110 protein-coding genes (2 of these 110 cut by a window edge) are annotated in these 114,459 nt (G+C 71.6%); 34 read left to right on the plus strand and 76 right to left on the minus strand.

Going from position 1 to position 114,459, the window contains the following annotated elements:
• From BR85_RS07530 to infC, 8 genes are all read right to left on the minus strand, one after another.
• On the minus strand, positions 1-369 hold the beginning of the coding sequence (locus BR85_RS07530; RefSeq protein ID WP_051526248.1) for an amino acid ABC transporter permease. The gene continues 546 nt to the left of window position 1, outside the view; only the first 369 of its 915 coding nucleotides appear in the window; its start codon is at positions 367-369; the stop codon falls past the left edge of the window.
• Positions 366-1,016, minus strand: coding sequence for an amino acid ABC transporter permease (locus BR85_RS07535; RefSeq protein ID WP_028495982.1), 651 nt, complete (start codon positions 1,014-1,016; stop codon positions 366-368). Before BR85_RS07535 ends, BR85_RS07530 begins: the two co-directional genes overlap by 4 nt.
• A 74-nt stretch (positions 1,017-1,090) precedes the next feature.
• Entirely contained in the window at positions 1,091-2,002 is a 912-nt protein-coding gene (locus BR85_RS07540) for a glutamate ABC transporter substrate-binding protein (protein WP_028495983.1), read from the minus strand.
• 62 nt (positions 2,003-2,064) lie between these two features.
• Positions 2,065-2,859 (minus strand): amino acid ABC transporter ATP-binding protein, encoded by a 795-nt coding sequence (locus tag BR85_RS07545; RefSeq protein WP_028495984.1) that lies wholly within the window; start codon positions 2,857-2,859, stop codon positions 2,065-2,067.
• Positions 2,860-2,944: 85 nt separating this feature from the next.
• Positions 2,945-3,745, minus strand: coding sequence for a TrmH family RNA methyltransferase (locus tag BR85_RS07550; RefSeq protein WP_028495985.1), 801 nt, complete (start codon positions 3,743-3,745; stop codon positions 2,945-2,947).
• Between the two features lie 87 nt (positions 3,746-3,832).
• The gene (gene rplT / locus BR85_RS07555; RefSeq protein ID WP_028495986.1) at positions 3,833-4,213 is read right to left on the minus strand and encodes a 50S ribosomal protein L20; all 381 of its coding nucleotides are present in this window, start codon (positions 4,211-4,213) and stop codon (positions 3,833-3,835) included.
• Between the two features lie 29 nt (positions 4,214-4,242).
• The gene (rpmI, locus tag BR85_RS07560; RefSeq protein WP_028495987.1) at positions 4,243-4,437 is read right to left on the minus strand and encodes a 50S ribosomal protein L35; all 195 of its coding nucleotides are present in this window, start codon (positions 4,435-4,437) and stop codon (positions 4,243-4,245) included.
• Positions 4,438-4,484: 47 nt separating this feature from the next.
• Positions 4,485-5,123 carry a translation initiation factor IF-3 gene (infC, locus tag BR85_RS07565; protein ID WP_092896860.1) on the minus strand — a complete coding sequence of 213 codons (639 nt, stop codon included), beginning with the start codon at positions 5,121-5,123 and terminating at the stop codon, positions 4,485-4,487.
• 250 nt (positions 5,124-5,373) lie between these two features.
• On the opposite strand from infC, the gene BR85_RS07570 reads away from it, so the two are divergent.
• Positions 5,374-5,772, plus strand: a complete 399-nt coding sequence (locus tag BR85_RS07570; protein ID WP_028495989.1) for a DUF1844 domain-containing protein — start codon at positions 5,374-5,376, stop codon at positions 5,770-5,772.
• A 361-nt stretch (positions 5,773-6,133) separates the two neighbouring features.
• On the opposite strand, the gene BR85_RS07575 is transcribed toward BR85_RS07570, so the two are convergent.
• From BR85_RS07575 to BR85_RS07600, 6 genes are read right to left on the minus strand one after another with little or no spacing between them, the layout of a single operon-like run.
• On the minus strand, positions 6,134-6,910 hold the full coding sequence (locus tag BR85_RS07575) for an SseB family protein (protein ID WP_028495990.1): 777 nt from the start codon (positions 6,908-6,910) through the stop codon (positions 6,134-6,136).
• Positions 6,894-7,640: a bifunctional 1-(5-phosphoribosyl)-5-((5-phosphoribosylamino)methylideneamino)imidazole-4-carboxamide isomerase/phosphoribosylanthranilate isomerase PriA gene (priA, locus tag BR85_RS07580; protein WP_028495991.1), complete on the minus strand. Its 747-nt coding sequence runs from the start codon at positions 7,638-7,640 to the stop codon at positions 6,894-6,896. Before priA ends, BR85_RS07575 begins: the two co-directional genes overlap by 17 nt.
• 60 nt (positions 7,641-7,700) lie before the next feature.
• Entirely contained in the window at positions 7,701-8,345 is a 645-nt protein-coding gene (gene hisH / locus BR85_RS07585) for an imidazole glycerol phosphate synthase subunit HisH (protein WP_028495992.1), read from the minus strand.
• Positions 8,342-8,953, minus strand: a complete 612-nt coding sequence (gene hisB / locus BR85_RS07590; protein WP_028495993.1) for an imidazoleglycerol-phosphate dehydratase HisB — start codon at positions 8,951-8,953, stop codon at positions 8,342-8,344. The genes hisH and hisB overlap by 4 nt, the downstream gene beginning before the upstream one ends.
• A 57-nt stretch (positions 8,954-9,010) precedes the next feature.
• Positions 9,011-10,084, minus strand: coding sequence for a histidinol-phosphate transaminase (locus BR85_RS07595; protein ID WP_028495994.1), 1,074 nt, complete (start codon positions 10,082-10,084; stop codon positions 9,011-9,013).
• A 22-nt stretch (positions 10,085-10,106) separates the two neighbouring features.
• Positions 10,107-10,475 carry a LysM peptidoglycan-binding domain-containing protein gene (locus BR85_RS07600; protein WP_028495995.1) on the minus strand — a complete coding sequence of 123 codons (369 nt, stop codon included), beginning with the start codon at positions 10,473-10,475 and terminating at the stop codon, positions 10,107-10,109.
• Positions 10,476-10,747: 272 nt separating this feature from the next.
• Here BR85_RS07600 and lexA point away from each other — a divergent pair, with 272 nt between their 5' ends.
• Positions 10,748-11,413 (plus strand): transcriptional repressor LexA, encoded by a 666-nt coding sequence (lexA, locus tag BR85_RS07605; protein ID WP_028495996.1) that lies wholly within the window; start codon positions 10,748-10,750, stop codon positions 11,411-11,413.
• Between the two features lie 36 nt (positions 11,414-11,449).
• On the opposite strand, the gene metE is transcribed toward lexA, so the two are convergent.
• Both metE and BR85_RS07615 read right to left on the minus strand, forming a co-directional pair.
• Complete coding sequence (metE, locus tag BR85_RS07610; protein WP_028495997.1) at positions 11,450-13,774, minus strand: 5-methyltetrahydropteroyltriglutamate--homocysteine S-methyltransferase; 2,325 nt, start codon at positions 13,772-13,774, stop codon at positions 11,450-11,452.
• Entirely contained in the window at positions 13,771-14,721 is a 951-nt protein-coding gene (locus tag BR85_RS07615; protein WP_028495998.1) for a methylenetetrahydrofolate reductase, read from the minus strand. Before BR85_RS07615 ends, metE begins: the two co-directional genes overlap by 4 nt.
• 211 nt (positions 14,722-14,932) lie before the next feature.
• Between BR85_RS07615 and BR85_RS07620 the strand changes: the two genes are divergently transcribed.
• Positions 14,933-16,828 (plus strand): prolyl oligopeptidase family serine peptidase, encoded by a 1,896-nt coding sequence (locus tag BR85_RS07620; RefSeq protein WP_028495999.1) that lies wholly within the window; start codon positions 14,933-14,935, stop codon positions 16,826-16,828.
• Here the strand turns inward: BR85_RS07620 and hflX are convergent.
• Positions 16,821-18,341, minus strand: a complete 1,521-nt coding sequence (gene hflX, locus BR85_RS07625) for a GTPase HflX (RefSeq protein WP_028496000.1) — start codon at positions 18,339-18,341, stop codon at positions 16,821-16,823. The two genes, BR85_RS07620 and hflX, sit on opposite strands and share 8 nt — an antisense overlap.
• An 84-nt stretch (positions 18,342-18,425) precedes the next feature.
• Here hflX and BR85_RS07630 point away from each other — a divergent pair, with 84 nt between their 5' ends.
• Positions 18,426-19,067 (plus strand): class I SAM-dependent methyltransferase, encoded by a 642-nt coding sequence (locus BR85_RS07630; RefSeq protein ID WP_028496001.1) that lies wholly within the window; start codon positions 18,426-18,428, stop codon positions 19,065-19,067.
• Between the two features lie 49 nt (positions 19,068-19,116).
• Here BR85_RS07630 and dapF read toward each other — a convergent pair whose 3' ends face one another.
• The 19 genes from dapF to BR85_RS07725 form a co-directional block, all read right to left on the minus strand.
• Positions 19,117-19,986 carry a diaminopimelate epimerase gene (gene dapF, locus BR85_RS07635; RefSeq protein WP_028496002.1) on the minus strand — a complete coding sequence of 290 codons (870 nt, stop codon included), beginning with the start codon at positions 19,984-19,986 and terminating at the stop codon, positions 19,117-19,119.
• Positions 19,987-20,555: 569 nt separating this feature from the next.
• Positions 20,556-21,473, minus strand: coding sequence for a tRNA (adenosine(37)-N6)-dimethylallyltransferase MiaA (gene miaA / locus BR85_RS07640; RefSeq protein ID WP_028496003.1), 918 nt, complete (start codon positions 21,471-21,473; stop codon positions 20,556-20,558).
• Positions 21,470-23,020, minus strand: a complete 1,551-nt coding sequence (gene miaB, locus BR85_RS07645) for a tRNA (N6-isopentenyl adenosine(37)-C2)-methylthiotransferase MiaB (RefSeq protein ID WP_028496004.1) — start codon at positions 23,018-23,020, stop codon at positions 21,470-21,472. The genes miaA and miaB overlap by 4 nt, the downstream gene beginning before the upstream one ends.
• A 40-nt stretch (positions 23,021-23,060) precedes the next feature.
• Positions 23,061-23,939 (minus strand): ABC transporter permease, encoded by an 879-nt coding sequence (locus BR85_RS07650; protein ID WP_028496005.1) that lies wholly within the window; start codon positions 23,937-23,939, stop codon positions 23,061-23,063.
• Entirely contained in the window at positions 23,936-24,856 is a 921-nt protein-coding gene (locus tag BR85_RS07655) for an ABC transporter ATP-binding protein (protein WP_028496006.1), read from the minus strand. The genes BR85_RS07650 and BR85_RS07655 overlap by 4 nt, the downstream gene beginning before the upstream one ends.
• Positions 24,857-24,941: 85 nt before the next feature.
• A complete protein-coding gene (locus BR85_RS07660) occupies positions 24,942-25,643 on the minus strand; it encodes a regulatory protein RecX (protein ID WP_028496007.1) in 702 nt (233 codons plus the stop codon).
• A 2-nt stretch (positions 25,644-25,645) separates the two neighbouring features.
• On the minus strand, positions 25,646-26,692 hold the full coding sequence (gene recA, locus BR85_RS07665) for a recombinase RecA (RefSeq protein WP_028496008.1): 1,047 nt from the start codon (positions 26,690-26,692) through the stop codon (positions 25,646-25,648).
• Positions 26,693-26,927: 235 nt separating this feature from the next.
• Positions 26,928-27,152, minus strand: a complete 225-nt coding sequence (locus tag BR85_RS07670; RefSeq protein WP_028496009.1) for a DUF3046 domain-containing protein — start codon at positions 27,150-27,152, stop codon at positions 26,928-26,930.
• Between the two features lie 15 nt (positions 27,153-27,167).
• Complete coding sequence (locus BR85_RS07675) at positions 27,168-27,482, minus strand: helix-turn-helix domain-containing protein (RefSeq protein ID WP_028496010.1); 315 nt, start codon at positions 27,480-27,482, stop codon at positions 27,168-27,170.
• A 171-nt stretch (positions 27,483-27,653) separates the two neighbouring features.
• Positions 27,654-28,196, minus strand: coding sequence for a CinA family protein (locus tag BR85_RS07680; RefSeq protein ID WP_028496011.1), 543 nt, complete (start codon positions 28,194-28,196; stop codon positions 27,654-27,656).
• Positions 28,193-28,774: a CDP-diacylglycerol--glycerol-3-phosphate 3-phosphatidyltransferase gene (gene pgsA, locus BR85_RS07685; protein ID WP_028496012.1), complete on the minus strand. Its 582-nt coding sequence runs from the start codon at positions 28,772-28,774 to the stop codon at positions 28,193-28,195. The genes BR85_RS07680 and pgsA overlap by 4 nt, the downstream gene beginning before the upstream one ends.
• Positions 28,775-28,793: 19 nt before the next feature.
• Positions 28,794-31,463: an FtsK/SpoIIIE family DNA translocase gene (locus BR85_RS07690; protein ID WP_028496013.1), complete on the minus strand. Its 2,670-nt coding sequence runs from the start codon at positions 31,461-31,463 to the stop codon at positions 28,794-28,796.
• Positions 31,464-31,547: 84 nt separating this feature from the next.
• Positions 31,548-32,036, minus strand: a complete 489-nt coding sequence (locus tag BR85_RS07695) for a GNAT family N-acetyltransferase (protein WP_036272316.1) — start codon at positions 32,034-32,036, stop codon at positions 31,548-31,550.
• A 15-nt stretch (positions 32,037-32,051) separates the two neighbouring features.
• Complete coding sequence (locus BR85_RS07700; RefSeq protein WP_028496015.1) at positions 32,052-33,728, minus strand: ribonuclease J; 1,677 nt, start codon at positions 33,726-33,728, stop codon at positions 32,052-32,054.
• A gap of 61 nt (positions 33,729-33,789) precedes the next feature.
• On the minus strand, positions 33,790-34,767 hold the full coding sequence (dapA, locus tag BR85_RS07705; protein ID WP_028496016.1) for a 4-hydroxy-tetrahydrodipicolinate synthase: 978 nt from the start codon (positions 34,765-34,767) through the stop codon (positions 33,790-33,792).
• A 314-nt stretch (positions 34,768-35,081) separates the two neighbouring features.
• Positions 35,082-35,903 (minus strand): endonuclease domain-containing protein, encoded by an 822-nt coding sequence (locus tag BR85_RS07710; protein WP_051526202.1) that lies wholly within the window; start codon positions 35,901-35,903, stop codon positions 35,082-35,084.
• Positions 35,904-36,207: 304 nt separating this feature from the next.
• The gene (locus BR85_RS07715; RefSeq protein ID WP_028496018.1) at positions 36,208-36,972 is read right to left on the minus strand and encodes an SDR family NAD(P)-dependent oxidoreductase; all 765 of its coding nucleotides are present in this window, start codon (positions 36,970-36,972) and stop codon (positions 36,208-36,210) included.
• Between the two features lie 9 nt (positions 36,973-36,981).
• A complete protein-coding gene (locus tag BR85_RS07720; protein WP_028496019.1) occupies positions 36,982-37,485 on the minus strand; it encodes a dihydrofolate reductase in 504 nt (167 codons plus the stop codon).
• Positions 37,482-38,300, minus strand: a complete 819-nt coding sequence (locus tag BR85_RS07725; protein WP_028496020.1) for a thymidylate synthase — start codon at positions 38,298-38,300, stop codon at positions 37,482-37,484. Before BR85_RS07725 ends, BR85_RS07720 begins: the two co-directional genes overlap by 4 nt.
• A gap of 105 nt (positions 38,301-38,405) precedes the next feature.
• Here BR85_RS07725 and BR85_RS07730 point away from each other — a divergent pair, with 105 nt between their 5' ends.
• The 3 genes from BR85_RS07730 (at position 38,406) to BR85_RS07740 (ending at position 40,251) form a co-directional block, all read left to right on the plus strand.
• Positions 38,406-38,843: a TlpA family protein disulfide reductase gene (locus tag BR85_RS07730; protein WP_028496021.1), complete on the plus strand. Its 438-nt coding sequence runs from the start codon at positions 38,406-38,408 to the stop codon at positions 38,841-38,843.
• An 84-nt stretch (positions 38,844-38,927) separates the two neighbouring features.
• Positions 38,928-39,353: an OsmC family peroxiredoxin gene (locus BR85_RS07735; protein ID WP_028496022.1), complete on the plus strand. Its 426-nt coding sequence runs from the start codon at positions 38,928-38,930 to the stop codon at positions 39,351-39,353.
• Entirely contained in the window at positions 39,346-40,251 is a 906-nt protein-coding gene (locus BR85_RS07740; protein WP_028496023.1) for a TIGR01777 family oxidoreductase, read from the plus strand. The genes BR85_RS07735 and BR85_RS07740 overlap by 8 nt, the downstream gene beginning before the upstream one ends.
• Here BR85_RS07740 and BR85_RS07745 read toward each other — a convergent pair whose 3' ends face one another.
• Together BR85_RS07745 and dapB are read right to left on the minus strand one after the other, a co-directional pair.
• Positions 40,252-40,701: a hypothetical protein gene (locus tag BR85_RS07745; RefSeq protein ID WP_028496024.1), complete on the minus strand. Its 450-nt coding sequence runs from the start codon at positions 40,699-40,701 to the stop codon at positions 40,252-40,254. It abuts the gene before it with no gap.
• A complete protein-coding gene (gene dapB, locus BR85_RS07750; RefSeq protein WP_028496025.1) occupies positions 40,698-41,513 on the minus strand; it encodes a 4-hydroxy-tetrahydrodipicolinate reductase in 816 nt (271 codons plus the stop codon). Before dapB ends, BR85_RS07745 begins: the two co-directional genes overlap by 4 nt.
• Positions 41,514-41,545: 32 nt before the next feature.
• Between dapB and BR85_RS07755 the strand changes: the two genes are divergently transcribed.
• Positions 41,546-42,028 (plus strand): GNAT family N-acetyltransferase, encoded by a 483-nt coding sequence (locus tag BR85_RS07755; RefSeq protein WP_028496026.1) that lies wholly within the window; start codon positions 41,546-41,548, stop codon positions 42,026-42,028.
• Here the strand turns inward: BR85_RS07755 and BR85_RS07760 are convergent.
• From BR85_RS07760 to BR85_RS07775, 4 genes are all read right to left on the minus strand, one after another.
• On the minus strand, positions 42,015-42,866 hold the full coding sequence (locus BR85_RS07760; RefSeq protein WP_028496027.1) for an aminoglycoside phosphotransferase family protein: 852 nt from the start codon (positions 42,864-42,866) through the stop codon (positions 42,015-42,017). The genes BR85_RS07755 and BR85_RS07760 overlap by 14 nt on opposite strands.
• Before the next feature lie 47 nt (positions 42,867-42,913).
• Positions 42,914-43,513 carry a histidine phosphatase family protein gene (locus BR85_RS07765; protein WP_028496028.1) on the minus strand — a complete coding sequence of 200 codons (600 nt, stop codon included), beginning with the start codon at positions 43,511-43,513 and terminating at the stop codon, positions 42,914-42,916.
• An 82-nt stretch (positions 43,514-43,595) separates the two neighbouring features.
• Entirely contained in the window at positions 43,596-44,642 is a 1,047-nt protein-coding gene (locus tag BR85_RS07770; protein ID WP_028496029.1) for an aldo/keto reductase, read from the minus strand.
• Positions 44,643-44,899: 257 nt separating this feature from the next.
• On the minus strand, positions 44,900-47,170 hold the full coding sequence (locus BR85_RS07775) for a polyribonucleotide nucleotidyltransferase (RefSeq protein ID WP_028496030.1): 2,271 nt from the start codon (positions 47,168-47,170) through the stop codon (positions 44,900-44,902).
• 294 nt (positions 47,171-47,464) lie between these two features.
• Here BR85_RS07775 and BR85_RS07780 point away from each other — a divergent pair, with 294 nt between their 5' ends.
• A complete protein-coding gene (locus BR85_RS07780) occupies positions 47,465-47,647 on the plus strand; it encodes a DUF5302 domain-containing protein (protein WP_028496031.1) in 183 nt (60 codons plus the stop codon).
• Positions 47,648-47,678: 31 nt separating this feature from the next.
• Complete coding sequence (locus tag BR85_RS07785; protein ID WP_051526203.1) at positions 47,679-48,398, plus strand: gamma-glutamyl-gamma-aminobutyrate hydrolase family protein; 720 nt, start codon at positions 47,679-47,681, stop codon at positions 48,396-48,398.
• Positions 48,399-48,404: 6 nt separating this feature from the next.
• On the opposite strand, the gene BR85_RS07790 is transcribed toward BR85_RS07785, so the two are convergent.
• The 3 genes from BR85_RS07790 to BR85_RS07800 all read right to left on the minus strand — a co-directional run bounded on the left by BR85_RS07790 (position 48,405) and on the right by BR85_RS07800 (position 51,484).
• Positions 48,405-49,049, minus strand: a complete 645-nt coding sequence (locus BR85_RS07790; RefSeq protein ID WP_028496032.1) for a CE1759 family FMN reductase — start codon at positions 49,047-49,049, stop codon at positions 48,405-48,407.
• A complete protein-coding gene (locus tag BR85_RS07795; protein ID WP_371863093.1) occupies positions 49,046-50,245 on the minus strand; it encodes an LLM class flavin-dependent oxidoreductase in 1,200 nt (399 codons plus the stop codon). The genes BR85_RS07790 and BR85_RS07795 overlap by 4 nt, the downstream gene beginning before the upstream one ends.
• A 93-nt stretch (positions 50,246-50,338) precedes the next feature.
• Complete coding sequence (locus BR85_RS07800; RefSeq protein WP_028496034.1) at positions 50,339-51,484, minus strand: N(5)-(carboxyethyl)ornithine synthase; 1,146 nt, start codon at positions 51,482-51,484, stop codon at positions 50,339-50,341.
• A 125-nt stretch (positions 51,485-51,609) separates the two neighbouring features.
• Between BR85_RS07800 and BR85_RS07805 the strand changes: the two genes are divergently transcribed.
• Complete coding sequence (locus BR85_RS07805; protein ID WP_028496035.1) at positions 51,610-52,797, plus strand: acyltransferase family protein; 1,188 nt, start codon at positions 51,610-51,612, stop codon at positions 52,795-52,797.
• A 204-nt stretch (positions 52,798-53,001) separates the two neighbouring features.
• Positions 53,002-54,210 carry an oxygenase MpaB family protein gene (locus BR85_RS07810; protein WP_028496036.1) on the plus strand — a complete coding sequence of 403 codons (1,209 nt, stop codon included), beginning with the start codon at positions 53,002-53,004 and terminating at the stop codon, positions 54,208-54,210.
• A 45-nt stretch (positions 54,211-54,255) separates the two neighbouring features.
• On the opposite strand, the gene efeB is transcribed toward BR85_RS07810, so the two are convergent.
• Genes efeB through efeU form a run of 3 tightly spaced genes read right to left on the minus strand, consistent with a single transcriptional unit; the run spans position 54,256 to position 57,802 of the window.
• Complete coding sequence (gene efeB / locus BR85_RS07815; RefSeq protein ID WP_081782692.1) at positions 54,256-55,578, minus strand: iron uptake transporter deferrochelatase/peroxidase subunit; 1,323 nt, start codon at positions 55,576-55,578, stop codon at positions 54,256-54,258.
• A gap of 23 nt (positions 55,579-55,601) precedes the next feature.
• On the minus strand, positions 55,602-56,831 hold the full coding sequence (efeO, locus tag BR85_RS07820) for an iron uptake system protein EfeO (RefSeq protein WP_028496038.1): 1,230 nt from the start codon (positions 56,829-56,831) through the stop codon (positions 55,602-55,604).
• Positions 56,828-57,802 (minus strand): iron uptake transporter permease EfeU, encoded by a 975-nt coding sequence (efeU, locus tag BR85_RS07825; RefSeq protein WP_028496039.1) that lies wholly within the window; start codon positions 57,800-57,802, stop codon positions 56,828-56,830. The genes efeO and efeU overlap by 4 nt, the downstream gene beginning before the upstream one ends.
• 121 nt (positions 57,803-57,923) lie before the next feature.
• Between efeU and BR85_RS07830 the strand changes: the two genes are divergently transcribed.
• Positions 57,924-58,940 (plus strand): isopenicillin N synthase family dioxygenase, encoded by a 1,017-nt coding sequence (locus BR85_RS07830; RefSeq protein ID WP_028496040.1) that lies wholly within the window; start codon positions 57,924-57,926, stop codon positions 58,938-58,940.
• Positions 58,941-59,036: 96 nt separating this feature from the next.
• Here BR85_RS07830 and rpsO read toward each other — a convergent pair whose 3' ends face one another.
• A complete protein-coding gene (gene rpsO, locus BR85_RS07835) occupies positions 59,037-59,306 on the minus strand; it encodes a 30S ribosomal protein S15 (protein WP_019180606.1) in 270 nt (89 codons plus the stop codon).
• Between the two features lie 144 nt (positions 59,307-59,450).
• Here rpsO and BR85_RS07840 point away from each other — a divergent pair, with 144 nt between their 5' ends.
• The 3 genes from BR85_RS07840 to BR85_RS07850 all read left to right on the plus strand — a co-directional run bounded on the left by BR85_RS07840 (position 59,451) and on the right by BR85_RS07850 (position 62,838).
• Positions 59,451-60,782 carry an MFS transporter gene (locus BR85_RS07840; RefSeq protein ID WP_269319967.1) on the plus strand — a complete coding sequence of 444 codons (1,332 nt, stop codon included), beginning with the start codon at positions 59,451-59,453 and terminating at the stop codon, positions 60,780-60,782.
• Positions 60,783-60,882: 100 nt separating this feature from the next.
• A complete protein-coding gene (locus tag BR85_RS07845) occupies positions 60,883-61,833 on the plus strand; it encodes a DMT family transporter (protein WP_028496042.1) in 951 nt (316 codons plus the stop codon).
• Between the two features lie 78 nt (positions 61,834-61,911).
• Entirely contained in the window at positions 61,912-62,838 is a 927-nt protein-coding gene (locus tag BR85_RS07850; protein ID WP_028496043.1) for a hypothetical protein, read from the plus strand.
• A gap of 51 nt (positions 62,839-62,889) precedes the next feature.
• Here BR85_RS07850 and BR85_RS07855 read toward each other — a convergent pair whose 3' ends face one another.
• The 3 genes from BR85_RS07855 to BR85_RS07865 all read right to left on the minus strand — a co-directional run bounded on the left by BR85_RS07855 (position 62,890) and on the right by BR85_RS07865 (position 65,293).
• Entirely contained in the window at positions 62,890-63,453 is a 564-nt protein-coding gene (locus BR85_RS07855) for a YceI family protein (protein WP_028496044.1), read from the minus strand.
• A gap of 139 nt (positions 63,454-63,592) precedes the next feature.
• The gene (locus tag BR85_RS07860; protein ID WP_028496045.1) at positions 63,593-63,961 is read right to left on the minus strand and encodes an FKBP-type peptidyl-prolyl cis-trans isomerase; all 369 of its coding nucleotides are present in this window, start codon (positions 63,959-63,961) and stop codon (positions 63,593-63,595) included.
• A 162-nt stretch (positions 63,962-64,123) separates the two neighbouring features.
• Positions 64,124-65,293 (minus strand): PrsW family intramembrane metalloprotease, encoded by a 1,170-nt coding sequence (locus BR85_RS07865; protein WP_028496046.1) that lies wholly within the window; start codon positions 65,291-65,293, stop codon positions 64,124-64,126.
• Between the two features lie 66 nt (positions 65,294-65,359).
• On the opposite strand from BR85_RS07865, the gene BR85_RS07870 reads away from it, so the two are divergent.
• Positions 65,360-66,226, plus strand: a complete 867-nt coding sequence (locus BR85_RS07870) for a fumarylacetoacetate hydrolase family protein (RefSeq protein WP_028496047.1) — start codon at positions 65,360-65,362, stop codon at positions 66,224-66,226.
• 63 nt (positions 66,227-66,289) lie between these two features.
• On the opposite strand, the gene BR85_RS07875 is transcribed toward BR85_RS07870, so the two are convergent.
• The 5 genes from BR85_RS07875 to BR85_RS07895 all read right to left on the minus strand — a co-directional run bounded on the left by BR85_RS07875 (position 66,290) and on the right by BR85_RS07895 (position 71,096).
• A complete protein-coding gene (locus tag BR85_RS07875; RefSeq protein ID WP_028496048.1) occupies positions 66,290-66,784 on the minus strand; it encodes a DUF4190 domain-containing protein in 495 nt (164 codons plus the stop codon).
• Positions 66,785-66,873: 89 nt separating this feature from the next.
• Positions 66,874-68,325 carry an aspartate ammonia-lyase gene (locus tag BR85_RS07880; RefSeq protein ID WP_028496049.1) on the minus strand — a complete coding sequence of 484 codons (1,452 nt, stop codon included), beginning with the start codon at positions 68,323-68,325 and terminating at the stop codon, positions 66,874-66,876.
• A 125-nt stretch (positions 68,326-68,450) separates the two neighbouring features.
• The gene (locus BR85_RS07885) at positions 68,451-69,350 is read right to left on the minus strand and encodes a phosphodiesterase (RefSeq protein WP_028496050.1); all 900 of its coding nucleotides are present in this window, start codon (positions 69,348-69,350) and stop codon (positions 68,451-68,453) included.
• Positions 69,351-69,375: 25 nt separating this feature from the next.
• The gene (locus BR85_RS07890; protein WP_028496051.1) at positions 69,376-69,711 is read right to left on the minus strand and encodes a hypothetical protein; all 336 of its coding nucleotides are present in this window, start codon (positions 69,709-69,711) and stop codon (positions 69,376-69,378) included.
• Complete coding sequence (locus BR85_RS07895) at positions 69,708-71,096, minus strand: inorganic phosphate transporter (protein WP_051526205.1); 1,389 nt, start codon at positions 71,094-71,096, stop codon at positions 69,708-69,710. The genes BR85_RS07890 and BR85_RS07895 overlap by 4 nt, the downstream gene beginning before the upstream one ends.
• 174 nt (positions 71,097-71,270) lie before the next feature.
• Here BR85_RS07895 and BR85_RS07900 point away from each other — a divergent pair, with 174 nt between their 5' ends.
• On the plus strand, positions 71,271-73,376 hold the full coding sequence (locus BR85_RS07900) for a S9 family peptidase (protein WP_197018592.1): 2,106 nt from the start codon (positions 71,271-71,273) through the stop codon (positions 73,374-73,376).
• A gap of 333 nt (positions 73,377-73,709) precedes the next feature.
• Entirely contained in the window at positions 73,710-74,675 is a 966-nt protein-coding gene (locus BR85_RS07910; protein ID WP_051526206.1) for a DUF559 domain-containing protein, read from the plus strand.
• A 254-nt stretch (positions 74,676-74,929) separates the two neighbouring features.
• Here the strand turns inward: BR85_RS07910 and BR85_RS07915 are convergent, their stop codons facing one another.
• The 5 genes from BR85_RS07915 to BR85_RS07935 all read right to left on the minus strand — a co-directional run bounded on the left by BR85_RS07915 (position 74,930) and on the right by BR85_RS07935 (position 81,848).
• Positions 74,930-75,958 carry a 6-phosphofructokinase gene (locus BR85_RS07915; RefSeq protein WP_028496053.1) on the minus strand — a complete coding sequence of 343 codons (1,029 nt, stop codon included), beginning with the start codon at positions 75,956-75,958 and terminating at the stop codon, positions 74,930-74,932.
• A gap of 134 nt (positions 75,959-76,092) precedes the next feature.
• A complete protein-coding gene (locus tag BR85_RS07920; protein ID WP_028496054.1) occupies positions 76,093-78,249 on the minus strand; it encodes a DEAD/DEAH box helicase in 2,157 nt (718 codons plus the stop codon).
• A 185-nt stretch (positions 78,250-78,434) separates the two neighbouring features.
• Entirely contained in the window at positions 78,435-80,693 is a 2,259-nt protein-coding gene (locus BR85_RS07925) for a heavy metal translocating P-type ATPase (protein WP_028496055.1), read from the minus strand.
• On the minus strand, positions 80,693-80,905 hold the full coding sequence (locus BR85_RS07930) for a heavy-metal-associated domain-containing protein (RefSeq protein ID WP_028496056.1): 213 nt from the start codon (positions 80,903-80,905) through the stop codon (positions 80,693-80,695). Before BR85_RS07930 ends, BR85_RS07925 begins: the two co-directional genes overlap by 1 nt.
• Before the next feature lie 58 nt (positions 80,906-80,963).
• Entirely contained in the window at positions 80,964-81,848 is an 885-nt protein-coding gene (locus BR85_RS07935; RefSeq protein ID WP_028496057.1) for a glycerophosphodiester phosphodiesterase, read from the minus strand.
• Between the two features lie 123 nt (positions 81,849-81,971).
• On the opposite strand from BR85_RS07935, the gene deoC reads away from it, so the two are divergent.
• Entirely contained in the window at positions 81,972-82,688 is a 717-nt protein-coding gene (gene deoC, locus BR85_RS07940; protein WP_036272322.1) for a deoxyribose-phosphate aldolase, read from the plus strand.
• A gap of 28 nt (positions 82,689-82,716) precedes the next feature.
• On the opposite strand, the gene BR85_RS07945 is transcribed toward deoC, so the two are convergent.
• Genes BR85_RS07945 through BR85_RS07965 form a run of 5 tightly spaced genes read right to left on the minus strand, consistent with a single transcriptional unit; the run spans position 82,717 to position 86,100 of the window.
• On the minus strand, positions 82,717-83,679 hold the full coding sequence (locus tag BR85_RS07945; protein WP_028496059.1) for a bifunctional riboflavin kinase/FAD synthetase: 963 nt from the start codon (positions 83,677-83,679) through the stop codon (positions 82,717-82,719).
• Positions 83,676-84,119, minus strand: coding sequence for a hypothetical protein (locus BR85_RS07950; RefSeq protein ID WP_051526207.1), 444 nt, complete (start codon positions 84,117-84,119; stop codon positions 83,676-83,678). Before BR85_RS07950 ends, BR85_RS07945 begins: the two co-directional genes overlap by 4 nt.
• Before the next feature lie 42 nt (positions 84,120-84,161).
• Complete coding sequence (locus BR85_RS07955) at positions 84,162-84,530, minus strand: hypothetical protein (RefSeq protein ID WP_028496060.1); 369 nt, start codon at positions 84,528-84,530, stop codon at positions 84,162-84,164.
• On the minus strand, positions 84,527-85,420 hold the full coding sequence (gene truB / locus BR85_RS07960) for a tRNA pseudouridine(55) synthase TruB (protein WP_028496061.1): 894 nt from the start codon (positions 85,418-85,420) through the stop codon (positions 84,527-84,529). Before truB ends, BR85_RS07955 begins: the two co-directional genes overlap by 4 nt.
• Positions 85,420-86,100, minus strand: a complete 681-nt coding sequence (locus BR85_RS07965; protein ID WP_028496062.1) for a nucleoside/nucleotide kinase family protein — start codon at positions 86,098-86,100, stop codon at positions 85,420-85,422. Before BR85_RS07965 ends, truB begins: the two co-directional genes overlap by 1 nt.
• Positions 86,101-86,190: 90 nt before the next feature.
• Between BR85_RS07965 and BR85_RS07970 the strand changes: the two genes are divergently transcribed.
• Positions 86,191-87,051, plus strand: coding sequence for an HhH-GPD family protein (locus tag BR85_RS07970; RefSeq protein ID WP_028496063.1), 861 nt, complete (start codon positions 86,191-86,193; stop codon positions 87,049-87,051).
• Between the two features lie 15 nt (positions 87,052-87,066).
• Here BR85_RS07970 and rbfA read toward each other — a convergent pair whose 3' ends face one another.
• The 4 genes from rbfA to nusA all read right to left on the minus strand — a co-directional run bounded on the left by rbfA (position 87,067) and on the right by nusA (position 91,660).
• Positions 87,067-87,510 (minus strand): 30S ribosome-binding factor RbfA, encoded by a 444-nt coding sequence (gene rbfA / locus BR85_RS07975; protein WP_028496064.1) that lies wholly within the window; start codon positions 87,508-87,510, stop codon positions 87,067-87,069.
• A gap of 56 nt (positions 87,511-87,566) precedes the next feature.
• A complete protein-coding gene (gene infB, locus BR85_RS07980) occupies positions 87,567-90,317 on the minus strand; it encodes a translation initiation factor IF-2 (protein WP_028496065.1) in 2,751 nt (916 codons plus the stop codon).
• Between the two features lie 92 nt (positions 90,318-90,409).
• A complete protein-coding gene (locus tag BR85_RS07985) occupies positions 90,410-90,661 on the minus strand; it encodes a YlxR family protein (protein ID WP_051526209.1) in 252 nt (83 codons plus the stop codon).
• A gap of 9 nt (positions 90,662-90,670) precedes the next feature.
• Positions 90,671-91,660: a transcription termination factor NusA gene (nusA, locus tag BR85_RS07990; RefSeq protein ID WP_028496066.1), complete on the minus strand. Its 990-nt coding sequence runs from the start codon at positions 91,658-91,660 to the stop codon at positions 90,671-90,673.
• 155 nt (positions 91,661-91,815) lie between these two features.
• On the opposite strand from nusA, the gene BR85_RS07995 reads away from it, so the two are divergent.
• From BR85_RS07995 to BR85_RS08005, 3 genes are read left to right on the plus strand one after another with little or no spacing between them, the layout of a single operon-like run.
• Positions 91,816-92,400, plus strand: coding sequence for an acetate uptake transporter family protein (locus BR85_RS07995; RefSeq protein WP_051526210.1), 585 nt, complete (start codon positions 91,816-91,818; stop codon positions 92,398-92,400).
• 8 nt (positions 92,401-92,408) lie between these two features.
• Positions 92,409-93,209: a DUF1206 domain-containing protein gene (locus tag BR85_RS08000; protein ID WP_028496067.1), complete on the plus strand. Its 801-nt coding sequence runs from the start codon at positions 92,409-92,411 to the stop codon at positions 93,207-93,209.
• 50 nt (positions 93,210-93,259) lie between these two features.
• Positions 93,260-93,760, plus strand: a complete 501-nt coding sequence (locus BR85_RS08005; RefSeq protein ID WP_028496068.1) for a pyridoxamine 5'-phosphate oxidase family protein — start codon at positions 93,260-93,262, stop codon at positions 93,758-93,760.
• A 27-nt stretch (positions 93,761-93,787) separates the two neighbouring features.
• Here the strand turns inward: BR85_RS08005 and BR85_RS08010 are convergent, their stop codons facing one another.
• The gene (locus BR85_RS08010; RefSeq protein WP_028496069.1) at positions 93,788-94,855 is read right to left on the minus strand and encodes an LOG family protein; all 1,068 of its coding nucleotides are present in this window, start codon (positions 94,853-94,855) and stop codon (positions 93,788-93,790) included.
• A gap of 43 nt (positions 94,856-94,898) precedes the next feature.
• Entirely contained in the window at positions 94,899-96,656 is a 1,758-nt protein-coding gene (locus BR85_RS08015; RefSeq protein WP_028496070.1) for a proline--tRNA ligase, read from the minus strand.
• An 83-nt stretch (positions 96,657-96,739) separates the two neighbouring features.
• On the opposite strand from BR85_RS08015, the gene BR85_RS08020 reads away from it, so the two are divergent.
• From BR85_RS08020 to BR85_RS08035, 4 genes are all read left to right on the plus strand, one after another.
• Positions 96,740-98,185: an RNB domain-containing ribonuclease gene (locus BR85_RS08020; RefSeq protein ID WP_028496071.1), complete on the plus strand. Its 1,446-nt coding sequence runs from the start codon at positions 96,740-96,742 to the stop codon at positions 98,183-98,185.
• Positions 98,182-98,814 carry a pyroglutamyl-peptidase I gene (pcp, locus tag BR85_RS08025; RefSeq protein WP_028496072.1) on the plus strand — a complete coding sequence of 211 codons (633 nt, stop codon included), beginning with the start codon at positions 98,182-98,184 and terminating at the stop codon, positions 98,812-98,814. The genes BR85_RS08020 and pcp overlap by 4 nt, the downstream gene beginning before the upstream one ends.
• 242 nt (positions 98,815-99,056) lie before the next feature.
• Positions 99,057-100,826 carry a maltose alpha-D-glucosyltransferase gene (gene treS, locus BR85_RS08030; RefSeq protein ID WP_092896865.1) on the plus strand — a complete coding sequence of 590 codons (1,770 nt, stop codon included), beginning with the start codon at positions 99,057-99,059 and terminating at the stop codon, positions 100,824-100,826.
• Entirely contained in the window at positions 100,823-102,295 is a 1,473-nt protein-coding gene (locus tag BR85_RS08035; RefSeq protein ID WP_028496073.1) for a maltokinase N-terminal cap-like domain-containing protein, read from the plus strand. The genes treS and BR85_RS08035 overlap by 4 nt, the downstream gene beginning before the upstream one ends.
• A gap of 190 nt (positions 102,296-102,485) precedes the next feature.
• Here the strand turns inward: BR85_RS08035 and BR85_RS08040 are convergent, their stop codons facing one another.
• Positions 102,486-102,983: an Lrp/AsnC family transcriptional regulator gene (locus BR85_RS08040; protein ID WP_028496074.1), complete on the minus strand. Its 498-nt coding sequence runs from the start codon at positions 102,981-102,983 to the stop codon at positions 102,486-102,488.
• Positions 102,984-103,097: 114 nt separating this feature from the next.
• Between BR85_RS08040 and BR85_RS08045 the strand changes: the two genes are divergently transcribed.
• Positions 103,098-104,327: a trans-sulfuration enzyme family protein gene (locus BR85_RS08045; protein WP_051526211.1), complete on the plus strand. Its 1,230-nt coding sequence runs from the start codon at positions 103,098-103,100 to the stop codon at positions 104,325-104,327.
• Here the strand turns inward: BR85_RS08045 and ispG are convergent.
• Complete coding sequence (ispG, locus tag BR85_RS08050) at positions 104,317-105,468, minus strand: flavodoxin-dependent (E)-4-hydroxy-3-methylbut-2-enyl-diphosphate synthase (RefSeq protein WP_174799867.1); 1,152 nt, start codon at positions 105,466-105,468, stop codon at positions 104,317-104,319. The genes BR85_RS08045 and ispG overlap by 11 nt on opposite strands.
• A 196-nt stretch (positions 105,469-105,664) precedes the next feature.
• On the opposite strand from ispG, the gene BR85_RS08055 reads away from it, so the two are divergent.
• Positions 105,665-107,563 (plus strand): chorismate-binding protein, encoded by a 1,899-nt coding sequence (locus BR85_RS08055; RefSeq protein ID WP_028496076.1) that lies wholly within the window; start codon positions 105,665-105,667, stop codon positions 107,561-107,563.
• A gap of 11 nt (positions 107,564-107,574) precedes the next feature.
• On the opposite strand, the gene BR85_RS08060 is transcribed toward BR85_RS08055, so the two are convergent.
• Positions 107,575-108,870 carry a M50 family metallopeptidase gene (locus BR85_RS08060; protein WP_028496077.1) on the minus strand — a complete coding sequence of 432 codons (1,296 nt, stop codon included), beginning with the start codon at positions 108,868-108,870 and terminating at the stop codon, positions 107,575-107,577.
• Positions 108,871-108,934: 64 nt separating this feature from the next.
• Here BR85_RS08060 and BR85_RS08065 point away from each other — a divergent pair, with 64 nt between their 5' ends.
• From BR85_RS08065 to pflB, 4 genes are all read left to right on the plus strand, one after another.
• Positions 108,935-109,516, plus strand: coding sequence for a hypothetical protein (locus tag BR85_RS08065; protein ID WP_028496078.1), 582 nt, complete (start codon positions 108,935-108,937; stop codon positions 109,514-109,516).
• Between the two features lie 62 nt (positions 109,517-109,578).
• The gene (locus BR85_RS08070; protein ID WP_028496079.1) at positions 109,579-110,262 is read left to right on the plus strand and encodes a DUF1775 domain-containing protein; all 684 of its coding nucleotides are present in this window, start codon (positions 109,579-109,581) and stop codon (positions 110,260-110,262) included.
• 102 nt (positions 110,263-110,364) lie between these two features.
• On the plus strand, positions 110,365-112,017 hold the full coding sequence (locus BR85_RS08075) for a Mur ligase family protein (RefSeq protein ID WP_028496080.1): 1,653 nt from the start codon (positions 110,365-110,367) through the stop codon (positions 112,015-112,017).
• Between the two features lie 525 nt (positions 112,018-112,542).
• Positions 112,543-114,459, plus strand: partial view of a formate C-acetyltransferase gene (pflB, locus tag BR85_RS08080; RefSeq protein ID WP_028496081.1) — the 5' portion only. It continues 345 nt past the right edge of the window; 1,917 of the gene's 2,262 nt are visible here — the first part of the coding sequence; the start codon lies at positions 112,543-112,545; its stop codon lies off the right edge, out of view.

Below are 114,459 nucleotides of genomic sequence, written 5' to 3' on the forward strand. Positions count from 1 at the left end.
GTACAGCAGCAGCATGAACACGAGGACGGGGACGGCGCGCAGGAGTTCCACGATCGCCATCACCGGGCGACGGACCCACGCGTGATCGGACAGGCGGCCGATGCCGAGGATGAACCCCAGCACGATGGCACCGACGCCTGCCGCCGCGAACGCGGTCAGGGTGGCGAGGGTCGCCTGGCCGATCATCTGCCAGACGCGGGTGTAGCCGAAGAGCTCCCACTTCTGCGCGGAGAACTGACCCGTCGCGAAGAGGCGCCAGATCACGAAGCCGATGATCGCGAGGACGACGACGATCGTGACCGCGCCGATGATCCGGTTCCGCGCCTGCGCGCGGGGACCGGGGACGTCGTAGAGGACGGAGCCGCTCATCGCGCCACCCGCCACTTGTTCTCGAGCGTCCGCTGCAGCCAGGCCAGCAGCAGGACGAGAGCCACGAACACGGCCATCACGAGCAGGATCGTCACCATCTGGTTCTCACCGTTCTCGCTCATGTTGGCGCGGATGTTGCCGAGGTTGACGACGGAGAAGCCGGACGCGACGGTCGTGTTCTTCAGCAGGGCGATGAGCACGCTCATCATGGGCGGGATGACCGAGCGCGCCGCCTGCGGCAGCACGACGTATCCCATCACCTGGCCGAACCCCATGCCGAGGGCGCGCGCGGCCTCGGCCTGCCCGATCGGGACGGTGTTGATGCCGGAGCGGATCGTCTCGGCGACGTACGTCGCCGTGTAGATGCCGAGACCCAGGATCGCCAGCAGCAGGAAGCTGCCGCGGGGCACGGGGAACAGCAGGGGCACCGCGAAGGCGAAGAAGAACAGCACGAGCGTCAGCGGGGTGTTGCGGATGGTGTTGACGTAGAGCGTCCCGACGGCCCGCGCGATCGGCACCGGCGAGACGCGCATGGCGCCGACGAGGAAGCCCAGGACGAGGGCGATCGCACCGCCCGCGAAGAAGAGGACGAGGGTGCCGATCAGGGCCTCGACCCACAGGTCGGGGTAATCGAAGATCTGGTTCACCGTTCTCCTCTCGTCATGCCGGGGATGATGCGGGGCGGTGACGCCGCGTCAGCGGTGCACCGCCCCGCAGGCGGTCACTCGACCGGGTCGACCGTCGGCTGGTCGCCCTCGACCCCGGCGGCGCCGAGGTTCTTGTCGAAGATGGCCTGCCAGATGTCGCCGCCGTCCGTGAACAGCGTGTTGACGTACTCGACGAAGGCCGTGTCGCCCTTCACGATGCCGACGCCGTACCGCTCCTCACTGAAGACCTCGCCGGTCACCTTGAGCGCGTCCGGCTCCAGGGCGGCGTAGCCGATGAGGATCGCCTCGTCCGTCGTGACGGCATCCACCTGCCCGTTCTTGAGCGCCTCGACGCACTCGGAGTACTTGTCGAACTCCTCCGTGTTCGAGGGGGTCTCGTCCTTGATCCGCTGGATCGAGGTCGAGCCGGTCGCCGAGCACACCGTCATGTCCGCCGTCAGCGAGTCCTTACCGGTGATGGTGTCGTTGTCCGCCGTCACGAGGAGACCCTGACCGGTCACGAAGTACGGTCCGGCGAAGGAGATGAGCTCCTTGCGCGAGTCGGTGATCGAGTACGTCCCCACGTAGTAGTCGATGTCGCCGCGGGTGATCGCGTCCTCGCGAGCCTTCGAGTCGATCACCGAGAACTCGATGTCCTCCTCGTCATAGCCGAGGGATGCCGCGATCCAGCGGGCGATGTCGACGTCGAAGCCGCTCCGCTCGCCGGTCGTGGGGTCGAGGTATCCGAGGTTCGGCTGGTCCTCCTTGACGCCGATGCGGACCTTGCCGCGCTCCGTGATCGCGTCGACCGTGGGGCTGCCCTCGACCTCGACGGGCTCGGAGGCGACCTCGAACCACGTGCCGTCGCCTTCTGATTCACCCGGATCTGCCGGGTCGGCGCCGGGGGTCCCGCTGTTGCAGCCCGCGAGCGCGAGTGCGGCGATCGCGATACCGGCGAACGCGCCGGCGATGCGTGTCTTGCGCATGTGATCCTCCTGGTTTCGATCTCTTCTTCGGTCGTCGCGCCGGTGCATGGGCGCGGACGTTCTCAGTGCGTGATGAGCTTGGAGAGGAAGTCCTTGGCCCGGTCGCTCTTCGGGTGGGTGAAGAACTCGTCGGGTGTCGCCTCTTCGACGATCTGCCCGTCGGCCATGAACACGACGCGGTCGGCGGCCTTCCGCGCGAAGCCCATCTCGTGGGTCACGACGATCATCGTCATGCCCTCCTGCGCGAGGGTCACCATGACGTCGAGGACCTCGTTGATCATCTCGGGGTCCAGGGCGCTCGTCGGCTCGTCGAACAGCATGAGCTTGGGCTGCATCGCGAGGGCGCGGGCGATCGCGACGCGCTGCTGCTGCCCGCCGGAGAGCTGGGCGGGGAGCTTCGCGGCCTGCTGGCCGACGCCCACCCGGTCGAGGAGCTTCTTCGCGAGGGCCTCGGCGTCGGGCTTCTTCATCCCCTTGACCTTGATGGGACCCAGCGTCACGTTCTCGAGGATCGTGAGGTGGGCGAAGAGGTTGAACGACTGGAACACCATCCCGACGTCGGCGCGGAGCTCGGCGAGGCCCTTGCCCTCCTTGGGCAGCTCCTTGCCGTCGATCGTGATCGTGCCGCTCGTGATGGTCTCGAGGCGGTTGATCGTGCGGCACAGCGTCGACTTGCCGGAACCGGACGGCCCGATGACGACGACCACCTCACCCCGGTTGACCGTGAGGTCGATGTCCTTCAGCGCCTGGAAGTCGCCGTAGTGCTTCTGGACGTCGGAGATCACGACGAGGGGCTGACCGCGGCGGACGTCGATGTTGGATGTCCGGGGCGCAGCCTCGTTCTCTGGAGTCGCCATGACGCCACCCTACGGATCGGCCACCGGCACCGCAGGGTCTTGACGGGACCTTTACCGATCTGTAACAGGCCCGGAATGCGGCCCGTCAGGCGCCGGCGCGCTGCGCGAAGGCGCTCTCGTACAGGCAGACGCTCGCGGCGGTGGCGAGGTTGAGCGACTCCGCGGCGCCGTAGATGGGCAGCCGCAGCGACAGATCGACCAGCGCGAGCGCGTCCTCCTCGAGGCCGCGGGCCTCGTTGCCGAACAGCCACGCCGTCGGCTCGGCGAGCGTGCCGCGGTGGGCGAGGAAGTCCTCTCCCCCGACATCCGCGGCGATCACGCGGAGGCCGGCCGCCCGGGCGCGCTGCACGGTCTCGGCGAGCTCCGCACCGACGGCCACGGGCACATGGAACAGCGAGCCGGTCGTCGCGCGCACGACCTTCGGGTTGTAGGGATCGACCGTCCGGCCGGTGAGGACGACGGCATCCGCTCCCGCCGCGTCGGCGGCGCGGATGATGGTGCCGAGGTTGCCGGGATCGCGCACCTCCTCGCAGATCACGACGAGCCGCGGCGAGCCGGCGAAGATGTCGCGCGCGGCCGTCGGCGACTGGCGCGCGACGGCGACGATCCCCTGCGGCGTCACGGTGTCGGCCATCGCATCGAGCACGGCCTCGCTGGCGAAGATGATCTCCAGCCCCGCCGCCTCCGCGGCATCCCGCACGTCCTGGTGCCGCTCCAGCGCCGACGGCGTCGCGTACAGCTCGACCAGGGTCTCGGGGCGGAAGGTCAGCGCCTCGCGGGCCGCCTGCGGACCCTCCAGGAGGAAGAGGCCGGTCTCCTGCCGGGCGCTGCGCTTGGTCAGCTTCGCCACAGCGCGCACACGCGGGGAGCGGGGGTTCTCGAGCACGGTCTCAGTGTAGGGCCGCGGCCAGAGGCATCCGGGCACGCGAAAGGGGCGCCCTCCCGGAGGAGGACGCCCCTGTCGAAGCCGTGATCAGGCCTTGGGCGCGTTGACGTCCGCCGGCAGGGCCTTCTTCGCGGTCTCGACGAGCGAGGTGAAGACGGCGGGCTCGTTGACGGCCAGCTCGGCGAGCATGCGACGGTCGACCTGCACACCGGCGAGACCCAGACCCTGGATGAAGCGGTTGTACGTCAGGCCGTTCTGGCGGCTCGCGGCGTTGATGCGCTGGATCCACAGACGGCGGAAGTCGCCCTTGCGCTTGCGACGGTCACGGTACGCGTAGACGAGCGAGTGGGTGACCTGCTCCTTCGCCTTGCGGTACAGGCGCGAACGCTGACCCCGGTAACCGGAGGCGCGCTCAAGGATGACGCGACGCTTCTTGTGGGCGTTTACTGCCCGCTTGACTCTAGCCATTTCGTTTACTTCCTAACGTGCGTCGGCGCTCAGTGGCCGAGGAGCTTCTTGGCGACCTTGGCATCACCCTTGGCGAGGACCTGGTCCTGCGTGAGGCGACGGGTGCGCTTGGTGGGCTTGCCTTCGAGGTTGTGGCGGAGGTTCGCCTGCTGCTTCATGATCTTGCCGCTGCCGGTGATCTTGAAGCGCTTCTTGGCACCCGAATGGGTCTTCTGCTTCGGCATGTCTCTTCCTTCGTTGTATTTCCCGCTGGGCGGGAGTCTGTGGGCGCCTATTCGGCGGGGGCGGATGCCGTCTCGCCGGCCTCGGGCGCGTCGGCCTCGGACGAGCCGCCGCGCGCCTGGCGGGCGGCTTCCTTGTTCGCCGCGCGGGCGGCGTTCTGCTCCGTCTTGACCTCGGACTTGTTCTTGTGCGGCGCGATGACCATGACCATGTTGCGTCCGTCGATCATCGGGTTCGACTCGACGGTGCCGAACTCGGCCACGTCCTCCGCGAACTTCTTGAGCAGGCGCACGCCCTGCTCGGGGCGCTGCTGCTCACGACCGCGGAACAGGATCATGGCCTTGACCTTGTCACCCGTCTTGAGGAAGCCCTCAGCGCGCTTGCGCTTGGTTTCGTAGTCGTGGTTGTCGATCTTCAGGCGGAAGCGGACCTCCTTGAGGACCGTGTTCGCCTGGTTGCGACGTGCTTCCTTGGCCTTCTGCGCCGCCTCGTACTTGAACTTGCCGTAGTCCATGATCTTGACGACCGGGGGCTTCGAGTTCGGGGCGACTTCGACCAGGTCCAGCTCGGCCTCCTGCGCCAGACGCAGGGCGACCTCGATACGAACGACGCCGACCTGCTCTCCGGCGGGACCGACGAGGCGAACCTCGGGGACGCGGATGCGGTCGTTGGTGCGGGGATCGCTGATGCGGAACTCCTCTTCATACGGGCGACGGCCACCGGGACGCAGGGCTGCGTCTCGGGCGGAAGAGCATCACGTCCACCCCGCACGATGCGCGCGCATCGGCATTCAGTGTTCTGCACCCGTGCCACCCCGGGTGAACGGGGCGGAGTGCGAGACCCGGTAGCCTGGAACGGCAAGCGCGGGTGGGATGTGATCCTCTTTCGATCCGGAGTAGAACACTCCGGTGCCCGCTCAGTCTAGCAGAGAGCAGCACGTGGACACGATTCCGTCTGGACCCGGGGAACAGGATGCCGAGCGCCTCGCGCGCTGGGAGGAGGAGGAGCGTGCGGCGCAGGCCGCGACCCGTGACATCGCGGCGGTTCCGGCCGTCGAGGTGATCACCACGACAGCGGTGCACCTGCTGAGCGCGGCGGCCGTCAAGGTGGGCCTCGCCGACGACCCCGACACGCAGAAGGACCTCGACGAGGCCCGGAAGCTCATCAACGCCCTCGCCGGCCTCATCACGGCCAGCGCCCCGGAGATCAGCGACATGCACGCCCGGTCGCTGCGGGACGGGCTGCGCTCGGTGCAGCTCGCGTTCCGCGAGGCGTCGGTCATCCCCGACCCGATCGGCAAAGGCCCCGGCGAGAAGTGGACCGGCCCGGTCAACTGACCCGGCGCTCTGGGCCGCCGCGCGGCGCCGCAGCCTGGCGCACCTCGCCGCGGGCACCCCATTCCACGCCGAGAAACCACATCCGGCATCACAAACCACGCCACGCGTGATGTCTCGCGCTGAATGTGGTTTCTCAGTCGACGGATGCCGCGGCGTCCGCGCGCGGGCGCGACGCACCGGTCCCCCGGGTTCCGCCCGCCGCCGTCCCGCCCCGGACCCTCTCGCCGATCGAACCGCAGGATGCGGTGTGGCTGACGAGGCCCGTGGGGCTCCGCAGCCCCACCCGTCACGGCCGATCCTGCAGATTGCACCGGACGGGGCGCGGCGCGGCGCGGCGGCGCGGCGCCGCAACGGCGCGGGGTCAGGCGCGGACGAGCTTGACCGTCAGGGAGTCCACGAGCACGGCGATCCGGTCGTCGGCGGCCCAGCGCGCCGCGAGGCGCTGGAGCACGGCATCCAGCTCGCCCTGATCGAGGCCGTCGACCAGGTGCAGGCGCACGACGAGCTCGGGTCCGCGCAGGCGCGCGTCGGGGTCCCCCGGCGCGACCGAGAGGTCGAGCACGCCGAGTTCGCCGCCGATGCTCTCCTGCAGTCCGGCGAAGACCTCGGGCGACATGTGCGGGGGGTCCCAGCGCTGACCCTGGCCGATCGCCCACACGGCGGGCCGGCGCAGCACGAACTCCGTCGGCGAGGCCGGGTCGATGACGACGAGATCGGTGTCGTCCGCGGCGGCCGAGAGGGCCGTGCGCACGCCGTCGACCGGCACCGGGCGCGCGGCGGGATCCCACGCCGCGAGGGTCTGCACCGACGTGAACACCGGCAGCACGCGGCGCCCGTCGGGCGCGGCGACCGTGACGATCGACAGCTCCTGCGTCTTGTCGACGGTCAGCCCGGTCGGTCCGACGCCCTCCTCGCCCTTCTCGGCGACGAGCGGGATCAGCAGGCGCGCCGAGCGGTACGCGTCGACGACGGCACCGGCGTCCCCGTCCCCCGCGCGGAACGCGAGCAGCGCGGCCAGCAGGGCGGGGTCGGCCGAGCCGTCGTCGGCGGCGTGCGGGTTCGGCTCGAAGCTGCGGCCGGCCCACGGAACGCCCGCCGAGTCGGCGGGACCGCAGGAGTGGTCAGCCTCCGGCGACATCCAGCGCCTCGGCGAGCGTGAACGCGCCCGCGTACAGGGCCTTGCCGACGATCGCGCCCTCGACGCCGAGCGGGACGAGCTCGCGGAGAGCCGCGATGTCGTCGAGACTCGAGATGCCGCCGGAGGCGACGACCGGCTTGGGCGTGCGAGCGACCATCTCGCGGAGGAGCTCGAGGTTCGGGCCGCGGAGCGTGCCGTCCTTCGTGACGTCGGTGACGACGTACCGGCTGCAGCCGGCATCCTCGAGGCGTTCGAGCACCTGCCAGAGATCGCCGCCGTCGCGCGTCCAGCCGCGCGCGGCCAGGGTCGTACCGCGCACATCGAGCCCGACGGCGATCGCCTCGCCGTAGCGGTAGATCACGTCGGAGGCCCACTCGGGGTTCTCCAGCGCCGCGGTGCCGAGGTTGATGCGGGCGGCGCCGCTCTCCAGGGCGGCCTCGAGGGTCGCGTCGTCGCGGATGCCGCCGGAGAGCTCGACCTGCACGCCCTTGAGCTGCTTGATGACCTTGCGCAGCACGGCGCTGTTGTTGCCGCGGCCGAAGGCGGCGTCGAGGTCGACGAGGTGGATCCACTGCGCGCCGTCGCGGGCCCACGCGAGTGCGGCCTCCACCGGGTCGCCGTAGCTCGTCTCGGTGCCGGCCTCGCCCTGTGTGAGGCGGACGGCCTTGCCACCTGCGACATCGACGGCGGGCAGCAGGATCAGTTCGGGGGTGGAAGCGAAATCGTTCATGGCTCCAACGGGAGGTAGATTCGCGCGCGCGGATCCGCGCATGCACGAGGTGACAGCCTACTAGGCCTTCGGCAGCGCGCCGATCCAGTTCCCCAGCAGCCGGATGCCGGCCCCCCCGGACTTCTCCGGGTGGAACTGCGTCGCCGACAGCGGGCCGTTCTCCACCGCGGCGAGGAACGGCGTCCCGTAGTCGCACCAGGTGAGCACGGGCTCGGCGAACGGTCGCATGACCTCGAGCGACCAATGCTGGGCCGCGTAGGAGTGCACGAAGTAGAAGCGCTCCTCCTCGATGCCGTCGAAGAGCACCGACCCGGCGCCGGAACGGACGGTGTTCCAGCCCATGTGCGGCAGGACGGGGGCGTCGAGCTCGGTGACCGATCCCGGCCACTCCCCCAGGCCCTCCGTGTCGACGCCGCGTTCGACGCCGTGCTCGAAGAGCACCTGCATCCCGACGCAGATGCCGAGAACCGGCAGCCCGCCGGCCAGGCGGCGATCGATGAGTTCGTGGCCGCGGCTCTCCTGCAGCGCATCCATGACGGCCCGGAACGCGCCCACGCCCGGGACGACAAGCCCGGCGGCGTCCTGCACGAGGCCGCGGTCCCGCGTCAGGCGGGCGTCGGCGCCGGCGGCGGCGAGGGCCTTGACCGCCGAGTGGACGTTGCCGGAGCCGTAGTCGAGGACGGCGACGAGCGGGGCGTCGGTCACAGAGCGCCCTTCGTGCTCGGGATGCCGCGCACGTGCGGGTCGAGGGCCTTGGCCTGACGGAACGCGCGCGCGAACGCCTTGTACTCGGCCTCCGCGATGTGGTGCGGGTCGCGCCCGCCGAGCACCGTGATGTGCATCGTCAACGCCGCGCTGTAGGCGATCGCCTCGAAGGTGTGGCGCACGAGCGACCCGGTGAAGTGACCGCCGATGAGGTGGTGCTCGTAACCCGCGGGCTCGCCGGTGTGCACGAGGTAGGGACGCCCGCTGATGTCCACGACGGCCTGTGCGAGCGCCTCGTCGAGCGGCACGAGTGCATCGCCGTAGCGGGAGATGCCGGCCTTGTCGCCGAGCGCCTCGCGGATGGCCTGACCCAGCACGATCGCGACGTCCTCCACGGTGTGGTGGGCGTCGATCTCGGTGTCGCCGGAGGCGCGCACCGTCAGGTCGGTCAGCGAGTGCTTCGCGAATGCGGTGAGCAGGTGGTCGAAGAACGGGACCGTCGTGTCGATGTGGCTCTGTCCGGTGCCGTCCAGATCGAGTTCGAGTTCGACGGTGGATTCGCTCGTCGCGCGGCGAAGGGATGCCGTGCGGGGCGCGGGGCTGCTCATGGATCCGAGTCTACCGAGCGCGCCGCAGGGGCGCGGGCCGCATGACGCCCGCCGGGTTCAGAGGGATGCCAGTGCCTCGAGGAAGGCTGTGGATTCGTCCTCGGTGCCGGCGGTGACGCGGAGGCTGTGCGGGATGCCGACGTCGCGGATGAGGATGCCACGGTCGTACAGCCCCTGCCAGGTGGCGGCCGGGTCGTCGACGCCGTCGAAGAGGACGAAGTTCGTCCAGCTCTCGTAGGGCGTGTAGCCGAGCGCCGACAGCGTGGCGGAGATGCGGTCGCGCTGGCCGACGATGTCGTCGACCATCTGCAGCATCGTGGGCGCGTGCCGCAGCGCCGCGGTCGCGGCCGCCTGCGTGAGGGCGCTCAGGTGGTACGGCAGCCGGACGAGGCGGAGCGCGTCGATGACGGCGGGGTCGGCCGCCAGGTAGCCCACGCGCGCCCCGGCGAAGGCGAACGCCTTGCTCATGGTGCGGCTGACGACGAGCCGCTCGCGCCCCGGCAGCAGGGTCAGCGCCGACCGCTCCTCGCGCGGTGCGAACTCCTGGTACGCCTCGTCGACGATCACGATGCCGTCGGTCGCGTCGTAGACCGCCTCGACGACGTCGGTGCGCAGCGGCGTGCCGGTGGGGTTGTTCGGCGCGCAGAGGAAGACGACGTCCGGTCGGGCGTCGGCCACCTGCGCGGCCGCGTCCTGGGCGTCGATCGTGTAGTCCACGCCGCGCGTGCCCGTCACGTACTGCGCACCCGTCCCCCGCGTGAGCAGGGGATACATCGAGTAGGTGGGCGCGAAGCCGAAGGCGGTCCGGCCGGGCCCGGCGAAGGCCTGCAGCAGGTGCTGGAGGACTTCGTTCGAGCCGTTCGCCGCCCAGATCTGCTCCCGGGACAGCCCGTGGCCCAGGTAGTCGGCGAAGCCCTCCCGCAGCTCGGTGAACTCACGGTCGGGATACCGGTTGATCCCCCGCAGCGCCTGCGAGATGCTCACGATGATGTCGTCGGCGACCTCTTCGGGCACGGGGTGCGAGTTCTCGTTGACGTTGAGGGCCACCGGGAGTGGCGCCTGGGGCGCCCCGTAGGGGGTGAGACCCCGGAGATCGTCGCGCAGCGGGAGGTCTTCCAGACGAACAGTCACCCTCCCATGGTAGGGCTCGGCGTCAGTCGCCCGTCGCGTACTCCAGCGGGATCGCGACCTGCTGACCGGCATCCAGGCGGGCGCTGCTCAGGGCGTTCAGGCGCATGATCGCGTCGACGACGTCGCGCGGGTCGGCGGATGGGGCGACCCGCTCCGCGACGGACCAGAGCGTGTCGCCAGGCATCACCGTGACGGTCTGGAAGGTGCCGCCGGGAGCGCTCTGCTCGCCGGAGGCGAGCGCGCCACCGCCGGAGACGATCGCGATGCTGATCGCGACGACGGCGGGCACGGAGGCGAGCGTCGCGAGGACGCGGCGTCCTCGCGTCGTGAGACGGAGTCGGGTCGACGGGGCGGGGATGCTGCGGACGCCGGCGATGTCGATGGTGGTCATGGCTCCTCCTCAGGACTGCTGCCTCGGATGTGGAGAAGTTCGCCTCCCGCCCTCGGCCGGGAGGACCGGAGGCGAACTTCTTTACCGAAGCTATCTTCGAATTGCTAGAGTGTCAAGTGCATCCAATCTCGGACTCTCTTCGAACGCGACACGCGAACGCTTGGCGGTGGAGAGGCCCGATACCGGATACGGTTTCGATGAACACACCCCATCACCGACCTCCGACATTCGAAGCCGAGTGCCGCGGGGCGGGTGACGAGAAGGAGCGCGAGATGAGCGAGAAGCCGCAGACCCGTCGGCGCAAGAGCCTCAGCGACAAGCAGCTGGCGATCCTCGAGGTCATCCAGCGATCCATCGCCCGGCACGGCTATCCGCCCAGCATGCGCGAGATCGGCGACGCCGTCGGGCTCAAGTCGCTCTCCAGCGTCACCCATCAGCTCAACCAGCTGGAGCTGAGCGGCTACCTCCGCCGCGACCCGGGCAAGACCCGGGCCATGGAGGTCCTCATCGACCTGCCCGGCGCGGCGACGGAGAACCCCGCCGACAGCGCTCCGTCGGTCGGCGACGCCGCGCTGGTGCCCCTCGTGGGGCGCATCGCCGCCGGCATCCCGATCACGGCGGAGCAGCAGGTGGAGGAGATCTTCCCGCTTCCGCGCCAGCTCGTCGGCAAGGGCGACCTCTTCATGCTCAAGGTCAGCGGCGAGTCGATGATCGACGCGGCCATCTGCGACGGCGATTGGGTCGTCGTGCGCTCCCAGTCGACGGCGGAGAACGGCGACATCGTCGCGGCCATGCTCGACGAGGAGGCCACGGTGAAGACCTTCCGCCAGCGCGACGGCCACACCTGGCTGCTCCCCCGCAACTCCGCTTTCGAGCCGATCCTCGGCGACGACGCCGTCGTGCTCGGCAAGGTGGTGGCGGTGCTGCGCGCCATCTGAGCCGCTTCGCAGCCGGACGACGCGCAGCCCCTCCCCTCAGACGGTCGCCTCCGCGCGAGCGCGCACGGCCGCCGCCGCGGTGACGAGATTCCGCAGCGACACGACCGTCTCGTCGTAGCCCCGCGTCTTCAGCCCGCAGTCCGGGTTCGCCCACACCTGCCGCAGCGGCAGCCGGTCCGCCGCGCGCTGGAGCAGGTCGGTCATTTCGGCGACCGACGGCACGCGTGGCGAGTGGATGTCGTACGCACCGGGCCCGACACCGTGCGAGAAGCCGGACCGGGCGATGTCGTCGATGACGGCGCCGCGACTGCGCGCCGCCTCGATCGACGTGACGTCCGCGTCGAGTGCGGCGATGGCGTCGATCACGACGGCGAAGTCGGAGTAGCAGAGGTGCGTGTGCACCGATGTCGCCGTCCCCGCGCCCGCCGTCGCCAGCCGGAACGCGCCGACGGACCATTCGAGGTAGCCGGGCTGGTCCGCCGCCTTCAGCGGCAGCAGCTCGCGCAGCGCCGGCTCGTCGACCTGGATGATCTGGATGCCGGCCTCCTCGAGGTCGGCGATCTCCTCCCGGAGGGCCAACGCGACCTGCGCCGCCGTGTCGGCGAGCGGCTGGTCGTCGCGGACGAAGGACCACGCGAGGATCGTCACGGGGCCGGTCAGCATGCCCTTGACCGGCTTGTCGGTCAGGGACTGCGCATAGCGCGACCAGGGCACCGTGATGGGAGCCGGGCGGGACACGTCGCCCCACAGGATCGAGGGGCGGGTCGCGCGGGAGCCGTACGACTGCACCCACCCGTTCTGGGTGACCGTGAAGCCGTCGAGGTTCTCCGCGAAGTACTGCACCATGTCGTTGCGCTCCGGCTCGCCGTGCACGAGAACGTCGAGTCCGAGATCGAGCTGCAGGTCGATGACGCGGGCGATCTCGTCGCGGAGGAACCCGTCGTACTCCTCCGGCGTGATCTCACCGCGCACGAGGCGCGCCCGCGCACGCCGGATCTCGCCGGTCTGCGGGAACGAGCCGATCGTGGTCGTGGGCAGCGCCGGCAGCGGGACGGCCGCCGCCTGGGCGGCGAGGCGGAGCTCGTAGTCCGGGCGCCGGTGGTCGGCGGCGGTCAGCTGCGCGATGCGCGCGCGGACCCCGCCGTCGCGCACCCCGGCCGCGTGACGCCGATCGGCGGCCGCCGCGGCCGCCGCGTCGATGTCGGCGGCGATGGCGGCCCGCCCGTCGCGGAGCCCGCGCGCGAGCGTCGCGACCTGCTGCACCTTCTGGTCGGCGAAGGCGAGCCACGACGCGAGGCGCGGGTCCAGTGCCGTCTCGTCGGCGACGTCGTGCGGCACGTGCTGCAGTGAGGTCGAGGTCGCGACGGCCACGGGCGCGCCGAGCGCGCGCAGATCGTCGAGGGCCGCGACGGCTGCGGCCAGGTCGCCGCGCCAGACGTTGCGTCCGTCGATCACTCCGCCGACGAGGGTCTTCCCCGAGAGGCCGTCCGCCGGCGCGGGGACGGCACCGCGGTGCAGGTCGAGCGCGAGGGCTTCGACGGGCGCCGCCGCAAGCGTGGTCCACGCCTCGGCGGAGAGCTGGGCGTACCCTGCGGCGACCAGGATCGCGGGACGCCTCGTCGCCGAGCCGAGCACGTCATACGCGCGGCGGGCGGCGTCCGCCAGCTCGCCGGGCGCGGCGTTGAGGCTCTCGGAGACGAGGGCCGGCTCGTCGAGCTGCACCCATTCCGCGCCCGCGGCCCGCAGCGTCGAGAGCAGCTCGACGTACACCGGCAGCAGGTCCTCGAGGCGATCGAGCGGCCGGAAGCCCTCGGGTGCGGCATCCGTCGCCTTCGCGAGTGCGAGCAGGGTGACCGGACCGACGACGACGGGGCGGACCGTGACGCCGTCGGCGCGTGCTTCGGCGACCTGACGCGCGAACCGGTCGCCGGAGAGCGAGAACGCCGTCTCGGGGCCGATCTCGGGCACGAGGTAGTGGTAGTTCGTGTCGAACCACTTCGTCATCTCCAGCGCGGCCCGCTCTCCGTCGCCGCGCGCGGCCGTGAAGTACGCGCCGAGGGGGATCTGTCCGTCCGCGTCGCGCAGGTCGTCGAAGCGGGCCGGCAACGCTCCGACGGTGACCGCCGCGTCGAGCACCTGGTCGTAGAAGGAGAACGATTCCGGGATGGACGAATCGTCCCGACCGAGACCCAGCTCCACGAGTCGCGCGCGGGTCGCCCGCCGCAGCTCGGCGGCCGTCGTCTCGAGCTCCTCGAGCGTCACGGCGCCGGACCAGTGCGCCTCCACGGCGCGCTTCAGCTCGCGACGACGCCCGATGCGCGGGTAGCCGAGGATCGTGCCGGTGGGGAAGGAAGCGGTCATGCGGAGATCTCCTCGGTACGGGTGCGGACGCCGGCCTCACGGAGGACGGCCAGCACGTTGTCGTGGTTGTTGAAGGCGTACAGGTGGATGCCGCCGGCTCCGCCGGCGAGCACGTCGCGCGCGAGGGCCGCGGCGTGCCGGACGCCGATCTCGCGGCGCCCCTCCGCGGTCGGCTCGACGTCGAGGGCGACGGCGAGGTCGGACGGCAGCGGCTCTCCGGTGAGCTCGACGACGCGGCGCAGCCGGCTGGGCGAGGTGATCGGCATGATGCCGGGCAGGATCGGGATGGTCACGCCCGCGGCGCGCGCGAGCTCCACGAAGCCCAGGTAGTCGTGGGCGTGGAAGAACAGCTGGCTGATCGCGAACGTCGCCCCCGCGGCCTGCTTGGCCAGCAGCGCGTCGATGTGCTCGAGGCGGTGCCGCGAACGCGGGTGCCCGTTGGGGAAGGCCGCCACGGCGATCTCGACGCGGGCGCGGGGCGCCACCCGCGCGGCGCCGGGCACGCCGGGGACGGGCGCCTCGGTGTACGGCGCACGCTCGGCCTGCACGCGGTCGATGAGCTGCACGAGCTCGGCCGCGCTGGCGAGGTCGCCGACGTACTCCTCGCCCTCCGCGGCGTCCGCGGGCGGGTCGCCGCGGAGCGCGAGGAAGCGCGTGATCCCGGCATCCAGGAACTCCCGGATGAGGGTCGTCGCTTCCTCGTAGCTGGATCCCACGCACGTGAGGTGCGCCAGCGGCGGGACGTCGGTCTGACGGAGGATGTGCGTGAGCACCTCGAGCGAGCGGCCGCCGGTGGAGCCGCCGGCGCCGAAGGTCACGGAGATGAACTCCGGGCCGGCGGCGGCCAGCAGCCGGATCGTCTCGTGCAGGGCCGGCATCCCGGCGTCGGTGCGCGGCGGGTAGATCTCGAAGGAGAAGGGCACCGCGGCGGCGGTCTCGCTCGACATGGGTCTCTCCGGGGTCAGGGGCGGTGTGTCTCGGGCCGGTCGGCCGCGGTCGCTCCCCCGCCGGCAGGGCAGGAGGGCATCGCGGGCGGGTGCCGGGCTCGGCTGTCGCTCCTGCCCGGTGCGACCGGGCGTCGATGGCATCACTTTACGACTCCCCTGCGCGGCCCGGGAGGAGTGTGACGCGACGTTTCACCGGGCCTACGGTGGAGGCATGTCCGAGCTGCCCTACGGTTCCTGGCCCTCTCCGCTCACCGCCGCTGCGGCGACCGCCGGCTCACCCCGCTATGAGGGCGCCGCGTTCGCGGGAGACGAGATCTGGTGGGGCGAATCGCTCCCCGACGAGGGCGGACGCACCGCGGTGCGCCGGCGCGGCGCCGACGGTGCGATCGAGAACGTCCTGCCGGCGCCGTGGAACGCCCGGTCGCGGGTCCACGAGTACGGCGGCGGGTCCTGGGCCGCGACCGAGGACGGACGGCTGTTCTTCGTCGAGAAGAGCGACCAGCGGGTCTGGTCGCTGCGCCCCGGCGAGGAGCCGCACGCGCTGACCGCGGCCACGGACGAGGACGTCCGCTACGGCGGGCTGCGCTGGCAGGAGGGGATGCTGCTGGCGGTCCGTGAGCACCACGGCGACGATCCGGTCCCCCACCGCGACATCGTGTCGATCGACGCGGAGGGCGCCGTGACGAGCCTCGTGGGCGGCAGCGCTTTCCTCGCCCAGCCGGCGCTGTCCCCCGGTGGCCGGCACCTGGCCTGGGTCGCGTGGGATCACCCCGACATGCCATGGGACCGGACGCAGGTGCGCGTCGGTCGGGTCGAGGACGGTGTCGTCGCGGAGTGGACGAGCGTGTCCTCCGGCGAGACGGCGGCTCTGCAGCCGGAGTGGGAGTCCGCCGACGAGCTGCTGTTCGCCGACGACGCGAGCGGACGGTGGAACCTGTCCCGGGTGCGGCTGGATGCGGGCCTGGACGCGGATGTCGTCCTCGCGGCCGACGCGGACACCGGGGGGCCGCTGTGGGTGCTCGGCCTGCGGTGGTACGCGCCGCGGCGCGACGGCGGCGTCCTGGCGGTGCAGACCCAGGGCAGTGACCGCCTCGTCGCGATCGACCCCGACGGGACGGCATCCCCGATCGATCTCCCCGCGACGACACGGCTCGTCGTGGAGGCCTCCGACGGCGTCCGCGCGCTGGTCTCCGGCGCGGGCACCGGCGGGAGCGGCATCTGGCTGATCGGCACGGACGGCGCCGTCGAACGGGTCACGCCGGCACCGGGCGGCATCGCGCGGGAGTGGTACCCGGCAGGGCGACCCGTGACCTTCGCCGGCCCGCACGGCGAGGTCCATGCCTTCGACTTCCCGCCGACGAACCCGGAGGTCACGGCATCCGCCGGCGAGCTGCCGCCGTACGTCGTCTTCGTCCACGGCGGCCCGACGTCGCACGTCGGCGGTGTCGCCGACGGCAAGATCGCGTTCTTCACGAGTCGCGGCATCGGCGTGCTCGACGTCAACTACGGGGGTTCGAGCGGGTACGGCCGCGCGTACCGGGAACGGCTGCGGGGGCAGTGGGGCGTCGTGGACGTCGACGACGTCGCCGCGGCGGCATCCGGTCTCGTGGCGGAGGGCCGTGCCGACCCGCAGCGCCTCGCGATCGAGGGCGGCTCGGCCGGCGGGTGGACGGTGCTCGCGGCGCTCGTGGGCACGGACGTCTTCGGAGCGGGCATCTCCCGCTACGGCGTCGGCGATGCCCGCGCCCTCGCCGCGGACACCCACGACTTCGAGGCCCGCTACCTCGACGGCCTCATCGGTCCGCTGCCGGAGGCCGAGCCGCTGTACCTCGAGCGGTCGCCGCTCAGCCGCCCGGAGCGGTTCCGCGTCCCTCTCCTGCTGCTGCAGGGCGCAGAGGATGCCGTCGTCCCGCCGGCGCAGTCGGACGCGATCCGCGCGGCGCTGGCCGCGCGCGGGGTGCCGCACGCGTACGTCCTGTACGAGGGCGAGGGGCACGGCTTCCGCCGCGGCGAGACGATGGTCCACGCGCTCGAGACGGAGCTGGCCTTCCTCGGCCAGGTGTTCGGCTTCCAGACCCCGGGGGTGGAGCCGGTCGAGCTCAGCTGACCGCGTATGGCGCCAGCTGCGCGGCGAGGTGCTCGGAGACGTGTGCGTGCACGGCCGTGCCCTCCTCCTCGTGGCGCGTCGAGATGATGTGGCCGCTCTCGTGGACCGCGTTGATGAGGTCGCCGCGCTCGTAGGGCACGAGCGCCCGCACTTCGACCGCCGGAAGCGGCAGCGCCTCCTCGATCGCCGCGCGGAGCTCGGCGATGCCCTCGCCCGTCCGCGATGAGGCGAAGAGGGCGGAGGGCTCGAGTCCGCGCAGCACGAGGCGCGTGTCGGGGTCGACGAGGTCGGCCTTGTTGAACACGACGATCTCGCGGGTGGAGCGCGCGCCCACATCGCCCATGACGTCGCGCACCGTGAGCAGCTGGGCGGCCGGATCGGGGTGCGAACCGTCGACGACGTGCACGATGACGTCGGCGTCGGCGACCTCCTCGAGCGTCGAGCGGAACGCCTCGACGAGCTGGTGCGGGAGGTTCCGGACGAAGCCGACCGTGTCGGTGAGCGTGTACACGCGGCCGTCCGCGGCTTCCGCGCGACGGACCGTGGCATCCAGGGTCGCGAACAGCGCGTTCTCGACGAGCACGCCGGCGCTGGTGAGCTTGTTCAGCAGGCTCGACTTGCCGGCGTTGGTGTACCCGGCGATCGCCACGGACGGGATCGTGTTGCGCTTGCGGTCGGCCCGCTTGGCCTCGCGGGCCGGGCCGAAGTCGCGGATCTGGCGGCGCAGCAGCGCCATCTTCGTGCGGATGCGGCGACGGTCCAGCTCGATCTTCGTCTCACCGGGACCGCGCGATCCCATCCCCGCACCGCCGGCGCCGACCTGGCCACCGGCCTGACGGCTCATCGACTCACCCCAGCCGCGCAGACGCGGGAGGAGGTATTCGAGCTGCGCGAGCTCGACCTGCGCCTTGCCCTCGCGGCTCTTCGCGTGCTGGCTGAAGATGTCGAGGATGACGGTGGTCCGGTCGATGACCTTGACCTTGACGACATCCTCGAGGGCGCGCCGCTGGCTGGGGGCGAGTTCGGTGTCGGCGATGACGGTGTCGGCGCCCACGGCGGCGACGAGGTCGCGCAGTTCGGAGGCCTTGCCGCGGCCGATGTAGGTCGCCGGATCGGGGTGCGGGCGGCGCTGCAGCACGCCGTCGAGGACGACCGCGCCCGCGGTCTCGGCGAGGGCGGACAGCTCGCGCAGCGAGTTCTCGGCATCCTCCTGCGAACCCTGCGGGTACACGCCCACGAGCACGACGTTCTCCAGCCGCAGCTGCCGGTACTCGACCTCGGTGACGTCTTCCAGCTCGGTGGAGAGCCCCGGGACGCGGCGCAGCGCGGCGCGCTCCTCGCGGTCCCACTGCTCGCCGTCGCTGTCGCCGTACGTGACGGTCGCGGCATCCTGCAGCGCCTGTGCGCCGCCGAACACGCGCACCCCGGAGCGCGCGTCGGCGCGCGCCAGCACACGATCCACCGGGTCCACCGGCGTCTCGTCCGTGCTCTGGGGTGTGATGGCGTCTGTCATATCATCCTTCCGAAGGGAGGCCTCCCGGCCACCCGTGCACTCTAGCCTCCCGCGCCGGGCGGCTCCTCCGCTACGCTCGTCTGCGTGGGGAGCGATCATTACTTCAGCGCGGCCCCGTCCAGTGCCGAGAACCTCCGACGCATCCGTGTGACCCTCGCGGGCCGTCCGATGGAGGTCCAGACCGCGGGGGGCGTCTTCAGCCCCGATCACGTCGACGGTGGGACGGGCGTCCTTCTGGCGAACACGCCGCCGCCGCCGGCCGGCGGCCACCTGCTCGACCTCGGCAGCGGGTGGGGTCCCATCGCGCTGTCACTCGCACTGGAATCCCCGCACGCGACCGTCTGGGCCGTCGACGTCAACGAGCGTGCTCTCGACCTGGTGCGGCGCAACGCGGCGTCCCTGGGGCTCGACAATGTCAACGCCGTGCTCCCCGAGGATGTTCCCGACGACGTCTCGTTCCGCACCATCCGCTCCAACCCGCCGATCCGCGTCGGGAAGAACGAGCTGCACGGCCTGCTCGAGCGGTGGATCCCGCGACTCGACGAGCGCAGCGACGCGTGGCTCGTCGTGCAGCGGAACCTCGGCTCGGACTCGCTGCAGCGCTGGCTCGCCGCGACCTTCGACAACGGGTACTCCGTCTCCCGCGCCGCGACCGGCCGCGGGTTCCGCGTGCTGCGGGTGCGCCGGCACGGCACACCCCCGACGGCGCCGATCGACCTGCCCTGAGCTCGGCCGGGCTCGTGGCTCAGGCTGGGGCTCGGGCTGGGGATCAGGCTCAGGCGAGTGCGACCTCGCCGCTGAACACGAGCGCGGCGGGGCCGGACAGCAGCACATGCTCGCCGTCCTCGTGCATGACGACGCGGACGCCGAGGCGCCCGCCGGGGACATCCACCGTCCACCGTTCCGGGGCGCCGGCACCGGCCCAGCGCCGGACCGCGAGGGCGGATGCCGCGACGCCCGTGCCGCAGGAGAGCGTCTCCCCGACGCCCCGCTCGAACACGCGCATCGTGATCGCACCGACGCCGTCGCGCACGAGCGGGTCTGCGGGCACGACGAACTCCACGTTCGCTCCCGACGGAGGGGCGGGGTCGAGGACGGGCTGGACCGTGAGGTCGAGCCCTTCGAGCTCGGCGGTCGTGTGCAGCGCGACGACGACGTGCGGGTTGCCGACGTCGATGCCCTGGCCGGGGCGGGCGACGGACAGGCCGCGTGCCCGGACGAGCACGTCGGCGTCGTCGGGTCGCCACACGCCCAGGTCGACCTCGAAGCCCGTCTCGACGCGGGTGACGGTCTTGACGCCCGCGCGGGTGCCGATGCGCAGCGGCTCGCCTCCGTCGAGTGACGCCAGGCCGGCGTCGACCAGGTACTTCGCGAACACCCGGATGCCGTTGCCGCACATCTCGGCGGCCGAGCCGTCGGCGTTGCGGTAGTCCATGAACCACTCCGCGTCCGGCGTGGCTGCGCCCTCGGGGAGGGCCGCCGAGCGCACGACGCGCAGCGTCCCGTCGGCGCCGATCCCGAACCGCCGGTCGCACAGCGCCGCGACCTGATCGTCGGTCAACGCGAGCGCGCCGTCGGGGTCCGCGACGACGACGAAGTCGTTCCCGGTCCCCTGGCCCTTCGTGAAGGCGATCGTCTGCGGCATCCCGCCAGTCTAGATCGTGCCGCCGGTGTCGGCCCGCGGCCCCAGCGGACCGGCGGCCGTGGCGGGCCCGGCGGGGCGGGCGGCCGTGGCGGGCAGGCCCGGCGCGGCGGGCGGCCCTGTCGGCCAGGCCCGGCGGGGCGGGCGGCCCTGGCGGGCAGGCCCGGCGGGCGGCCGTGGCGGGCAGTCAAGCGGGCGGGCACCGCGTGCTCCGGCGCGCGTCGTTGGGGACGCGAACTCCGTGTGCGCAGCGAAACGCAGGATGACATGTGACTGCTGTGACGCCTGACCGCTCATCCGCCCCACCCGTCACACCCGATCCTGCAGATCGCTGCGGCACGCGCGCACGCGCACCGCGCCGAGGCGCTCGCCGGGGCTTTCCCGGCCCGGCGGATGGCGCCGCGGCGTGCGCTCCGACGCGCGTCGTTCGGAGACGGCGCACTGCGGGTGCGCAGCGAAATGCAGGATGACATGTGACTGCTGTGACGCCTGACCACTCATCCGCCCCACCCGTCACACCCGATGCTGCAGATCGCCGCGGGGTCCCGGTGCCCCGGCGGGCGCAGGCAGGGTCAGCCCGCGGCGTCGACGAGCGCGGCGGGGTCGGCCTCCGGGCCGACCCACGTGATGTCGGGATAGCGCTTGAACCAGGACACCTGCCGCCGGGCGTATCGGCGGGTGAGCGCCTGCGTCTCGGCGATCGCCTCGTCCTGGGTCTTCTCCCCCGCCAGCTGGGCAAGCGCCTGCGCGTACCCGATCGCGCGGCGGGACGTCAGTCCGTCGTCGAGGCCGGCGGCGCGGAGCCGCGCGACCTCCTCGAGCAGGCCGTCCGCCCACATCCGCTCCACGCGGACGTCGAGGCGCGCCACGAGCTCCGAGCGGTCGACGTGCACCCCGATGATCGAGGTCGGCACATGCCAGAGCACCGGGGCCGCAGGGAGAGCGGCGCCGTGCGTGTCCTCGCCCTGCAGCACGACCTCGAGCGCCCGCACGATGCGCCGGCCGTTGCGGGGGTCGACCCGCTCGGCGGTGGCGGGGTCGAGCGCGCGCAGCCTGCTCAGCAATGACCCCGGGCCGCGCTCGGCGAGCTCCTGCTCCAGCTGCGCGCGCAGCGCGTCGTCCCGCGGCGGGAAGCGGAAGTCGTACAGGACGCTGGAGACGTACAGCCCGGAGCCGCCCACGAGGATCGCGTCGGCGCCCCGCGCCAGGATCTGCTCGATGACAGCGCGCGCCTGATGCTGGTATGCCGCGACGGCCGCCTCGTCCGCGACGTCGAGCACGTCGAAGAGATGGTGCGGGATGCCGCGCCGCTCGGCCTCCGGAAGCTTGGCGGTGCCGATGTCCATGCCGCGGTACAGCTGCATGGCGTCGGCGTTGACGATCTCCGCTCCGCCGCCGCGTCGGGCGAGCTCCTCCGCGAGGCGCAGCGACAGCGCGGTCTTGCCGGTGCCGGTCGCGCCGACGAGGGCCCAAAGCCGCGGGGCGGTCACTGCCCGATGCGCAGCGTGGGCAGTCCCAGCGAGACGGCCCGTGGGGCGGCGGCCTGCCCCGCGGGGGCCGGGACGCCGCAGGACTCGGCCTGCGAACGATCCCACGCGTCGCCGGCGCGCGTCGGGCGGATGCGCAGCGGGGCGCCGTCCGTGCTGTCGGCGAGGAGGTGGAAGGGTGCGGCGTGCGTCACCACGACGGACACGATGTCACCGGGGCGCGGAACCGCCGAGCCGGCGGGCAGCTCGAAGTGCACGAGGCGGTTGTCCTCGGCGCGGCCGGTGAGCCGGTGCGTCGCGGCATCCTTCTTGCCCTCGCCGGTGGAGACCAGCACCTGCAGCTCGCGGCCCACCTGCTTCTGGTTCTCCTCGAGCGAGATGCGCTCCTGCAGCGCGATGAGGCGCTCGTAGCGTTCCTGCACGACGGCCTTCGGCACCTGGTCGGGCATGGTCGCCGCGGGTGTGCCCTCGCGGATGGAGTACTGGAAGGTGAACGCGCTCGCGAAGCGCGCCTGCTCGACGACGCGGAGCGTGTCTTCGAAGTCGGCGTCCGTCTCGCCGGGGAAGCCGACGATGATGTCCGTCGAGATGGCGGCGTGCGGGATGCGGTCACGCACGCGATCGAGGATGCCGAGGAACTTCTCGCTGCGATACGAGCGGCGCATCGCCTTCAGGATGCGGTCCGAGCCGGACTGGAGCGGCATGTGCAGCTGCGGCATGACGGCCGGCGTCTCGGCCATCGCATCGATGACATCGTCGGTGAAGGCGGCCGGGTGCGGACTCGTGAAGCGGATGCGCTCGAGACCCGGGATCTCGCCGGCGGCGCGCAGCAGCTTGCCGAAGGCCTGCCGGTCGCCGAACTCGACGCCGTAGCTGTTGACGTTCTGCCCGAGGAGCGTCACCTCGAGGGCGCCGTCGTCGACGAGCAGCCGGATCTCGCTGAGGATGTCGCCGGGACGACGATCCTTCTCCTTGCCGCGCAGGCTCGGCACGATGCAGAAGGTGCAGGTGTTGTTGCAGCCGACGGAGATGGAGACCCAGCCGCTGTAGATCGAGTCGCGCTTCGTGGGCAGCGTCGAGGGGAACACCTCGAGCGACTCGAGGATCTCCAGTGCCGCGTCGCCGTTGTGCCGGGCGCGTTCCAGCAGGCTCGGCAGCGACCCCATGTTGTGCGTGCCGAACACGACGTCGACCCACGGGGCCTTGTCGAGGACGGCATCCTTGTCCATCTGGGCGAGGCAGCCGCCGACGGCGATCTGCATGCCCTCGTGCTTGTCCTTGCGGGACTTCAGGTGTCCGAGCGTGCCGTACAGCTTGCCGGCGGCGTTGTCGCGCACGGCGCACGTGTTGATGACGACCACGTCGGCCTCCGCGCCGGCATCCGCCCGCACGTAGCCGGCGCTCTCCAGCGAGCCGGACAGCCGCTCGGAGTCGTGCACGTTCATCTGACACCCGAACGTGCGCACCTCGTAGGTGCGGGGACGCCCGTCGGCGGCGTGTGCGGCGGCCGAGGGCGCGATGAGGGTCGGCGAGGAGGACGGGAAAGTCATGATGGGGCCATTCTACGAGCCGGGACCGCGGCGGCTCCGCTCAGCGGATGCGGCGGCGCATGAGCCGGGCCGACAGCGCGGTGCAGACGACGGCGACGACCACGAGCACGGCGACGACGAACCATGACGGCACCGCCCAGTCGCCGATCGTCAGGTCGAGCCCGTACACAGCGCGGAGCGGCTCGCTCGCCTCGGGGACGCCGGCGGTCATCTGCGCCAGGGTGTCGTCGGCGAACTCCCGGCGCAGCAGCATGCCGGCCTGCGCGAACGGGAGCGCCGCGACGACGGAGGCGACGCCTGCCGGGAAGACGCCGATCGGGATGTAGGCGGCGGCGACGAAGCCGAGGATCGTGCCGACGATCGTGGCGAGGCCCGAGAAGGCGCCGTTCGTCCGCACGAACGAGACGATGAGGGCGGACAGCGCCGTGAAGGAGACGCAGGCGAGGACGACGATCGCGAGGCTGCGGAGGACGGCAGGGACCGACATCCAGCTCCCGCGGACGACGCCGAGGTACAGGATGCTGATCGCGAGGACCAGGACCGACAGGAGCACGGCGACGAGCACGGCCGACAGCAGATACCCGAGGACGAGCTGGCCGCGGCGCAGGGGCGCGACGAGGAAGTCGCGGAACCGGCCGGACTGGTCGTCGTCCACGAGCACGGAGAGGCCGCCGAGCCCCGTGGTGACGGTCGTGATGAGGACGATGCCGGCGAACATCCAGCTGTCGACGAACGCCTGAACCTCTCCGGTGGATGCTCCCGGGAGCGACTCTGCCAGATCGGTGGTCTGCAGATTGCCGAGGAAGAGGGTGTAGAGGCCGAAGAGGATGACGGCGCCCAGGAGCGAGAAGAAGACGTTGAGGCGGTCGCGGAAGAACAGGCGCAGGTTCCGGCCGACGATCGCCGTGACGACGTTCACGCGGCGGCCTCCTGATCGGCGGGGCGGCCGGTGAGGGCGAGGAAGACATCGTCCATCCGGCCGTGCCGGAACTCGAAGTCGCGGACGTGGTCGCCGTGCTCGGTCAGCAGTGCCCGCGCCGCGTCGGCGTCGGGCACGGCGATGACGACGAGGTCGCCCTCACGGACCGGGTCGGCGCCCGCCGCCCGGCTGAGGGCCATCAGGGCGTCCGCGTCGTCGGTCGTGACGGTCAGGGTGCTGCGGCTGTAGCGGGCGCGGAGGCGTGCCGGGGTGTCGTCGGCGATGATTCGGCCGTCGTCGATGAGGCAGACGCGTGCGGCCTCCTCCGTCTCCTCTAGGTAGTGGGTCGTCAGGAAGACGGTGAAGTCGGTCCGCGCGCTCAGCGCGTGCAGCGTCGACCAGACGAGGGCGCGGCTGGCCGGGTCGAGCCCCGCCGTCGGCTCGTCGAGGAAGAGCACCGCGGGCTCCGGGAGGAGGGCGCGTGCGATGTCGACGCGCCGTTTTTGGCCCCCGGAGAGGACGCCGTACCGCCGGTCCAGGAAGTCGTCCAGACCGATCAGCTCGGACACCTCGCGGATGCGCGCCTCGAGTGCCGCTCCGCGCACGTGGGACAGCCGGCCGCGGAGACGGAGGTTCTCCCGCGCCGTCAGCAGCGGGTCCAGGAGCGAGTCCTGGAAGACGACGCCGATCGACTCGCGGACCTGGTGCCCCTCGCGCCGCACGTCCCGTCCACCGACGATCACCTCGCCGGCATCGAACGGCAGGATCGTGGTCAGGCAGCCGATCGTCGTGGACTTGCCGGCGCCGTTGGTGCCCACGAAGGCGAACACCCCGCCGTCGGGCACCGTGAACGAGATGTCGTCCACCGCCACCTTCGCGCGGTAGCGCTTCGTGAGCCCCTGCACCTCGATCGCCACGGCATCCTCCGCTCGCCCGGCCCGAGCCTAGCGGGACGGCAGGGGCGCGTCAGCCCCGCCGCGGCGGCCTCCGCCGCCCGCGGGGTCATTCGAAGCGGACGCGGCTCTTCGGGCTCGAGCGCTCGTCGAGCGCCTGGCGTGCGGCGCTCAGCGCGGTCGACCCGTAGCCGCGGCGGGCGAGCTGGCCGGCGAGCCGGCGCAGCGCGACATCGCGCTCGAGGGAGTCCATCGAGGCCGCTTTGGCGCGGGCGAACTCGAGAGCGCGTTCGGCCTCGTCGTCGGGGAGGGAGGCCAGGGCGATGTCGATGACGTCGCGCCCGATCCCCCGTTGCGACAGCGTCTGGGCGATCGCCTGCCGGCCCTGTCCCTTGCGGGAGACGGCCTTGTGGATGAGCTGCTCGGCGAGCGCCTCGTCGTCCAGGTAGCCGTGCGCGACGAAACGGTCGAGCAGGGCGGTGGCTACGTCGTCGTCCAGGTCATGCTCGGCGAGCGCCGAGCGCGCCTCCCGGATGGAGAGCGAACGGGTGCGGAGCTTCTTCAGCAGCACCTTCTCCGCGCGGGCCAGGGCCTCGGCCGCGTCCGCGTCGCCGTCGACGACCGGAGGAGCAGGCTCCTCCGCCACCCACGTCGGGTGCCACTCGGGCGCCCGGGGAGCCGAGCTCGGCTGATCGTCGTCGTCGCCGCGACGCGGCGGTACCGCGTCTGCCTTTGCTGCCTTCCCGCCGAAGAGCGGGATGACGGGGGCGAGCGTGGCGTCGCCGCGCTCGCCCCCGTTGTCCGAACGCATGATCAGGCCGGGCGGCGGGCGGCCAGCTCGTCGGATTCCTCGACGACCTTGGGCTGTCCGATGCCGAGCTTCTGCTTGATCTTGGTCTCGATGTCGGCGGCGATGTCGGCGTTCTTGATCAGGAAGTTCCGGGCGTTCTCCTTGCCCTGGCCGAGCTGCTCGCCGTCGTACGTGTACCACGCCCCGGACTTCTTGACGATCGCGTGCTCGACGCCGAAGTCGATGAGGCTGCCTTCGCGGGAGATGCCGACGCCGTACAGGATGTCGAACTCGGCCTGCTTGAACGGCGGCGCCATCTTGTTCTTCACGACCTTGACGCGGGTGCGGTTTCCGACCGCCTCGGTGCCGTCCTTGAGGGTCTCGATGCGACGGATGTCGAGGCGCACGGATGCGTAGAACTTCAGCGCCTTGCCCCCGGCGGTGGTCTCGGGGGAACCGAAGAACACGCCGATCTTCTCGCGCAGCTGGTTGATGAAGATCATCGTCGTGTTGGTCTGGTTGAGCCCACCGGTGAGCTTGCGGAGCGCCTGCGACATGAGGCGGGCCTGCAGACCGACGTGGGAGTCGCCCATCTCGCCCTCGATCTCGGCCTTGGGCACGAGCGCCGCGACGGAGTCGATGACGATGAGGTCGATGGCGCCGGACCGGACGAGCATGTCGGCGATCTCGAGCGCCTGCTCCCCCGTGTCGGGCTGCGAGACGAGAAGGGCGTCGATGTCGACGCCGAGCTTCTGCGCGTAGTCGGGGTCGAGCGCGTGCTCCGCGTCGATGAAGGCGGCGATGCCGCCGGCCCGCTGGGCGTTGGCGATCGCGTGCAGCGTGAGCGTCGTCTTACCGGAGGACTCCGGGCCGTAGATCTCGACGATGCGGCCCCGCGGGAGCCCGCCGATGCCGAGGGCGACGTCGAGGGCGATCGACCCGGTGGGGACGACCTCGACGGGGGCGCGGTCGTCGCTGCCGAGGCGCATCACCGAGCCCTTCCCGAACTGCCGGTCGATCTGGGCGAGGGCCGATTCGAGGGCCTTCTCGCGGTCAACTGCTGAGGGCATGGCGTGCTCCTTTATGCTCGCGTTCCGTCGCCTGTAGGCTGTCGCGCTCTCCCCGGCGGGGCGATGCTGCGACAAGGCATGTGGTGTCTCTGTGACGTCTGCCACGCTACGAAGGGCCTCCGACATTCGTCGGCCGCACCCCCGCATCGGGGAAGACGCTTCCTCGACACCTCTTGTGCAGGAGACTACGCGGGAATCGAACAGAACTTCGATGCCACGCCGCGTGTCGCGCGGCTCACCGTCCGGGCGGGTCCAGGCGTCCGACGCCGTGCCGCCGCGACGGCGGCACATCCATCTCGCTGCAGAGCGCCAGCCACACTTCGCGTGCCGGGACGCCGTCCTTCAGCGCTTCGCGCGAGGTGCGGTTCTCCAGGGCGACGAGGCTCAGATCGTCGACGAGCGCCGCCCCGCGGACGCCGAACTCGTCCTCGACGGCGCGATGGAACTCGCTCAGACGCATTCGTGCGGCGCCGGGTCAGTGCAGGGAGAGCTCGGGCTGGACCTCGTCCAGCGATGCGATGTCGTCCGGGACGACATCGGAGAACGTGTGCAGCCCCTCGAGCACCGAGATGCGGTCGCCCACTTCGCGCATGATCGTGGAGATGGGCACATCGAGTGCGTCCGCGACAGCCGCGAGGATCTCGCTCGACGCTTCCTTCTGACCGCGCTCGACCTCACTGAGGTATCCGAGCGCCACGCTCGCACGACCGGCGACCTGTCGCAGCGTGCGGCCCTTCTGCAGGCGGAAGTCGCGCAGGACGTCGCCGATCTCTTGACGAACCAGGATCATGACGGGCCCCCTTCTTCGACCATCCGCGTCCCCGGGGGGACCACGCTATCTCACTTGCCAGCCACCCTAGACCCGCAGTGCTGGGGAATGGGTGGGAATCACTCATACGTAACGGACCTGAAACCGCAGGTATTCCCGCACGTCACGGCGCTCCGGCCGACGCGCCGTCGCTCACAGGGCATCCAGCGCGAGGCGGAGGGCGCGGGCGGCGGCCTCGGAGCGGATCGCCTCGCGGTCGCCGCCGAGCTGGAAGGACTCCACCCGGGAACCCAGCGGCGTCGAGATCGCGATGTGCACGGTGCCCACGGGCTGCCCGTCCGGGGACAGCGGGCCGGCGATCCCGGTGGTGGCGATGCCGACGTCGGCGGGGATGCCGTCGCGTCCGACGGCGCGGCGCACGCCGTCGGCCATCTGCCGCGCCACGCGCGGGTGGACAGGCCCGTGTGCCTCGAGGAGGGTGGCATCCACCCCCAGGAGCGATTCCTTCACGTCGGTGGCGTATGCGACGATGCCGCCGCGCACGACGGCGGAGGCCCCGGCGACGGAGACGAGGGAGGACACGACGAGGCCGCCGGTGAGCGACTCCGCGATGCCGACGGACCAGCCGAGGTCCTTCAGGCGCGCGATGAGGCGTTCCGGGTCGGTGCGGCGGCTCGCCGAGACGAGCGTGGACTCGAGCTCTTCGGGCAGCGAGCTGGGCGGCTGGCGCGTCATGCGCGCACCCCGCCGCGGGAGCCGTTGCGGGCGGCGCGGATGGCCGTGAACACGTAGTCGAGGCCGCTCGCGACGGTGAGGACGACGGCGATCGTCATGACGATCGCGTTGACGACGTGGATCCAGTCCCCCACGACCGTCCACAGCGGAAGCAGCGCGAGGGAGAGGGCGACGGCCTGGGCGACGGTCTTGAGCTTGCCCATCCACGCGGCCGCGACGACGTGGTCGCCCGCGACGATGAGCCGGTGCACCGTGACGCCGATCTCGCGGACGAGCACGAGCACGGTGATCCACCAGGGCAGCTCGCCGAGGATCGAGAGGCAGACGAACGCGGAGCCGGTCAGCGCCTTGTCGGCGATGGGATCCAGGAGCTTGCCGAGGTCGGTGACGATGTCATGCCGCCGCGCGAGGTAGCCGTCGATCCCGTCGGTCGCGATCGCGACGATGAAGAGGATCGCCGCGCCCCAGCGGAGCCCGCCGTCCGCGCCGGCGTCGGCCAGCAGCATCCAGATGAAGACCGGCGCGCACAGGATGCGCACGATCGTGATCGCGTTCGGGAGCTGCCTCGGGATCGCCACAGGAACGAGCCTAGTCGGGTCAGTCGCGGCCGGTGAGGCCCCAGGCGTCCTCGTCGCCGCCGTCCTCCTCGACGACCGTGTAGCCGTGGAACTGGGCGTCGACGGCGTCCGGCCCGTACGGGTCGGTGGCGGGCGCCGCAGCGGGTGCGGGCGGGTCGTCGCCGCGCAGGCGCGCGAGCACGGCGGGCAGCTCGTCGGGGGCCACCAGGACGTCGCGGGCCTTCGACCCCTCGGAGGGGCCGACGATCTCCCGCGACTCCAGGAGGTCCATGAGGCGCCCGGCCTTCGCGAAGCCCACGCGCAGCTTGCGCTGCAGCATCGACGTGGAGCCGAACTGCGTCGAGATGATCTGCTCGGCGGCCGCGAGGAGCAGCTCGAGGTCGTCGCCGATGTCGGCGTCGATCTCCTTCTTCTCCACGACGGCGGCGACGTCGGCCCGGTACTCGGGACGCTCCTGCCCCTTGACGTGCGAGACGACCCGCTCGATCTCGGCCTCGCTGACCCACGCGCCCTGCACGCGGATCGCCTTCGATGCGCCCATCGGCAGGAAGAGCCCGTCGCCCTGCCCGATGAGCCGGTCGGCCCCGGGCTGGTCGAGGATGACGCGGGAGTCGGTGACGCTCGTCACGGAGAACGCCAGACGCGAGGGCACGTTGGCCTTGATGAGGCCCGTGACGACGTCGACGGAGGGACGCTGGGTCGCCAGCACCAGGTGGATGCCGCTCGCGCGGGCGAGCTGCGTGATGCGGACGATCGAGTCCTCGACGTCGCGCGGGGCGACCATCATGAGGTCGGCGAGCTCATCGACGACGACGAGGAGGTACGGGTAGGGCTTGAGCACGCGCTCGCTGCCGACCGGGAGGTTGATCTCCCCCGCGACGACGGCGCGGTTGAAGTCATCGATGTGCCGGAAGCCGAACGACGAGAGGTCGTCGTACCGCATGTCCATCTCCTTCACGACCCACTGCAGCGCCTCGGCGGCCTTCTTGGGGTTCGTGATGATGGGGGTGATGAGGTGCGGGACGCCCGCGTAGCTCGTCAGCTCCACGCGCTTGGGGTCGATGAGCACCATCCGCACGTCGGCGGGCTTCGCGCGCATCAGGAGGCTCGTGATCATCGAGTTGACGAAGCTGGACTTTCCCGAGCCGGTCGAACCGGCCACGAGCAGGTGAGGCATCTTCGCGAGGTTCGCGATGACGTAGCCGCCCCCGACGTCCTTGCCGACGCCGATCGTCATGGGGTGCGTCTGGGCCGCCGCGGCGGGCGAGCGCAGCACGTCGCCGAGCGTGACGATCTCACGGTCGAGGTTGGGGATCTCCACGCCGATCGCGCTCTTGCCGGGGATCGGCGCGAGGATGCGCACCTCGTTGGACGCGACGGCGTACGCGATGTTGTTGGTGAGCGCCGTGATGCGCTCGACCTTGACGCCGGGCCCGAGGGCGATCTCGTACTGCGTGACCGTCGGGCCGCGGGAGAAGCCCGTGACGCGGGCGTCGACGGAGAACTGCTCGAAGACGCCCATGATCGCGCGGACCATCTGGTCGTTCGTCTCGGACCGCGCCTTGTGCGGCGTTCCCTCGGCGAGCGCCGAGACGGACGGCAGGCGGTACGGGGCGGCCGGCGGGCGGCCGTCGTGGTCGGCGCCGAGGCCGCTCAGGCCCGGCAGGAGCCCGTCGTCGACGATCTCCTGCGTGTCCTCGCGGATGGCGGTGTCGGCCTTGCGGGCCGCGCGCTTCGCGCCGGCGACGACGGCGGGGTCGATGATCTCCGTCGGGGCGTCCGGTGCGGGGGTCGGGACCGTGACGGCCGTCTCGAACGCGCCGGGGCCGGAGCCGTCCAGGAGCGCCGTGAGGTCGTCCGATCCGAGGTGACCGTCGTCGACCTCTTCCCGGCCGGACTTGTTGCGCCGCCACCAGGGGAGGCTGTCGCCGGCATCCTTGTCGGCCTCCGGCGTGAACGCGACCGTCGACGCGTCGGCGGTGGGGCGCTCGGTGCCGAACATCCACGCGTAGAGATCGCCGAGTCGCTCGCCGATCCGATTCGGCGGGGTCTTGGTGAGGATCAGGATGCTGAGCACGCTCAGCAGGCCCAGCACGATGCCGGCGCCGATGTTCGTGAGCAGCATCGCGAGCGGCTCGCCGATCATCCAGCCGAACAGGCCGCCGGCCTCGCTCAGCGCGGGCAGTCCGGACTTCGGCTGCGGCCGGCCGCCGAGCACATGGCAGAAGCCGGCGATCGTGAGGATGAACAGACCGAAGCCGATGCCGATGCGGCCGTTGTCGTGCACCGACGGCGGGTTGCGGAACAGCCAGCCGGCGAGGAAGAGCAGCAGCACCGGCAGGATGAACGCCTCACGGCCGACGAGCGCGCCGACGGAGAACGCGCTGATCGTCGTGCCGACCTCGGTGCCGATCAGGAACCATTCGACGACGCCGCCCGCGATCGCGAGGAGGACGAGCACGAACGGGAACCCGTCGCGGCGCTGATCCTTCTCGAGCGTCTCCTGCCCGAAGGTGCGGAAGACGCCGCCCGCGGCGTGTGCGAGGCCCATCCAGGCGCGGACGAAGACGGGCGGCTTCTCCGGCTCGTCGACGTACCGCTTCGGGGCGGGCGCCGCCTTCGACGCGCGCGAAGAGGAGCCCTTCGCGGACGCGCGCGGGCTCGCGGTCGGACTGCTGCTCCTGGCCATCCCTCCACGGTAGGCGGCGAGGGGCGCGTTCCCGCGGATTGACGCGGCTGTTCGCCGCGAACGACCCGGGTCGCCCGGCGCGCGTCAGCGCAGCAGCTTGACCATCGTGTCGCGCCCGAACCCGCTCTGCGTGACGGCGAAGCCCTCCGTGCGGTACAGGATCTGGGCGAAGTTGCCCCGCTCCACCGAGAGGCTGATCCGGCCGTGCCCGTCCGCCCGGGCCTGCTCGCACAGCCGCTGCAGGAGCGTGCGGCCCACCCCGTGCGCGCGCCAGATCGGCCGCACGCCGATGATGAGCTCCGGCACCCCGGTCGCGAGGTAGCCGAGCCCTGGATCGGTGCGCGGCAGCACGCGGTACCACGCGGCGCCGACCGGCTCGTCCTGCTCGTCGAGCGCGACGACGCCGGCATCCCCCGACCGCATCCAGCCGGCGATGTAGCGGCTGTGATCGGGGTGCGTGAGGATCTCATGCCGCGGACGCAGCCCGCCCTGCCGCCAGTTGGCCGCCTCGACGACCATGTCCGCCAGGAACGCGCCGTCGGCCTGCACGGCGGGGCGGGTGCGGAACGGCATCGGCGGGATCCCGGGTCAGGCTTCGATGACGAGCGGCACGATCATCGGACGGCGACGCAGCGCCTGGTTGACCCAGCGGCCGATCGTGCGGCGGACCACCTGGGACAGCGCGTGCGTGTCGCGGACGCCGGACTGCGCGGCCTCGGCGAGCGCCGCGGCGATCTTCGGCTTGACCGAGTCGAACACGGCGTCGTCCTCGGCGAAGCCGCGGGCGTGGATCTCGGGACCCGTGATGATGCGACCGGTGGCGGCATCCACCACGACGATGACGGAGATGAAGCCCTCCTCACCGAGGATGCGGCGGTCCTTCAGGTCGGCATCCGTGATCTCGCCGACCGTGGAGCCGTCGACGTAGACGAACCCGAGATCGAGCTGGCCGACGACCTCCGCGTGCCCGTCCTTCAGGTCGACCACGGTGCCGTTCTCGCCGATGATGGTGCGCTCGGCGGGGATGCCGGTGTCCTGGGCGAGCTTCGCGTTCGCGATCAGGTGACGGTACTCGCCGTGCACCGGGAGGACGTTGCGGGGCTTGAGGATGTTGTAGCAGTACAGCAGCTCGCCGGCGGCGGCGTGGCCCGAGACGTGCACCTTGGCGTTGCCCTTGTGCACGACGTTCGCGCCGAGCTTGGTGAGCCCGTCGATGACGCGGTAGACGGCGTTCTCGTTGCCGGGGATGAGGCTGGACGCGAGGATCACCGTGTCGCCGGGGCCCGGCTCGATCGCGTGGTCGAGGTTCGCCATCCGCGACAGCACGGCCATCGGCTCGCCCTGCGAGCCCGTGGACATGTAGACGATCCGGTCGTCCGGAAGATCCTTGGCCTTCTTGTAGTCGATCAGCACGCCGTCCGGCACCTTGAGATAGCCGAGCTCCTCGGCGATCGTCATGTTGCGCACCATGCTGCGGCCGAGGAAGGCGACGCGCCGGCCGTTCTCGGCGGCGGCGTCGATGACCTGCTGGACGCGGTGGACGTGGCTGGAGAAGCTCGCGACGATGACGCGGCGCGGGGCCTTGGCGATGACCTGGTCCAGGACCGGGCCGATGGCCCGCTCGAGCGGCGTGAATCCGGGGACGTCGGCGTTGGTGGAGTCGACGAGGAAGAGATCCACACCCTCCTCGCCGAGCCGGGCGAACGCGCGCAGGTCGGTGAGGCGACCGTCGAGCGGCAGCTGGTCCATCTTGAAGTCGCCGGTCGCGAGCACGAGACCCGCGGGAGTGCGGATGCCGACGGCGAGCGCGTCGGGGATGGAGTGGTTGACCGCGACGAACTCGAGATCGAACGGCCCGACGTTCTCACGCTGGCCCTCGGTCACCGTCAGGGTGTACGGCTTGATGCGGTGCTCTTTGAGCTTCGCCTCGACGAGCGCGAGGGTGAGGCCCGACCCGATGACGGGGATGTCGCGCTTGAGGCGCAGGAGGTACGGGACGGCGCCGATGTGGTCTTCGTGCCCGTGCGTGAGCACGACCGCGACGATGTCGTCGAGGCGGTCCTTGATGGGCTCGAAGTCGGGCAGGATCAGGTCGACGCCGGGCTGGTGCTCCTCGGGGAAGAGCACGCCGCAGTCGACGATGAGCAGCTTGCCGCCGTACTCGAAGACCGTCATGTTGCGGCCGATCTCGCCGAGGCCGCCCAGCGGGGTGACGCGGAGGGTGCCCGGTTCGAGGGCAGGCGGATCGTAGACGTTCGTGGGCATGGGATGCCTCCTCCGGATGCCGCGGCATCCGCTTGTTCGGTTGTGGGTGTGAGCGCCGGGCTCAGCGTGTGGTGCCGTGCACCTTGGGCAGTGCGCCGCCGGCGGCCGCGTTGCGGTCGGGGCGGAAGTTGGAGAAGTCGGCGCCGTCGACGCCGGTGACGAGCGCGAGCTCGTCCTCGATGGCCGCGGCCTCCCACTCCTCCGGCCCGACGAGCGGCAGGCGCACGCGCGGGCTGGAGATGCGGCCGAGGCCGTGCAGGATGTACTTCGCGCTGACGGTGCCGGGGACGTGCGTCATCACGGCGCGGACGAGCGGCTCGAGCTGCTGGTGCGCGGCGGTGGCCGCCTTCAGATCGCCGCGGTTCACGGCATCCACGATCACGCGGTACGGGGCGGCGGCGACGTTCGCCGTCACGCCGATGAGGCCCGCCGCGCCGATCGCGAGGTGCGGGAGCACGTTCGCGTCGTCGCCGGAGAAGTACATGAGGTCCGTCTGGTTCAGCACGCGGCTGACCTCGCTGAAGTCGCCCTTGGCGTCCTTGATGGCGAGGATGTTGGGGTGCTTGGCGAGCCGGAGGATCGTCTCGTACTTGATCGGCACGCCCGTCCGCCCCGGGATGTCGTACAGGATGACGGGCAGATCGGTCGCGTCGGCGACGAGCCGGAAGTGCGTGAGGATGCCGGCCTGCGTGGGCTTGTTGTAGTACGGCGTGACGATCATGATGCCGTCGGCGCCGGCCTTCTCGCTGGCCTTGTACAGCTCGATGGCGTGCGCGGTCTCATTGGAGCCGCCGCCCGTGATGATCTTGGCGCGGCCCGCGGCGACGTCCTTGCCGACCTCGACGAGCTTGAGCTTCTCCGGGTCGGTCAGCGTGCTCGTCTCACCCGTGGTGCCGGTGACGACGATGCCGTCGGCGCCGGCGTTGATGACGTCGTCGATGTGCTTCTCGACGGCAGGCCAGTCGACTTCGCCGTCGGCCGTCATCGGGGTGACGAGCGCGACGAGTACCTGTCCGAAGGGGTTGCCCGTGTGCGTCATTCCCCCAGGGTATCGGTTCGGGTCGGGGTCGACGCGGCGGCGGTGTCGCTCGGCGTCATGCGGTGCGGTGGGCGACGGTGGGCGCTGGTCCGGGCCCGCAACGAGGCGAACTGCAGGACCGGGTGTGACGGGTGGGGCGCATGCGGCTCACGGGCCCCACCAGTCACAGGTGATCCTGCGGATTGCTCGGTCGACGCGGCGGCGGGGGCTTCGACGTGATGAGGGCCGGGCGGGACGGTGGGCGGGGGCGCTGTGCGCCGGGGCGCATGGAACTCACGCGCCCCACCAATCACAGGTGATCCTGCGGGGATTGCTCAGCGGCCGAGGCGCCGGAGGATCGCGGCCTCGACGAGCGGCCAGCTGTAGACCACGAGCGCGTAGTCGAAGCGGAGTGTCTCGTAGCCTGCGGCCGCCGCGGCGGCGTCGCGCACGAGATCTTTGTGGCGCATCGACGAGCCATCGTGGTTCTCACGACCGTCGACCTCGAGGATGATGCGTCCCGCCAGCACGAAGTCGACGCGGCCCACACCGATGACCGGCACCTGGCAGTCCAGCCGGATGCCCCGATCTGCGAGCCGTAGGCGGAGGAGCGATTCCAGCCCGGACTCCGCGTCGCCCCGGGCGATGTCGAGGACGCGGCGGAGCCGCGACGGGAGCGCCGAGCGGATGGTGATCCGATCCGCGGCGCCGATGAGGCCGAGCCGCCATGCCGACTCGTAGGCGGCGAAGAAGGCCTCGCGGCTGAGGCATCGCGCCGCCTGCACGAGCGCGTCGGCGATTGGCACCACGCCGAACGCCGCCCGACCGGCGCCGTGATGGTCGGTGCAGCGACAGCCGGGGTGCGCATGGGCGCGCCCTTTGTCGCCGAGCCAGACGTGCAGCCCGGGGTCGGCGAGCACCCAGACGCCCCAGAGGGCGAGCGCCGTGACGCAGGCGACCGCGCCGCCGTGCGCGGCGGCAGCCACGACGGCGGGAGAGGTCCGACCGAGCGCATACACGCCATGGCGCACCCGGACCACCAGGCCGTCCCGCGCCGCTCGGGCGAGGGCGGCGCGCGTCACGCCCTGGCCGAGGATCTCCCGCGCCGGCGCGACGCCGCCCCGAGCCTCGAGGGCCTCCGTCACGCGTCCGCTCACCCCGCCCACACTGGCGACACCCCGATCGATCCGCGGTGGCGCCGGCGCATCCCGTGCGATGTCAGGGCATCGAGGGTTTCTGTGCAGGAGGCAGCGGCGGCCGACGTGCCCGGCCGAACAGCCGGGTCGGCGCGGCGAGCCGCGACGAAACGCAGGAGCGGGTGGGGCTGATGGGACGGCCGAGACGACATGCGCCACAGGCGTCACGGTCGGTCCTGCGGTTTGCACGGGACCCCCACCGCGGTCCTGCGGTTTGCACGGACCCCGACCGCGGTCAGGGCGGTTTAAACAGGCCCCGACGGGGTCAGCGGCCGGTGCGGGCCAGGCGGGCGGCGAGCCCGGGCGGGACGAGACGCAGCGCGCCGACGAGGAGCTTGTAGCGCAGCGACGGGATCGACACGGCCTTGCCTCGCGCGGCATCGCGCAGACCCTCCGCGACGACGAACTCCGCGTCGAGCCACAACGGACCGGGCACGCCCTCCCGGCCGGGCGCCAGGCCCATCCGCTCGTGGAAGTTCGTGTGCGTGAAGCCGGGGCACACGGCCGTGACCGCGACGCCGCGCGGCGCGTACGTCGCGTTCGCCCACCGACTGAAGGCGACGACCCAGGCCTTCACGGCCCCGTACGTCCCCCGCGGCAGGAACGCGGCCACCGACGCGACGTTGATGATACGCCCGGAGCGCCGCTCCAGCATCCCGGGCAGGGCGGCGTGCGTGAGATGCATCGTCGCGCGGACGTGCAGGTCGAGATGCCGGTCCTCGTCGGCGAGCGCGTTGCGCTCGAACCTCAGGTCGAGCCCGAACCCGGCGTTGTTGACGAGGATCTCGACGGGCCGGCCGGCATCCCCGAGCCGCGCCTCGACGGCGGCGAGTCCGTCCGCGGTCGTGAGGTCGGCGGCGAGCGCCTCGCAGGCGACGCCGAATTCGGCGTTCAGCGCCCCCGCGAGCGCATCGAGCTTCGCCGCGTCGCGGGCGACGAGCACGAGGCCCGCTCCCCGCGCGGCCAGCTGCCGCGCGAACTCGCTGCCGAGCCCGGAGCTCGCTCCGGTGATGAGTGCCGTCTTCGCCATCCGTGCAGACTACGTCGCCGGAACGAGGGTGAGGAAGCGGTACCGGATGCCGTCGCGCGACGTGTGCCACCCGTCCGCCGGTTCGACACCGGCCGTCACCCACCCCGACCGGTCGGGCGCGTACGTGTCGCCGTCGACCCGCAGGTCGAGCTCCGTGACCTCGAGGACGTCGGCGCGGCCGATCGCCTCACGGAAGATCCCCCCGCCGCCGATCACCCACACGACGTCGGCGTCGCCCGCGAGGGCCAGCGCGTCATCCAGCGACCCCGCGCGCTCGGCGCCGTCGGCATCCCACCCGCCGCTGCGTGTGATCACGATGTTGCGCCGCCCCGGCAGCGGCCGGAACCGCTCGGGGAAGGACTCCCACGTGCGCCGGCCCATGATGACGGGAGCGCCGAGCGTGACCTCCTTGAAGTGCGCGAGATCCTCCGGCACGTGCCACGGCATCCCGCCGTCCGCACCGATCACTCCCCCGGCGGCCTCCGCCCAGACGAGGCCGATCCGCGCGGTCACACCGCCACCGCACCCCGGATCGCCGGGTGGTGCCGGTAGTCCTCGACGACGAAGTCCTCGTACCGGTAGTCCAGGATCGACTCCGGCTTCCGCGCGAAGCGCAGCGTCGGGTACGGGTACGGGTCCCGGCTCAGCTGCTCCTCGACCTGGGCGACGTGGTTGTCGTAGACGTGGCAGTCTCCGCCGGTCCACACGAAATCGCCGGGCTCGAGCCCCGCCTGCTGCGCGATCATCATCGTCAGCAGCGCGTACGAGGCGACGTTGAACGGGACCCCGAGGAACATGTCGGCGCTGCGCTGGTAGAGCTGGCACGACAGCCGGCCGTCGGCGACGTAGAACTGGAACAGCGCGTGGCAGGGCGCGAGCGCCATGTGCGGGATGTCGGCGGGGTTCCACGCCGACACGATGAGACGGCGCGAGTCGGGGTTGGTCTTGATCTGCTCGATGACCTGCGCGATCTGATCGATCTGACCGCCGTCGGGCGTGGGCCAGGACCGCCATTGCACGCCGTAGACCGGACCGAGCTCGCCGGACGCGTCGGCCCACTCGTCCCAGATCGTCACGCCGTTCTCCTGCAGCCAGCGCACGTTGGACTCGCCGCGGAGGAACCACAGCAGCTCGTAGGCGATCGACTTGAAGTGCACGCGCTTGGTCGTGATGAGCGGGAAGCCCTGCGACAGGTCGAAGCGGATCTGACGACCGAAGACGCTGGTCGTTCCCGTGCCGGTGCGATCGTCCTTGTGGACGCCGTCCGCCAGCACCTCCCGGAGCAGATCCTCGTACGGGGTGGGGACGGGCGCGGGTGCATCGGTCACGACAGCCAGACTACCGACCGGCCACCCCGCGCGGCCCGTGACGCGGCTTTGTTCCGGCCGTCATGTGCGCCCGGAGCACAGCGCCGGGCACTAGGGTGGTCCGCTGTGGACCTCCTGAACGCCGTCTTGATCCTCGCCGCGCTGCTCGCGGCGACGGTCGGCGTGGGCGTCTACCTCCGCTGGCAGCAGGGCCGGCCGCGGCGTGTGGACCCGGACGAGGTCGTCGATCCGCGCCGGTTCGGCGCCGACGAGCTCGGCGAGGTCGCCACGCTCCTGCAGTTCAGCAGCGAGATGTGCAGCCGGTGCCCCGGCGTCCACCGCACCCTCGCGGCGATCGCGGAGACGAGCGCCGGTGTCGTGCACTACGACGTCGACCTCACGCACCGCCCCGACATCGCCAAGCACTTCCACGTGCTCCAGACCCCGACGACGCTCATCCTCGACCATGACGGGGTCGTGCAGACCCGCTTCGGCGGGACGCCCAGCCGGGACGTCATCGAGCTCGAGCTGGCGCGCGTCACGGCATCCACCGCCCGCGTCTGACGGGCATCGTTTCCTCCGACCGGCGCTGAGTCTAGGCTCGACCCACGGGTGGCACACGGCCGCGCCGCGTCGAGGAGGATCAGCATGAGCGTTACGAGCGAAGCGAGCACGACCTGGAAGGGCGGCCTGGCCGACGGATCCGGCGAGGTGGCTCTGGAGAGCTCGAACCAGGGGCCCTTCGCGGTGAACTGGAAGGCGCGCAGCGAAGGCTCGACCTCGGTGACGACGCCGGAGGAGCTCATCGCGGCCGCGCACTCCTCGTGCTTCAGCATGGCGCTCTCCCACGCCCTCGCGCAGAACGGCACCCCGCCGGAGAGCATCGAGACGACCGCGTCGGTGACCTTCATCCCCGGCACCGGGATCAGCGGCTCGCACCTCAACGTCAACGCGGTCGTCCCGGGTCTGTCCGCGGAGGACTTCGCCCGCCTCGCCGAGGAGGCGAAGGCCGGCTGTCCGGTGTCCGCCGCGCTGAGCGGCATCGAGATCACCCTCGAGGCGACGCTTGCCTGACTCCCCCGCGCGCGTCGTCGTCTCAGGCTCCTCCGGCCTCATCGGCCGGGCGCTCACCGACGCGCTCACCCGTGACGGCATCGCGGTGACGCGGCTCGTGCGACGGCCCCCGACGAGCGCTGACGAGGTGCAGTGGGATCCGGATGGCGCCGAGCTCGACCCGCGGGTCCTCGAGGGGGCGACGGCGGTCGTCAACCTCAACGGCGCGAGCATCGGACGCTTCCCGTGGACCGCCCGCTACAAGCACGAGCTCGTCTGGTCGCGCATCACTCCGACGCAGGCCCTCGCACGCGCCATCCGCTCCCTCGGCGCCGACGCCCCCGCGTTCGTGTCGTCCTCCGCCGTCGGCTACTACCCGTCGGTCCCGGGGATGCTGCTGCCCGAGACGGCGCCGCGCGGCGAGACGTTCCTCGCCGATCTGTGCGGCGAGTGGGAGGCCGCGGCGCTGTCGGCCGGCGACGACGCCCGCGTCGCGCTGCTGCGCACCGCGCCGATCGTGCACCCCCAGGGCGTCCTGAAGCCTCTGCTCCTCCTCACCCGCTTCGGGGTCTCCGGCCCGATCGGGCGCGGGACGCAGGTGTGGCCGTGGATCTCGCTCGAGGATGAGGTGCGCGCGATCCGGCACGTCATCGACGCGGGGCTCACGGGCCCCGTCAATCTCAGCGGTCCCGAGCGGGCGACCGCCAACGACCTCGGGTTCGCGCTCGCGCGTCGCATGAACCGCCCGTACGCGCTGCGCGCGCCGGTGTGGGCCATGCGTCTGGTCCTCGGGTCGGATGCCGTGGAAGCGCTGCTCACGAGCGACATGCATGTCGTGCCCGGGGCGCTGACGGCATCCGGGTTCACGTTCACGCACCCGACCGTGGAGGATGCCGTCGCCGCGGCCGTGCCGGCCTGATCAGCCCCGTCGCGCGTCGGCCTCCAGGGTGATGGCCTTGCGCACCGCCTGCCGGGCACGGGTGCGGTCGCCGGCACCGTCGTACGCGAGGCCGAGCCGGTACCAGGCGCGCCAGTCGTCGGGGTGCGCCTCGACCTCGGCGCGGTAGGCGGGGAAGAGCGCGTCGGCCTGCTCGCGGATGGGGCGTCCGCTCGCGCGGACGTCGACCTCGTCGGCCGGCAGGCCACCCTCCCCCTCGAGCCGCTTGCCGAGCCGCTCGGCCCGGAGCCCGAAGCTCAGCTCACGCCACAGCCCCCACGCCCCGATGACCGGCAGCACGACGAGGGCGACGCCCATCGCGACGCCGATGGGTTCGCCCGTCATGAGCAGCAGGACGGCGCGCTGGCCGACGAGCAGGATGTAGAGGGCCAGGAGCACCGCCATGACAGCGACGCCGATGCGCGCGCTCATGCGCCGGTGGTGCGGGCGACCTGGCCGGGGACCCCCGCCTCGGCGACGGGGCGCTCGGCGGGGGTCGCCGGCGTCCGGATGCCGATCTCGATGATGCTGTCGAGCCCCACGGTCACACCCCGCGCGTCGCGGGCGGCGTGCAGTGCGGCACGGATGCCGGGCGCGTACGCGGCGGACGGGTCGATCGTGTCGTGCACGATCGTGAGCGACTCGCCGGGCCCGGAGAGGATCGTCTCCTGTCGTGCGACGACCCCGGGCCGGCGGAGCGAGTGCACCGGAACGGAGGCGACCTGCTGGCCGCGTGCGCGCTGGTCGACGTGCGGCGACTCGACGGGCCCGACCTCGCGGCGCGCGGCGGCGATGAGCTCGGCCGTGCGCACGGCGGTGCCGCTCGGCGAGTCGATCTTCGTCTCGCGGTGGGTCTCCACGATCTCGATGGAGGGGAAGAACGGCGCCGCTGCGGCGGCGAGGGCGCTGCCGACGACGGAGCCGATGGAGAAGTTCGGGATGAAGACGACGCCGGTTCCGGCGGCCTCGACGAGCGGCCGGACGAGTGCGATGCGCTCCGCCGACCATCCGGAGGTGCCGACGAGCACGTTGATGCCGCGGTCGATCGCGGCGCGGACGACGTCGATCGACGCGGCGGGCGTCGACGCGTCCACGACCAGGTCGGCCCCGTCGATCTCGCTCATGTCGCTGCCCGATCCGAGCACCGCGACCGTCTCGAAGTCGTCGGCGGCGTCGATCACTGCGGCGATGATGCCGCCGAGCTTTCCGGTGCCTCCCACCAGGGCAACCCGCGTCGTCGTCATGGGCTCAAGCCTACGGGGATACGCTCGAAGGCATGGTCAGCCTGAGCCCGACACGCACCGACGATCCCCGCGCTCACGCCCTTCTCGGCGAGTACTTCCACATGCGCGGCGAGACGTTCCCCGACCGGGCGTACACCCCGGTCTTCCCGGAACCGGCGGCGTTCGAGCCGCCGGCGGGCATCTTCCTCGTCGTCGCCGACGACGAGGGCGAGGACGTCGGATGCGGCGGCATCCGGCGGATCGCGGACGGGCCGGACGGCATCCGGTACGAGGTGAAGCACCTGTACCTCCGCCCCGCGACGCGCGGACGCGGCTGGGGCCGCCTGCTCCTGGAGGAGCTCGAGTCGCGCGCTCGCGACTGGGATGCCGCGGAGCTCGTGCTCGACACGCATCACACGCTGGAGGCGGCCGGCGGCCTGTACGCCCGCAGCGGCTTCACCGCGATCGAGCCCTACAACGACAACCCGAACGCGACGCGCTGGTACGGGAAGCGCCTGCAGATCACTCCCGCGTGAGCTGAGCGAGGACGTGCTCGCCCGCGGCGCGCATGCCGTCATCCTCCGCGCCGAGGAAGATCGGGGCGAGCGCCGCGGCCCAGCCGCGCGCGCGTGTCCAGTCGGCGTCGTCGTAGCGGCCTGCCAGCGCGCCGCGGAACGCGGCCTGACCGGCCGGCGTGAACGCGAGCCACGCCACCGACAGATCGGATGCCGGGTCGCCGGCGCACAGGTCGCCGAAGTCGATGAGAGCGGCGAGACGGCCGCCGTCGACGACGAGGTTCCCGGGGTGCAGGTCGCCGTGCAGCCAGAGCGGCGGCCCGTCCCAGCCGGGAGCGGCGAGCCCCGCGTCCCACACCCTCAGCAGCTCGGGCAGGGCGGTCAGGCGCTCGCGGACCGTGTGGTCGCGCTCTGCCATCGGCACGCCGCGGTACGGATTGCGCGGTGCCTCCACGGGCGCCGCCGTGTGCAGCGCGCGCAGCACGCCGCCGAGTTCGCCCGCGAAGGCGTCGCGCTCGTGCGGCGCGAGGTCGAGGGCGCGGCGTCCCGCGAACCACGGGACGACGCTCCAGCGCCAGGGGTACAGCTCGTCGGGTTCGCCGACGGCCACCGACACCGGGATCGGCACCGGCACTCGGCGCGCGAGCGCGGGCAGCCACCGCTGCTCGTGCGCGATGAGGTGCGCGGCGGTCTCGCGGCGCGGCAGCCGCACGGCGAGGTCGTCGCCGAGCCGGAAGACATCGTTGTCCCAGCCGTGCGCGACGCGATGCAGCGGACCGCGCAGCGAAGGATGCTGGTCCGCCAGCAGCCGGTCGACGTCGGCGACCGTGATGTCGATGTCCGCGGGCGGGTGACGCATCCGACGATCCTAACGACGCGCCCGGGAGCGCTCCGGGCGGGAGCGGGTCAGACGAACGGGTGCTCGGGCACGCCGGTGCGCAGCTCCATCGGGAGGTGGGCGAGGTCGTTGTGGGTCACGAGCGTCCATGGCCGTCCCGTGCGCTGCACGAGGACGGTGAGGCCGCAGTGCGCCTGGCTGAGCGTCAGCCAGCGCCAGGCGGGGGCCTCGAGCACTTCGCGGACGAACCACGAGATGACGAAGTTGTGCGTGATGAGGAGTTCGTGCGCGTCGGGCTTGCGGACGAGGAACTCGTCGACGGCGTCGGACATCTGGGCGGACCCCGCCTCGATCTCGGCCTCCGTGATACCGCCGAAGAAGGCCTCGTAGACGCTCGGGGTCTCCGGGGTCATGCCGGTCGGCACACAGTCGAACAGCAGCGGCGAGGCCTCGGGCGACACCGCCGGCAGGCGGTCGGCCACGGCCCGTGCCGTCTCCGCGGCGCGCTCGAGCGGCGAGTGCCAGACGGCCGTCAGCGGCACACCGGAGAGCCGGTCGGCGATCAGCTGCGCCTGACGGCGCCCGCGCGGCGAGAGGGGGCCGTCCGCCAGCCCGTGCTCGGCGCCGACGTGCTCGCCGTGCCGCACGAGATACAGATACTGCGACACGGTCATGCTCACTTCGTCGGGGGGGGGACCTGCGGAGGGCAGGGCTCTTCCACCCTATGTCAGCCCGCCGACGCGCAGCCCGTCAGGCCGCCGCGCGGGCGATGTCGGCCAGCTGGGCGCGACTGAGCCGGGCACCGATGCCCTGCATGATCTCCTCGACGTGCGAGACGGCGAAGGCGTTCACGATCGGCGCCGCCACAGCCCGCTGCGCGACGAGCCACGCGATCGCGACGGCGGCCGTGGGGATCGACAGCTCGGCTCCGACCTTGTCGAGGGCGCGGAGCGTGCGCGTGCCGCGCCGGTTCATGTTCGACGCCAGCTGGACGCCGCGGACGGACTGCGCGACGAGCGAACGCGACCGGACCGCTCCGGCCAGGAAGCCGTGCTCGAGCGCCTGCGACGGCGTGAACGAGATGCCCTGCGCCCCCGCGACGAGGCGCCGATCGCCCTCGAAGTCCTGCCGGTGCAGCACGTTGTACGGCACATCGAGCACCGTCATCCGCGGGTACCCGGCGGAGGAGAGGATCCGCGCTTCGACGAGCTGCGCCGCCGTGTGCCCGAACGACCCGAGCGCGCGGACCTTCCCGGCCCCGACGAGCCATTCCGCCGTCGCCAGGGAGTCCTCGAGAGATGTCGTGCTGTCGGCTGTCGCGTCGAGATAGAGCACGTCGATGCGGTCGGTGCGGAGCCGCGTCAGCGCCCCTTCCACCGCACGGACGAGGTTGACGGCGCCGAGGCCCGGATGCTCGGGACTCGACCCCACCCGGACGCCCACGACGATCTCGTCGCGGATGCCGCGCGCGTGCATCCACTGGCCGATGATGTGCGCGCTGCGGCCGGCGGAGTAGCTGTCCGACGTGTGGACGGCGTTGCCGCCGCGCTCGCGGTACGCGTCGAGGATGGCGTGGGATGCGGCCGGGTCGACGTGCCAGCCGAACTCTCCGCCGCCCATGATGAGCGGGAACACGCTCAGGCCGGTCTCCCCCAGCGTCGTGCGGACGGCCTGGCCGAGCGGCGGACCCTGCACCGGAATCGGCGACGAGGGGTGCGCGGCCGTGCCCGTCCCGGTGCCCTGGGGCTCGTCGGCGCGGGCCGTGGTGATCGGAGATCCGATCCCGAACATACCCATACGGTGCACCCCCTCACGAGTCCTCTGGTGGAAGCTCCGTGTTGATCACCCACCCCCGTGCGGTACCTCCGAGGGTAGGCCAGGCCTCCGACACTTCCCGCCGCTGCGGCCGACGAACGGTAAACATTCGGTAACGGTTTCGGGTGGGAGCGTGCCCATGCCGCTCCCCCGTCATCCGACGCGTCCGTGAGGACGAGAAACGGATGCCCGCCCCTCCGAAACGGGAGGGACGGGCATCCGTGGTCGTGCGGGGCGGATCAGGCCTCGACGGGCACCTCTGCGGCACCCTTGTCCGCGGCCTCCTCGACCACGGGCTCGAGCGACAGCTTGCCGCGGTCGTCGATCTTCGTGATCTTCACGAGGATCTTCTGACCGACCGCGAGGACGTCGTCGACGTTCTCGACGCGCTTGCCGCCGGCGAGCTTGCGGACCTCGCTGACGTGCAGCAGGCCATCCTTGCCGGGCAGCAGCGAGATGAACGCACCGAACGCCGCGATCTTCACCACGGTGCCGAGGAACTGCTCGCCGACCTCCGGGTTGGTCGGGTTGGCGATCGCGTTGACCTGGGCGCGGGCGGCCTCGGCCGACGGGCCGTCGGTCGCGCCGATGTACACCGTGCCGTCGTCCTCGATCGAGATCTGAGCGCCGGTCTCGTCCTGGATCGCGTTGATCGTCTTGCCCTTGGGGCCGATGAGCTCGCCGATCTTGTCGACCGGGATCTGCACGCTGATCACGCGCGGAGCCGTGGGCGCCATCTCGTCGGGGCCGTCGATCGCAGACGTCAGGACGTTCAGGATCGTCAGACGGGCCTCACGGGCCTGCTGCAGCGCGGCGGTCAGCACCGACGACGGGATGCCGTCGAGCTTCGTGTCGAGCTGGATCGCGGTGACGAACTCGCTCGTGCCGGCGACCTTGAAGTCCATGTCGCCGAGCGCGTCTTCCGCGCCGAGGATGTCGGTCAGCGCGGCGTAGCGCGTCTGGCCGTCGACCTCGTCGGAGACGAGGCCCATCGCGATGCCGGCGACCGGGGCGCGCAGCGGCACACCGGCGTTCAGCAGCGACAGGGTCGAGGCGCAGACCGAGCCCATCGACGTCGAGCCGTTGGAGCCGAGAGCCTCGGACACCTGGCGGATCGCGTACGGGAACTCCTCGCGGCTCGGCAGCACCGGCACGAGCGCGCGCTCGGCGAGGAAGCCGTGCCCGATCTCGCGACGCTTGGGGCTGCCCACACGACCGGTCTCACCGGTCGAGTACGGCGGGAAGTTGTAGTGGTGCATGTACCGCTTGTGCGTGACCGGCGACAGCGAGTCGATCTGCTGCTCCATCTTGAGCATGTTCAGCGTCGTGACACCCAGGATCTGGGTCTCGCCGCGCTGGAAGATCGCCGAGCCGTGGACGCGCGGGATGACCTGCACCTCGGCGTCGAGCGGGCGGATGTCGGCCAGGCCCCGGCCGTCCATGCGGACACCCTCGGCGAGGATGCGACCGCGGACGATCGTCTTGGTCACCGACTTGTACGCGGCGGAGAACTCGGTCGTCGCGACGGCGGGGAGCTCCCCGGACTCGACGGCGGCGACGAGCTCCGCGCGGACGCGGTCCTTCAGCTCGTCATCGGCGTTCTGACGGTCCTGCTTGTCGGCGATCTGGTAGATCGGGACGAGCGAGTCGTACGCGCGGCCGGCGACGAAGTCGTAGGTCTGCTGGCTGTAGGGCAGGAAGACCGGGAACTCCTTGATCTCCTTGGCTGCCGTCTTCGCGACCTCGTTCTGGGCCGCGACGAGCTGCGTGATGAAGGGCTTCGAGGCCTCGAGGCCCTCGGCCACGACCTGCTCGTTGGGCTTCACGGCCCCGGCCTTGATGAGGTTCCAGGAACCCTCCGTGGCCTCGGCCTCGACCATCATGATCGCGACATCCTCGTTGCCGTCCGCGTCGGTGATGACGCGACCGGCGACGATGAGGTCGAACACGGCCTCTTCGAGCTGCGTGACGGTCGGGAACGCGATCCACTGGTCGGCGTGCTCGCCGTGCCCGGGCATGAGCGCGAGGCGCACACCGGCGATCGGGCCGGAGAACGGCAGACCGGAGATCTGCGTCGACAGCGATGCCGCGTTGATGGCCAGCGCGTCGTAGAACTCGCCGGGTGCGATCGAGAGGACGGTGACGACGATCTGCACCTCGTTGCGGAGGCCGTCGACGAACGACGGGCGCAGCGGGCGGTCGATGAGACGGCACACGAGGATCGCCTCGGTGGAGGGGCGGCCCTCACGGCGGAAGAACGAGCCGGGGATCTTGCCGGCGGCGTACGAACGCTCTTCGACGTCGACGGTCAGCGGGAAGAAGTCGAAGCCTTCGCGAGGCTGCTTGCCGGCGCTGGTGGCCGACAGGAGCATCGTCTCCTCGTCGAGGTAGGCGGCGACGGCGCCCTGCGCCTGCTGGGCGAGGCGTCCGGTCTCGAACCGGACAGTGCGGGTGCCGAAGCGTCCATTGTCGAGGACGGCTTCGGCGGCGGTGATTTCAGGACCTTCCAAGAGGTCTCTCCTTCTTTGTTTAGACTCGCACGCGCGTTTCGCGCACGAGATCATGCGAAGGAGCAGGAACAGGCAGTATGGGCGCGCCGCACGTCGGGAAGACGTGTCGCGTGACCGCCTGCGCTGGTCACCAGTCGAAGATCACCATCGTCAGATGGGAACCCACCACAGGGGACCAGCTTCCTGCCGGCCTGCTCCATGAGCTCAGTTTTGAATTGAGCGGATGCCGCGGACAGAATCCGGGCAACCTTGCCCAGCCTACCAGCGCGCCGCCGCCGTGCGTATCGTGGGGGTATGAGCACCGACGGGAACAACGACACCGCCGCATCCGATGACGTCAAGCGCAAGTTCAAGGAAGCGCTGGAGAAGAAGAACGCGCAGCACCGCAAGGGCGAGGCGCACCTCGACGGGGACTCCGCGGTCCACGGCACGCATGGCGCGGTGACCAAGCGCGAGTTCCGCCGCAAGAGCGGCTGAACGGCCCCGCGGCTGCGGAACAATGGGAGGCATGAGCCTCCCCCGCATCGCCATGCCCGCCCGACTCTCCGACGCCGACGGCGCGGATGCCCGGGTGGGGCTGGCGAATGCGATCTTCGACGACGTCGCCGCCCTCGTGCGGGCCGAGGGCCTCGATGTCGTCGTCGTGCGCGGCACCGACCTCGCGGGCTTCGACGGGCTCGTCCTGCCGGGCGGCGGCGACATCGACCCCGCCCGCTACGGCGGCGACGCGTCGGCGCCCTGCTACGACGTGAACCCGGCGCAGGACGACCTCGACCTCGAGATCGCGGCGGCGGCGGTCGCGGCCGGCATCCCGATCCTCGGGGTCTGCCGCGGCCTCCAGGTGCTCAATGTCGCCTTCGGCGGCACCCTCGTCGAAGACCTTCCGGGAGGCCACGTCCCAGCCTCCGACGGGTGCGGCGGGCTGGAGTGGACCTGGCACCCCGTCGCCGTTGCCCCGGACTCGCGGCTGGCCGGCGAACTGCCCGGCGAGACCGTGTCGGTGGCATCCGGTCATCACCAGGCGATCCGCGACCTCGGCGAGGGCCTCGTCGCGACCGCGGTCGCCGACGACGGGGTGATCGAGGCCGTCGAGCACCCCGATCTGCCGATCGTGGCCGTGCAGTGGCATCCCGAGGCCGAGGGAACGCCATACGAACTCGCCTCCGCGCCGTTCGCGGCGTTCGCCGACCTCGTCCGGGAGCGCAGCGCGAGCCTGCTCCGCGGCTGAGGGCGCCTACTCCCCCGCGAGACCGCCCAGCAGGTGACCGAACGAGCGACCCTCGCCGAGGTACTGCGCCGGGTCGAACGGGTCGACGGCCGTGACCGGCTCCCGCCGGGCGACGGCCTCGGCGAGCTCCTTCGCGCCGCGCTCGACGCGGGCGCTCAGCGGCGCGACGTCGTCGGCATGGGAGCCCCAGTCGCTCGAGGCGGCGAAGACGCCGGTCGAGACGGCTTCGGCGTGCAGATAGGCGAAGAGCGGCCGGATCGCGTAGTCGATCGCGAGCGAGTGCCGCGCGGTGCCGGCGTTGGCGCCGATGAGCACGGGCGTCCCGGTCAGCGCGTCGGGGTCGAGCACGTCGATGAACGACTTGAACAGCCCCGAGTAGCTCGTGGAGAAGATCGGCGTGACCGCGATGACCGCGTCCGCGGAGACCACGGCGTTGACCGCGCGCTCCAGCGCCGGCGGCGCGAAGCCGGTGAGCAGGTTGTCGGTGATCTCGTGCGCGAGGTCGCGCAGTTCGATCGTGTCGACGGATGCCTCGATCCCGCGCTCGGCGAGGGCGGCCAGCGTGGCGGCGGCCATGCGGTCGGCGAGCATCCGCGTGGACGACGGGTTCGACAGCCCGGCGGAGACGACGGCGATGCGACGAGCGGTCATCGGGCACCCCCGGCGAGGCCGAAGGCCGCCCCGGCGGGCGCGGGGGTGTCGTCGTAGGGCGACGGGCCGCTGAGGTTGTCGCCGCGGTTCGCGCGCGGGCGCGCCTCGCGGGCCGGGCCGTCGCCGTACGCCTTGCGCACGAGCCCGGCGTGGGTCGGAGCGTCGGGCACCTCGGCGGGACGGTTCTTCGCGAGCTCCTTGCGGAGCACGGGGACGACCTCGCCGCCGAGGATGTCGAGCTGCTCGAGGACCGTCTTCAGCGGCAGGCCGGCGTGGTCCATGAGGAACAGCTGGCGCTGGAAGTCGCCGTAGAGGTCGCGCATCCCCGCGTACCGGTCGATGACCTGCTGGGGCGAGCCGACGGTGAGCGGCGTCATCTGGGAGAAGTCCTCGAGGCTCGGGCCGTGTCCGTAGACGGGCGCGTTGTCGAAGTACGGGCGGAACTGCGTGACGGCGTCCTGCGAGTTCTTCGCGAGGAACGCCTGCCCGCCGATGCCGACGATGGCCTGCTCGGGGGTCCCGTGCCCGTAGTGGGCGTAGCGCTGCCGGTACAGCCCGATGAGGCGCTGGTAGTGCTCGGCCGGCCAGAAGATGTTGTTCGCGAAGAAGCCGTCGCCGTAGTACGCGGCCTGCTCGGCGATCTCCGGCGTGCGGATGGACCCGTGCCAGACGAACGGCGCGACGCCGTCGAGGGGTCGCGGGGTCGCCGTGAACCCCTGCAGGGGCGTGCGGAACTTGCCCTCCCAGTCCACGACGTCCTCGCGCCACAGCTTGTGCAGCAGGGCGTAGTTCTCGATGGCGAGCGGCAGGCCCTGGCGGATGTCCTTGCCGAACCAGGGGTAGACGGGCCCGGTGTTGCCGCGACCGAGCATGAGGTCGGTGCGACCCCCGGAGACGTGCTGCAGCATCGCGAAGTCCTCGGCGATCTTCACCGGGTCGTTCGTCGTGATGAGCGTCGTCGCGGTGGAGAGGATGAGGCGCTCGGTCTGCGCGGCGATGTACGCGAGCGTCGTCGTCGGCGAGGAGGACCAGAACGGCGGGTTGTGGTGCTCTCCGAGCGCGAAGACGTCGAGACCGACCTCCTCGGCGTGCTTGGCGATCGTCAGCGTCGCCCGGATGCGCTCGGCCTCGCTGGGGGTGTGGCCCGTCGTCGGGTCCTGGGTGATGTCGCTCACCGTGAAGATGCCGAACTGCACCTGAGATGTGATGTCGCTCACGATCGCTCCTCGCGTATTCCATTCATGTGAATGTATCCCATGTAACGCGTACGCGACCAACCTATTCCCGACTCACTCCCGCGGATGGGGATACCCGCCGGCCCGCCGCTGGAACTCGAGGATGGCGGGGTTCGCGATCACGCCGTCCTGGATCTCGACCGCGCGGCGGAGCGTCTCGCTGGCGGCCCATCCCGCGGGCCCGTCCATGACGGCCGGGATGAAGCCGAGCAGCGCCTCGCTGATCTCCCAGCTGGCGGAGTTCCACAGGTAGGACGGGCTGTGGTCCACGCCGTAGTAATGGATGCTGCCGCCGACGGTGAACATCGGCTCGGCGAAACTGGTCGGACGCGCCCATTCGAAGCCCATCCCCTCGTCGCACGAGACGTCGACGATGAGGCTCCCCGGACGGAAGGCGTCCAGATCGCTCTCCCGCAGGTACAGCAGCGGACGGTTCGGATCCTGCAGCGTGCAGTTGACGACGATGTCGCTCTCCGCGAGGAACGGTGCGAGCGGCACGCGACCGTCGTCGGTGATGACCTCGCTGAGGTACGGCTCGTCGTCGTGGTCGAACTGGATGATGTGGGCGGCGTGGATGGGCGATGCCACGGAGGCGGTCCGCCGGTTGGTGAGCACGCGGACCTCGTGCACCCCGTGGGCGCGGAGGGCCGTGACCGCGCCCCGCGCGGTGGCGCCGAATCCGATCACGACGGCGGTGAGCCTCCGCCCGTAGTCGCCGGTCGAACCGCACAGCTGCAGGGCGTGCAGCACCGAGCAGTAGCCGGCGAGCTCGTTGTTCATGTGGAACACGTGCAGCCCGAACGTGCCGTCGGCGCCCCAATGCTGCATCGCCTCGAAGGCGATGACGGTGAGTCCTTTGTCGATCGAGAGCTGTGTCATCCGCTCGTCCTGCACGAGGTGCGGCCAACCCCACAGCACCTGGCCGTCCCGCATCTCCGCGAGGTCCCCGTGCTGGGGTTTCGGCAGGAGCAGGACATCGGATGCCGCGATCAGCGCGCCGCGGGAGGCCACCTGGCCGACGAGCGGCCGCAGGTCCTCGTCGGAGACGCCGAAGCGCTCGCCGTAGCCCTCCTCGAGCACGATCCGTGAGCGGAGCTCGCCGGGGAGGCGTTCGACGTGCGCCGGATGGAGGGGCACGCGGCGCTCGTCGGGTTTCCGGGACGCCCCGATGACGCCGAGGGTGAGGCCTGCTGCGGTCATGGTGCGCCTCGTTCCGTGGGCCCGGCATGAGCCTGGCCCGGGGTTCCGACGCTACACCGCGCAGCGGCTCTCTTCGACGGCCCGCTGCGGGATAGTCTGGTCACTCCCGAGCGAGCGGTGGTGGGATGAGCGGCAGTGCAGCGGCGCCGATCGGCGCCACACCTGCGGGCACCGGCGCGCGGGGGAAGCGCCGCGAGCCGCTGTGGGACAACGCACGGCTGGCCTGCATCGTCCTCGTCGTCCTCGGGCACGCCGTGCAGCGGCTCACGTACGACTCCGACATCGCGCTCGGGCTGTACCTGCTCGTCTACACCTTCCACATGCCCGCCTTCGCGGTCATCTCCGGGTACTTCTCGAAGTCGGACTCACCGTCCCGCACGCAGATGGCCCGCGTGCTGACCGACATCGTGGCGCCGTACGTCATCTTCGAGGCGCTCTGGACGTTGACGAAGTGGCTGGTGGAGGGGCGCGCGAACCCGAACCTGACGCAGCCGTCGTGGACGCTGTGGTTCCTCCTCGCGCTCGGGATCTTCCGCCTCGTCCTGCCCTACCTGGCGCTGCTGAAATGGCCGCTGCTGTGGACCGTGGTGATCTCGCTGACCGTGGGCTACCTGCCGAACATCGACTCGACCCTGTCCCTGGATCGCACGTTGGGGCTGCTGCCGTTCTTCACGCTGGGCTGGTGGCTCGCCCATCATCGGATCGTCCACCGGTTCGACCTGCTGCGCCGCCGGCGCTGGTGGGTGCGGGCGATCGCCCTCGGGATGTTCGCGGTGGTCGGGTTCTTCGCGTGGTTCTTCGCGGATGCCTGGCGCGACATGAACCTCCGCGACTGGCTGCAGTACGACGAGAGCTACGCCGACCTCGGCGGCACCGAGTGGTGGGCGGGCGGCGTCCGGCTCGCCCTCCTCGCGATCGCCTTCGTCCTGAGCATCGCGTTCCTGGCCCTCATCCCCCGGGGCCAGCACCGCTGGACCCACCTCGGCCAGTACACGATGTACGTGTACCTGCTGCACTCGTTCGTGCTCTACCCGTTCCGCGAGAACGGGTTCCTCCGCACCGCCGAGCCCACCTGGCTGGCCCTCCCCTCCGTCGTCGTCCTCTCCGTCGTGGTGGCCCTCGCACTCGCGACCCGGCCGGTGCGGCGGGTCTTCCGCCCGCTCGTCGAGCCGCGCCCGCGCTGGCTCTTCGCCGACCCCGGGCTCGCCGACCGGGAGGGGCGCCGCAACGATCCCACGGGCTCCCGCCGCGACGCCGAGGCGCCCCCGCGGCCGGCCGCGCATCGCCACGCGGACCCGCGCCAGAACGGCTGACGCTTCCCGGGACGCGCCGCCGCCGGGCGCGGGGCATGGCCCCCGCCCGGCGGCCGATGCTCCGGACGGAGGGGGTTGTGCGACCTCATCGCCCGCCCTATGTTAACGGCCAATCACATTTGTTCGCGATGGACTGCGAGTGCGGAGCGGCTTCGACGATGTTGCCGCGGCGAGGGTCCATCCCCTCCGGAAGCAGGTACAGACATGCCCGAGATGAACAGGCGCTCCGTCCTCACGCTGGGCGCGGCGCTCGGCCTCGCGAGCGTCATCGCGCCGAAGGCCGCCTGGTCGTGGTCGCCCGCCGGGTCGGTGCTGGGCACCGGCGCCGGCATCGATCCGCAGTGGGTCTGGGATGACGATCTCGACCGGATCATGGCATCCGCACTCGCGAATGGACAGGTCGCGTCGATCAACCAGGCCATCGCCCCGTGGGTGAACAACAATCATCCAGTGCCCAGCGGCCTGCCGCCCGAGCTCAACGCCTTCCTGCAGCAGTCCACGAGGCTCCCGGCGTGGGCCGACACCGCGAAACTGCGCCGGGCGGCCGACTTCAACCGGCGGAAGGACCTCTACCTCTTCATCATCTACGGCATCGGCGGCGGCATCATGAGCACCGTCATCCCCCGCGAGGCGAAGTCGGTCTACTGGTCCAAGGGCGGCGCCGACATGCAGGACCGCGCAGCCAAGACGTTCACGTTCGGCTACGACCTGAGCGACCTGAACGCCTTCGAGCCGAGCGGGCAGATGATCGTGACGGGCAACAAGACCCGCATGGTGCACGCCGCCGTGCGTCACCTGCTGCCGCAGTCGCCGTACTGGAAGGCCGTCGCCGACGAGGCCATCCCGATCAGCAACGCCGACATCCTCGTCACGTTCCACAGCACCGGCACGTTCGCGCACAAGATGATGAAGCAGTGGGGCATCCGGATGTCGGCTGCCGACGAGGAGGCGTTCCTGCACTCCTGGCAGGTGGCGCTGCACCTGCTCGGCGTGCGGGACGAGTACATCCCGGCGACGTGGGCCGCCGCGCACGCCCAGTCCGCACAGGTGCTGACGCCGATCCTGTCCTGGACCCCGGAGGGCCAGGAGCTGGCCGAGGTGCTGCTGGGCCTGACGGCCCAGGTCGACCTGGGCGTCACGCGCGGCTTCCTCAACGAGTTCGTGCGCTATCAGCTGGGCAATGAGGTGGGCGACTGGCTGGGACTCAAGCGCGACTACGTGTCGGCCGCGACGATCCGGACCGGCTGGCCGACGTACGTGGCGTTCCGCGAGGGCCTCCTCCCGGTGATGCCGCTGACCTTCCGGCTGTTCGACAAGTTCGTGAAGGCCCTCGCGATGGCGTTCCTCAACAAGGGCGGATCGACGACGACGACGCCGATCACGATCCCGGACGGGAACCGCCCGGGTCTCTGACCTGCCGAGTGGGGGCCGGCCATCGGCCGGCCCCACTCGGTGTGATCAGGCGAACAGGCCCGCGCCGACGTAGGAGCCGGATGCGGCACCGGGCGGCACCGCGAAGACGCCGGAGCCGATGTGCACGAAGTACTCCCCCAGCAGGTCGGAGGCCAGCGATTTCTGGATCCGGATGAACTGCTCCGGGCTCCGCTGGTACGACACGAAGAACAGGCCCGCAGCGAGGGTGCCGAGCGTGTCGTTCCCGTCGACATAGTTGTACCCGCGGCGGAGGATCCGGGCGCCGCCGTTGAACTCGGGATGCGCGAGGCGCACGTGCGACCGCGCATCGATCGCGGACGTTCCCGCAGATGACACCTTCGCGAAGTCCGGCTCGGCGAACTCGCCCCCGCCGGACAGCGGCCCGCCTTCGCCCTTCGTGCGGCCGACCGTGCGCTCCTGCTCGAGGAGGCGCACCCGGTCCCAGGTCTCGATCTTCTGCCGGATCTTCCGGGCGACGAGGTAGCTGCCCCCGGCGAGCCAGTCGGGGCCGTCGTCGCCGCCGACCCAGACGTGGTCGCGGAGGGCGTCGGCGTCGTCGGCGAGGATGTTCGCGGTGCCGTCCTTGAAACCGAAGAGGTTGCGGGGCGTGGCCTGCGCTGTCGTGGTCTTCGAGGTGCGGCCGAAGCCGAGCTGCGACCAGCGCAGGGCGGCGCGCCCGAACGCGATGCGGCTGAGGTTGCGGACGGCGTGCACGGCGACCTGCGGGTCATCGGCGCAGGCCTGCACGCACAGGTCGCCGCCGGTCCCCAGCGGGACGAGGTCCTCGCCGAGGAAGCGCGGCAGCGGGGTGAGCGCCGCCGGGCGGCGCGCCGCGATGCCGAACCGGTCGACGCCGTCCTTCTCGAACAGGGTGGGGCCGAAGCCGATCGTGATCGTCAGAGAGGACGCCGGCAGCCCGAGCGCTTCGCCGGTGTCGTCCGGCGGCGCGTGCGGCGAACCCCCGACGGCGCCGCTCGCGCTGACATCCAGCCCCTGCGTCATCCGCGCCGCGGCGTAGGACCAGTCCTGCAGCAGCGCGATGAGGTCGTCCCGGGTGGCGTCGTCCGCCATGTCGAAGGCCGCGAAGTGCAGGTGATCCTGCACCGTCGTCGTGATGCCCGCCTGGTGCTCCCCGTGGAACGGGTGCACCGTCCGTCCTCCGGAGGCGCCGCCGCCGGAGGCCGCGGCCGCGCCGATCGCTGCGCCGCCGAGGCCGCCCGCGACCAGGCCTCCGGCGCCGATCAGCCCCAGGAGTCCGCGTCGGCTGAGGCCCCGCGGTGCCTCGAGGGGCACGCCCGACGGGTCGGCCGCCGTCGGCGTCTCCTCGAGGTCACCGTCGCGCGTCATCCGTCACTCCCTGGCATCCCGGACTACTCCAGGATGGTCCCCGTCAGCTGCGACAGCGGCTCGGCGAGCGCGTTGATCAGTGCGGTCAGGTCGCGCCGGTCGGCATCGGTCACCTCTGCGTAGTCGACGAACCCGGCATCCAGGCTGCCGTAGGTGGCCAGCTTGGCCTCGAGGTCGGCGTAACCGGCTTCGATGTCCTCGACGAGCGCCGCGCCGTCGTCACCCTTGGCCGCGGCGAAGTCGCCGACGAGCGAGAACGCCATCTTCGAGCCCTCGACGTTGGCGGCGAAGTCCCACAGATCGGTGCCCGACCACCAGTCCTCCTCGCCGCTGATCTTCCCGTTGGCGACCTCGTCGAGCAGCGCGATGGCGCCGTTGGAGAGGCCCGCGACGCCCTGTGCCTCGAGTGCGTCGGTGAAGTCGTCGCTGTGGACGTAGTCGAAGAGCGTCTGGACGTCGGCGACGAGACCGTCGGCGAACCCCTGGCGCTGCACGCCGGTCGACGGCGCCCAGTCCTGCCACGCGGGCGTGACGTCGTCGGAGTTCAGCGCGTCCTGCGCGGGGACCCACAGGTCCTTCTCGATGCGGTGGAAGCCGGTCCAGTCCAGGCCCTCGGCGACGGCGTCGACCTCGCGGTAGTCGATCTTCGGGTCGAGGTCGCCGAGCGACTCGGCGATCGGCTCGATGCGCTCGTAGTAGGCGCGCACCCGCGGGAACTGCTCCTGCGCGGCGATGTCGTCGCCCGACGCGTAGGCGGCGGCGAACTGCTGCACGGCGGGCAGCAGCTTCTCCACCTGGTCCTTCACGAACGCCGCATACAGGTCGATGGCCTGCTGCTTCTGTGCGGCGTCGTCTCCGCTCGCCTCGACCTTCTCGCCCGACACCGTGAAGCCGGCGCGGCCGACGCCGTCCCCGACCATCCCGGGCTTGCACAGCGTGAAGTACTCCCCCGGCTGAGCGACGACCGTCAGGGTGCGCGATGCGCCCGGGGCGATGTTCTCCACCTCGCCGACGATCCGCAGCCCGTCTTCGGCGAGGAGGTAGAACTCCGTGACCTCGTCGCCGGAGTTGGTCACCTCGAACGCGAGGGTGCCGCTCGTCGCCGTCGCCGCCGACACGGTGCACGCGGAGGCCGACGAATCGACCGTGAGCGCGTCGGATGCCGCGACGTCGGACTTCGTGACGCAGCCGGCGAGCGCTGCCGCGGTCAGGCCGAGCGCCGCGGCGGCGGCGAGGGAACGGAGGCGGGTCATACTGCTCCTTGCTGTGCGGAGGTGGGGGGCGTGACGGCTGCCGGCGCGGCGGAGACCGGGCCGGCGGGTGCCGAGGCATGGGAGGACGAACGGCCGGATGCGGGCCGTGACACGCCCCGGAGGAAGAAGTACCCGACCACCGCGATGTAGACGGACCAGGCGACGACCTGCAGCCAGGTCATCTGCGGCATGAAGCCGACGGTCGCCTGCAGGAGGGCGGCGAGCGGGCTGCCCGGCGGGATCGCGGCGGAGGCGTCGAACGCCCAGCCGAACGGGAAGGCGGCCCACCCGACGGCGACGGTTCCGGTGACGGGGTCGAGCGGGGCGGCTGCGGTGAATGGGCCGGGCAGGGCGCCGGCCTCCTGCAGGTCGTGCAGCGCATACGCGAGCACGCCCGCGGCGACGACGACGAGGAACGCTCCGGTCCAGGTGAAGAAGACCCGGAGGTTCAGTCCCAGCATCCCGCGGGCGAGGAGCCAGCCGAAGAGCACGGCGGCGGCGAGACCCAGCAGGGCGCCGAGCAGCGCGGACGGCGCGTCGCCGAAGGACTGCACCATCGACCAGAGCAGGAGGGTCGTCTCGATGCCCTCCCGGGCGACCGAGACGAAGCCGATCACGACGATGCCCCAGAGCCCCCCGGTGGCGAGGGCGCGGTCGATGCCCCCCTCCAGCGACTTCTTGAGGGTGCGCGCCGTGCGCTGCATCCAGAAGATCATCCAGGTGACCATCGCGACGGCCAGGAGCGACAGGCTCCCGCCGATGAGCTCCTGAGCCTCGAACGTGAGCGAATAGGACCCGAATGTGAGGATCGCGCCGATGCCGAGGGCGAGGACGATCGCCAGCCCCACGCCGGCCCACATGCGCGGCAGCACGTCGCGGCGACCGAGGCGCGTGAGGTAGGCGACGAGGATGCCGACCACCAGCGCGGCTTCGAGACCTTCGCGGAGGCCGATGAGGAAAGTGGCGAGCACGCACTTAGGTTACCCTCACCAACATCGGCTCGCGAACAGGCCCCTCGAGCCGGGCGCTCGGTCCGTGGTAACGGACGGCAACAAAGTCCCCGCTCCCGCGGGCGCTGATTACCCTCGACGCATGTCCGACCTCAACCTGCCCATCCTCGACCTCTCCCTCCTCGACGAGGGACCCGAGTCCGCGGCGCGGTTCCGTGATGATCTGCGGCGCGCGACGCACGACGTGGGGTTCTTCTACCTCACCGGGACGGGCGTGTCCCCCGAGCTCGAGGCGCGGCTGCACCGGGCGGCGCGCGACTTCTTCGCGCTGCCTGAGGCCGACAAGCTCGCGATCGAGAACATCAAGAGCCCGCACTTCCGCGGGTACACGCGGGTGGGCGGCGAGCGCACGCAGGGCAAGGTCGACTGGCGCGAGCAGATCGACATCGGGCCGGAGCGCGACGCGGTGAGCGGCCCTGACGCCCCCGACTTCTCCCGCCTCATCGGACCGAACCTGTGGCCGGACGCCCAGCCGGAGCTCCGGGAGGTCGTGGCGGAGTGGCACGATCATCTGTCCGGCGTCGCGCGCCGGCTGCTGCGCGCGTGGGCGGTCGCCCTCGGGGCGCCGGAGTCGTACTTCGACGAGCACTTCGGGGAGCCCTCGACGCTCATCAAGATCGTGCGCTACCCCGGCAAGGAAGACCCGACGCCGCAGCAGGGGGTCGGCGCGCACAAGGACTCCGGCGTCCTCACCCTCCTGTGGGTCGAGCCCGGCAAGGGCGGTCTGCAGGTGCGGCGCGACGGCGAATGGGTCGACGCCCCGCCCGTGCCCGGCGCGTTCGTGGTCAACATCGGCGAGCTCCTGGAGTACGCGACGCAAGGCTACCTCACGGCCACCGACCACCGCGTGATCTCGCCGACCTTCCCGGACGACCGGATCTCGGTGCCGTTCTTCTTCAACCCGGCGCTGGACGCGCGGCTGCCGATCATCGATCTGCCGGCCGAGCTCGCGGCCCACGCCCGCGGCGTCACGCAGGACCCGGCGAACCCCATCCACTCGCTGTACGGCGAGAACGCGCTCAAGTCGCGGCTGCGTGCACACCCCGACGTCGCCGGGATCTGGCACGGCGACCTCCTGGCCGCCCGCGCCGCCGGCTGAGGGCGCCGTCGACCGGGCGCCGCCGGGAACGACGAAGGCCGCCCCACACCTGGGACGGCCTTCGCAGAAGACGATTGAACGCTGGTGAGCGGTGCCTTATCGGCGGAGCCCCAGGCGCTCGATCAGCGAGCGGTAACGCGCGATGTCGATGTCCTGGAGGTAACCGAGCAGACGACGGCGCTGACCGACCATGAGGAACAGACCACGACGCGAGTGGTGGTCGTGCTTGTGCTCCTTCAGGTGCTCTGTGAGGTCCTTGATGCGCTGCGTCAGCATCGCGACCTGCACCTCGGGGGATCCGGTGTCACCGGGGTGCGTCGCGTACTCTTCGATGATCGCCTTCTTAGCGTCAGATTCGAGTGGCATAGATGGGATCCCCTTTCTGGTCATTGCGCGGCGCTCGGCACCTGATGTGCGAGCTCTCTTTATCCGCGGCCGATCGAACGGCAACCTCCAGAGTCTACCAGGTCCCGCTCGGAGGATGAGATCGGGCCGGGTAGCCTGGACCGAGTGCCCCCTCCCCGCCGCGCATCCCTCCCGCGCCTGCGCCGCGACCACTTCATCGACCTGCGACCGCTGACGACGAGTCCCGCATACGCGCGGATGTGGATCGGGTCGACCCTCGCGGGCCTCGGCGGGCAGCTCACGATCGTCGCGATCATGCTGCACATGTACGACCTGACGGCGTCGACGTTCGCGGTGTCGATGATCGCGGTCGCCGGGCTCGTCCCGATGATCGTCGCGGGGCTCTACGGCGGGATGCTGGCGGACGCCTTCGACCGGCGTCGGGTGGCGCTCATCGCCGCGACCGGCACCTTCGTCTCGACCGCCGTCCTCATGACGCTGACCTGGAGCGGCGCCGAGACGATCGCGTGGCTGTACGTGATCGCTGTGGTCAACAGCTCCGCGAACTCGGTCGTGATGGCCGCGCGCGCCGCGATCGTGCCCCGGCTGATCCCGGCGACGCTGCTGCCGGCGGCATCCGCGCTCGGCGGGATCACGATGGGCATCATGGTCTCGATCGGCCCCGCCGCGGCGGGCGTGCTGGTCGCGTTCACGGGCTACGGCTGGACCTACACGATCGACCTGGTGCTGATGTCGGCGCTCTTCCTGGGCCTGTGGACACTGCCGGCCATCCGTCCGGAGGGCGAGACCGTGCGGCCGGGGCTGCGCTCGCTCGCCGACGGCTGGCGGTTCCTGCGGCGGGCCGGCAACATCCGCCTGCAGTTCCTCCTCGACATCGTCGCGATGACGTTCGGCCAGCCGCTCGCCCTCTTCCCCGCGATCGGCGCGCTGCTGCTCGGCGGCGGGCCCATCACCACCGGCATCCTGACGGCCGCCATCGCCGTGGGGGCGTTCTTCTCCAGCCTGCTGTCCGGGCCGGTCTCCCGCTACCGGTGGCATGGGCGCGGGATCGAACGGGCGATCATCGCGTACGGCGCCTGCATCGCGGCCTTCGGCATCGTGCTGCTGCTCGGGGCGTTCCGGGTCTTCGCGCCGGCGGTCGTGGACGAGGGCAGCGCGAACGTCGCCCTGATCGTCCTCGCCGCCGTGACGCTCGCCGCGTCCGGCGCGGCGGACAACATCAGCTCGATCTTCCGCAACACGATGGTGCAGTCCGCCGTGCCGGATGCCATCCGCGGGCGCCTGCAGGGCGTGTTCATCGTCGTCGTCGCGGGCGGGCCGCGACTGGGCTCGCTGTACGCCGGCGTCCTCGCGACGGCCACCACGCTGTGGTTCCCGCCGCTGCTCGGCGGCTTCGTCATCATCGGCCTCGTGCTGTTCCTCGTGCGGCTGAACCCGCGGTTCCGCGCGTACGACGCCGAGCATCCGGTCTCCTGAGCGCGGCCCGGACGTAGCGATCCGGCCGCGGGTCGGCGGATTCCGGACGTCGCATCCGCCCGCGGCGATCCGCGTCCGCCCCCGGGTCTAGAGTCGGCGCGTGGCCACCGCATCCCCGCCCCTCGTCCGCCCCGCACGCACCGGACCGCGTTCGTCGACGATCGTGTGGCAGTTCGTGCTCACGGGCGTCATCTGGGGCTCGAGCTTCCTGTTCATGAAGGTGGCGCTGGGCGGGGTCTCGCCCGCGCAGGTCGCGTGGACGCGGCTCGTCCTCGGCGCCGTGACGCTCGGCCTCTTCGTCCTGGCCCGTCGCGAGCGGCTTCCCCGGCGGCTCCGCGTCTGGGGTCACATGCTCGTCCTCGCGGTGACGTTCTGCGTCATCCCGTTCCTGCTCTTCTCCTGGGCGCAGCAGCACGTCACTTCGGGGCTGGCGAGCATCTACAACGCCACGACGCCCATCATGACGGCGATCATGGCGTGGGCGGTGTTCCGCGTCGAGAAGCTCAAGCCCGTGCAGATCGCCGGCATCCTCGTCGGCATCGCGGGGGTCATGGTGATCATCGCGCCCTGGCAGGGGCTCGACCTCGCGCAGTCGCTCATCGCGCAGCTGGCGATCCTGGGGGCGACGGCCTGCTACGGCTTCAGCCTCGCCTACATGCGCCGGTTCGCGTCCGACACCGGCATGTCGGCGCTCGTCTTCTCGTTCCTGAACATCGGGCTCGCCGCCGTCATCATGGTGCTGCTCACGCCGCTCATCGCCCTGACGCCGGTGACGCTCGACGTCTGGATCGTGCTGAGCCTCGTGCTGCTCGGCTGCCTCGGCACGGGCGTCGCGTACATCTGGAACCAGAACGTGCTCCGCGCCTGGGGTCCGACCCGCGCCTCGACCGTCACCTACATCACGCCCGTCGTGGGGGTCGTGCTGGGCGTCGTCCTCCTCGGCGAGCACCTGTCCTGGAACGAGCCGGTGGGCGCCGCCGTCGTCTTCCTCGGCATCCTGCTCGCGCAGGATCGCCTGCGCCTGCGCCTCCGCGGGCCGGCGCGAGCCTGACGCCTCGACGGGTCTTCCTGGGGACCGCCGAATCCCGTAGCGTGGCGCCGGGAAGCTGACTGGGGAAAGGCGTCCGCCGTGCGATTCCTGCTGTCGTTGGTCATGATCGTCGTGGGGGCCGTCCTGCTCGTCGCCGGCACGATCTGGAACACCCTCGCCCGCGTGTGGGACACGCACCGGGCGGACCCCGATCCCCGTCTCGCCCGCCTCTTCCGCGTGCGGGACATCGTGGGTCTGCTCATCGTGGGGGCCGCGTACCTGAACTGGCAGTGGGGGCGGATCGACGCGAACGCGGCGGTGAGCGAGAGTCTCAGCGGGCGGCTGGAGACGCTCATCCTGCTCTTCTTCGCGGTGCTGCTGGTCCTCGTCGCCTTCGTCGCGCTCGCGCGCAGGGGCAGTCGGGGCGAGGCGCTCGCGCTGACGACGATCCCGCTGTCCGTCCTCGCCTCGGTCTTCGCGCTCTTCGCCGCGCTGGCCTGGGCGTTCGGCGGTGCGGAACCGCCGCTGCCGGCCGCGCTGGACACCGCGTGGACCGGGCTGCGGACCTGGTCGGCATCCTCTGGGTGGGGTACGGCTGCCCTCGTGGTCGTCACCGCGCTGAGCGTGCTGGCCACCATCGTGCTCGTCATCGCACTCTTCACGGTGCTCGCCGCGCTGCTGTGGATGGTGACCGGCTCCATGTTCCGGATCAACGACGTGCACCCGATGCTCGGGCCGATCCTCGTGCTCGCCCTGAGCGCGTGGACGCTCGGGGGCGGCCTGGCACGCCTCCTGGACGGCAGCGCGTCGGCCTTCCCGCTCTGGGTCGCGTGGACGCTCTCCGTCGGCGGCCCGGTCGTCATCATCGCCCTGACGGTCGTGCAGATCGTCCGCCTCACGCGCTCGGGCCGGGGCCTTCGCACCCTCGTGCATCGCGCGGCGGACGACCGGATCGCGTCCGCGGTGCACCGCTCGGGCCGCGCGATCGGCCGGCTGATCTCCGGCGGCGGGTCCGCCCGGGAATGACGGAGCGCGGATGCCGTCCGGCACCCGCGCTCCGTCGCGTCCTGCGGGCGGTCAGGCCTGCAGCGAGCCCTGCAGGTCGAGCGTGATCGTGACGTCCTTGCCGACGAGCACGCCGCCGGCCTCGAGCGCCGCGTTCCACGTCAGGCCGAAGTCCTCACGGTTGATGACCGTCTTCGCCGTCGCGCCGGCCTTGTAGTTGCCCCACGGGTCGGTGCCGAAGCCGCCGAACTCGAGCTCGAAGGTGGCGGGCTTGGTGATGCCGCGGATGGTGAGGTCACCGTCGACGAGGAAGTCGCCGCCGTCGTAGCGGACGCCGGTGGAGACGAAGTCGAGCGTCGGGAACTGCTCGACGTCGAAGAAGTCGGCGGAGCGGAGGTGCGCGTCGCGACCCTCGTCCTTCGTGTCGACGGACGCGACGTCGACGCTGGCCTCCACGCGGGCCTCCAGCGGGTTCTCCGGGGCGACGATCGTCGCGCTCTTCAGGCCGAAGGTGCCGCGGACCTTCGAGATCATCATGTGGCGGACGCTGAAGGTCACCTCGCTGTGCGAGGGGTCGAGCACCCAGGTGCCCGCCTTGTAGCCGGGGATCTCGATGGCGGAGGTGGTCGTGGTCATGTGCTGCTGCCCTTTGTTCGTTGGACTGGTCTGACAGGGTGCAACGCGGGCCGGCGAGATCCATTCCCGAGAATACAAAAAATGTTTGCCAGGGAAAGCGAAAGGGCGGATGCCGCAGCATCCGCCCTCTCCCTGCGTCTCAGCCGACGGCGATCAGATCGATGATGAAGATCAGGGTCTTGCCGCCGAGGAAGTGGCCGCCGGCCGGCCCGTAGGCCAGGTGCGGGGGGATCACGAGCTCGCGACGCCCGCCGACCTTCATGCCGGGGATGCCGTCCTGCCACCCCTGGATGAGGCCGCGTAGCGGGAACTGGATGCTCTCGCCACGCCCCCAGGACGAGTCGAACTCCTCGCCCGAGTCGTACTCGACGCCGGCGTAGTGGACGGTCACGGTGTCGCCGGGCTTCGCCTCCGCGCCGTCGCCGGCGATGAGGTCGCGGACGACGAGGTCTGCGGGGGCGGGGCCGGCGGGGGCGTCGAAGTCGGGCTTGGTGCGGTCTTCAGTCATGCTCCCATCCAACCCGAGCGCGGCGGCCGGGTCAACGCGAGCACCCTTGACACCCCCGGACGGCCCGGACAGAATGGCCCCAGGCCAACTCAGCGCCCGGGAGACACGTCGGCATCGCCACTGCACCGGGCGCTGAGTCATTCCCGGTCGGCGTCCTCGTCCTCAGCGGCGCAGCAGGCGTTCGCGCGTCGCGGTCGTGCGCGCGAGATAGAGCCGTTCGTCCTCGACGGCTCCGGGATCGCGGCCGGAGAGCGCGCGCTGCCGCGCGGCGGCGAGCGCCGTCGCCTCGGCGATGAATCCGCGCATGGTCGCGGAGCGGTCGCCGGGGAGCGTCCGCGCCCAGGCGACCGCGCGCCGCCGACCCTGCGGAGTCGCGAGCATGTGCACCTCGGCGGGGCTGAACCATCCCGCCGCGGCATACTCCCCCAGACGCGTGCGGGTGAGGCGCGCCTCTTCCCGGCGCAGCAGCGTGACCCCGATGATGAAGCAGACGAAGAGCGGCACCTGCAGGGTCGCGTACAGGGCGAAGAAGTCCGCGAACAGCGCCGAGCCGTTCCACAGCGCGTGCAGGGCCGCCGCTCCCAGCACGCCGAGCATCCAGACCCCGAACGAGCTCCCGGCCGTCCGGCCCGCCCGGGCCGCCCGTCCGAGCAGGTAGCCCGTCACCGTCGTGAACATGACGTGCGCGAACGGGGAGAGGATGCCGCGGAGGAAGAAGGTGACGGTCGTCTCGGCGACGCCCCCCTCGATGAGGCTCGTGGCGAAATAGAGGATGTTCTCCGTGAACGCGAACCCGGCGCCCACGAGCGCGCCGTAGACGACGCCGTCCACCGGTCCGTCGAACGCCCGGCGACCGACCGCGAAGATGATCAGCACTCCGAGGCCCTTGGCGAACTCCTCCACGAGCGGCGCCTGCACGACGGTGGAGAACGCCTCCCGCAGCGGCGAGCCGTCGTCTCCGAGCAGCAGGGTGAGCGCGATGTCGACGAGGAGGGAGATCGCGACGGCGGCGACCGCGCCCCACGCGACGGCGAAGACGACGAGGGAGCGCGGTTCGGGCTCCCAGCGGTCGACGAGCCGGATGGCCAGGAGCACGCCCGCGAGCGGCAGCAGGGCGAGCACCATGCCCACCCCCGCGGCGACGACGCCCAGGAAGGTCAGGAGATAGGCCGCCAGGGCGACCAGCAGGACGATCAGGATCCCGAAGCCCCAGATCGGTGCAGCGCGGCCGGCACGCGGCGGGACCGGGAGTGCGGCGGCCGCGGCCGGTGCCGGCGGGATGAGCGCGGGGGCGCTGTGCGGAGGCTGCGCCAGCGGTGACGGGTATGTCATGGCGATCAGCCTATGGGTGCAGGTTCCGCCGGGCGGAGAGCGACGGGCGACGGGTAGCCTGGAAGGATGCGCTTCGCCCATGTGACTCCTCCTGGGGGCGACGAGCCGCAGCTCGCCGTCATCCGAGGCGGCGAGGCACTCCTCGTCCCCGCCCTCTTCGACGGTGCGCCCGCGCACCTGCAGGCCCTCATCGAGGGCGGCGAGGCGCTGCTGCAGCGCGTGCGGGAGGCCGCGGCGTCCGCCGGGGACTGGCAGCCCGTGGACGGGTACGCCTTCGCGTCGGCCGTGCAGCGGCCGCCGGTCGTCCTGGCCGTCGGCTTGAACTACGCCGCACACTCCAGCGAGCTGGGCCTGAAGGCCGACAAGGCCCCGACGGTGTTCGTGCTCTGGCCGAACTCCCTCACGGGACACGACGCGACGACGACGTGGCCCCGGTCGCTCAGCGAGTCCATCGACTACGAGGCCGAGCTCGGCGTCATCATCGGCCGCCCGGCGCGCGACGTCGCCGAGGAGGACGCCCTGAGCCATGTCTGGGGCTACACCGTGGTCAACGACATCACGGCCCGCGACATCCAGTTCTCCGAGGCCCAGTGGTCGCGGTGCAAGTCGTTCGACGGCTTCACGCCCAACGGGCCGGTCGTGGTGACCGCCGACGAGGTGCCCGACCCGCAGGATCTGCACATCTGGGCCGTCGTGGACGGTCAGACGGTGCAGGACGCCTCGACCGGGCAGATGATCCGGCCGGTCTCCGCGCTCATCGCCCAGCTCTCGCAGGCCGCCACCCTGCTCCCCGGCACACTGATCTCCACCGGCAGCCCGGGCGGTGCCGGCTATTCGCGCGACCCCCAGGTGTTCCTCCGCGACCGCTCCACCGTCACGGTCGGCATCGACGGGATCGGCGAGCTCACGACGCACTGCCGCATCCTCGGCTGAGCCTGCCACGGAACGACGAACGGCGACGGCCCGGAGGCCGCCGCCGTCGTGCCGGGTCCGTACTCAGTAGCCGGACTCGGAGAGCAGTTCCTCGCAGGACATCGTGATGCCGTTGATCTCCACGGTGCCGACGCCGCCGTTGTCCAGGCAGGCCTGCAGCTGCGTACCCAGGTCGGCCGCCGCGGAGCCGAACCAGGCCACGAGCGCGATGGCGACGATGATCCCGACGACGAGCAGCACCGCGCTGATGATGATCGCGGCGACCGCGAAGCCGTTCTTGTGCCCCGCCTTCTTGCTCTGGACGAGTGCGATGATCCCCAGGATCAGCGCGACGGGCTGGGCGAAGAAGGACAGGATGAAGGCGACGATGCCCATCGTGCGACCCGGGATCGGTGCCCCGGGCGCGTCGTAGCCGGCCGACGGATACGCGGGAGCGGCATAGGCGGGAGCGGTGCTCTGCGGGTACGCGGGCTGCTCGTACGCGGGCGGCTGGTACGCCGGGGGCTGGGCCGCCGGCGGCTCGTAGGGGGGCGGGGTCGGGTTCTGCGGGTCGGTCATGCGGCCTCCTGAAGTGAACGCCGGAGAAGATCCGGCAGGTGCGACGTTAGCGAAGGGCGCCGCGCGCGCAAAAGGCGCCGCGCTCAGCCTCAGATGACGTCTTCGGCGGCGCTGTGGATCGGGATCGCCTGCGTGATCGCCTCCAGGCCGGACAGCCGGGCCGGCGAGAGCTGCTTGTCGACGTCCTCGCGCGACATCAGCCCGGCCTCCACGACGAGGTCGCCGACGTTGCGTCCGGTCAGCAGGGCGGCCTTGGCCAGGGCCGCCGAGGCGGCATAGCCGATGTACGGGGTGAGCGCCGTGACGACGCCGACCGACGAGCCGACCATGGCGCCCAGCCGCTCGCGGTTCGCGGTGATCCCGTCGACGCAGTTGATGCGGAGCGTCCGCATGCCCCGCCGCATCCAGGTGATCGACTGGAAGATCGAGTGCGCGATGATCGGCTCGAACGCGTTGAGCTGCAGCTGGCCGCCCTCCACCGCCATCGTGACGGTCAGGTCCGCCCCGGCGACGGCGAACGCCACCTGGTTCACGACCTCGGGGATGACCGGGTTGACCTTGCCGGGCATGATGCTCGAGCCGGCCTGGCGTGCGGGCAGGTTGATCTCGCCGAACCCGGCCTGCGGGCCGCTGGAGAGCAGGCGCAGGTCGTTGCTGATCTTGGAGAGCTTGATGGCGTTGCGCTTGAGCGACGACGAGAACGACATGAAGGCGCCGGTGTCGCTCGTGGATTCGACGAGATCCTCCGCGGTCTCCAGGTCCAGCCCGCTGATCTCGCGGAGGTGGCGGATGACGGCGGCCGCGTAGTCGGGATGCGTCGTGATGCCCGTGCCGATCGCGGTCGCGCCCATGTTCACCTCGCACAGGAGGTACGCGTTCTCCTTGAGCCGGTGATAGTCCTCCCCGAGCGTCGTCGCGAACCCGTGGAACTCCTGCCCCAGCGTCATCGGGACGGCATCCTGCAGCTGCGTGCGGCCGACCTTGAGGATGTCGTGGAACTCGTGCGCCTTCGCGAGGAAGGACTGCCGGAGGAGGTCGAGCTCCTCCAGCAGTGTCCGCAGGTCGAGGCCCAGCCCCACCTTGATCGCGGTCGGGTAGACGTCGTTCGTGGACTGGCTGCGGTTCGTGTGGTCGATCGGCGACAGGTACGCGTAGTCGCCCTTCGGCCGCCCGGCAATCTCGAGCGCGACGTTGGTGATGACCTCGTTCGCGTTCATGTTCGTCGAGGTGCCGGCGCCGCCCTGGACGACGCCGACGACGAACTGGTCGTGGAACTCGCCGTCGATGATCCGCTGGCAGGCCTCGTCGATGAGGCCGGCGCGCTCGTCGTCGAGGACGCCGATCTCCCGGTTGGCGCGCGCGGAGGCCTGCTTGACCATCGCGAGCCCGACGACGAGGTCGCGGTACACGGAGATGGGACGGAGGGAGATCGGGAAGTTCTCCAGGGCCCGGGCGGTATGGATGCCCCAGTAGGCATGGGCGGGGATCTCCAGCGATCCCAGTGAATCGGTTTCCGTGCGCGTCATCGCGTCCTCGGCCATGGTGTGCAGTCCTCGTGGGTCGTCACAGCGGGAAGGGTGTGCCTCGAGCCTACCCGCGGGCACATCAGGGATGGATGGACGCGGTGGACACCGCTGCCGTCGGGGCTGTACGCGCGGGCGAGTCTTCAGCGTTTGCGGGAGAAGGCTTCGAGCCGCTGCTCGGGGGTGAGCTCCGCCATCCGCGCCACCCACTCCGCGGAGAACGTCTCCGCCGTCTCGGCCGCGACGACGGGGACGACGGCGTGCGTGATGGTGTCGTCGTAGACGTGCACGAGGTGGAAGGACTGGCCGGCGTCCATCCCGTTGATCTCCGTCGCCGGGCGCTGCAGGTTCATCGTGTAGCACGTGGCCGCGGCGACGCTGACGGGCACGCCAGCGAAGGTTCCGCTGGTCGAGTAGTGCAGGTGGCCCGCGAGGATGCCGCGCACGTCCGATCCCGCGATCACGTCGGCGAGGGCGTCCTGTCGACGCAGCTCGAGGATGTCGAACAGCGGGATGTGGCTGGGCAGCGGCGGGTGGTGGAGTGCCAGGAGGGTGCCGAGCGGGGCGGGGTCGGAGAGGATGCCGCGGAGCCAGGCGAGCTGGCCGTCGTCGAGGTCGCCGTGGTGCCAGCCGGGGACGCTCGTGTCCAGCGCGATCAGGCGGAGCCCGCCGAGATCCCAGATGCCGGTGACGGGCTCGCCGGTGGGTTCCTGCCCGAGCAGAGCGCCGCGCAGCGCGGGACGCTCGTCGTGGTTCCCGGCGACCCAGACGATGGGGGCGCCGAGCCGGTCGGCGAGCGGCTGCACGGCGGCGCGTAGCGCGCGGTAGGCGTCGGGCTCGCCCAGGTCGGTGAGGTCGCCCGTGAAGACCAGCGCATCCGGGCGGATGCCGGTGCGCTCGACGGCGGCGAGCGTGGCGGCGAGGTTCGCCGCGGTGTCGTAGCGCCCGCCGAGCGGCGCGTTGCCGGCGAGCAGATGCGTGTCGCTGAGGTGCACGATCACGCGCCGCGGCGGGGCATGCCGTCCGAACTGCACTGTCTCCATGCCGACAGCCTAGGACGGGCCTCCGTCAGTGCCCGAAGATGATGAGGAGCAGTCCGCCGAGGACCGCGAGACCGCAGAGGAAGAACGACGCGTACGCGGCGACGAGCGCGACGCGCTTCTGCCCGTCGGTGAGCGGGCTCTTGCGGGCCGCCTTCGCGGCGGCCTTCGCTGCGCGACGGGCCTCCTTCTCCGTGATCACGGTGATAGCGTCGGTGAACTCGGCGGGGGCCACGACCGGTGCCCGGCCGGCGCGCACCAGCATCCGCAGCCCCAGCGCGTAGAAGGCGACGACGACGGTGCCGGCAGCGAGCGCCGCGCCGAACACCTGCAGGAACGCGAGCCAGTCGATCGAGACGTTCACTTCTCGTCCCCCTTCGGCGCGCCCGGAAGGTCGACCGGGGGTGCGGCCGGGCCGGTCCCGGGTTTCCCGGCAGCGCGGACCTTGTCGCGCGCCCGCTTGTCATCGGCGGCCTGGCGGGCATCCGCCTTGGCCTTGGCCTTGCGCTCCGCCTTCTCGCGGGCCTCCTGCTCGGCCTTCCGCCGCGCCTGCTCACGCAGGATCGCGCGCTGGCGGCGCGTCGGCGGAGGATTGCGCTTGACCTTGACGGCGAGTCCCGAGTCGGCGACCTCGCTCATGGCGTTGGAGGAATCGACCTGGTTTCGGCGCGACCGCCAGAACAGGGCGAGGATGATGGCGACGGCGAGGACCGCGTCGATCGCGATGCCCCAGCCGCCGAAAAGGACGACGAGGAGCGCCGCGAACGCGCCGACGGCGCCGGAGGCGGGGAGGGTCAGGAGCCAGCCGATCGCGATGCGACCGACCGTGCGCCAGCGCACCGTGGACCCGCGACGGCCGAGGCCCGACCCGATGACGGAGCCGGACGCGACCTGCGTCGTGGACAGGGCGAAGCCAAGGGCGCTGGAGGCGAGGATCGTCGCGGCCGTGGACGACTCCGCGGAGAAGCCCTGCGCCGGCTTGACGTCGGTGAGACCCTTGCCGAGCGTGCGGATGATGCGCCAGCCGCCCATGTAGGTGCCGAGCGCGATCGTGAAGGCGCAGGCGAAGATGACCCACAGCTGCGGGTCGGCGTGCGCACCGTCCTGCAGGCCGGCCATGATGAGCGCGAGCGTGATGACGCCCATGGTCTTCTGCGCGTCGTTCGTGCCGTGCGCGAGGGCGACGAGCGACGACGTGAAGATCTGACCCCACCGGAAGCCGTCGCGGCCGTCCGGCTTGTTGTCGTAGCGACGCGTCATGGCGTACGCGAGACGCGTCAGGAGGAAGGCGATGACACCCGCCGTGAACGGCGCGATGAGGGCGGGCAGCACGACCTTGCTGAGCACGACGCCGAAGTCGATGGCGGTGACGCTCGCGCCGACGAGCGTGGCGCCGATGAGGCCGCCGAAGAGCGCGTGCGACGAACTGGAGGGCAGACCGAGCAGCCAGGTCAGCATGTTCCAGGTGATCGCGCCGATGAGGCCGGCGAAGATGATCGGCAGGAACGCCAACGGCTCGATCTGATCCTCTTGGATGATGCCGTGCGAGATCGTCTTGGAGACCTCGGTGGACAGGAACGCGCCGACGAGGTTGAGGCTCGCCGCCAGGAGCACGGCGACCTTGGGCTTGAGGGCACCCGTCGCGATGGGCGTCGCCATCGCGTTCGCGGTGTCGTGGAAGCCGTTCGTGAAGTCGAAGAACAGCGCCAGCGCGATGACGAGCAGCACGATGATTACGGCGGTTTCCACAGTTCGCTTTCCGTCGGGATTCGTGGGGAGGGTGCCGATGGGATCGGCGGTGCGAACGAACAGTTCACCGTGGGTTCATGTTCCGGCAACCGGACCACGGAAATCCTCGCACATCCGCGGCCGATCGCAGAACCGTCGCACCCGCCCCCGCGGGGGGTCGGTTAGCGTGGGACGGTGACCATCTCGGAGCCCTCCGCCCCCGCCGTTCCCGCCCGTCCGACCACCCGCAGCCATCACGGCGACGATGTCGTCGATCCCTACGAATGGCTGCGGGCGAAGGAGGACGAACAGGTCCTCGCCCACCTGGCCGCGGAGAACGCCTACACGCAGGAGCGCACCGCCCACCTCGAGCCCCTGCAGGAGCGGATCTACCAGGAGATCAAGGGCCGCACGCTCGAGACGGACCTGTCCGTCCCGAGCCGGCGGGGGTCGTGGTGGTACTACAGCCGCACGGTCGAGGGCAGCCAGTACGGCATCCACTGCCGCGCCCCGCTCGCCGACGCGGACGACTGGACGCCGCCCGTCCTCTCCCCCGACGTCGCGATCCCCGGCGAGCAGGTCCTCCTGGACGGCAACGTCGAGGCAGCGGGTCACGAGTTCTTCTCCCTCGGCACCTTCGACGTGTCCACCGACGGCACGCGCCTGCTCTACGGCGTCGACACGCAGGGCGACGAGCGCTACACGCTCCGCATCCGCGACCTCGCGAGCGGCGGCGACCTCGGCGACGTCATCCCGGAGACCTCGGCGGGGGCGATGTTCTCCCCGGACGGGCGCTTCGTCGTGTACACGACCGTCGACGACGCGTGGCGGCCCGACACGGTGTGGCTGCACGAGGTCGGAACGGATGCCGCGACCGACGCGAAGCTCTTCCACGAGCCCGACGAGCGCTACTGGGTGGGCGCGGGCTTCACACGCAGCGACCGCTACCTCGTCATCGCGGCGGAGTCGTCGATCACGAGCGAGGAGTTCCTCGTGGATGCCACCGACCTCCGGTCGCCGCTGCAGCCGGTCTGGCCGCGGCGGGAGGGCGTGGACTACTCCCTGACGCACGCCGTCGTCGACGGCGAGGACGTGCTCTACATCCTGCACAACGACGGCGCCCTGGACTTCGAGCTCGTCCGCGTCGCGGCATCCGACCCGGAGGGCCCCCACGAGGTCGTGCTGGCGCACGTGCCGGGCCGGCGCCTGGAGGATGTGTCGGCGTTCCGCGACTGGGGCATCGTGTCGTACCGGCGCGAGGGGCTGTCCCGGGTGGGGCTCCTCGACTACGGCAGCGGCGCGCTGACCGAGCTCGCGTTCGACGAGCCGCTGTACACCGTGGGCGCCTCCGGCAACCCGGAGTGGGCGCCGCCGGTGCTGCGGCTCGGCTACGGCTCGTTCGTCACGCCGGGCACCGTCTACGACTACGTCGTGGAGACCGGCGAACTGCTGCTGCGGCGTCGCCAGCCGGTGCTCGGCGGCTACGACCCGGAGGAATACGCGCAGGAGCGCCTGTGGGCGACGGCCGAGGACGGCACCCGCATCCCGATCTCGCTCGTCTGGAAGCGCGTCTTCGATGCGGGCGACGGCCCGCGGCCCGTGCACCTCTACGGTTACGGGTCGTACGAGCACTCGATCGACCCCGGCTTCTCGGTGGCGCGCCTGTCGATGCTCGACCGCGGCGTCGTGTTCGCGATCGCGCACGTCCGCGGCGGCGGCGAGATGGGCCGGCAGTGGTACGAGGACGGCAAGCTGCTGCACAAGCGCAACACCTTCACCGACTTCGTCGCGTGCGCGCAGCACCTCGTGGCCGAAGGCCGCACCACCCCGGACCTGCTCGTCGCCGAGGGCGGATCGGCGGGCGGCCTGCTCATGGGCGCGGTGGCCAACCTCGCGCCGGAGCTCTTCGCCGGCATCCTGGCCGACGTGCCGTTCGTGGACGCGCTGACGACGATCCTCGACCCCTCGCTGCCGCTGACCGTCGTGGAGTGGGACGAGTGGGGCGACCCGCTGCACGACCCCAGCGTCTACGAGTACATGAAGTCGTACACGCCGTACGAGAACGTCCGCGAAGGCGTCGCGTACCCCCGGATCCTCGCCGTCACGTCGCTCAACGACACGCGCGTGCTGTACGTCGAGCCCGCCAAGTGGGTCGCGCGCCTGCGCGAGGTGGGCGCCGACGCGCTGCTGAAGTGCGAGATGGTCGCCGGCCACGGCGGGGTGAGCGGCCGCTACAACGCGTGGAAGCAGCGGGCGTTCGAGCTGGCCTGGCTGCTGGACGTCCTCGGCCTCGCCGACTGAGCGCGGCTGGGGCCGGCGGCTCCGGGGGGGGTAACCCCGGCGCCCGGCATCCCTTCGGCGTCCCCGGCGCCGGGCATCCCTTCGGCGTCCCCGGCGCCCGGCATCCCCTTCGGCGTCCCCGGCATGTCACACCTGGCGCGGGGCGCGGACCCGCCTCCCGCAGTTGGCGAGACAACTGAGACAGGGATGTCACAGAAGTCGGACTTGCGGGCAGCTCGACCCGCATATTCTGTGACATGCAGCGGCTCCTCCCCAGGGGCTGGATTCGCGCACGTCACGACCGATCGCGCTGCCCATGGGCGGGTGACCGGCGTTCGGCGCTCGACTGGGCGGATGACGAGGATCACGCCGCTTCCCGCGGAATTCGGGGCGCGACCGTTTCGCGTCGCCGAGGCTTTGGCGTCCGGTGTGACGCCGTCAAGACTGAGAGCGGGAGACCTTCTCACGCCGACGCGTGGTGTCCGCGTTGCCCGCTCGGTGACCTTCGCGACGCCGGCGAGGTCGGCGCACCACCAGGACCGCCTCCGCGCCGACCTGCTCGAGCGCGCGGCGGCCGTTGCGCCCGCGCTGACTCCCGATCAGTTCTTCAGCCACGGCACGGCGCTCGCCCTGCTGGGCGCGCCTCTGCCGTACCTGCGTGCCACGGCGTGGGAACTGCACGTGTCAGCTCGCCGTCCGGCGGGCCAGCCGCGCCGGGAAGGCGTGGTGGGACATCGCCTGCAAGCCCGCGCACCCGCCCGGGGTACCGCTCACGGACTCCCGATCGAGCACCCCGCACGAGCATGGCGGCAGGCCGCGCGGACCTGGGATCTCGACGACGTGATCGCTGCGGCAGATCACCTCGTGTGTCCCCGGCATCGAATCATCACGCCAGCTGATCTCCGCGCCGAGATAGCGGACGCCGGCGACCTACGCGGGGGTGTCCTCACGCGTGCGCTTGCGGAGGTGCGCGTCGGCGCGGAAACGGCGGAGGAGACCCATGTGCGGCTGCTTCTGATGCGAGCCGGGTTACCGGAACCCTCGCTGAACCACCGGGTGCAGGATAGCCTCGGCCGCTTCATCGCGCGTCTGGATCTCGCCTATCCGGGCTACCGCGTTGCCGTAGAGCACGACGGACGCACGCACGCGTTCGATGAGCAGCAGTTCGCGAAGGATGCCGACCGGTGGGATGCCATTCGCGACGAAGGCTGGCTGCTCGTGCGCATCCTGAGCCACCACCTGCGGCCTGATCCCCGCCGGGCGCTCGCCAAGGTGACGGATGCGCTCATCGCCCGTGGTTGGCGCCCCGGCGTCGACTGACCCACCCCTCCGCTCGGCACCATCCGCATCCGCATCCGCATCCGACGTTCCTGTCACAGAACTCGCGGGTGTAGTGCCCGTCAGCCGCGGTTCGTGTGACATGCGTTGCCGCCATGTCCCGCTTGGCGCACGCGCACGCGCCACCAGCCGCCGCTTGTGTGACACAGGACGGAAGGGGCAGGCCTGCGGGATGGCGGGGACGCCGGAGGGGGCCGTCGGTCGCGCGAGCCGAGCCCGCGCCGCGCCCCAGCGCGTCACCCGAAGAGGGCGGCGGCCTCTTCGTAGCGATACAGGGGGACGTTGTTGAGCTCGCCCAGGGCGTCCTCGAACGACACGCGCACGATGTCGGTGCCGCGCAGCGACACCATCTGGCCCCACGCCTGCTCCATGATGGCGTCGGCGGCGTGCAGGCCCAGGCGCGTCGCGAGGACGCGGTCGAACGCCGACGGCGAGCCGCCGCGCTGGATGTGGCCGAGCACGGTCGCCCGGGTCTCGATGCCGGTGCGGCGCTCGATCTCCGGGGCGAGGATCTCGCCGATGCCGCCGAGGCGGGGGCGGTTGAAGGCGTCCAGGCCCTTGTCGCTGTAAGCCTCGTCCATGCCGGTGAGGGTGAAGCCCTCCGACACGACGACGAGCGGCGCACGGCCGCGGTCGTGGGCCTTCGTCACCTGGGCGACGATCTCGTCGATCGACATCGGCACCTCGGGGATGCAGATGACATGGGCGCCGGCGGCGACTCCCGCATGCAGTGCGATCCAGCCGACGTGGCGGCCCATGACCTCGGCGACCATGCAGCGCTGGTGGGAGTCACCGGTCGTGCGGAGGCGGTCCATCGCGTCGGTGGCGATGTTCACCGCGGTGTCGAAGCCGAACGAGTAGTCCGTCGCGCGCAGGTCGTTGTCGATCGTCTTCGGGACGCCCAGCACGTTGATGCCGTCGTTCGCCAGGCGGTTCGCCGCGGCGAGGGTGCCCTCGCCGCCGATCGCGATGATGCCGTCGATGCGGTGGCCGTACAGGGTCTTCGCGATGTTCTCGGCGCCGCCGCGCGGGCCCTCGTAGGGGTTGGTGCGGCTCGTGCCGAGGATCGTGCCCCCGACCTTCGACAGGCCCTTCACCTCGTGGCGGGTCAGCGGGAAGAAGTCACCGTCCACGACGCCGCGCCAGCCGTCGCGGATGCCGACGAACTCGATGTTGTAGTTGGTCGTGCCCTTGAGCACGACGCCGCGGATGACCGCGTTCAGGCCGGGGCAGTCGCCGCCGCTGGTGAGGATGCCGATCTTCATGGAGAGATCCTTCGTGGTGTCAGGGATGCTGCGGCACCGTTGCCTGGCTTCGACACTATCGCCGCCGGGCGCCGGGCTGCCACCGGGTCGGCCGTCGATAACCGTCGACGGCCGGCCCGGTGCGAGACCTGCGATCAGGCGCCGCCGAGCGCCTGCCGCAGCAGGTGCATGAGCGCGGACAGCTGCACGGAGTCGCTGGATGTCGGGTCGACGGCCTCGCCGTCGAGCGCCCGGGCCGCGAGTCCCTGCTTCGAGTCGATGAGTTCGGCGATCTTCGTGTCGATCGTGTGCGCGGCGATGATCCGCCACGCGGTGACCGGCTCGTCCTGGCCGATGCGGTGCACGCGGTCGATCGCCTGGGTCTGCTCCGCGGCGGTCCATGACAGCTCGGCGAGGACGACGTTGGACGCGGCCTGCATGTTCAGGCCGACGCCGGCGGCGGTCAGCGAGCAGACCGCGACAGCGACCTCGGGGTCGTTGTTGAACGCGTCGATGGCCTGCTGACGCGCGGGCGTCGTCTGGTCGCCGCGGATCGAGACGGTGCGCAGCCCCGCGGCGGCGAAGAGGTCCTCCGCGGCATCCATCACGTCGATGTGCTTCGCGAAGAAGACGACCTTGCCGACGGAGCGCTGCAGCTGCACGGTGTAGTCCGCGGCGAGCAGCGCCTTGGCCTGCCCGATGCGCCGCACCATGGTGAAGACGTTCTCCGAGCCGGAGCCGGCGGCCTTGGCTTCCTCGAGCTCGCCGTGCGCCACGAGGCGCACGATGTCCTCGTCGAACTCCCCGAGGAACACGCGGTCGCCGCGCGCTTCGATGATGCGGCGGTACTTCGCCGCGAGGCGCTGGCCCAGCTCGCGCTCGGCCTCGCGGATCGACCGGCCGAACTCGTCGTCGAGCTCCACGGGGAGGTCGGCGATGAGCTTGTCGGGCAGGTCGGCGGCGACGTCCTTCTTCTTGCGACGGACGATGCCCATCGAGATGACGGCGTCGCGGGCCTCCGGGTAGAACGCCTTGTCGGCAGGGGTCAGGCCGGTCGCGTCGAGCTTCTCCATGAGGGCGGGGCCGGGCTTCTCGCCGTTGGTCCAGCCGAGGAAGCGCCAGATCGCGTCGAAATCCTCAACGTCGTTGATGAGCGGCGTGCCGGTCAGCGCCAGCATGAGCGGGTCGCGCACCTGCTCGCGGATGCGGGTCGCGAGACCCAGCACGTTCTGCGAGCGCTGCGAGGAGAGGTTCTTGATGAAGTGCGCCTCGTCGACGACCATGCCCTTGAGCCCCAGGGAGGCCAGCCAGGACAGGTGCCGGTCGAGCACCTCGTAGTTGACGATGAAGACGTCGGCGAACGCGTCCACCTGGTCGCCGTCGCCGTGGATGACGGTGGCGCGGCGCTGCGGCGTCCACCGCTCGACCTCGCGGGCCCAGTTCATCTTGACGACGTTGGGGACGACCGCCAGCAGCGGGTAGGCGCCCGCGACGGATGCCGCGAGCACGGACTCCGCCGTCTTCCCGAGGCCCGGCTCATCGGCCAGGAGGAAGGAGCGGTGACCGGCGCGCACGGCTTCGAGGAAGCGGGACTGGTGCGGCATGATCTCGAGGCCCTTGGGCGAGAGCCGGTCGAACTCGGGGACCTCCGGGAGGTCCATCGACGCGGCGCCGCCGCCGGCGCCGGTCTCGAACGCCTTGTACAGCGGTCCCATGAGCTCCCAGCCGTCCAGGCGCCGGCGCGGCGTGGGCTGCGGGGCTCGGAGGCTGACGTCGGGGGCGAGGAACGGGTTCGACTCGCGACGCGCGTCGATCTGCGGGGGGACGACCTGCCGCTCGGCGAGGGCCGCCGGCACGACGGACGCCTGCACCGGCGCGGCGTCGGTGATGATGAGTTCATCCTCGGGCAGGTCGGCGCCCGACTCGAGGAGCCAGTCGCGACGCATGCGGCGGGCGACCGGGGAGGTCGCCTGGTCGACTTCGAGCAGCTGGATGAGCGAGGTGTCGCGCGCCGCGGTCTTGGCGAGGATGGTCGCGACGCCGTCGAGACGCTTGAGCAGTTCGGCGCGCGCGGCGGCGGGCACCTCCTCATCGGCCTTGACACGCGCCCGCTCCTCGCGGACGAGGAAGGCGATGACCTGGAACTTGACGCGGTTGGTGGGGCCGAGCTTGCCGCGCTGCGCCTTCGCCTCGACCTCGCGCACCTTGCGGGCGAGGATCGGGATGAGGGGCGCGTCGTCGTCGCGTCGTGCCGATGAGCCCGAGCGACGTCGGGACGACGATTTACGAGCGGTGGATGCCGTGGTCGGCATGCTCCTCCTGAGCGTGAGAGCCGGCGCAGGGCCGGCTGTGCCGGCGATCGTGCGGCCGGTCGAACGGAGTCGCCGCGAAGCGGCGGCGGGAATACGTGGGGCCCGATCCTCCCGGCTGCGGGTACTCGCTTCTGCGAGCTGCGGCGACGGCGGGGTGCGGTCCTCGCGGAAAGTCTAGCGCGTCGTCACGGCGCCGTGCGCAAGCGCAGGCTGTTGAGCACGACGAACACGCTGGAGAACGCCATGGCCGCGCCCGCGATCATCGGGTTCAGGAGGCCGAGCGCTGCCAGCGGCAGCGCGGCGACGTTGTACGCGAAGGCCCAGAACAGGTTTCCGCGGATGACCCGCATCGTGCGACGGCTCAGCCGGATCGCGGTGACCACGGGGGCGATGCCGTGCCCGGCGAGGGCGATGTCGCTCGCGTGCATGGCGGCGTCGGTCCCGCCGCCCATCGCGATGCCGAGATCGGCGGTGGCGAGCGCCGCGGCGTCGTTGACGCCGTCGCCGACCATGGCGACGCGGTGCCCCTCGGCGCGCAGGCGCGCGATCTCGTCGACCTTGCCCTCCGGCAGGACGCCCGCGATGACGCGGTCGATTCCGACGGCGTGGGCGGCGGCGCGCGCGGCGCCGGCGTTGTCGCCGGTGAGCAGGATGACGTCCAGGCCCAGGCGCCGGAGAGCCCCGATGGTCTCGGCGCTGTCATCGCGCACCGTGTCGGCGACCGCGAGGACGGCGCGCACGCGGCCGTCCCAGCCGGCGACGACGGCGGTCGCCCCGTCCGCCTCGATGCGGTCGACGGCGGCGCGGGCCGCCTCCGGGAGCGCACCGGCCTGCGCGGCGGCGAACGCCGCACGACCGGCGAACACCGCATGCCCGTCGACGGTGCCGGTGACGCCCCGTCCCGCGAGGCCCGCGAAATCGGCCACCGGCGCGTGCTCCGCCGTGAGGCCGGCGAGCGCGCGGGCGAGGGGATGCTCGGATGCGTGCTCGAGCGAGCCGATCAGGTGCTGGATGTCGGCGGTCGCGGCGTCGCCGACCCGGGTGACGGCGACGACCGTCATCCGCCCCTCGGTGACGGTCCCGGTCTTGTCGAGGACGATCGTGTCGATGCGCTCGGCGCTCTCGAGGGCCTCCGGGCCCGTGATGAGGACGCCCAGCTGGGCGCCGCGGCCGGTGCCGACGAGGATCGCGATGGGGGTCGCGAGGCCCAGTGCGCACGGGCAGGCGATGATGAGCACGGCCACGGCGGCGGTGAAGCCCGCGGCCGGCGGCTGCCCCGCGGCGATCCAGCCGAGGAGGGTCAGCACGGCGAGCGCGATGACGATGGGCACGAAGACCGCCGAGATGCGGTCGGCGAGGCGCTGCACGCGGCTCTTCCCCGCCTGGGCCTCCTCCACGAGGCGTGCGAGGTGCGCGAGGCGCGTGTCGTCGCCGACGCTCGTGGCCTCGACGATCAGCCGGCCGTCGGCGGCGAGCGTGCCGCCGGTCACGGCATCCCCGGCGCTCACGTCGACGGGGACGGATTCGCCGGTCATCATGCTCTCGTCGACCGAGGCGCGGCCCTCGCGGACGATGCCGTCGGTGGCCACCTTCTCCCCGGGCCGGACGACGAACACGTCGCCGACGCGGAGGCGCTCGACCGGGACGCGTGTGCCGTCGGCGAGTTCGACGTCCTTCGCGGCGAGCTGCAGCAGCGCGTGCAGGGCGGCGCCGGCGCGCCCCTTCGAGCGCTGCTCGATGAAGCGTCCGAGGAGGAGGAAGACGGTGACGGCGGCGGCGACCTCGAAGTAGACGAGCGCCGTCGCGTCGTGCACGGGGCCGAACAGGACGACCTCGTGCATCAGGCCGATCCGGCCGGCCGAGCCGAAGAGCAGCGCCCAGACGCTCCAGCCGAACGCGGCCATCGTGCCGAGCGTGATGAGGGTGTCCATCGTCATGGCGCCGTGGCGCGCGTTCGCGAGGGTGGCACGGTGGAACGGCCAGCCGCCCCACAGCACGATGGGCGCCGTGAGGACGAGGGAGACCCACTGCCAGCCGGGGAACTGCCAGGCCGGGATCATGCCGAACGCGACGACCGGGACCGCGAGCGCAAGGCTCACGAGCAGGCGGGTGCGCAGCGGCGTCGAGCCGGGCCTGTCGGCGACGTCGTGGACGTGCCCGCCCTCGGCCTCGTGCGCGGGGGCGTCGTGTCCCGCGGGCTCCGTCCGCGGCGTGCGGATCTCCGCGTCGTAGCCGGCCTCACGGACGGCCGCGACGAGCCGCGACGGGTCGAGATCCTGCGGGAAGCTGACACGAGCGGTCTCGGTCGCGAGGTTGACGGATGCCGTCACGCCCTCGACCAGCTGCAGCCGCTTCTCCACGCGTGCGACGCAGCTCGCGCAGGTCATGCCCTCGATGTCGAGGACGGCGCCCCGCACCGCGGCACCGTCCGGTGCCGCGGTCATCAGCGGCGGCCGGTGAGGCTGTAGCCCGCCTCGGCGACGGCGGCGGCGATGGCCTCGTCGGCGGGCATGGCGTCACCGGTGACGGTGACCGTCTTCGCCGCGACGTCGACGGCGACATCGGAGACGCCGGCCACGCCGCTCACCTCGCGGGTGACGGCGGCGGCGCAGTGGCCGCAGGTCATTCCTTCGACGGTGTAGGCCTGGGTGCTCATGGGGTTCTCCTCGTGGTGCGTTCACCTGCCCCAACAGAGTACCCCCCGGGGGTATTCCTCAGTCCGACGCGAGGCCGCGCTGCCAGAGGTCGAGGGCGCCGGGGTCGTCGGTGACGATCCCGTCCACCCCCCACCCCACGGCGGCATCCCAGTGCCGGTCGCTGTTGAGCGTGTAGACCACGACGCGGAGGTCGGCGTCGTGCAGCTCGGCGACGACCTCGGGACGGGCCGCGACCGCCGCACGGTCGACGACGATGCCGCGGACATCGACCTCCCGCATGGCCTGCACGGCATCGGCGGGAAGCGTGCGCAGGATCGCCATCCGCGGAATCGCATCCGTCCGGGCCGCCACGAGGGCGAGGGTCCGGGCGTCGAAGCTCGCGGCCACGACGCGCCGTTCGAGTCCGCGGGACAGGACGGCCTCGGCGAGCGCCGCAGCGGCGTCTGTCGTCCAGGTGCCCTTGAGGTCGAGCAGGGCGCGGCCGTCCCGCTCGGCCAGCAGGTCGAGGAACTCCACCGCCGTAGGCACGGGCGTCCCGGCGTAGCGGGGCGCGTACCAGGACCCTGCATCGAGCGCCCGGACCTCGGCGAGTGTCAGCCGGGCGAGGGGCCCGTGTCCGTCCGTGGTGCGGTCGACCATGGCGTCGTGCATCAGGACGGCGTGGCCGTCGGCGGTGAGCGCGAGGTCGACCTCGACGTACTCGAAGCCGGCCGCGAGCGCAGCCGCCACGGCGGGCAGGGTGTTCTCCGGCGCCGCCTCCGCACCCCCGCGGTGGCTCGCGATGAACACGCGCTCGCCGGGCGTGCGCACCGTGCCCCACAGGTCCTGCGCGGAGATCCTCGTGGGCGTCACCCCGGTCATGATGACCACGACGCACGCCACGGCGAGCGCGCAGACGATGAGCAGGGCGGGAAGCCGTTCGGCCGTCCTCGATTCGGGCATCGGGGTGGTCCTTCACTTCGGTGACGTCGTCGTCGCGGCCCACTGTAGCGGAGTCCGTTACCTTTCCGTTACCTCCGCGTCGGTGCTTCGCGCGGCCCATGGCGGTCGGCGTACGCTGGCTGCATGGCCACTATCTCCGAGCGCGAACTCGCCGCGACCCTCGACCACGCGATCCTCAAGCCCGAACTGACGCGCGATCAGGTCGATGCCGAACTCGACATCGCCGCCGAGTGGGGCGTTTTCAGCGTGTGCGTGCGCCCGAGCGACATCGCCCACGCCGCCAGCCGGCTCGCCGGCACGGGAGTGGCCGTGGGCACCGTCATCGGATTCCCGCACGGCACCACTTCGACGGCCGCGAAGGTCGCCGAGGTGCGTCAGGCGCTCGCCGACGGCGCGACCGAGGTCGACATGGTCGTCAACATCGGGGCGCTCCGCTCCGGCTTCGACGATGTCGTCGCCGACGACATCCGCGCCGTCGTCGAGGCGGCCTCCGGTCACATCACGAAGGTGATCCTCGAGACGGCATACCTCGATGACGAGCAGATCGCCCGCGGCAGCCGCCTGACCGAGGCCGGCGGCGCGCACTTCGTCAAGACGTCCACCGGTTTCGCCGGCGGCGGCGCGACCGTCGAGCACGTCCGCCTCATGCGCGCGAACGTCGGCCCGGACGTGCAGGTGAAGGCCTCCGGCGGAGTCCGCAGCTATGCCGACGCCCTCGCCATGATCGCCGCCGGCGCGACCCGCCTCGGCACGAGCGGCAGCGCCGTGATCCTGGGCGAGGCACGCCGGGTGGATGCCGGTGAGGGCGCGACCGGGGCGGTCGACGACTCGTCCTACTGACGCCCACACGGGCCGCGCGCGTCCTCGCTCAGGAGAGGGCGGCGCGCACGTCGGCGACGTCGTGGGTCATCTGCGCGATGAGCGGCTCGATGCCCTCGAACGCGACCATCCCGCGGATGCGGTCGGTGAAGGTCACCGAGACGCGGTGACCGTACAGGTCGAGGTCGGTCTCGTCCAGCACGTACGCCTCGACCTGGCGCACGAGCACGTCGTCGAAGGTCGGGTTCGTGCCCACCGAGATGGCCGCGGGATAGCGGGTGACGGCGTGCATCGCCGCCGCCCCCGCGGACGGCCCCTCGTCGACGAGCCACCCGGCGTAGACCCCGTCCGCGGGGATGAAGCCCTCCACGTCGGCGGACAGGTTCGCGGTCGGGAAGCCGAGCTCGCGGCCCCGCTTGAGCCCGTGGACGACCTCGCCCAGCACGGCGTGCGGACGCCCGAGCAGCCGGGCGGCACCCTCGACGTCGCCCTCGGCGAGGAGGGTGCGGACCCACGTCGAGGAGACGCGGCGACCGCCGCCCTCGACGTCGCCGACGACGTCGGCACGGAACCCGAACTCGGCGCCGAGTTCGCCCAGGAGCGCGGGGTCGCCCGCTCCCCCGCGGCCGAAGCGGAAGTCCTCGCCGACCAGGACCTTCACGACCCCGAGCGCGTCGACGAGGACATGCTCCACGAAGGCACGGGCGGTGAGGGAGGCCAGCTGCTCGTCGAAGCGGAGGACGAGCGTCGCGTCGACGCCCTGCTCCGCGAGGAGGTGCAGCTTCTGGTCGAGGCTGACGAGGGGCGCCGGGCAGATCTCCGGGCGCAGGAGGCTCAACGGGTTGCGGTCGAAGGTGACCGCGACGACGCGGGCGCCGGCATCCTCCGCGGCGACGCGCGCACGGTCGATGACCGCGCGGTGACCGGAGTGCACGCCGTCGAACTTGCCGATCGCGATGACGCTCGGCCCGAATCCCGCCGGCACCTCGGACGGCTCGCGGAAGACGATCACCAGGACGACCGTTCCAGGGCGGGGTCGATCTCCTCGGCCACGGCGTTGCGCGTGTGCGTGAGCCACCACAGGCCCAGGAACGGCAGGACGAGCGGCACCCAGAGGTAGCCGGCCCCGAAGCCGGACCAGACGGTCGGATGATCGAACAGCGCGGGGACGGCGAGCGACAGCGTGCCGACGACGAGGACGCCGACGAGCTCGAAGCCGATCGCGACCCACGCGACGAGGTACCAGGCCCGCGACGCGCTCAGGATCAGGGCGAGGGTCGCGAGGATGTAGACGACGGCGGCGAGCGCCGAGAGCGAGTACGCCAGCGGAGCGGCGTCGAACTCGCGGACGATCTGGACGAAGGAGCGACCGGTGGCCGCCATCGCCATGATCGCGTAGACGATCACGAGGACGCGGGCGATGCCGGTCATGCGGGGGCGGGTCGTGGACATGACCTGTCAATGATAGGCGGCGGAGAGCCCCCGCCCGCGCGCTCAGGCGAGCTGGACAGTCCAGATCACGTGCATGCGCCACACCATGACCGCGACCGCGAGCGCCGCGATCCCCATGATGACGGTGCTCCACCGGCTGCGCTCGATGAGCGCCCACGCGACACCGGCGGGGGGCAGGAGCACCGCCGAGACGAGGTACACCCAGTACTCCAGCGCGCTTCCGGACGGGGGGTTGCCGGCGAGGGGCGCGACGATCGCGATGACCACCTGGGCGATCAGGAGCAGCAGGATGAGGGCGAGCCCGCCCACCGACAGATCGCTGGGGCGCCGGCCGGCGAGTCCCAGCACGATGCACAGCAGGCCGACGCCGCACGCGGCGACGAGCTGGACGATGGTGAACCACAGGATCACAGGGGCTCCTCAGCCATGTTCATGATGCTCTTGACGTCGTCCCCGCGGCGCTCGACGATCCCGACGAGGCGGCCGTCCGGGTCGATGGCGGCGGGGTTCGCGGTGGCCAGCCGCGCGGCGGCGCCGGTGAGTCGCTTGCCGTGCCGGAGATCGCGGGCCTCCTCGGCGGTGACGGGGAAGGCGCCCAGGAGGGAGGCAGCCACCTCGGCGTCGCCGCGCAGCGCGGTGTCCGGGGCGACGTCGGTGACCGCGTCGGTGACCTCGAACGGGCCGATGCGCGTGCGGCGGAGCCTCGTGAGATGCCCCCCGACGTCGAGCGCCGCACCGAGGTCCCGCGCGAGGGCGCGGATGTAGGTGCCGCTCGAGCAGTCCACGACGACGTCGAGGTCGATCACGCCGTCCGCCCGGCGGCTGCCGGTGACCTCGAACCGGGACACGGTGACCTCGCGCGCCGCGAGCTCGACATGCTCCCCCGCGCGGGCCAGATCGTAGGCGCGCCGGCCGCCGACCTTGATGGCCGAGACGCGGCTCGGCACCTGCGAGATGGGTCCGGTCAGCGCGGCGACGCCGGCCGTGATGGCATCCTCGGTGACGGCGTCGATCGCGACGGCATCCGCCCGTGTCGTCTCGACGCCGTCGGCGTCGTCGGAGTCGGTCGCGACGCCGAGGCGGATCGTCGCCTCGTACGTCTTGTCGAGGCCCACGATGTAGGTGAGGAGGCGGGTCGCGGGACCGACGCCGAGGACGAGGAGCCCGGTCGCCATGGGGTCCAGGGTCCCGGCGTGGCCGATCTTGCGGGTCTGCAGCGCGCGTCGCGCGCGGGCGACGACGTCGTGGCTCGTGATCCCGCCCGGCTTGTCGACCAGCAGGATGCCGCGGGGCGCGGCCATCAGCAGAAGTCCCGGTAGACGCGGGCCGGAGCGGCGGGGTCGGCGTTGTCGACGATGGCCGAGGCGGCGCGCCGAGGATCGCCGTCACGCAGGTACAGCTCCATCCCCGCCCGGTAGCGCCGGTTCGCCTCGGCCGCCGGGTCGGGGTCGCTGCCGTCGCGTTCCGCCATGCGCGCGAAGCGCACGTCGACGGGGACGTCCAGCCACACCGACCAGTTCCAGATGCCGCGAAGCTCGGGGCGGTTCAGGAAGACACCGTCCACGATGAGGACGGCGTCGCGCGGCGCCGTCACCCACTCCGACGCGACGGGCTCGTCGCGGTCGACGTCGAACACGGCGGTCTGGAACCCGGTGTCCGTCGTCGGCCCGCTGCGGAACGGATCGATCAGCACCCGCCGGAACGTCGCGTAGTCGTACGAGTCGAGGTAGTACCCCTCCGGTGAGCTGCGTCCGCGCGCGTAGCGCTCCGCGCGGGGTCGGTGGAAGCCGTCGATCGACGCGCGGAGGACGGCGGACCCGTCTTCGCCGAACACGGCGGCGAGGTTGTCGGCGAACGTCGTCTTGCCGGCACCGTCCTCGCCGTCCACGCCGACGATCACGCGGCCGCGCCGGTAATGCTGTCGCACCTCGTCGCGGAGCTCGCGCCACAGCGTGGAGGCGGGCGTGACGGGAAGTCGCATGCCTCCAGCCTAGGCGGCGGGACGCCGCCGTTCCGTGCCGCGGCGGTCACTCGCGGCATCCGCATGCCCCCGGTTCCGTAGGCTGGAGCGGTGCCCGACCTCGCCCGCCCGCTCCTGGACTGGTACCGCGTCAACGCGCGGGATCTCCCCTGGCGGGCACCGGGGTTCGGGGCGTGGGGCGTGCTGGTGAGCGAGTTCATGCTGCAGCAGACGCCGGTGACGCGGGTCATCCCGCATCTGGAGGCCTGGCTCAGGCGGTGGCCCTCCCCCGCCGACCTCGCCGCCGCACCGCCCGCGGAGGCCGTGCGCCAGTGGGCGAACCTCGGCTACCCGCGCCGGGCGCTGTGGCTGCACCGCGCCGCCGTCGAGATCCGCGACCGCCACGCCGGTGTCGTGCCGCGTGAGGTCGACGCGCTGCTGGCACTGTCGGGCATCGGCGACTACACGGCGCGGGCCGTCGCGACCTTCGCGTACGGCGACCGGTATCCCGTCGTCGACACCAACACGCGGCGCGTCCTGGCCCGCGCGGTGGACGGCCGGTCGCAGCCCGGCCCGCCGGCCAAGCGCGACCTCGCGGCGATGGCGGCGATCCTGCCGGACGACGACGGCGAGGCCGCGATCGTCAACGCCGCGACCATGGAGCTCGGCGCCGTCGTGTGCACGGCGCGGTCCCCGCGCTGCGAAGCCTGCCCACTCGCGGAGGTCTGCGCGTGGCGGGCGGCGGGCTACCCCGACACCGGCGACGACCGGCGCCGTCAGGCGGCGTACGAGGGCAGCGACCGGCAGGCGCGCGGCGCCGTGCTGCGGGCCCTGCGCGCGACGCACGCCGTGCCCGTCGCGGACGTGCTGCCCGATTGGCCCGATCCCCTGCAACGGGATCGGGCGATCGACTCGCTCATCGCCGACGGGCTGGCGGAGGCCGCCGACGGCATGCTGCGGCTGCCGGCCTGAGTCGGCAGTCGCGTCTCAGGCCTCGTCGGCCTCGTCGTCCAGCTCGCGCGGCTTCACGTACGGGTCGGCGTCGCCGGCGTACGTCGCGCCGGTCGCGAGACCCTGCACGGCGGCGTCGCGCTCGCGCGCTTCGCGGAGCAGCTCGGCGATGTGCCCGGCGGTCTCCGGCAGTGCGTCGGGGATGAACTCCAGCGACGGGGTCAGGCGCACGTTGAGGTGCTTGCCGACCTCGCTGCGCAGCATCCCGGTCGCCGCCTTCAGCGCCTCCGCGGAGGAGGCGCGCTCCTCGTCGGAGCCGTACACGGTGTAGAACACCGACGCGTGCTGCAGGTCGCCCGTCACGCGGACGTCCGTGATCGTCACGAAGCCGAGGCGCGGGTCGCGCAGCCCCTTCTCGAGGCGCTCCGCGAGGATGACGCGGATGCGGTCGCCGAGGCGCGCTTGACGTTCACTGGCCATGAGTGTTCCCTTCGACGGCTGAGGGACGCCCGTGGGCGCCCCTCAGCGGTTGCGACTCAGCCTCGCGGCTTCTCCACCATCTCGGTGGTCTCGATCTCGTCGCCCACCTGGATGTCGTTGTACTTGCCCAGGCCGATACCGGCTTCGTAGTCGGTGCGCACCTCGGTGACATCGTCCTTGAAGCGGCGCAGCGACTCGATGGCCAGGCCATCGGCGACCACGACGCCGTCGCGGATGATGCGCGCCTTGGCGTTTCGGGTGATCGTTCCGGAGCGGACGATGACACCGGCGATGTTGCCGAACTTCGAGGAGCGGAACACCTCGCGGATCTCGGCGACACCCGACTGCACCTCTTCGAACTCCGGCTTGAGCAGGCCCTTGAGCGACTGCTCGACGTCGTCGATCGCGTTGTAGATGACCGAGTAGAACCGGATGTCGACACCCTCGCGGGCGGCGCGCTCCCGGGCCTTCGCGTCCGGACGGACGTTGAAGCCGATGACGATCGCGTTGTCGATCGTCGCGAGGTTGACGTCGGACTCCGTGACGGCACCCACACCGCGGTGGATGATCCGCAGCTGCACCGAGTCGTCGACCTCGATCTTGAGGAGCGACTCCTCCAGCGCCTCGACGGCACCGGACACGTCGCCCTTGATGATGAGGTTGAGCGACTCGACCTTGCCCTCTTCGAGCGCGCGGGTGAAGTCCTCGAGCGAGATGCGCTTGCGGGCCTTGGCCAGCTGCGCGTTGCGCTCGGCGGCTTCGCGCTTCTCCGCGATCTGGCGGGCGAGGCGGTCCTCCTCTGTGACGATGAACGTGTCACCGGCACGCGGGACGGAGTTCAGGCCCTGCACCTGCACGGGACGCGACGGGGCGGCCTCGAGGACCGGCTCGCCGTTCTCGTCCGCCATGGCGCGGACGCGGCCGTACGCGGTGCCCGCGACGATCGCGTCGCCGACGCGGAGCGTTCCGGACTGGATGAGCACCGTGGCGACCGAACCGCGACCCTTGTCGAGCTTGGCTTCGATCGCCACACCGCGCGCCGCCTTGTTCGGGTTGGCCGTGAGGTCGAGCCCGGCGTCGGCGGTGAGCAGCACGGCATCCAGGAGGGCCTGGATGTTGAGGCCGTCGCGCGCCGACACGTCGACGAACATGACGTCCCCGCCGTACTCCTCGGCGACGAGGCCGTACTCGGTGAGCTGCTGGCGCACCTTGGCCGGGTTGGCGTCGGGCTTGTCGACCTTGTTGACCGCCACGACGATCGGCACGTTGGCCGCCTGGGCGTGGTTGAGCGCCTCCACCGTCTGCGGCATGATGCCGTCGTCGGCGGCGACCACGAGGATCGCGATGTCGGTCACCTGCGCACCACGGGCGCGCATGGCGGTGAACGCCTCGTGACCCGGGGTGTCGATGAAGGTGATCGCGCGCTCGATGCCGTCGTGCTCGGTCCACACCTGGTAGGCACCGATGTGCTGCGTGATGCCACCGGCCTCGCCGGCGACGACGTTCGCGTTGCGGATCGCGTCGAGGAGGCGCGTCTTACCGTGGTCGACGTGGCCCATGACGGTCACGACGGGCGGACGGATCTCGAGGTCTTCCTCGTTCTCGTCCTCGAGCTCCTGATCGAGGTCGAGACCGAAGCTCTCCAGGAGCTCCTTGTCCTCGTCCTCGGGAGAGACCATCTGGATCTTGTAGCCGAGCTCGGCGCCGAGCACCTCGAAGGTGGCCTCGTCCAGCGACTCCGTCGCCGTGGCCATCTCACCGAGGTTGAACAGGATCGTCACGAGCGTGCCGGGCTGCACCGTGTAGCCGGTCAGCGTCTCGATCTTGTCGGCGAAGTCCGAGATCGACGCGCCACGGCGCATGCGGATGATCTCCCCGTTGCCGCGGGAGACGTTGACGCCGCCGACGACGGGGGCATCCCGCATCTCGAACTCTTGCCGCTTCGCCCGCCGCGACTTGCGCTGCTTGGACTTGCCGCCGCCCTTGCCGAAGGCGCCGGCCGTGCCGCCGCCGGGGCCGCGGCCACGACCGCCGCCACCACCGGGACGACCGGCGAAGCCGCCGCCTGCCGGTGCACCGGGACGCTGGAACCCGCCGGGAGCGCCACCGGGCCGGCCGGGGCCGCCGGGACGCTGCTGGAAGGGGGCGCCGGGACGACCGGCACCGCCGGGACGACCCGCACCGCCGGGACGCGGGGCCCCGGGACGCGGTGCACCCGGGCGCGGAGCCTGGGGACGCGGGATGTTGCCGGGGCTCGGACGCTGGCCCATGCCCTGCGCGGACGCGAACGGGTTGTTACCCGGGCGCGGGCCGGCGGGCCGCTGGCCCATGCCCTGCGCCGACGCGAACGGGTTGTTCCCGGGGCGCGCGCCACCGGGACGCGGGGGCTGCGGTGCGCCGGGCGCCGCCGGTGCCGGGGCGCCGGGGGTGGGTGCCTCGGCGGCGGCGGGTGCCGGAGCTGCCGGGGCGGCCGGAGCAGCCGGTGCCGGGGCGACCGGTGCAGCGGGTGCCGCAGCGGCGGGCGCGGGCGCGGCGGGCGCCGGGGCGGCCGGCGCCGGAGCGGCGGGACGGGCGGGACCGGGGCGGCCCGGGGTCGCGGGCTTGGCCGCGGCCTTCGGCGCCGCCGATGCCGCGGGCGCCGCAGCGCCTTCAGCCTCGAGCGCAGCCCGAAGCTTGCGAGCCACGGGGGGCTCGATGGTGGATGAGGGGCTCTTGACGAATTCGCCGAGCTCCTTCAGCTTCGCGAGGGCGACTTTGCTGTCGACGCCGAGCTCGGAAGCGATCTCGTGCACGCGTGGTTTTGCCACAATTCTCCTGTCTGGGGCCTACCCAGGACAGGGCAGACCGTTACTTGCGGACGGATCTCATTTCGAGCCGTTCACTTTGTGTCCATAGCCGTTCAGCCGTTTCGCTGGTGGGTGTCTTGAAAGGTCTGCGTGTCCAGGTCACCGGACACACGCAATGCTCGTCCGAAGGCGCGGCGCCGGATGGCGGCGGTCACGCACTCGTCCGTGTCATGCACCCACGTCCCCCTCCCCGGAAGCACGGCTTTCTCGTCGGCGACGAGGATGCCGTCACGGGCCACGACTCTCAGGAGTGCGGATCGAGGGGCACGCGCGCGGCATCCCACGCACGTTCGAACAGGTTCCATCCTACCCCGTCAGGCGTCTTCCAGGATGCTGTCCGGCTGGATGTCGATCTTTGCGCCCGTCAGCTTGGCCGCGAGGCGGGCATTCTGGCCCTCCTTGCCGATCGCGAGCGACAGCTGGTAGTCGGGCACGAGCGCGCGGACGGCCTTCGTGCCGGCATCCAGGATGAAGCTGGAGGTGACCTTCGCCGGCGACAGGGCGTTGGCGACGAACTTCGCCAGCTCGCCGTCGTAGTCGACGATGTCGATCTTCTCGCCGCCGAGCTCCTCGGTGACGGCGCGGACGCGGCGGCCGAGCTCGCCGATGCAGGCGCCCTTGGCGTTGATCGACGGGTCGTTGGCGCGGACGGCGATCTTCGTGCGGTGACCGGCCTCGCGGGCGAGGGACACGATCTCGACGAGGCCGGACGCGATCTCGGGGACCTCGAGGGCGAAGAGCTTGCGGACGAGGCCCGGGTGCGTGCGGGACACGGTGATCTGCGGGCCCTTGGTGCCCTTGGACACCGAGGTCACGTAGACGCGCAGCCGCGAGCCGTGGGTGTACTCCTCCCCCGCCACCTGCTCCTCGGGGGGCAGGATCGCCTCGACGGTGCCGAGATCGACGTGGACCATGCGCGGGTTGGGGCCCTGCTGGATGACGCCGGCGACGATGTCGCCCTCCTTGCCGCGGAACTCGCCGAGGATCGCGTCGTCGGCGATGTCGCGGAGGCGCTGGCTGATGACCTGCTTCGCGGCGAACGCGGCGATGCGGCCGAAGTCGTCCGGGGTGCTCTCCTCCTCGCCGATGATCACGTCCTCCTCGTCGCGGAGGGGGATGAACACGGCGACGTGCCCGGTCTTGCGGTTGAGCTCGGCGCGGGCGCCTTCGGGGAGCTCGCCCGTGGGCGAGGTGTGCTTGGCGTAGGCCGTCAGGATGGCCTGCTCGATGATCCGCACGAGTTCGTCGAAGGGGATCTCCTTCTCCCGCTCGACGGTGCGCAGCAGTCCCAGATCGATGTCCACAGGTTTCTCCCTATTCAGCTCTCGCCGGGAACGTCACCGTCCCGGCATCCCCCCAACGTTACCGGATGCGGCTGTGCGCGGCATCGGGGACAGCCGCCGCCCGGACGCCCACCCCGGGTTCTGCGGGGCGTTCGTCGGCGGGCCATACTGGGCTCATGACTGGCCGAACTGCGGACCCCGGACTCATCGGCCTTCTCGGCTTCGTCATCGCGACGCTGACGGCGCAGCTCGAGCACCTCGGGGTGCAGAACGAGAGCCCGGTGTTCTGGATCGGCGCCGTCTTCGGCGGCGTCGTCCAGGTGACGGCGGGGATGCTGGCCTACTTCCAGGGCGATGATTTCCATTTCCTGGTCTACAACGCCTTCGGCTGGTACTGGATCTGCATGCCCGGCTTCCTCCTCGGCGGCGAGCTCGGCTTCTTCGAGGTCGCCGGTCCCGCCCGCGGCGTGTTCTCGCTCATGTTCGCGATCCTCGCGCTCGGCTTCGCGTTCCCCGCCTCGATGCACAACTCCGTGCTCCCGGTGACGCTCCTCTGCGTGTCCGGCGGGCTCGGCCTGCAGGCGGCGGGCGCGTTCACCGGCGTCGAGCTGCTCGGCACGGTCGGGGCGGTGCTGCTGCTGGCGGCGTCGGCCCTGGCGGCCTACCTGCTGGCGGAGAAGTTCGTGTGGCGCACGATGCGGCGCCGCGTCGTGCCGCTCGGCCGGCCGTGGATCGCGGGCGATCCGGACCGCGAGTCGTAGGGGTGCCGGTGTCCGACGCCGCGAAGGACGCCGCGCGCGAGGCGACCACGAGCACCGTGTTCCGGGTGCTCGCCCGGTCGGGGTTCGCCGCCAACGGCGTGGTGCACATCCTCATCGGCGCGATCATCCTCGCCGTCGCGACCGGCACCCGCGCCGAGGCCGACCAGGTGGGTGCGTTCAAAGCGATCGCGACGGCGCCGCTCGGGTTCGTCGCGCTCTGGATGGTCGCGATCGCGCTGTGGGCGCTGGCGCTGTGGCACGTCGCGGAAGGCGTCCTGGCCCGGGGCGAGCGTCCCCGCAAGTGGGGCACCCGCGTCTCGGAGTGGGGTCAGGCGCTCGTGTTCGCAGGGCTCGGCGCCGTGGCCGCCGCCGTCGCGCTCGGTGCGCGCCCCAACGCGGAGGACACGGCGGAGGACGCCAGCCGCGGTGTGCTCGCGATCCCCGGCGGCGTGTTCCTCCTCGGCGCCGTGGGTGCGGGGTTCGCCGTCGCGGGCGTCGTCTTCGTCGTGATGGGGGTGCGGCGCACCTTCCGGAACAAGGTCACGATCCCCCGCGCCGGCCCGGGACGGAGTCTCGCGGGCCTCGGCGCGGTCGGCTTCGTGGCGAAGGGCGTGGCGCTCGGCATCATCGGCATCCTCCTGCTCGTCGCCGCGGTGAAGGTCGACCCTGCTGCTGCGGGAGGTCTCGACGGCGCCGTCGACGGCCTGCTCGAGTTCACCTTCGGCCGCGCCCTGGCGGCCGTCGTCGGGGTGGGCCTCATCGCGTACGGGGTCTTCTGCATCTTCCGGGCCCGCTACGCGCGCCTCTGACACGTGTCAACCCCCTGGCCGCGGCGGAGCACGGCGCGCAGGGTGGGGCCATGACCGAAGTGACCGGCAAGGAAGCCCTCGAGCGCGTGAAGACGCTCGTCGAGGACATCGATTTCACGATGCTGACGACGCAGGATGCGCAGAACCGGCTCGTCAGCCGGCCCATGAGCACCCGCGAGATGGACGACGCCGGCGACATCTGGTTCTTCACCGCGGAGGACACCCAGAAGGTCGACGACGTGCAGCGCGACCACGACGTGGGGCTGTCCTACTGCGACGCGAAGGGGATGCGGTACGTGTCCGTCGCCGGCCGGGCCTCCGTGGTCCACGACCGCGCGAAGATGGAGGAGCTCTGGACCCCGTCCCTGGACATCTGGTTCCCGGACGGCCTGGAGACCCCGGGCATCGCGCTGCTGAAGGTCACTCCTCTGAACACCGAGTTCTGGGAGCCCGCCCACGGCAAGCTCGTCATGGCGGCGGGGATGCTGAAGGCCCTCGTGACCCGGGACACCCCCGATGACACGATGAACCACGGCCGCATCGTCTGCTGACGTCACGCGGCGTGCGCCGGCTCGCCGTCAGTTCGCGTGGGCCTGCCCCGACGGCGCGCTGTCCAGCTGGTTGACGGCCCGGATGAGCCGGTACAGCGACCCCACCTGGAACTGGTCGTAGATCATCACCAGCCGCGGCAGGTCGACGCGGTCATCGTCCTCCCGCTCCGGCGTGAGCGGCCCGGACTTCTCGATCGCGCCGTCGATCAGCATCCCGCCGAACCGGGCGTTCAGATCCGCCACCTCGGCATCGGTGGGTTCGACGCGCAGCCGCAGCACGAGGCGTTTGCCGACCCAGCGCAGGGAATCGTAGTTGCGCCAGAAGCCGGTGATCTCCTCGGCGGCGGCCGTGACGGAGTCGGCGAGTGTGACCCGGTCGAAGTCGTCGGGAGAGATGACACCGGCGGGCAGAAGCTGCTGTTCGACATAGTCGCGCAGTCCCTCCCAGAACCTGCCGCCGGGCGCATCGAGCAGCACGATCGGCATGGGTTCGGCCTTGCCGGTCTGCTGCAGCGTGAGCAGCTCGAACAGCTCGTCGAGCGTCCCGAAGCCGCCCGGCACGCAGACGAAGCCGTGCGACTCCTTCACGAGCATGAGCTTGCGCGTGAAGAAGTACTTCATGGCCACGTTGTTGGCGCCGGCGGCGACGACGGCGTTCGGCTTCTCCTCGAACGGCAGCCGGATCGACACGCCGAGCGATCGGTCGGCGCCGGCGCCCTCGGCGGCCGCCTGCATGATCCCCGGCCCCGCACCCGTGACGACCATCCAGCCGCGCTCGGCGAGCGCCGCCGCCACCTCCGACGCCTGACGGTACAGCTCGTCGTCGGGCTTCGTGCGCGCGGAGCCGAAGACCGTGACCTTCGGCACGTCGCGGTAGGGGGCGAACAGGTGGAACGCGGCGCGCATCTCGCTGAGCGCCGCGGAGGTGATCTTGAGGTCGAGCCGGTCGGGGTCGTCGAGCCCCAGGCCGACACCCGTGGCGAGGATGCGCGCGATGAGGTCGGCGTCGGCGGTGATGCCCGCTTCGGCGATGACGGCGCGCAGCGCCTCGGTCACCTGCGGCGGGATGGACGCGTGGGAACGGGGTGGAGCCATGCCTCCACCCTGTCACGGCCCGGTGAACGACGGGCCAACGACCTCACCCGGCGGTGAGGGCCGCCACGGCGTCCGCAGCGGCGACGGTCTCACGCTCACCGGTGCGACGGTCCCACAGCTCGACCTCGCCGTCGGCCGCGCCACGACCGACGATGACGATCCGCGGCACCCCGACGAGCTCCGCATCGCCGAACTTCACGCCGGGCGAGACCTTCGGACGGTCATCGAGAAGCACGTCGACTCCGGCGGCCTCCAGGTCGGCGGCGAGCTTCTCGGCGAGCTCGAACGCGACCGCATCCCGGCCCGTCGCGACGACGTGCACGTCGAACGGCGCGATGGAGGCGGGCCACACGAGCCCCTTGTCGTCGTTGTTGAGTTCGGCGAGCGCCGCGAGGATGCGGGTGACGCCGATGCCGTACGAGCCCATCGTGACCGTGACGAGCTTGCCATTCTCGTCGAGGACCTTGAGCCCCAGCTTCTCCGCGAAGAAGCGACCGAGCTGGAACACATGCCCGATCTCCATCCCCCGCGCGAGCTCGACCGGGCCGGAGCCGTCCGGTGCCGGGTCGCCGGGTCGCACGTTGGCGACCTCCACGAAGCCGTCGGCCGTGAAGTCGCGGCCCGCGACGAGGGAGTGGACGTGCTTCTGGTCGACGTTGGCGCCGGTGATCCAGCTCGACCCGTCGACGACCCGCGGGTCGAGGAAGAAGCGGATGCCGGTCGCGGACTCCTCGCCGAGCACGGGGCCGAGCTCGGACCAGGGGCCGATGTAGCCCTTCACGAGCAGCGGGTGCTTCGCGAAGTCGGCTTCCGTGGCCGGTTCGACCGCGGCGGGCGCGAAGGCGACCTCGACGCGCTTGTCGTCGACCTCGCGGTCGCCGGGGATGCCGACGACGACGAGTTCGCGGGTGCCGTCGAGGTGGGTGAGCGCGAGGACGACGTTCTTCAGCGTGTCCGCCGCGGTGTACTCCCCCTCGAGGACGGCGTTGCTGTGGGCGACGAGGGTGTCGATCGTGGGGGTGTCCGGCGAGTCGAAGACGACCGGGGCGGGGAGCCCGTCGAACGCGATCGGCTCGGGGGCCACCGTCGTGAACGCCTCGACGTTCGCCGCGTAACCGCCGGCGGAGCGCACGAACGTGTCCTCGCCGACAGGGGTGGGGTGCAGGAACTCCTCGCTGCGCGCGCCGCCCATGAGGCCGTTGTCGGCGTTGACGATGACGTACTCCATGCCGAGGCGCTGGAAGATGCGCTCGTACGCGTCGCGCTGCAGCTGGTAGGACGCGTCGAGTCCGGCATCCGTGTAGTCGAAGGAGTACGCGTCCTTCATGGTGAACTCGCGGCCGCGCAGGAGGCCGGCGCGCGGGCGGGCCTCGTCGCGGTACTTGTCCTGGATCTGGTAGATCGTCAGGGGCAGGTCCTTGTACGACGAGTACAGGTCCTTCACGAGGAGGGTGAACATCTCCTCGTGGGTGGGCGCCAGCAGGTAATCGGCGTCCTTGCGGTCCTTCAGCCGGAAGATTCCGTTGCCGTAGGCCTCCCAGCGCCCGGAGAGCTCATAGGGCTCCCGCGGAAGCAGGGCCGGGAAATGCACCTCGTAGGCGCCCGCCCGCGTCATCTCCTCGCGGACGATGCCCTCGATCTTCGCCTTGACGCGCAGGCCCAGCGGGAGCCACGTGAAGATGCCGGGTGCGGCGCGGCGAATGTAGCCGGCACGCACCAGGAGGCGGTGGCTTGTGACCTCGGCGTCGGCCGGGTCTTCGCGGAGCGTGCGGAGGAAGTAGTGCGAGAGACGGGTGACCACGAGGGTCAAGCTTAGTCGCGCGGGTTCGAGCGGCCCGCGCGGTCCGGCGGGCTGTCCCGGGCGAGCGCGCCTACACTGGCGCCGTGCCCGTCCGACGCTCCCGCATCGTCCCGACCGAGGCCCGCGGCGCGCTCGCGGCGTCGTTGGAGGCGCTGCGCCGCTCCCTCGATCTCCCCGCGTCGTTCCCGCCCGAGGCGCAGGCGGAGGCCGAGCGGGCCGCCGCCGCCGTGCCGGTCGACCCGGCGGCCGCCGGCGTCGCCGATCTCCGGCACATCGAGTTCCTGACGATCGACCCGGCCGGCTCCACCGACCTCGATCAGGCGGTGCATCTGGAGCGGACCGCGACCGGCGCGATCCTGCACTACGCCATCGCGGACGTGCCGGCGTACGTGGCGCCCGGCGGCGCGCTCGACGGCGAGGCCCGCCGCCGGGCGCAGACGATCTACGCCCCCGACGGCCGGATCCCCCTGCATCCGCCGGTGCTGAGCGAGCACGCCGCCTCCCTCCTGCCCGAGCAGGACCGCCGCGCGTACGTCTGGCGGTTCGTGCTCGACGACGGCGCACGTCCGGTTCAGACGACGCTCACCCGGGCGGTGGTCCGGTCCCGCGCGCAGTGGGCGTATGCCGAGGCGCAGGAGGCCATCGACCTCGGCACCGCTCCCCTCACACTCCTCGCGATGCCGTGGCTCGGCGCCGAGCGCGACGCGCGGGAGAGCGAGCGCGGCGGGGCGAGTCTGAACCTCCCGGAGACCCGGGTCGTCGCGGAGGGCGACGGCTACCGTCTGGAGAGCCGCGACGGTGTGCCCCTGGAGGAATGGAACGCGCACGTGTCGCTCCTGACCGGGATGGCCGCTGCAGAGATCATGCTGGCCGGCGGCGTCGGCATCCTGCGCACGATGCCGCAGGCCGACCCCGACGACGTCGCCGAGTTCCGCGCCCAGACGATCGCCCTCGGCCTCCCCTGGCGCTTCGACATCCCGTACGGGACGTACTTGAGTGATCTGCCCCACACACCCGCCGGACGGGCCGTGCGCGAGTATGCCGGTGGCCTGTTCCGCGGCGCGGGGTACGTCGCCTTCGACGGCGACCCGCCCGACGACCCCCGCCAGGCCGCGATCGGAGCGCCCTACGCGCACACGACCGCGCCGCTGCGCCGTCTCGTCGACCGCTGGTCGCTCGTGATCTGCGACGCCCTCGCGAACGGCCGTCCGGTGCCGGACTGGGCGCGCCAGAGCCTGCCCGAGGTGCCCGCCCTGATGGCGGCCGGCTCGCAGCGCGCCGGACGGATGGATGCCGGGGCGATCGACCGCGTGGAGGCCGCCGTGCTGCACGGCCGGGAGGGTGAGGTCTTCGACGGCGTCGTGCTGAGCGTCCGCGGCGACGGCGCCCGTGTGCAGCTTCGCCGCCCGCCCGTCGAGGCGAAGGTCGCGGGCCTCGGCGACGTCGTGCCCGGCGCGGAGGTGCGGCTGCGTCTCGACGCGGCCTCGATCGCCGACGGCACCGCGCTCTTCAGCGAGGCGGCGTCGTGACCACGGTGCTGCTGACCGGGTTCCAACCGTTCGGCGGCGACGCCGCCAACCCGTCGGGCGAGGCCGTGCAGCTCGTGGCATCCGGGTGGGACGGGCCGGCCACGCTCATCGCGGCGGTCCTCCCGGTCACGTTCGCGGGCGCCGCGGCACGCCTCCGGGACCTCATCGCGGAGCATCGACCCGACGTCGTCCTCGCGACTGGGCTGGCCGGCGGACGCGCCGCGATCGGCGTCGAGCGGATCGCCGTGAACCTCATCGACGCCCGCATCCCCGACAACGCCGGCGCGCAGCCCGTCGATGAGCCCAGCATCCCCGGCGCCCCGCCGGCGGCCTTCGCGACACTGCCGGTCAAGGCCGTCGCCGCCGCGATCCGGGATGCCGGCATCCCCGCCGAGGTGTCGCACACGGCCGGCACGTTCGTCTGCAACCACGTCTTCTTCACGGCGCTGTCGGCCGTCGCCCCCGGCACACGAGCGGGCTTCGTCCACGTCCCGTGGGCCGTCGGCCAGGCGCCGGGCGACGAGCCCGAGCTGCCGCTGGGCGACATCGCGCGCGCGCTGCGGGTCGCGCTCGACGTGACGCTTGCCGGGGCTCCGGAGACGCGCTCCCCCGCGGGCACGCTGCACTGATCCCCGCCCGCGCCGCCGATCCCCGCGTCGCGCCGGGAGGATTCGACGCCTCGGGAGGTCGCATGGAGCCCAGGCATCCTCCTGAAAGGTCATCCCCTCCCGAAGCGCACACCATCGCGGGTTACACGCTCTGCGCGACGAGCGCAAGGGGTGACGGATGGCGCCTCGGTGTAGCAGGTTGGAAGCATGCTGCCCCTCAATCACCCCGGCGACGCCGGTACCGCGAGCGGAAAGATGATCGTATGACGGATGTCACCGAGCCCGCCCCCTACACGGCCTCCATTCCGATCCTCACGCAGGAGCCGTTCCCTGACACCCCGGGCAGCCCCGAGCCGGAGTGGTTCAAGACCGCCGTCTTCTACGAGGTCCTGGTGCGCTCGTTCAAGGACTCCGACGGCGACGGGATGGGCGACATCCGCGGGCTCATCGAGAAGCTGGACTACCTGCAGTGGCTGGGCGTGGACTGCCTGTGGCTTCCGCCCTTCTTCCCCTCGCCGCTGCGCGACGGCGGCTACGACGTGGCCGACTACACCGGCATCCAGCCGGGTCTCGGCACGATCGAGGACTTCCAGGAGTTCCTGGACGCCGCGCACGAGCGCGGCATCAAGGTGATCGTCGACTTCGTCATGAACCACACGAGCGACGAGCACCCGTGGTTCCAGGCGAGCCGCAGCGACCCGGACGGGCCGTTCGGCGACTTCTACGTCTGGAGCGACACCGACCAGCTGTACGAGGATGCCCGCGTCATCTTCGTCGACACCGAGCCGAGCAACTGGACGTGGGACCCCGTACGCCAGCAGTACTTCTGGCACCGGTTCTTCTCGCACCAGCCCGACCTGAACTTCGACAACCCTGCGGTCCACGAGGCGATGATCGACGCGATGCGCTTCTGGCTGGACATGGGGCTCGACGGGTTCCGCCTGGATGCGGTCCCATATCTCTACGAGCGGCCGGGCACGAACGGCGAGAACCTGCCGGAGACCCACGAGTTCCTGCGGAAGGTGCGCCGCTTCGTGGACCGCGACTACCCCGGCCGGGTGCTGCTGGCCGAGGCCAACCAGTGGCCGGCCGACGTCGTCGACTACTTCGGGAACCCGGATGTCGGCGGCGACGAGTGCCACATGTGCTTCCACTTCCCCGTCATGCCGCGCATCTTCATGGCGGTGCGCCGCGAGTCGCGGTATCCCATCAGCGAGATCCTCGCGCAGACGCCGCCGATCCCGGCCGGATGCCAGTGGGGCATCTTCCTCCGCAACCACGACGAGCTGACCCTCGAGATGGTCACCGACGAGGACCGCGACTACATGTGGAACGAGTACGCCCAGGATCCGCGGATGAAGGCGAACATCGGCATCCGGCGGCGCCTCGCCCCTCTGCTGGACAACGACATCGACCGGATCGAGCTGTTCACCGCGCTGCTGCTGTCCCTTCCCGGTTCCCCCGTTCTCTACTACGGCGACGAGATCGGGATGGGCGACAACATCTGGCTCGGCGACCGCGACGGCGTCCGCACCCCCATGCAGTGGACGTCGGACCGGAATGCGGGCTTCTCGACCGCGAACCCCGGCAAGCTGACGCTGCCCGTCGTGCAGGATCCCGTGCACGGCTACCTGGCGGTCAACGTCGAGGCTCAGCAGGAGGACCGTTCGTCGCTGCTGCACTGGACCCGGCAGATGATCCTTGCCCGCAAGCGCCACCCCGCGTTCGGACTCGGCGGATTCAACGATCTCGGCGGCTCGAACCCGTCCGTGCTGTCGTACTCGCGAGAGCACACGAACGACGACGGCACCGTGGACGTCATCCTGTGCGTCAACAACCTGTCCCAGTTCCCGCAGCCGGTGGAGCTGGATCTGCGACGCTTCGAGGGGATGGTCCCGGTCGAGCTCGTCGGCGGCGTGCCGTTCCCGCGGATCGGCGAGCTGCCGTACCTGCTGACCCTGGGAGGACATGGGTTCTTCTGGTTCCAGCTGCATGGGCCGGCCGAAGAGTCGGAGGAGGTGGGGCTGCTGTGAGCGCGCTCGATCACGCAGTTCTGGCGGACTATCTCGGTCGGACGCGCTGGTTCGCCGGCAAGGGCCGGCCATTCCAGGTCACGGACGCACGCGTGGTCGCGGACCTCCCGGCGACAGACCGCGGCCCGGCCGTCACCGTGATCCTCGCGACGGTCGACTACGCCGACGAGGAAGGCGGCCGCGAGCGGTACCAGGTGCCGCTCGCCGGCTACGCCGACATCGAGGAGCGGATCGGCCACGCGTACGTCGGCGCGACGGAGATCGACGGGCACGTCCGGCATCTGTACGACGCCGTGCACGACCACGACGCGATGGCGCTCTGGCTGGCAGGCTTCGTCGCCGCCGAGCCGGACGGGACGGCGGAGATCGGCGGACTGCGGTTCCGCCGGGTGCCCGGCGGCGACCGGCTCGACCCCGACCTGCGGGCATCGACCATGACCGGCGAGCAGTCCAACTCCTCCGTGCGCTTCGACGACACCGCCATCATGAAGGTGTTCCGCAAGCTGAGCGCGGGCGTGAACCCCGACATCGAGATCCACGAAGAGCTGACGCGGGGCGGGTCGGAGCACATCGCCCCCCTGTACGGATGGGTCGAGATCGAGCTCGACGGTGAGGTGCTGCACCTGGCGATGCTGCAGCTGTTCCTCCGCACCGCCACGGACGGCTTCGACCTCGCGATGGGGAGCGTCCGCACGCTGCTGGCCGATCCCGATCCGGACATCGTCGGCTCCGGCGGCGACTTCGCGGGCGAGGCGGCGCGCCTCGGCGAGGCGCTCGCGGGCGTCCACGCCATGCTCCGCGAGCGGTTCCCCGCGCATCGGCGCGGCGCCGAGGCGACCGCCGAGCTCGCCCGCGCCATGACGGATCGCCTGGACCGCGCACTGCGGACGGTGCCCGAACTCGAGCCGCACGCGGAGCGGCTGCGGGCCGCGTACGCCGCCGTCGCCGCGCTCGACGGGCTGGACGTGCAGCGGATCCACGGCGACCTGCACCTCGGCCAGACGCTGCGCACCTCCCACGGGTGGCGGATCGTGGACTTCGAGGGCGAACCGGGCCGCCCCTTCGACGAGCGGGCCCTCCCGGACTCGCCGTGGCGCGACGTGGCGGGCATGCTGCGCTCGTTCGACTACGCACCCGGCGTCGTGGAGATGTCGGGCTCCGGCGCGGATGCCGAGGAGAACGCCCTCCGGGCGGACCGCGCCCACGAGTGGTCGCAGCGCGCGCGCCGTCACTTCGTCGACGCGTACGTGGCGGCATCGTTCCCGACGCATCCGCACGACGAGGCCGACGAGCCCGACGAGGCCGACCAGGGTTCTCCCGCCGCGGACGCTCTCGCCCGCGAGCGCCGTGTCCTGCTGGATGCATACGTGGCCGACAAGGCCGTGTACGAAGTCGTCTACGAGAAGCGCAATCGTCCCGCCTGGACGGCGATCCCCCTCGGCGCGGTCGCCGCGATCGGCGCCGTCTGACCAGTCACGGAGGAACAAGGGCGACGCTGGGCAACATCACCTTCTACGCCGACGATCCGCGCCGGCTCTCGCACTTCTGGGCGGACGTGTTCGGCTGTCCGCGATCAGCAGTGGGGAGCGTGGCGGGAGCTGTACTTCCAGATGCGGGATCCCGAGGGCAACGAGTTCTGCCTGCCGTGACCCGGGGGTCTCACCGTGCCGCCCCCGTGACGCGGGCCAGCGGCCCGATGCCTTCGCGGCGCTCGAATACGAGGTGGGTCTCGGTCGTGCTCACCATCTCGTGCACCGTGATGTGCTGCAGGACGATGTCCCGCAGCGCCGCCGCGTCCTCGACCGCGACGTGGACGAGGAAGTCATCCGCTCCGGCGACGTGGAACACCTCGATGACGCCGGGGGTGTGCACGAGAGCGTCGAACAGACCGCCCACGCCGTCACTCGTGTGCCGGCCCAGCCGCACCCGGATCACGCCCTGGAGGGGAAGACCGAGAGCGGCCGCGTCGAGCACGACGCGCACACCGGCGATCACGCCGCGCGACCGGAGAGCGCGGACCCGGTAGGCGCACGTCGACTCGGCGACGCCGAGATCCTCGGCGAGCGCCTTGTTCGACCGCCCGGGCTGCCGCACGAGCACTGCGAGAAGCCGGAGGTCGAGATCGTCGAGCCCGGTGCTCGATTGCGGATCGGCCAAGACAGCCACCCCTTCCGACACCCCGATTGCTGATTCGCCAATGCTTCCATAGTTCAGGATGCCGATCCACAATCAGCATCGACAGACATCGACGATTCCGCAACGCTGGGCGCCATGGACCGCGGCCCGCACCCCGAGAACACCCATCGCTTCGAGACCCTGGCTGTGCATGGCGGCCGGGACGACCTCACGACGCTCGGCGTGCACGCTCCACCCCTCGACCTCTCGTCGACCTATCCCCTGCCGGATGTGCAGCGCGGCGGCGACTCCTACGAGACGCTCGCGGGCGGCGGGCGGCCTCCTGCGGACGGCAGCGCCGTGTACGCCCGGCTGTGGAACCCCACCGTCGCCCGGTTCGAGGACGCGCTCGCGCTGCTCGAGGGCGCCGAGGCGGCCGTCGCCTTCTCCTCGGGGATGGCGGCGGTCACGGCTGCCCTGCTCAGTCACACGACGTCGGTCGGCCGACCGCACGTCGTGGCGGTGCGTCCGCTGTACGGGGGCACCGACCATCTCCTGGCGACGGGCCTCCTCGGAACCGACGTGACGTACTGCACCGCCGATGAGATCGCCCGGGCGGTCCGCGGCGACACGGGGCTCGTCATCGTGGAGACCCCCGCCAACCCGACGCTGGAGCTCGTGGACATCGAGCGCGCGGTGGCTCAGGCGGGCTCGGTTCCCGTCCTCGTCGACAACACCTTCGCCACGCCGGTCCTGCAGAACCCGATCGCGCACGGCGCCGCCATGTCGCTGCACAGCGCGACGAAGTATCTGGGCGGGCACGGCGACGTCATCGGCGGGGTCATCGCGTGCAGCGAGGAGACGGCCGAGGCGCTGCGGCCCGTGCGCGCGATCACCGGCGCCGTCCTCCATCCGCTCGCCGCCTACCTGCTGCACCGGGGGCTCCCCACCCTCGCGCTGCGCGTGCGAGCCCAGCAGGCGTCCGCGGAGCGGATCGCGCGATGGCTGACCGAGGATCCCGCCGTCGCCGAGGTGTTCTACCCGGGTCTCACCGGGGACCCGCTCGTCGGGTCGCAGATGCGCGGCGGCGGGGCGATGATCGCTGTCCGCCTGCGCGGCGGCTACGAGGCCGCTGCACACGTGGCCGGCGCCACGCGGGTGTTCGGCCACGCGGTCTCGCTGGGCGGTGTCGATTCGCTCGTGCAGCACCCGGCAGCACTGACCCACCGCCCGGTGGCGCCGTCGGCGCGTCCGGGCGCCGACATCCTGCGGCTGTCGATCGGCCTGGAGCACATCGACGACCTGATCGCCGACCTCGCCCAGGCCCTCGCCTCGGCGCCGCAGGAGAGCACAGACGAGGCGGCGCCGGTGTCCGCTACGCCGTGACGACCTGCGCGGTGCCGAGCGGCGCGCCCGGGCCCATCTCGGCGGCGAGGCGGTTGGCCTCTTCGATCAGGGTCGCGACGATGTCCGCCTCCGGCACGGTCTTGATGACCTCGCCTTTGACGAAGATCTGACCCTTGCCGTTGCCGGACGCCACACCGAGGTCGGCCTCGCGGGCCTCACCCGGTCCGTTGACGACGCAGCCCATGACGGCGACGCGCAGCGGCACGGTCATGTCCTTGAGCCCCTCGGTGACGTTGTCGGCGAGGGTGTAGACGTCGACCTGGGCGCGTCCGCAGGAGGGACAAGAGACGATCTCGAGCTTGCGCTCGCGGAGGTTCAGCGACTGCAGGATCTGGTGGCCGACCTTGACCTCCTCGGCGGGCGGGGCGGACAGCGAGACGCGGATGGTGTCGCCGATGCCCTCCGACAGCAGGATGCCGAACGCCGTCGCGCTCTTGATGGTCCCCTGGAAGGCAGGGCCGGCCTCGGTGACGCCGAGGTGCAGCGGCCAGTCGCCCATCGCGGCGAGGAGGCGGTACGCCTTCACCATGACGACGGGGTCGTTGTGCTTGACGGAGATCTTGAAGTCGTGGAAGTCGTGCTCCTCGAACAGCGACGCCTCCCAGCGGGCGCTCTCCGCGAGCGCCTCGGGGGTCGCCTTGCCGTACTTCTGGAGCAGACGCGGGTCGAGCGACCCGGCGTTCACGCCGATCCGCAGCGACACGCCCGCGTCCTTGGCCGCCTTGGCGATCGCACCGACCTGGTCGTCGAACTTGCGGATGTTGCCGGGGTTCACGCGCACGGCGGCGCAGCCGGCGTCGATGGCCTGGAAGACGTACTTCGGCTGGAAGTGGATGTCCGCGATGACCGGGATCTGGCTCTTCTTCGCGATGATGTGCAGCACATCGGCGTCGTCCTGCGACGGCACGGCGACGCGGACGATCTCGCAGCCGGAGGCCGTGAGCTCGGCGATCTGCTGCAGGGTCCCGTTGATGTTGGTCGTCGGGGTCGTGCACATCGACTGGACGCTCACGGGGGCGTCACCGCCGACGAGGACTTTTCCTACCCGGATCTGGCGGCTCTTGCGGCGCGGGGCGAGGACGTCGGGGACCTTGGGCATCCCGAGATTGACTGCTGGCACGTCCTCAAGCCTACGACCCGCCGACCGGGTGCGGGCTGAGTGCGCCCGCGCGGCTGTGGTAGTTTCGGCGCATGTCCGCGAACCTCACCTGGTGGCACTCCGCATAAGGCGGTGTGTTCGCGTGACGACTGACACAGACCGCCCCGACGGGCGGTCTTCTTCGTAGGGCGACCGCCCCCACGACGAAAGACCGACCATGACCGGGTCCACTCCGCCGAACCTCGCCGCCCTCGCCGCCTCCGGGACGCCGTTCGCGCTCCTCGCCCGCGACGGCTCGACCGTCGAGGTCCTCGCCGGCGACATCGTCGACGTCGCCGCGCTCGCCGACATCCCCCTCGCGGATGCCGCCGGGACGCCCCGTGAGGTGCTCGCTCTCGTCCCGTTCCGGCAGGTCGTGGAGCGGGGCTTCGAATGCCACGACGACGGGGCGCCGCTGCGCTGCCTCGTCGTGGACGCCCACGAGGCGCTGCCCCTCGACGACGCGCTCGCCCAGCTCCCGACCGAGCGCGTCGCCCTCGCCGACGCCGGCTTCGACATCCCGGATGAGGAGTACGCCGCCATCGTCCGCCGCGTCATCGCGGATGAGATCGGCCGCGGCGAAGGCGCGAACTTCGTCATCCGGCGCGACTTCACCGCCGCCGTCGACGCGGATGCCGTGACGGCCGGACTCACCTGGTTCCGCGCCCTCCTCGAGCACGAGCGGGGCGCCTACTGGACGTTCCTGATCTCCACGCCGGGGCACCTCGCCGTCGGCGCCAGCCCCGAAGCGCATGTGAGCGCGAAGGGCGGCGTCGTCACGATGAACCCCATCTCGGGAACCTTCCGGCATCCCGCCGGCGGCGCCACCGTCGAGACCCTCGCCGAGTTCCTCTCCTCCACGAAGGAGACCGAGGAGCTCTTCATGGTCGTCGACGAGGAGCTGAAGATGATGTCCGCCGTCTGCACCGACGGCGGCCGCATCACCGGACCGCACCTGAAGGAGATGTCCCGGCTGACCCACACGGAGTACATGCTTCGCGGGCACAGCACGATGGACCCGCGCGATATCCTGCGGGAGACGATGTTCGCCCCGACCGTTACGGGCTCCCCCATGCAGAACGCGTGCACGGTCATCACGCGGCACGAGCGCTCCCCGCGCGGGTACTACTCCGGGGTCGCGGCCCTCTTCACCCCGCATCCGGCGGGCGGACACGACCTGGACGCCCCGATCCTCATCCGGACGGCGTACCTCGCCGACGGCGTCCTCCGGGTCCCCGTCGGCGCCACCCTCGTCCGGCACAGCGACCCCGACGGCGAGGTCGGCGAGACCCACGGCAAGGCCGCCGGCGTGCTGGGCGCCATCGGCGCCGTGGAGCGCGATCACATCGCGGAGGCGGTCGAGCTCGATGAGGACGCGCCGGCGGCGCAGCCGCGCCTGCTGGCCGATGACCCGGCGATCGCCGCTCAGCTGTCCTCGCGCAACGCCCGGCTCGCCGCCTTCTGGCTGAACCCGCAGGATGCCGGTGCGCACGGCCCCTTCGCGGGCCGCACCGCGCTCGTCGTCGACGCCGAGGACCGCTTCACGACGATGCTCGCGCACCAGCTGCGCCACCTGGGGTTCGAAGTGACGATCCTCCCGTGGCACGAGGTCGACGTCGCGGCGGTCGACGTCGCCGATCTCGTCGTCTCCGGTCCCGGCCCCGGCGACCCGCGCGAGGCGGACAGTCCGCGCATGGCGCGGATGCGCGAGGTCGTGCGTGCGCGCCTCGCCTCCGGGCGGCCGCTCCTGGCGGTGTGCCTCAGCCACCAGATCCTCGCCGCCGAGCTGGGCCTCGGGCTCGCCCCTCTGGATTCCCCGCACCAGGGACTGCAGAAGAGCGTGGACGTGTTCGGCGTGCCGGCCTCCATCGGGTTCTACAACACCTTCACCGTCCGCGTGCCGGCCGGCACCGCCGAGGTCGGGGCGACGCAGATCGCCGCGGATGCGGCATCCGGGGATGTCTACGCGCTGCGCGGTCCGGGCTACGCCTCCGTGCAGGGACACCTCGAGTCCATCCTGTCGCGGGACGGCCTGGAGACGCTCGAGCGTCTCATCACCCACGCGCTCACGTCCTGATCAGCGGGAGATCAGCCGAACAGGACGACCGGGTTGAAGACGTCGGCGAGGATCAGGATCCCGCCCATGACGATGAGTCCGATCACGACGACGAAGGTGACGGGGACGAGCTTCGTCGCATCCACGGGCTTGGGGGGCGGCCGCCGGAACAGCTTCGCCCACGCCCGCTTGAGACCGTCCCACAGCGCCACGACGACGTGCCCGCCGTCCAGGGGCAGGAGCGGCACGAGGTTGAAGACGAACAGCGCGATGTTCAGCGACCCGAGGAGGCCGAGGAGCGCGGACACGCGGTTCAGGATCGGCGCGTCGATCGCCGCGACCTCGCCCGCCAGGCGACCCGCGCCGACGACGGAGAGCGGGCCGTTCGGGTCGCGATCCTGACCGGTGAACAGGTCGACGGCGGTCTGGTAGACCTTGACCGGCAGCTGCCAGATGATGCCCATCACCTGCCCGGTCTGGTCCACCGCGGAGGCCGGGCCCGCCCAGATCGGCTGACGGACGAACTCGACGGATGCCGTCATCCCGACGAAGCCGACCTCGGCGGTCGTCACCTCGCCGCCGGCGCCTTCGACCTCGCGCTCGGCGAGCATCGGGGTCACCCGCAGCGGGACGGTCTCCCCGTCCCGCTCGACGACGATCTCCAGCGTGCGTCCGGGGGCGGCCTGGATGATCGCCGAGGCATCCGCGAAGGTGGCGACGTCCGCGCCGTCGACCGAGACGAGCACGTCCCCGGGAAGGATGCCGCCCTCCGCGGCCGGCGACGCCGGATCGCCGGCGTCGCACGTGGTCTGCGTCGTCCCGGCCGGCAGCACGCACTCGTTGACGGCCGCGACCGTCGTGGTCGCGGTCTGCACGCCGATGCCGCTGAACACGATCGCGAACAGCACGAAGGCCAGCAGCAGGTTCATGACCGGGCCGCCGAGCATCACGATGACGCGCTGGTACACCGGCAGCTCGTAGAAGGCCCGGCGCTCCCCGGTCGCGACCAGCGTCTCGTCGTTCGCGGCGCGGGCGTCCTGCACCATCGTCGCGAAGAACCCCCCGCCGGCGCGTCCCTCGGCGCCGGGCGATGGCGGGTACATGCCGGCCATCGAGATGTAGCCGCCCAGCGGGATCGCCTTGAACCCGTACTCGGTCTCCCCGAAGCGCCGCGACCACAGCGTCGGGCCGAAGCCGATCATGTACTGGCCGACGCGCACGCCGAACTTCTTGGCCGGCACGAGGTGCCCGACCTCGTGGAGCGCGATCGAGACGGCGAGCCCCACGACGAGGAGCACGACGCCGATGATGAAGGCGATGACGGTCACGAGCGCTCACGCTACCGTCCGGCGCTTTGAGTTTGCCGAGCCGCGCGCCGACTAGGCTCGGAGCGTGGAACGGGGACGACACGCGGCGCGCCGGGCGCGGGCCGTGCGCGGCTGCGCGGCAGCCGCCGTCGCCGTCGTCCTCGCCGCCACGGCGCACACACTCTCCGGCGGCGGCGCCCCGCCGTGGTGGCTCCTCGTCGCCGTGACACTCCTGGCCTCCCCGCTCGCCGTCGCGCTCGTCGGACGGGCCCCCGCCCTATGGCGCACGAGCGCGGTCGTCGCCGTCAGCCAGGCTCTCCTGCACACGGCGTTCGCCGCGGTGGGGACGGATGCCCCGGCAGCGGGCGTGCGGCATGTGCACGGCGGCGCCCTCCTGGGGATCGGTTCCGCCGGAGTCGTCCTCGACCCCGGGATGATCGCCGGCCACGCGCTGGCCGCGCTCATCACGACCGTGCTGCTGGTGTGGGGCGAGCGGATGCTGCGCGGGATGGGCCGGGGACTCCGCCGTCTCCTGCGCCTCCTTCCCGCCCACGGGCCCGGGTCGCCGTCGGCGCCGCCGCGCGCCGTGCCGGTCGCCCTGCCCACGCTCCCGCGGGTCCACCTCGCCTCCCTCTCCCGACGGGGACCGCCGGCCGTCTTCGGCTGAGCACGCCGCCTGCGCGGCATCCCCCTTCGCGGCGACCCGCCGCAATGACCCGAGAGAGAACCATGACCACCTCCACCCCTTCCCGCCGTCGCGCGCGCCTCCTCGGCGGCGCCGTCGCCGGCCTCGCCCTCGTCCTCGCCGCGCCGCTCGCGGCCTCCGCGCATGTGCACGTCTCGCCGACCGACGGCGCGGCGGGCACCACGACGCGCCTCGACTTCACGTTCAGTCACGGATGCGACGGCGCCCCCACGACCGCCGTCGTCCTCGACCTGCCCGAGGGCCTCGACGCCGTCACCCCGGTGCTCGACGGCGCGTGGACGATCACCCGCGACCTCGGCGCCGACGGCATCCCCACCACCGTCACCTATACGGCGGTCGCGCCCGTCGAAGACGGCGTCAGCGCGACCGTGTCGCTCGACGTCGTCTTCGCCTCGTCCGTCGCCGACACCGAGGTCGCCTTCCCCGTGCTGCAGGAGTGCGCCGAGGGTCAGAACGACTGGAGTGAGGTCGCCGAGGAGGGTCAGGACGCCCATGACCTCGAGGCGCCCGCGCCCGTCGTGACCGTCGGCGCCCCCGCCGAGACGGGCGACGAGCACGGCGGCGACCACGCCGACGCGTCGGCGCCCGGCGGGGTGTCCGAGGGCGCGGCCGACGGGGCCGACCCGGTCGCCCGCTGGCTCGGCGGAGGCGCCCTCGTCGCCGCCGTGGCCGCGCTCGTCGTCGTGCTGGTGCGCCGGCGCGCCTGACGCGACCCCGCGGCGGGGTGCGCGCACCCGCGCGCCCCGTCGCGATCGCATTCGCGCGGGCACGGGGGCGATCCGTGCGGGGGATGAGAGGATGGACGGGCCATGCCCAGTGACGCCGCGCCCTCCAATCTCCCGCCCGTGCTCCGCCCGGAGAACCCTCCGCAGCGGTCCCTCGCCGAACTCGCGGAGCGCTTCGGCCGCTCGCACAGCGGCGACCTCGGCGACACCCGCCTGACCGGCATCACGCTCGCCACCGCCGACCTCCGCGCCGGCGAGGCCTTCGTGGCGATCCAGGGCGCGAAGCGGCACGGGGCGGACTTCGCCCGGACCGCCGCGGAGAAGGGCGCCGCCGCGCTCATCACCGACGCCGCGGGCGCCGAGATCGCCCGCGACGCGGGGCTTCCGATCATCGTGGTCGACGACCCGCGGGCCCTACTGGGCGACCTCTCCGCATGGGTCTACGGCACCGGCCCGGACGACGACCTGCCGCTCCTTCTCGCCACGACCGGCACGAACGGCAAGACGAGCGTGTCACACCTCCTCGAAGGGATCCTCGGCCAGCTGGGCGTCGTGACGGGCCTGTCGTCCACAGCGGAGCGGCACATCGCCGGCGAGGTCATCGTGTCGCGCCTGACGACACCGGAGGCCTCCGAGTTCCACGCGCTGCTCGCGCTCATGCGCGAACGGGGCGTCGAGGCGGTGGCCGTCGAGGTCAGCGCCCAGGCCCTCTCCCGGCACCGCGTCGACGGCATCCTCTTCGACGTCGCAGGCTTCACCAACCTCACCCATGATCACCTCGACGACTACGCCGACATGCGGGAGTACTTCGAGGCCAAGCTGCCGCTCTTCACGCCCGAGCGGTCGCGCCGCGCCGTCGTGTGCCTCGACTCCGCCTACGGCGCGGAGGTCGCGCAGCGCAGCACCGTCCCGGCCGTGACGATCATCACTCCCGCGATCGCCGTCGACCCGTCCGCCGCGGCGGACTGGCGCGTCGAGATCGTCGAGGAGCGCCAGGACGGCACCGAGTTCACCCTGACGGGGCCGGAGGGCCGGTCCCTCACGACGACCGTCCCGGTCATCGGTCGCCACATGGCCGCCAACGCCGGCCTCGCGATCGTCATGCTCCTCGAGGGCGGCTACACCTGGGAGCGGCTCGTCGCCGTGCTCGACGGCGGCCGCATCGACGCACACCTCCCCGGTCGCACACAGCGGGTGTCCGGCGACCGCGGACCCGCCGTCTACATCGACTTCGGGCACTCCCCCGACGCGTTCGAGAAGACGCTCGCGGCCGTGCGGCGGGTGACGCCCGGCACCGTGCTCATGCTCTTCGGCGCCGACGGCGACCGCGACGCGACGAAACGGCACGACATGGGCCGGACGGCGGTGGAGGGCAGCGACATCCTCATCGTCACCGACCACCACCCGCGTTTCGAGGACCCCGACGCGATCCGTGCGACCCTCGTCGAGGGCGCCCGACGCGCGGCGCCGGATGCCGACATCCACGAGTACTCGCCGCCCGAGCGGGCGATCCGGGAGGCCGTCGCGCTCGTCGGCGACGGCGACGCCATCCTGTGGGCGGGGCCCGGCCACCAGGACTACCGCGACATCCGGGGCGTCCGCACACCGTACTCGGCGCGCGAGCTCGCGCGGCGCGCGCTGCGCGACGCGGGGTGGCCCGTCCCCGAGCCGTCCTGGCCCGTGCCGTACCCGGCCGACGAGACACCGCTCTCCGACCCCTCGCGCCCGCTGGCCTGACGCGCCCCCGGGGCCTGGCCCGTGCTGGGCCTGACGCGCGCCGTGCTCGCGCTTGGCGCGAATGGGGTCACTTCGCGCCGCCTCACAGCGCTCGAGGCGGCGCGAACCGCCCCCCATTCCCTGCGCCGCTCGGGAACCGACGGGATCGGGGTCGCCTCGTGCCGCTTCGGCCCGCTCGAGGCGGCGCGAACCGCCCCCATTCCCTGCGGCACGGACGAGCGAACGGGATCGGGGTCACCTCATGCCGCTTCGGCCCGCTCGAGGCGGCGCGAAGCGACCCGAACTCTGGCACATCCTCGCGCGGACCCCCCGCGAAACCGCCGGCGCGGAACCCGCGCGGCCTTTGTGGCCAGGCCACAGTCGCGACCGGCGGACCCGCGCTGGCGATTGTGGCATGCGTGCACGCCCTAGCCGTGGTCTGACCATAGCGCTATGCTGGTCCCAACCGGCACGCCGAGCGGAATACCGCCACCAGACGGGGAACCACCCGACGCGCTCGATCCCACGAGGACATGAGGAAGCGACATGACCACCGTCACCCCCGCCGCACAGGACGCCCAGCCCGCCGCCTGGACCGGATTCACCCCCGGGCCGTGGCAGGACGGCATCGACGTGCGCGACTTCATCCAGCGCAACTACACGCCGTACACCGGCGACGCGTCGTTCCTGCAGGGCGCCACCGCCCGCACGACCCGCATCTGGGACACGCTGAGCGCGATGTTCCCGGTCGAGCGGGAGAAGGGCATCTACGACGTCGACACCCACACGCCCGCGTCCATCACGGCGCACGCGCCCGGGTACATCGACCAGGCGGACGAGATCATCGTGGGCCTCCAGACGGATGCCCCCCTCAAGCGCGCCATCATGCCCAACGGCGGATGGCGGATGGTCGAGGGCGCACTGAACACCTACGGCTACGAGATCGACCCCACGCTGCGGACCGTCTTCACGACCTACCGCAAGACGCACAACGAGGGCGTCTTCGACGCGTACCCGCCGAACGTCCGCGCGGCGCGCAGCTCCCACATCATCACGGGCCTCCCCGACGCGTACGGCCGGGGCCGCATCATCGGCGACTACCGCCGCGTCGCCCTGTACGGCGTCGACGCGCTCATCACCTCCAAGAAGGTCGACAAGCTCGGCCTGGACACCACCCCGTTCACCGAGGAGATCGTGCGCCAGCGCGAGGAGCACGCCGAGCAGATCCGTGCGCTCGGCGAGCTGAAGCAGATGGCCGCGTCCTACGGCGTCGACATCTCCGGCCCCGCGACGACGGCCCGCGAGGCCGTGCAGTGGCTGTACTTCGCCTACCTCGGCGCCGTCAAGGAGCAGAACGGCGCGGCCATGTCCCTCGGCCGCACCTCGACGTTCCTCGACGTGTTCATCGAGCGCGACCTCGTCGCCGGCCGCATCACCGAGTCCGAGGCGCAGGAGATCATCGACGACTTCGTGATCAAGCTGCGCATCGTCCGGTTCCTCCGCACGCCCGAGTACGACGCGCTGTTCTCCGGCGACCCCACCTGGGTCACCGAGACCATCGGCGGCATGGGTGAGGACGGCCGTGCGCTCGTGACGAAGAACTCGTTCCGGTATCTGCAGACGCTCTACAACCTGGGCCCGGCCCCCGAGCCGAACATGACCGTGTTCTGGAGCCCCGAGCTGCCGCAGGGATTCAAGGACTTCTGCGCCCGCGTCTCGATCGACACGTCGGCCGTGCAGTACGAGTCCGACGAGATCATCCGCGCCGCATGGGGTGACGACGCCGCCATCGCGTGCTGCGTCTCGCCGATGCGCATCGGAAAGCAGATGCAGTTCTTCGGCGCCCGCGTGAACCTCGCCAAGACGCTCCTGTACGCCATCAACGGCGGACGCGACGAGGTCAGCGGCAAGCAGGTCTCACCCATCGCCGCACCCGTCGGCGACGGACCGCTCGAGTTCGACGACGTCATGGCCCGGTTCGACAAGACGATGGACTGGCTCGCCGAGACGTACGTGGAGGCGCTCAACTGCATCCACTGGTCGCACGACAAGTACGCGTACGAGCGGCTCGAGATGGCGCTGCACGATCGTGACGTCCTCCGCACCATGGCCTGCGGCATCGCCGGCCTGTCCGTCGCGGCCGACTCGCTGTCGGCGATCAAGTTCGCCACCGTCACCCCGGTGCGCGACGAGCGCGGCATCGTCGTCGACTACACGACCGAGGGAGAGTTCCCGACGTTCGGCAACGACGACGACCGGGTCGACGGCATCGCCGTGGACCTCGTCGAGCGCTTCATGACGAAGATCCGCCGCCACCCGATGTACCGGAACGCCATGCCCACGCAGTCGGTGCTGACGATCACCTCGAACGTCGTGTACGGGAAGGCGACCGGCAACACGCCCGACGGCCGCCGCGCGGGCGAGCCGTTCGCTCCGGGCGCCAACCCGATGAACGGACGCGAC

This window comes from Microbacterium sp. UNCCL10, from assembly GCF_000746195.1.
GTDB classification, from domain to species: Bacteria; Actinomycetota; Actinomycetes; order Actinomycetales; family Microbacteriaceae; genus Microbacterium; species Microbacterium saccharophilum.

Coding starts and splice junctions, on each gene's coding strand:
- BR85_RS07930 (WP_028496056.1), bottom strand. CDS start 80,905: ATGAGCACCCAGGCCTACACCGTCGAAGGAATGACCTGCGGCCACTGC.
- BR85_RS07615 (WP_028495998.1), bottom strand. CDS start 14,721: ATGTCGAGCGAGACCGCCGCCGCGGTGCCCTTCTCCTTCGAGATCTAC.
- BR85_RS07670 (WP_028496009.1), bottom strand. CDS start 27,152: ATGCGTCTGAGCGAGTTCCATCGCGCCGTCGAGGACGAGTTCGGCGTC.
- BR85_RS07950 (WP_051526207.1), bottom strand. CDS start 84,119: ATGTCCACGACCCGCCCCCGCATGACCGGCATCGCCCGCGTCCTCGTG.
- BR85_RS07680 (WP_028496011.1), bottom strand. CDS start 28,196: ATGACGCGCCAGCCGCCCAGCTCGCTGCCCGAAGAGCTCGAGTCCACG.
- deoC (WP_036272322.1), top strand. CDS start 81,972: ATGGCCACTATCTCCGAGCGCGAACTCGCCGCGACCCTCGACCACGCG.
- rpmI (WP_028495987.1), bottom strand. CDS start 4,437: ATGCCGAAGCAGAAGACCCATTCGGGTGCCAAGAAGCGCTTCAAGATC.
- BR85_RS07770 (WP_028496029.1), bottom strand. CDS start 44,642: ATGGGTATGTTCGGGATCGGATCTCCGATCACCACGGCCCGCGCCGAC.
- efeO (WP_028496038.1), bottom strand. CDS start 56,831: ATGACCCGCCTCCGTTCCCTCGCCGCCGCCGCGGCGCTCGGCCTGACC.
- BR85_RS07575 (WP_028495990.1), bottom strand. CDS start 6,910: ATGTCGCCGGAGGCTGACCACTCCTGCGGTCCCGCCGACTCGGCGGGC.
- BR85_RS07620 (WP_028495999.1), top strand. CDS start 14,933: ATGTCCGAGCTGCCCTACGGTTCCTGGCCCTCTCCGCTCACCGCCGCT.
- miaB (WP_028496004.1), bottom strand. CDS start 23,020: ATGACTTTCCCGTCCTCCTCGCCGACCCTCATCGCGCCCTCGGCCGCC.
- rbfA (WP_028496064.1), bottom strand. CDS start 87,510: ATGGCCAGTGAACGTCAAGCGCGCCTCGGCGACCGCATCCGCGTCATC.
- hflX (WP_028496000.1), bottom strand. CDS start 18,341: ATGACAGACGCCATCACACCCCAGAGCACGGACGAGACGCCGGTGGAC.
- BR85_RS07935 (WP_028496057.1), bottom strand. CDS start 81,848: ATGCCCGAATCGAGGACGGCCGAACGGCTTCCCGCCCTGCTCATCGTC.
- BR85_RS07830 (WP_028496040.1), top strand. CDS start 57,924: ATGTCCGACCTCAACCTGCCCATCCTCGACCTCTCCCTCCTCGACGAG.
- BR85_RS07760 (WP_028496027.1), bottom strand. CDS start 42,866: ATGCGTCACCCGCCCGCGGACATCGACATCACGGTCGCCGACGTCGAC.
- BR85_RS07690 (WP_028496013.1), bottom strand. CDS start 31,463: ATGGCCAGGAGCAGCAGTCCGACCGCGAGCCCGCGCGCGTCCGCGAAG.
- BR85_RS07790 (WP_028496032.1), bottom strand. CDS start 49,049: ATGACCGCTCGTCGCATCGCCGTCGTCTCCGCCGGGCTGTCGAACCCG.
- BR85_RS07675 (WP_028496010.1), bottom strand. CDS start 27,482: ATGATCCTGGTTCGTCAAGAGATCGGCGACGTCCTGCGCGACTTCCGC.
- BR85_RS07805 (WP_028496035.1), top strand. CDS start 51,610: ATGAGCGGCAGTGCAGCGGCGCCGATCGGCGCCACACCTGCGGGCACC.
- BR85_RS07875 (WP_028496048.1), bottom strand. CDS start 66,784: ATGACCGACCCGCAGAACCCGACCCCGCCCCCCTACGAGCCGCCGGCG.
- BR85_RS07785 (WP_051526203.1), top strand. CDS start 47,679: ATGAGCCTCCCCCGCATCGCCATGCCCGCCCGACTCTCCGACGCCGAC.
- metE (WP_028495997.1), bottom strand. CDS start 13,774: ATGACCGCTTCCTTCCCCACCGGCACGATCCTCGGCTACCCGCGCATC.
- BR85_RS08075 (WP_028496080.1), top strand. CDS start 110,365: ATGCCCAGTGACGCCGCGCCCTCCAATCTCCCGCCCGTGCTCCGCCCG.
- BR85_RS07860 (WP_028496045.1), bottom strand. CDS start 63,961: ATGACTGAAGACCGCACCAAGCCCGACTTCGACGCCCCCGCCGGCCCC.
- BR85_RS07540 (WP_028495983.1), bottom strand. CDS start 2,002: ATGCGCAAGACACGCATCGCCGGCGCGTTCGCCGGTATCGCGATCGCC.
- efeB (WP_081782692.1), bottom strand. CDS start 55,578: ATGACGCGCGACGGTGACCTCGAGGAGACGCCGACGGCGGCCGACCCG.
- BR85_RS08070 (WP_028496079.1), top strand. CDS start 109,579: ATGACCACCTCCACCCCTTCCCGCCGTCGCGCGCGCCTCCTCGGCGGC.
- dapF (WP_028496002.1), bottom strand. CDS start 19,986: ATGCCGCAGACGATCGCCTTCACGAAGGGCCAGGGGACCGGGAACGAC.
- BR85_RS07880 (WP_028496049.1), bottom strand. CDS start 68,325: ATGGCCGAGGACGCGATGACGCGCACGGAAACCGATTCACTGGGATCG.
- treS (WP_092896865.1), top strand. CDS start 99,057: ATGACGGATGTCACCGAGCCCGCCCCCTACACGGCCTCCATTCCGATC.
- BR85_RS07925 (WP_028496055.1), bottom strand. CDS start 80,693: ATGACCGCGGCACCGGACGGTGCCGCGGTGCGGGGCGCCGTCCTCGAC.
- BR85_RS07735 (WP_028496022.1), top strand. CDS start 38,928: ATGAGCGTTACGAGCGAAGCGAGCACGACCTGGAAGGGCGGCCTGGCC.
- BR85_RS07800 (WP_028496034.1), bottom strand. CDS start 51,484: ATGACCGCAGCAGGCCTCACCCTCGGCGTCATCGGGGCGTCCCGGAAA.
- BR85_RS07995 (WP_051526210.1), top strand. CDS start 91,816: ATGACTGGCCGAACTGCGGACCCCGGACTCATCGGCCTTCTCGGCTTC.
- BR85_RS08005 (WP_028496068.1), top strand. CDS start 93,260: ATGACCGAAGTGACCGGCAAGGAAGCCCTCGAGCGCGTGAAGACGCTC.
- BR85_RS07865 (WP_028496046.1), bottom strand. CDS start 65,293: ATGACATACCCGTCACCGCTGGCGCAGCCTCCGCACAGCGCCCCCGCG.
- BR85_RS07660 (WP_028496007.1), bottom strand. CDS start 25,643: ATGCGTTCGGACAACGGGGGCGAGCGCGGCGACGCCACGCTCGCCCCC.
- BR85_RS08045 (WP_051526211.1), top strand. CDS start 103,098: ATGGACCGCGGCCCGCACCCCGAGAACACCCATCGCTTCGAGACCCTG.
- BR85_RS08010 (WP_028496069.1), bottom strand. CDS start 94,855: ATGGCTCCACCCCGTTCCCACGCGTCCATCCCGCCGCAGGTGACCGAG.
- dapA (WP_028496016.1), bottom strand. CDS start 34,767: ATGACGCACACGGGCAACCCCTTCGGACAGGTACTCGTCGCGCTCGTC.
- rplT (WP_028495986.1), bottom strand. CDS start 4,213: ATGGCTAGAGTCAAGCGGGCAGTAAACGCCCACAAGAAGCGTCGCGTC.
- BR85_RS07695 (WP_036272316.1), bottom strand. CDS start 32,036: ATGCCGTTCCGCACCCGCCCCGCCGTGCAGGCCGACGGCGCGTTCCTG.
- BR85_RS07855 (WP_028496044.1), bottom strand. CDS start 63,453: ATGACCACGACCACCTCCGCCATCGAGATCCCCGGCTACAAGGCGGGC.
- BR85_RS07715 (WP_028496018.1), bottom strand. CDS start 36,972: ATGGCGAAGACGGCACTCATCACCGGAGCGAGCTCCGGGCTCGGCAGC.
- BR85_RS07965 (WP_028496062.1), bottom strand. CDS start 86,100: ATGCGACTTCCCGTCACGCCCGCCTCCACGCTGTGGCGCGAGCTCCGC.
- BR85_RS07810 (WP_028496036.1), top strand. CDS start 53,002: ATGCCCGAGATGAACAGGCGCTCCGTCCTCACGCTGGGCGCGGCGCTC.
- BR85_RS07870 (WP_028496047.1), top strand. CDS start 65,360: ATGCGCTTCGCCCATGTGACTCCTCCTGGGGGCGACGAGCCGCAGCTC.
- recA (WP_028496008.1), bottom strand. CDS start 26,692: ATGCCCTCAGCAGTTGACCGCGAGAAGGCCCTCGAATCGGCCCTCGCC.
- BR85_RS07915 (WP_028496053.1), bottom strand. CDS start 75,958: ATGAAGATCGGCATCCTCACCAGCGGCGGCGACTGCCCCGGCCTGAAC.
- rpsO (WP_019180606.1), bottom strand. CDS start 59,306: ATGCCACTCGAATCTGACGCTAAGAAGGCGATCATCGAAGAGTACGCG.
- dapB (WP_028496025.1), bottom strand. CDS start 41,513: ATGACGACGACGCGGGTTGCCCTGGTGGGAGGCACCGGAAAGCTCGGC.
- BR85_RS07985 (WP_051526209.1), bottom strand. CDS start 90,661: ATGGAACCTGTTCGAACGTGCGTGGGATGCCGCGCGCGTGCCCCTCGA.
- hisB (WP_028495993.1), bottom strand. CDS start 8,953: ATGAGCAGCCCCGCGCCCCGCACGGCATCCCTTCGCCGCGCGACGAGC.
- BR85_RS07545 (WP_028495984.1), bottom strand. CDS start 2,859: ATGGCGACTCCAGAGAACGAGGCTGCGCCCCGGACATCCAACATCGAC.
- BR85_RS08055 (WP_028496076.1), top strand. CDS start 105,665: ATGACCGGGTCCACTCCGCCGAACCTCGCCGCCCTCGCCGCCTCCGGG.
- BR85_RS07780 (WP_028496031.1), top strand. CDS start 47,465: ATGAGCACCGACGGGAACAACGACACCGCCGCATCCGATGACGTCAAG.
- BR85_RS07600 (WP_028495995.1), bottom strand. CDS start 10,475: ATGACCACCATCGACATCGCCGGCGTCCGCAGCATCCCCGCCCCGTCG.
- BR85_RS07910 (WP_051526206.1), top strand. CDS start 73,710: ATGACGAGGATCACGCCGCTTCCCGCGGAATTCGGGGCGCGACCGTTT.
- priA (WP_028495991.1), bottom strand. CDS start 7,640: ATGAACGATTTCGCTTCCACCCCCGAACTGATCCTGCTGCCCGCCGTC.
- truB (WP_028496061.1), bottom strand. CDS start 85,420: ATGGCCGCGCCCCGCGGCATCCTGCTGGTCGACAAGCCGGGCGGGATC.
- BR85_RS07920 (WP_028496054.1), bottom strand. CDS start 78,249: ATGCCGACCACGGCATCCACCGCTCGTAAATCGTCGTCCCGACGTCGC.
- BR85_RS07700 (WP_028496015.1), bottom strand. CDS start 33,728: ATGCCCACGAACGTCTACGATCCGCCTGCCCTCGAACCGGGCACCCTC.
- BR85_RS07885 (WP_028496050.1), bottom strand. CDS start 69,350: ATGGAGACAGTGCAGTTCGGACGGCATGCCCCGCCGCGGCGCGTGATC.
- BR85_RS07755 (WP_028496026.1), top strand. CDS start 41,546: ATGGTCAGCCTGAGCCCGACACGCACCGACGATCCCCGCGCTCACGCC.
- lexA (WP_028495996.1), top strand. CDS start 10,748: ATGAGCGAGAAGCCGCAGACCCGTCGGCGCAAGAGCCTCAGCGACAAG.
- BR85_RS07745 (WP_028496024.1), bottom strand. CDS start 40,701: ATGAGCGCGCGCATCGGCGTCGCTGTCATGGCGGTGCTCCTGGCCCTC.